At 43.9% G+C, this 115,343-nt stretch carries 110 protein-coding genes, 7 pseudogenes and 1 riboswitch (2 of these 118 running past the window's edge); of the genes and pseudogenes, 25 read left to right on the plus strand and 92 right to left on the minus strand.

Going from position 1 to position 115,343, the window contains the following annotated elements:
- The 16 genes from fabD to apbC all read right to left on the minus strand — a co-directional run.
- A protein-coding gene (gene fabD, locus OXI21_RS00745; RefSeq protein WP_279617637.1) for an ACP S-malonyltransferase crosses the window boundary here: on the minus strand, nucleotides 1-548 show its 5' portion. It extends 394 nt beyond the left edge of the window; 548 of the gene's 942 nt are visible here — the first part of the coding sequence; its start codon is at nucleotides 546-548; its stop codon lies off the left edge, out of view.
- 17 nt (nucleotides 549-565) lie between these two features.
- Complete coding sequence (locus OXI21_RS00750) at nucleotides 566-1,522, minus strand: ketoacyl-ACP synthase III (protein ID WP_279617638.1); 957 nt, start codon at nucleotides 1,520-1,522, stop codon at nucleotides 566-568.
- A gap of 68 nt (nucleotides 1,523-1,590) precedes the next feature.
- Nucleotides 1,591-2,607: a phosphate acyltransferase PlsX gene (gene plsX, locus OXI21_RS00755; protein WP_279617639.1), complete on the minus strand. Its 1,017-nt coding sequence runs from the start codon at nucleotides 2,605-2,607 to the stop codon at nucleotides 1,591-1,593.
- Between the two features lie 94 nt (nucleotides 2,608-2,701).
- On the minus strand, nucleotides 2,702-2,896 hold the full coding sequence (gene rpmF, locus OXI21_RS00760; protein WP_279617640.1) for a 50S ribosomal protein L32: 195 nt from the start codon (nucleotides 2,894-2,896) through the stop codon (nucleotides 2,702-2,704).
- Between the two features lie 89 nt (nucleotides 2,897-2,985).
- A complete protein-coding gene (locus tag OXI21_RS00765) occupies nucleotides 2,986-3,498 on the minus strand; it encodes a YceD family protein (protein ID WP_279617641.1) in 513 nt (170 codons plus the stop codon).
- 65 nt (nucleotides 3,499-3,563) lie between these two features.
- On the minus strand, nucleotides 3,564-4,043 hold the full coding sequence (moaC, locus tag OXI21_RS00770) for a cyclic pyranopterin monophosphate synthase MoaC (RefSeq protein WP_279617642.1): 480 nt from the start codon (nucleotides 4,041-4,043) through the stop codon (nucleotides 3,564-3,566).
- Nucleotides 4,043-4,504: a YcgN family cysteine cluster protein gene (locus tag OXI21_RS00775; RefSeq protein ID WP_279617643.1), complete on the minus strand. Its 462-nt coding sequence runs from the start codon at nucleotides 4,502-4,504 to the stop codon at nucleotides 4,043-4,045. The genes moaC and OXI21_RS00775 overlap by 1 nt, the downstream gene beginning before the upstream one ends.
- A complete protein-coding gene (locus OXI21_RS00780) occupies nucleotides 4,497-5,585 on the minus strand; it encodes a YihY/virulence factor BrkB family protein (RefSeq protein ID WP_279617644.1) in 1,089 nt (362 codons plus the stop codon). Before OXI21_RS00780 ends, OXI21_RS00775 begins: the two co-directional genes overlap by 8 nt.
- A gap of 36 nt (nucleotides 5,586-5,621) precedes the next feature.
- Complete coding sequence (locus OXI21_RS00785) at nucleotides 5,622-6,035, minus strand: HIT family protein (RefSeq protein ID WP_279617645.1); 414 nt, start codon at nucleotides 6,033-6,035, stop codon at nucleotides 5,622-5,624.
- Nucleotides 6,035-6,328, minus strand: a complete 294-nt coding sequence (locus OXI21_RS00790) for a cell division protein ZapA (RefSeq protein ID WP_279617646.1) — start codon at nucleotides 6,326-6,328, stop codon at nucleotides 6,035-6,037. Before OXI21_RS00790 ends, OXI21_RS00785 begins: the two co-directional genes overlap by 1 nt.
- An 8-nt stretch (nucleotides 6,329-6,336) precedes the next feature.
- Nucleotides 6,337-6,678, minus strand: coding sequence for a hypothetical protein (locus tag OXI21_RS00795; protein WP_279617647.1), 342 nt, complete (start codon nucleotides 6,676-6,678; stop codon nucleotides 6,337-6,339).
- Nucleotides 6,679-6,695: 17 nt separating this feature from the next.
- Entirely contained in the window at nucleotides 6,696-7,907 is a 1,212-nt protein-coding gene (locus tag OXI21_RS00800) for a UbiH/UbiF/VisC/COQ6 family ubiquinone biosynthesis hydroxylase (RefSeq protein WP_279617648.1), read from the minus strand.
- A gap of 7 nt (nucleotides 7,908-7,914) precedes the next feature.
- Nucleotides 7,915-9,093: an FAD-dependent monooxygenase gene (locus tag OXI21_RS00805; RefSeq protein ID WP_279617649.1), complete on the minus strand. Its 1,179-nt coding sequence runs from the start codon at nucleotides 9,091-9,093 to the stop codon at nucleotides 7,915-7,917.
- A gap of 111 nt (nucleotides 9,094-9,204) precedes the next feature.
- On the minus strand, nucleotides 9,205-9,972 hold the full coding sequence (map, locus tag OXI21_RS00810) for a type I methionyl aminopeptidase (protein WP_279617650.1): 768 nt from the start codon (nucleotides 9,970-9,972) through the stop codon (nucleotides 9,205-9,207).
- A 27-nt stretch (nucleotides 9,973-9,999) separates the two neighbouring features.
- Nucleotides 10,000-10,566, minus strand: a complete 567-nt coding sequence (gene dcd / locus OXI21_RS00815) for a dCTP deaminase (protein WP_279617651.1) — start codon at nucleotides 10,564-10,566, stop codon at nucleotides 10,000-10,002.
- A gap of 14 nt (nucleotides 10,567-10,580) precedes the next feature.
- Nucleotides 10,581-11,660 (minus strand): iron-sulfur cluster carrier protein ApbC, encoded by a 1,080-nt coding sequence (apbC, locus tag OXI21_RS00820; RefSeq protein ID WP_279617652.1) that lies wholly within the window; start codon nucleotides 11,658-11,660, stop codon nucleotides 10,581-10,583.
- A 219-nt stretch (nucleotides 11,661-11,879) separates the two neighbouring features.
- Here apbC and OXI21_RS00825 point away from each other — a divergent pair, with 219 nt between their 5' ends.
- Entirely contained in the window at nucleotides 11,880-12,479 is a 600-nt protein-coding gene (locus OXI21_RS00825) for a FlgO family outer membrane protein (RefSeq protein WP_279617653.1), read from the plus strand.
- Between the two features lie 141 nt (nucleotides 12,480-12,620).
- Here OXI21_RS00825 and tsaE read toward each other — a convergent pair whose 3' ends face one another.
- The 3 genes from tsaE to uvrC all read right to left on the minus strand — a co-directional run bounded on the left by tsaE (nucleotide 12,621) and on the right by uvrC (nucleotide 16,375).
- On the minus strand, nucleotides 12,621-13,082 hold the full coding sequence (gene tsaE / locus OXI21_RS00830) for a tRNA (adenosine(37)-N6)-threonylcarbamoyltransferase complex ATPase subunit type 1 TsaE (RefSeq protein WP_279617654.1): 462 nt from the start codon (nucleotides 13,080-13,082) through the stop codon (nucleotides 12,621-12,623).
- A 1-nt stretch (nucleotide 13,083) separates the two neighbouring features.
- On the minus strand, nucleotides 13,084-14,439 hold the full coding sequence (locus OXI21_RS00835; protein WP_279617655.1) for an MATE family efflux transporter: 1,356 nt from the start codon (nucleotides 14,437-14,439) through the stop codon (nucleotides 13,084-13,086).
- Nucleotides 14,440-14,560: 121 nt separating this feature from the next.
- Entirely contained in the window at nucleotides 14,561-16,375 is a 1,815-nt protein-coding gene (gene uvrC, locus OXI21_RS00840; RefSeq protein ID WP_279617656.1) for an excinuclease ABC subunit UvrC, read from the minus strand.
- A 143-nt stretch (nucleotides 16,376-16,518) separates the two neighbouring features.
- Between uvrC and OXI21_RS00845 the strand changes: the two genes are divergently transcribed.
- Complete coding sequence (locus OXI21_RS00845; RefSeq protein ID WP_279617657.1) at nucleotides 16,519-18,429, plus strand: nuclease-related domain-containing DEAD/DEAH box helicase; 1,911 nt, start codon at nucleotides 16,519-16,521, stop codon at nucleotides 18,427-18,429.
- A gap of 17 nt (nucleotides 18,430-18,446) precedes the next feature.
- Here the strand turns inward: OXI21_RS00845 and OXI21_RS00850 are convergent, their stop codons facing one another.
- The 6 genes from OXI21_RS00850 to OXI21_RS00875 are packed head-to-tail and all read right to left on the minus strand — an operon-like array spanning nucleotide 18,447 to nucleotide 25,311.
- Entirely contained in the window at nucleotides 18,447-19,793 is a 1,347-nt protein-coding gene (locus OXI21_RS00850) for a DUF58 domain-containing protein (RefSeq protein ID WP_279617658.1), read from the minus strand.
- Nucleotides 19,790-20,776 carry a MoxR family ATPase gene (locus tag OXI21_RS00855; RefSeq protein WP_279617659.1) on the minus strand — a complete coding sequence of 329 codons (987 nt, stop codon included), beginning with the start codon at nucleotides 20,774-20,776 and terminating at the stop codon, nucleotides 19,790-19,792. The genes OXI21_RS00850 and OXI21_RS00855 overlap by 4 nt, the downstream gene beginning before the upstream one ends.
- Complete coding sequence (locus tag OXI21_RS00860; RefSeq protein WP_279617660.1) at nucleotides 20,773-21,954, minus strand: DUF4350 domain-containing protein; 1,182 nt, start codon at nucleotides 21,952-21,954, stop codon at nucleotides 20,773-20,775. Before OXI21_RS00860 ends, OXI21_RS00855 begins: the two co-directional genes overlap by 4 nt.
- A complete protein-coding gene (locus OXI21_RS00865; RefSeq protein WP_279617661.1) occupies nucleotides 21,947-23,515 on the minus strand; it encodes a hypothetical protein in 1,569 nt (522 codons plus the stop codon). The genes OXI21_RS00860 and OXI21_RS00865 overlap by 8 nt, the downstream gene beginning before the upstream one ends.
- A 3-nt stretch (nucleotides 23,516-23,518) precedes the next feature.
- Nucleotides 23,519-24,493 carry a stage II sporulation protein M gene (locus OXI21_RS00870; protein WP_279617662.1) on the minus strand — a complete coding sequence of 325 codons (975 nt, stop codon included), beginning with the start codon at nucleotides 24,491-24,493 and terminating at the stop codon, nucleotides 23,519-23,521.
- Nucleotides 24,490-25,311, minus strand: coding sequence for an RDD family protein (locus OXI21_RS00875; RefSeq protein ID WP_279617663.1), 822 nt, complete (start codon nucleotides 25,309-25,311; stop codon nucleotides 24,490-24,492). Before OXI21_RS00875 ends, OXI21_RS00870 begins: the two co-directional genes overlap by 4 nt.
- A 147-nt stretch (nucleotides 25,312-25,458) precedes the next feature.
- Here OXI21_RS00875 and OXI21_RS00880 point away from each other — a divergent pair, with 147 nt between their 5' ends.
- A complete protein-coding gene (locus OXI21_RS00880; protein ID WP_279617664.1) occupies nucleotides 25,459-26,172 on the plus strand; it encodes a DUF975 family protein in 714 nt (237 codons plus the stop codon).
- 119 nt (nucleotides 26,173-26,291) lie between these two features.
- Here the strand turns inward: OXI21_RS00880 and thiC are convergent, their stop codons facing one another.
- The 5 genes from thiC to OXI21_RS00905 form a co-directional block, all read right to left on the minus strand.
- The gene (gene thiC / locus OXI21_RS00885; protein WP_279617665.1) at nucleotides 26,292-28,064 is read right to left on the minus strand and encodes a phosphomethylpyrimidine synthase ThiC; all 1,773 of its coding nucleotides are present in this window, start codon (nucleotides 28,062-28,064) and stop codon (nucleotides 26,292-26,294) included.
- Nucleotides 28,065-28,236: 172 nt separating this feature from the next.
- A riboswitch (TPP riboswitch) is annotated at nucleotides 28,237-28,349 on the minus strand.
- Nucleotides 28,350-28,406: 57 nt separating this feature from the next.
- Nucleotides 28,407-29,684 (minus strand): cytosine deaminase, encoded by a 1,278-nt coding sequence (locus tag OXI21_RS00890; RefSeq protein WP_279617666.1) that lies wholly within the window; start codon nucleotides 29,682-29,684, stop codon nucleotides 28,407-28,409.
- An 8-nt stretch (nucleotides 29,685-29,692) separates the two neighbouring features.
- Nucleotides 29,693-30,922, minus strand: coding sequence for a cytosine permease (gene codB / locus OXI21_RS00895; RefSeq protein ID WP_279617667.1), 1,230 nt, complete (start codon nucleotides 30,920-30,922; stop codon nucleotides 29,693-29,695).
- Nucleotides 30,923-31,063: 141 nt separating this feature from the next.
- The gene (locus tag OXI21_RS00900) at nucleotides 31,064-31,972 is read right to left on the minus strand and encodes a U32 family peptidase (RefSeq protein ID WP_279617668.1); all 909 of its coding nucleotides are present in this window, start codon (nucleotides 31,970-31,972) and stop codon (nucleotides 31,064-31,066) included.
- A 40-nt stretch (nucleotides 31,973-32,012) separates the two neighbouring features.
- Nucleotides 32,013-33,008 (minus strand): U32 family peptidase, encoded by a 996-nt coding sequence (locus OXI21_RS00905; RefSeq protein ID WP_279617669.1) that lies wholly within the window; start codon nucleotides 33,006-33,008, stop codon nucleotides 32,013-32,015.
- A gap of 90 nt (nucleotides 33,009-33,098) precedes the next feature.
- Here OXI21_RS00905 and OXI21_RS00910 point away from each other — a divergent pair, with 90 nt between their 5' ends.
- Nucleotides 33,099-33,623: an SCP2 sterol-binding domain-containing protein gene (locus tag OXI21_RS00910; RefSeq protein WP_279617670.1), complete on the plus strand. Its 525-nt coding sequence runs from the start codon at nucleotides 33,099-33,101 to the stop codon at nucleotides 33,621-33,623.
- 53 nt (nucleotides 33,624-33,676) lie between these two features.
- Here the strand turns inward: OXI21_RS00910 and OXI21_RS00915 are convergent, their stop codons facing one another.
- From OXI21_RS00915 to OXI21_RS00925, 3 genes are all read right to left on the minus strand, one after another.
- Nucleotides 33,677-35,458, minus strand: a complete 1,782-nt coding sequence (locus OXI21_RS00915) for an N-acetylglutaminylglutamine amidotransferase (protein WP_279617671.1) — start codon at nucleotides 35,456-35,458, stop codon at nucleotides 33,677-33,679.
- A 76-nt stretch (nucleotides 35,459-35,534) separates the two neighbouring features.
- A complete protein-coding gene (locus OXI21_RS00920; RefSeq protein WP_279617672.1) occupies nucleotides 35,535-35,852 on the minus strand; it encodes an iron-sulfur cluster assembly accessory protein in 318 nt (105 codons plus the stop codon).
- 193 nt (nucleotides 35,853-36,045) lie between these two features.
- A complete protein-coding gene (locus OXI21_RS00925) occupies nucleotides 36,046-36,792 on the minus strand; it encodes a hypothetical protein (RefSeq protein WP_279617673.1) in 747 nt (248 codons plus the stop codon).
- Between the two features lie 173 nt (nucleotides 36,793-36,965).
- Between OXI21_RS00925 and tenA the strand changes: the two genes are divergently transcribed.
- From tenA to rsmD, 7 genes are all read left to right on the plus strand, one after another.
- A complete protein-coding gene (gene tenA / locus OXI21_RS00930) occupies nucleotides 36,966-37,649 on the plus strand; it encodes a thiaminase II (protein ID WP_279617674.1) in 684 nt (227 codons plus the stop codon).
- A 198-nt stretch (nucleotides 37,650-37,847) separates the two neighbouring features.
- Nucleotides 37,848-38,342: a pantetheine-phosphate adenylyltransferase gene (coaD, locus tag OXI21_RS00935; RefSeq protein WP_279617675.1), complete on the plus strand. Its 495-nt coding sequence runs from the start codon at nucleotides 37,848-37,850 to the stop codon at nucleotides 38,340-38,342.
- Nucleotides 38,339-39,418 (plus strand): tRNA epoxyqueuosine(34) reductase QueG, encoded by a 1,080-nt coding sequence (gene queG / locus OXI21_RS00940; RefSeq protein WP_279617676.1) that lies wholly within the window; start codon nucleotides 38,339-38,341, stop codon nucleotides 39,416-39,418. The genes coaD and queG overlap by 4 nt, the downstream gene beginning before the upstream one ends.
- A gap of 105 nt (nucleotides 39,419-39,523) precedes the next feature.
- Nucleotides 39,524-41,590: a glycine--tRNA ligase subunit beta gene (gene glyS / locus OXI21_RS00945; protein ID WP_279617677.1), complete on the plus strand. Its 2,067-nt coding sequence runs from the start codon at nucleotides 39,524-39,526 to the stop codon at nucleotides 41,588-41,590.
- Nucleotides 41,591-42,169 (plus strand): HAD-IIIA family hydrolase, encoded by a 579-nt coding sequence (locus OXI21_RS00950; RefSeq protein ID WP_279617678.1) that lies wholly within the window; start codon nucleotides 41,591-41,593, stop codon nucleotides 42,167-42,169.
- 18 nt (nucleotides 42,170-42,187) lie between these two features.
- Nucleotides 42,188-42,910 (plus strand): lysophospholipid acyltransferase family protein, encoded by a 723-nt coding sequence (locus tag OXI21_RS00955; RefSeq protein ID WP_279617679.1) that lies wholly within the window; start codon nucleotides 42,188-42,190, stop codon nucleotides 42,908-42,910.
- Between the two features lie 73 nt (nucleotides 42,911-42,983).
- Nucleotides 42,984-43,562 carry a 16S rRNA (guanine(966)-N(2))-methyltransferase RsmD gene (gene rsmD, locus OXI21_RS00960; RefSeq protein ID WP_279617680.1) on the plus strand — a complete coding sequence of 193 codons (579 nt, stop codon included), beginning with the start codon at nucleotides 42,984-42,986 and terminating at the stop codon, nucleotides 43,560-43,562.
- Nucleotides 43,563-43,680: 118 nt separating this feature from the next.
- Here rsmD and OXI21_RS00965 read toward each other — a convergent pair whose 3' ends face one another.
- From OXI21_RS00965 to hemE, 3 genes are all read right to left on the minus strand, one after another.
- A complete protein-coding gene (locus OXI21_RS00965) occupies nucleotides 43,681-44,067 on the minus strand; it encodes a response regulator (protein ID WP_279617681.1) in 387 nt (128 codons plus the stop codon).
- Between the two features lie 74 nt (nucleotides 44,068-44,141).
- The gene (locus tag OXI21_RS00970) at nucleotides 44,142-44,588 is read right to left on the minus strand and encodes an NUDIX domain-containing protein (protein WP_279617682.1); all 447 of its coding nucleotides are present in this window, start codon (nucleotides 44,586-44,588) and stop codon (nucleotides 44,142-44,144) included.
- A gap of 18 nt (nucleotides 44,589-44,606) precedes the next feature.
- Nucleotides 44,607-45,674 (minus strand): uroporphyrinogen decarboxylase, encoded by a 1,068-nt coding sequence (gene hemE / locus OXI21_RS00975; protein ID WP_279617683.1) that lies wholly within the window; start codon nucleotides 45,672-45,674, stop codon nucleotides 44,607-44,609.
- 311 nt (nucleotides 45,675-45,985) lie between these two features.
- Between hemE and rpsB the strand changes: the two genes are divergently transcribed.
- Nucleotides 45,986-46,744 carry a 30S ribosomal protein S2 gene (gene rpsB, locus OXI21_RS00980; RefSeq protein ID WP_279617684.1) on the plus strand — a complete coding sequence of 253 codons (759 nt, stop codon included), beginning with the start codon at nucleotides 45,986-45,988 and terminating at the stop codon, nucleotides 46,742-46,744.
- Nucleotides 46,745-46,837: 93 nt separating this feature from the next.
- Nucleotides 46,838-47,704, plus strand: coding sequence for a translation elongation factor Ts (gene tsf, locus OXI21_RS00985; RefSeq protein WP_279617685.1), 867 nt, complete (start codon nucleotides 46,838-46,840; stop codon nucleotides 47,702-47,704).
- Nucleotides 47,705-47,977: 273 nt separating this feature from the next.
- Here tsf and mog read toward each other — a convergent pair whose 3' ends face one another.
- Genes mog through ndhC form a run of 15 tightly spaced genes read right to left on the minus strand, consistent with a single transcriptional unit; the run spans nucleotide 47,978 to nucleotide 63,310 of the window.
- Complete coding sequence (mog, locus tag OXI21_RS00990; protein ID WP_279617686.1) at nucleotides 47,978-48,559, minus strand: molybdopterin adenylyltransferase; 582 nt, start codon at nucleotides 48,557-48,559, stop codon at nucleotides 47,978-47,980.
- A gap of 30 nt (nucleotides 48,560-48,589) precedes the next feature.
- On the minus strand, nucleotides 48,590-50,086 hold the full coding sequence (locus OXI21_RS00995) for an NADH-quinone oxidoreductase subunit N (RefSeq protein WP_279617687.1): 1,497 nt from the start codon (nucleotides 50,084-50,086) through the stop codon (nucleotides 48,590-48,592).
- An 18-nt stretch (nucleotides 50,087-50,104) separates the two neighbouring features.
- A complete protein-coding gene (locus OXI21_RS01000; RefSeq protein ID WP_279617688.1) occupies nucleotides 50,105-51,670 on the minus strand; it encodes an NADH-quinone oxidoreductase subunit M in 1,566 nt (521 codons plus the stop codon).
- A gap of 9 nt (nucleotides 51,671-51,679) precedes the next feature.
- Nucleotides 51,680-53,692, minus strand: a complete 2,013-nt coding sequence (gene nuoL / locus OXI21_RS01005; RefSeq protein WP_279617689.1) for an NADH-quinone oxidoreductase subunit L — start codon at nucleotides 53,690-53,692, stop codon at nucleotides 51,680-51,682.
- Nucleotide 53,693: 1 nt separating this feature from the next.
- A complete protein-coding gene (nuoK, locus tag OXI21_RS01010; RefSeq protein ID WP_279617690.1) occupies nucleotides 53,694-54,002 on the minus strand; it encodes an NADH-quinone oxidoreductase subunit NuoK in 309 nt (102 codons plus the stop codon).
- Nucleotides 54,002-54,739 (minus strand): NADH-quinone oxidoreductase subunit J, encoded by a 738-nt coding sequence (locus tag OXI21_RS01015; RefSeq protein WP_279617691.1) that lies wholly within the window; start codon nucleotides 54,737-54,739, stop codon nucleotides 54,002-54,004. The genes nuoK and OXI21_RS01015 overlap by 1 nt, the downstream gene beginning before the upstream one ends.
- A 14-nt stretch (nucleotides 54,740-54,753) precedes the next feature.
- Nucleotides 54,754-55,245 (minus strand): NADH-quinone oxidoreductase subunit NuoI, encoded by a 492-nt coding sequence (gene nuoI, locus OXI21_RS01020; RefSeq protein WP_279617692.1) that lies wholly within the window; start codon nucleotides 55,243-55,245, stop codon nucleotides 54,754-54,756.
- A 15-nt stretch (nucleotides 55,246-55,260) separates the two neighbouring features.
- Nucleotides 55,261-56,316, minus strand: a complete 1,056-nt coding sequence (locus OXI21_RS01025; protein ID WP_279617693.1) for an NADH-quinone oxidoreductase subunit H — start codon at nucleotides 56,314-56,316, stop codon at nucleotides 55,261-55,263.
- On the minus strand, nucleotides 56,316-58,646 hold the full coding sequence (gene nuoG, locus OXI21_RS01030; RefSeq protein WP_279617694.1) for an NADH-quinone oxidoreductase subunit NuoG: 2,331 nt from the start codon (nucleotides 58,644-58,646) through the stop codon (nucleotides 56,316-56,318). Before nuoG ends, OXI21_RS01025 begins: the two co-directional genes overlap by 1 nt.
- Nucleotides 58,639-59,928 carry an NADH-quinone oxidoreductase subunit NuoF gene (gene nuoF / locus OXI21_RS01035; protein WP_347815478.1) on the minus strand — a complete coding sequence of 430 codons (1,290 nt, stop codon included), beginning with the start codon at nucleotides 59,926-59,928 and terminating at the stop codon, nucleotides 58,639-58,641. Before nuoF ends, nuoG begins: the two co-directional genes overlap by 8 nt.
- Nucleotides 59,928-60,446: an NAD(P)H-dependent oxidoreductase subunit E gene (locus OXI21_RS01040; RefSeq protein ID WP_279617696.1), complete on the minus strand. Its 519-nt coding sequence runs from the start codon at nucleotides 60,444-60,446 to the stop codon at nucleotides 59,928-59,930. The genes nuoF and OXI21_RS01040 overlap by 1 nt, the downstream gene beginning before the upstream one ends.
- 32 nt (nucleotides 60,447-60,478) lie before the next feature.
- Complete coding sequence (locus OXI21_RS01045) at nucleotides 60,479-61,768, minus strand: NADH-quinone oxidoreductase subunit D (protein WP_279617697.1); 1,290 nt, start codon at nucleotides 61,766-61,768, stop codon at nucleotides 60,479-60,481.
- 3 nt (nucleotides 61,769-61,771) lie between these two features.
- The gene (locus OXI21_RS01050) at nucleotides 61,772-62,473 is read right to left on the minus strand and encodes an NADH-quinone oxidoreductase subunit C (protein ID WP_279617698.1); all 702 of its coding nucleotides are present in this window, start codon (nucleotides 62,471-62,473) and stop codon (nucleotides 61,772-61,774) included.
- Nucleotides 62,474-62,480: 7 nt separating this feature from the next.
- Nucleotides 62,481-62,966 carry an NADH-quinone oxidoreductase subunit B gene (locus tag OXI21_RS01055; RefSeq protein WP_279617699.1) on the minus strand — a complete coding sequence of 162 codons (486 nt, stop codon included), beginning with the start codon at nucleotides 62,964-62,966 and terminating at the stop codon, nucleotides 62,481-62,483.
- Nucleotides 62,957-63,310, minus strand: a complete 354-nt coding sequence (gene ndhC, locus OXI21_RS01060) for an NADH-quinone oxidoreductase subunit A (protein WP_279617700.1) — start codon at nucleotides 63,308-63,310, stop codon at nucleotides 62,957-62,959. Before ndhC ends, OXI21_RS01055 begins: the two co-directional genes overlap by 10 nt.
- A gap of 190 nt (nucleotides 63,311-63,500) precedes the next feature.
- On the opposite strand from ndhC, the gene OXI21_RS01065 reads away from it, so the two are divergent.
- The 3 genes from OXI21_RS01065 (at nucleotide 63,501) to OXI21_RS01075 (ending at nucleotide 67,188) form a co-directional block, all read left to right on the plus strand.
- On the plus strand, nucleotides 63,501-64,691 hold the full coding sequence (locus tag OXI21_RS01065; protein WP_279617701.1) for an amidohydrolase: 1,191 nt from the start codon (nucleotides 63,501-63,503) through the stop codon (nucleotides 64,689-64,691).
- Between the two features lie 156 nt (nucleotides 64,692-64,847).
- On the plus strand, nucleotides 64,848-65,393 hold the full coding sequence (locus OXI21_RS01070) for a DUF4124 domain-containing protein (RefSeq protein WP_279617702.1): 546 nt from the start codon (nucleotides 64,848-64,850) through the stop codon (nucleotides 65,391-65,393).
- A gap of 88 nt (nucleotides 65,394-65,481) precedes the next feature.
- Nucleotides 65,482-67,188 carry a proline--tRNA ligase gene (locus OXI21_RS01075; RefSeq protein ID WP_279617703.1) on the plus strand — a complete coding sequence of 569 codons (1,707 nt, stop codon included), beginning with the start codon at nucleotides 65,482-65,484 and terminating at the stop codon, nucleotides 67,186-67,188.
- A 125-nt stretch (nucleotides 67,189-67,313) separates the two neighbouring features.
- On the opposite strand, the gene tsaB is transcribed toward OXI21_RS01075, so the two are convergent.
- Genes tsaB through ettA form a run of 3 tightly spaced genes read right to left on the minus strand, consistent with a single transcriptional unit; the run spans nucleotide 67,314 to nucleotide 69,948 of the window.
- Nucleotides 67,314-68,075 carry a tRNA (adenosine(37)-N6)-threonylcarbamoyltransferase complex dimerization subunit type 1 TsaB gene (tsaB, locus tag OXI21_RS01080; protein WP_279617704.1) on the minus strand — a complete coding sequence of 254 codons (762 nt, stop codon included), beginning with the start codon at nucleotides 68,073-68,075 and terminating at the stop codon, nucleotides 67,314-67,316.
- A 10-nt stretch (nucleotides 68,076-68,085) separates the two neighbouring features.
- Nucleotides 68,086-68,262: a zinc-finger domain-containing protein gene (locus tag OXI21_RS01085; protein ID WP_279617705.1), complete on the minus strand. Its 177-nt coding sequence runs from the start codon at nucleotides 68,260-68,262 to the stop codon at nucleotides 68,086-68,088.
- A 15-nt stretch (nucleotides 68,263-68,277) separates the two neighbouring features.
- Nucleotides 68,278-69,948 (minus strand): energy-dependent translational throttle protein EttA, encoded by a 1,671-nt coding sequence (ettA, locus tag OXI21_RS01090; protein ID WP_279617706.1) that lies wholly within the window; start codon nucleotides 69,946-69,948, stop codon nucleotides 68,278-68,280.
- A 280-nt stretch (nucleotides 69,949-70,228) separates the two neighbouring features.
- Between ettA and OXI21_RS01095 the strand changes: the two genes are divergently transcribed.
- The 5 genes from OXI21_RS01095 to OXI21_RS01115 all read left to right on the plus strand — a co-directional run bounded on the left by OXI21_RS01095 (nucleotide 70,229) and on the right by OXI21_RS01115 (nucleotide 74,787).
- Nucleotides 70,229-71,197 carry a quinone oxidoreductase gene (locus OXI21_RS01095; protein WP_279617707.1) on the plus strand — a complete coding sequence of 323 codons (969 nt, stop codon included), beginning with the start codon at nucleotides 70,229-70,231 and terminating at the stop codon, nucleotides 71,195-71,197.
- 33 nt (nucleotides 71,198-71,230) lie between these two features.
- Nucleotides 71,231-72,208: a sulfite exporter TauE/SafE family protein gene (locus OXI21_RS01100; RefSeq protein WP_279617708.1), complete on the plus strand. Its 978-nt coding sequence runs from the start codon at nucleotides 71,231-71,233 to the stop codon at nucleotides 72,206-72,208.
- Nucleotides 72,209-72,235: 27 nt separating this feature from the next.
- Entirely contained in the window at nucleotides 72,236-72,925 is a 690-nt protein-coding gene (locus OXI21_RS01105; protein WP_279617709.1) for an MBL fold metallo-hydrolase, read from the plus strand.
- A gap of 291 nt (nucleotides 72,926-73,216) precedes the next feature.
- Nucleotides 73,217-74,269 (plus strand): alkene reductase, encoded by a 1,053-nt coding sequence (locus tag OXI21_RS01110; RefSeq protein WP_279617710.1) that lies wholly within the window; start codon nucleotides 73,217-73,219, stop codon nucleotides 74,267-74,269.
- Between the two features lie 152 nt (nucleotides 74,270-74,421).
- Entirely contained in the window at nucleotides 74,422-74,787 is a 366-nt protein-coding gene (locus tag OXI21_RS01115) for a DsrE family protein (RefSeq protein WP_279617711.1), read from the plus strand.
- A 102-nt stretch (nucleotides 74,788-74,889) separates the two neighbouring features.
- Here the strand turns inward: OXI21_RS01115 and OXI21_RS01120 are convergent, their stop codons facing one another.
- Both OXI21_RS01120 and OXI21_RS01125 read right to left on the minus strand, forming a co-directional pair.
- Nucleotides 74,890-76,320, minus strand: coding sequence for a dicarboxylate/amino acid:cation symporter (locus OXI21_RS01120; protein ID WP_279617712.1), 1,431 nt, complete (start codon nucleotides 76,318-76,320; stop codon nucleotides 74,890-74,892).
- Nucleotides 76,321-76,595: 275 nt separating this feature from the next.
- Nucleotides 76,596-77,399 carry a MetQ/NlpA family ABC transporter substrate-binding protein gene (locus tag OXI21_RS01125; protein WP_279617713.1) on the minus strand — a complete coding sequence of 268 codons (804 nt, stop codon included), beginning with the start codon at nucleotides 77,397-77,399 and terminating at the stop codon, nucleotides 76,596-76,598.
- A 186-nt stretch (nucleotides 77,400-77,585) separates the two neighbouring features.
- On the opposite strand from OXI21_RS01125, the gene OXI21_RS01130 reads away from it, so the two are divergent.
- Nucleotides 77,586-77,954, plus strand: a complete 369-nt coding sequence (locus OXI21_RS01130; protein ID WP_347815473.1) for a YajD family HNH nuclease — start codon at nucleotides 77,586-77,588, stop codon at nucleotides 77,952-77,954.
- Nucleotides 77,955-78,003: 49 nt separating this feature from the next.
- On the opposite strand, the gene glmS is transcribed toward OXI21_RS01130, so the two are convergent.
- The 15 genes and pseudogenes from glmS to OXI21_RS01200 all read right to left on the minus strand — a co-directional run bounded on the left by glmS (nucleotide 78,004) and on the right by OXI21_RS01200 (nucleotide 91,168).
- Nucleotides 78,004-79,827, minus strand: a complete 1,824-nt coding sequence (gene glmS / locus OXI21_RS01135) for a glutamine--fructose-6-phosphate transaminase (isomerizing) (RefSeq protein WP_279617714.1) — start codon at nucleotides 79,825-79,827, stop codon at nucleotides 78,004-78,006.
- A gap of 117 nt (nucleotides 79,828-79,944) precedes the next feature.
- On the minus strand, nucleotides 79,945-80,715 hold the full coding sequence (locus tag OXI21_RS01140) for a sulfite exporter TauE/SafE family protein (protein WP_279617715.1): 771 nt from the start codon (nucleotides 80,713-80,715) through the stop codon (nucleotides 79,945-79,947).
- Nucleotides 80,716-80,789: 74 nt separating this feature from the next.
- Complete coding sequence (locus tag OXI21_RS01145; RefSeq protein WP_279617716.1) at nucleotides 80,790-81,380, minus strand: tryptophan biosynthesis protein TrpCF; 591 nt, start codon at nucleotides 81,378-81,380, stop codon at nucleotides 80,790-80,792.
- A 463-nt stretch (nucleotides 81,381-81,843) separates the two neighbouring features.
- A complete protein-coding gene (locus OXI21_RS01150; protein ID WP_279617717.1) occupies nucleotides 81,844-82,518 on the minus strand; it encodes a hypothetical protein in 675 nt (224 codons plus the stop codon).
- 144 nt (nucleotides 82,519-82,662) lie between these two features.
- Nucleotides 82,663-82,896, minus strand: coding sequence for a hypothetical protein (locus OXI21_RS01155; protein ID WP_279617718.1), 234 nt, complete (start codon nucleotides 82,894-82,896; stop codon nucleotides 82,663-82,665).
- A gap of 491 nt (nucleotides 82,897-83,387) precedes the next feature.
- Complete coding sequence (locus OXI21_RS01160) at nucleotides 83,388-84,662, minus strand: MFS transporter (protein WP_279617719.1); 1,275 nt, start codon at nucleotides 84,660-84,662, stop codon at nucleotides 83,388-83,390.
- A gap of 280 nt (nucleotides 84,663-84,942) precedes the next feature.
- Nucleotides 84,943-85,581: pseudogene (locus OXI21_RS01165) on the minus strand (IS1595 family transposase).
- A gap of 86 nt (nucleotides 85,582-85,667) precedes the next feature.
- Nucleotides 85,668-86,315, minus strand: a complete 648-nt coding sequence (locus OXI21_RS01170) for a hypothetical protein (protein ID WP_279617720.1) — start codon at nucleotides 86,313-86,315, stop codon at nucleotides 85,668-85,670.
- A gap of 53 nt (nucleotides 86,316-86,368) precedes the next feature.
- Entirely contained in the window at nucleotides 86,369-87,007 is a 639-nt protein-coding gene (locus tag OXI21_RS01175) for a hypothetical protein (RefSeq protein WP_279617721.1), read from the minus strand.
- An 18-nt stretch (nucleotides 87,008-87,025) separates the two neighbouring features.
- A complete protein-coding gene (locus OXI21_RS01180) occupies nucleotides 87,026-87,823 on the minus strand; it encodes a hypothetical protein (protein ID WP_279617722.1) in 798 nt (265 codons plus the stop codon).
- 3 nt (nucleotides 87,824-87,826) lie between these two features.
- A complete protein-coding gene (locus OXI21_RS01185; RefSeq protein WP_279617723.1) occupies nucleotides 87,827-88,546 on the minus strand; it encodes a hypothetical protein in 720 nt (239 codons plus the stop codon).
- A 34-nt stretch (nucleotides 88,547-88,580) separates the two neighbouring features.
- Nucleotides 88,581-88,844: pseudogene (locus OXI21_RS01190) on the minus strand (HlyD family type I secretion periplasmic adaptor subunit); the annotation flags it as partial.
- Nucleotides 88,845-88,862: 18 nt separating this feature from the next.
- Nucleotides 88,863-89,135, minus strand: coding sequence for an integrase core domain-containing protein (locus tag OXI21_RS09770; protein ID WP_347815479.1), 273 nt, complete (start codon nucleotides 89,133-89,135; stop codon nucleotides 88,863-88,865).
- A gap of 9 nt (nucleotides 89,136-89,144) precedes the next feature.
- A complete protein-coding gene (locus OXI21_RS01195; RefSeq protein WP_279617725.1) occupies nucleotides 89,145-89,696 on the minus strand; it encodes a hypothetical protein in 552 nt (183 codons plus the stop codon).
- Nucleotides 89,697-90,411: 715 nt separating this feature from the next.
- A pseudogene (locus OXI21_RS01200) lies at nucleotides 90,412-91,168 on the minus strand (IS5 family transposase).
- A gap of 206 nt (nucleotides 91,169-91,374) precedes the next feature.
- Here OXI21_RS01200 and OXI21_RS01205 point away from each other — a divergent pair.
- The gene (locus OXI21_RS01205) at nucleotides 91,375-91,752 is read left to right on the plus strand and encodes a hypothetical protein (protein ID WP_279617726.1); all 378 of its coding nucleotides are present in this window, start codon (nucleotides 91,375-91,377) and stop codon (nucleotides 91,750-91,752) included.
- Between the two features lie 417 nt (nucleotides 91,753-92,169).
- Here the strand turns inward: OXI21_RS01205 and OXI21_RS01210 are convergent, their stop codons facing one another.
- The 5 genes and pseudogenes from OXI21_RS01210 to OXI21_RS01230 form a co-directional block, all read right to left on the minus strand.
- Nucleotides 92,170-92,553: a hypothetical protein gene (locus OXI21_RS01210; protein WP_279617727.1), complete on the minus strand. Its 384-nt coding sequence runs from the start codon at nucleotides 92,551-92,553 to the stop codon at nucleotides 92,170-92,172.
- Nucleotides 92,554-92,573: 20 nt separating this feature from the next.
- Nucleotides 92,574-93,683 (minus strand): hypothetical protein, encoded by a 1,110-nt coding sequence (locus OXI21_RS01215; RefSeq protein WP_279617728.1) that lies wholly within the window; start codon nucleotides 93,681-93,683, stop codon nucleotides 92,574-92,576.
- Between the two features lie 37 nt (nucleotides 93,684-93,720).
- Nucleotides 93,721-94,029 (minus strand): annotated as a pseudogene (locus OXI21_RS01220) (HlyD family type I secretion periplasmic adaptor subunit); the annotation flags it as partial.
- A 4-nt stretch (nucleotides 94,030-94,033) separates the two neighbouring features.
- Nucleotides 94,034-94,621, minus strand: a pseudogene (locus OXI21_RS01225) (IS3 family transposase); the annotation flags it as partial.
- 83 nt (nucleotides 94,622-94,704) lie between these two features.
- Nucleotides 94,705-94,988, minus strand: a pseudogene (locus tag OXI21_RS01230) (transposase); the annotation flags it as partial.
- A gap of 135 nt (nucleotides 94,989-95,123) precedes the next feature.
- On the opposite strand from OXI21_RS01230, the gene OXI21_RS01235 reads away from it, so the two are divergent.
- Complete coding sequence (locus OXI21_RS01235) at nucleotides 95,124-95,411, plus strand: hypothetical protein (protein WP_279617730.1); 288 nt, start codon at nucleotides 95,124-95,126, stop codon at nucleotides 95,409-95,411.
- Here the strand turns inward: OXI21_RS01235 and OXI21_RS01240 are convergent.
- The 15 genes and pseudogenes from OXI21_RS01240 to OXI21_RS01310 form a co-directional block, all read right to left on the minus strand.
- Nucleotides 95,378-96,004, minus strand: coding sequence for a LysE/ArgO family amino acid transporter (locus OXI21_RS01240; RefSeq protein WP_279617731.1), 627 nt, complete (start codon nucleotides 96,002-96,004; stop codon nucleotides 95,378-95,380). The two genes, OXI21_RS01235 and OXI21_RS01240, sit on opposite strands and share 34 nt — an antisense overlap.
- Complete coding sequence (locus OXI21_RS01245; RefSeq protein ID WP_279617732.1) at nucleotides 95,988-96,392, minus strand: ACT domain-containing protein; 405 nt, start codon at nucleotides 96,390-96,392, stop codon at nucleotides 95,988-95,990. Before OXI21_RS01245 ends, OXI21_RS01240 begins: the two co-directional genes overlap by 17 nt.
- Nucleotides 96,393-96,395: 3 nt before the next feature.
- On the minus strand, nucleotides 96,396-97,244 hold the full coding sequence (locus tag OXI21_RS01250) for a 2OG-Fe dioxygenase family protein (protein ID WP_279617733.1): 849 nt from the start codon (nucleotides 97,242-97,244) through the stop codon (nucleotides 96,396-96,398).
- Nucleotides 97,245-97,373: 129 nt separating this feature from the next.
- Nucleotides 97,374-98,416: pseudogene (locus OXI21_RS01255) on the minus strand (IS3 family transposase).
- Nucleotides 98,417-98,687: 271 nt separating this feature from the next.
- Nucleotides 98,688-101,762 (minus strand): HsdR family type I site-specific deoxyribonuclease, encoded by a 3,075-nt coding sequence (locus OXI21_RS01260; protein ID WP_279617734.1) that lies wholly within the window; start codon nucleotides 101,760-101,762, stop codon nucleotides 98,688-98,690.
- 20 nt (nucleotides 101,763-101,782) lie between these two features.
- Nucleotides 101,783-102,142 carry a hypothetical protein gene (locus OXI21_RS01265; RefSeq protein WP_279617735.1) on the minus strand — a complete coding sequence of 120 codons (360 nt, stop codon included), beginning with the start codon at nucleotides 102,140-102,142 and terminating at the stop codon, nucleotides 101,783-101,785.
- Nucleotides 102,143-102,228: 86 nt separating this feature from the next.
- On the minus strand, nucleotides 102,229-103,146 hold the full coding sequence (locus OXI21_RS01270) for a DUF5655 domain-containing protein (RefSeq protein ID WP_279617736.1): 918 nt from the start codon (nucleotides 103,144-103,146) through the stop codon (nucleotides 102,229-102,231).
- Nucleotides 103,147-103,159: 13 nt separating this feature from the next.
- Nucleotides 103,160-104,257, minus strand: coding sequence for a restriction endonuclease subunit S (locus OXI21_RS01275; RefSeq protein WP_279617737.1), 1,098 nt, complete (start codon nucleotides 104,255-104,257; stop codon nucleotides 103,160-103,162).
- Nucleotides 104,250-105,857: a type I restriction-modification system subunit M gene (locus OXI21_RS01280; protein ID WP_279617738.1), complete on the minus strand. Its 1,608-nt coding sequence runs from the start codon at nucleotides 105,855-105,857 to the stop codon at nucleotides 104,250-104,252. The genes OXI21_RS01275 and OXI21_RS01280 overlap by 8 nt, the downstream gene beginning before the upstream one ends.
- 90 nt (nucleotides 105,858-105,947) lie before the next feature.
- Entirely contained in the window at nucleotides 105,948-107,030 is a 1,083-nt protein-coding gene (locus OXI21_RS01285) for a hypothetical protein (RefSeq protein ID WP_279617739.1), read from the minus strand.
- A gap of 10 nt (nucleotides 107,031-107,040) precedes the next feature.
- The gene (locus OXI21_RS01290) at nucleotides 107,041-108,903 is read right to left on the minus strand and encodes a helix-turn-helix domain-containing protein (RefSeq protein ID WP_279617740.1); all 1,863 of its coding nucleotides are present in this window, start codon (nucleotides 108,901-108,903) and stop codon (nucleotides 107,041-107,043) included.
- A gap of 15 nt (nucleotides 108,904-108,918) precedes the next feature.
- Entirely contained in the window at nucleotides 108,919-109,854 is a 936-nt protein-coding gene (locus OXI21_RS01295) for a TniB family NTP-binding protein (protein WP_279617741.1), read from the minus strand.
- Nucleotides 109,847-111,766 (minus strand): DDE-type integrase/transposase/recombinase, encoded by a 1,920-nt coding sequence (locus tag OXI21_RS01300; protein ID WP_279617742.1) that lies wholly within the window; start codon nucleotides 111,764-111,766, stop codon nucleotides 109,847-109,849. The genes OXI21_RS01295 and OXI21_RS01300 overlap by 8 nt, the downstream gene beginning before the upstream one ends.
- Nucleotides 111,723-112,472, minus strand: a complete 750-nt coding sequence (locus OXI21_RS01305; RefSeq protein WP_279617743.1) for a TnsA endonuclease N-terminal domain-containing protein — start codon at nucleotides 112,470-112,472, stop codon at nucleotides 111,723-111,725. Before OXI21_RS01305 ends, OXI21_RS01300 begins: the two co-directional genes overlap by 44 nt.
- 178 nt (nucleotides 112,473-112,650) lie before the next feature.
- Nucleotides 112,651-112,893: a hypothetical protein gene (locus tag OXI21_RS01310; RefSeq protein ID WP_279617744.1), complete on the minus strand. Its 243-nt coding sequence runs from the start codon at nucleotides 112,891-112,893 to the stop codon at nucleotides 112,651-112,653.
- A gap of 166 nt (nucleotides 112,894-113,059) precedes the next feature.
- Between OXI21_RS01310 and OXI21_RS01315 the strand changes: the two genes are divergently transcribed.
- Nucleotides 113,060-113,968, plus strand: a complete 909-nt coding sequence (locus OXI21_RS01315) for a hypothetical protein (RefSeq protein WP_279617745.1) — start codon at nucleotides 113,060-113,062, stop codon at nucleotides 113,966-113,968.
- 273 nt (nucleotides 113,969-114,241) lie between these two features.
- Here OXI21_RS01315 and gyrB read toward each other — a convergent pair whose 3' ends face one another.
- Nucleotides 114,242-115,343: the end of a DNA topoisomerase (ATP-hydrolyzing) subunit B gene (gyrB, locus tag OXI21_RS01320; protein ID WP_279617746.1), read on the minus strand. 1,295 nt of this gene lie beyond the right edge of the window; only the last 1,102 of its 2,397 coding nucleotides appear in the window; its start codon lies off the right edge, out of view; its stop codon occupies nucleotides 114,242-114,244.

The raw sequence follows: 115,343 nt of genomic DNA on the forward strand, positions 1-115,343 counted from the left end.
AGTTCGCAAGCTGCATCAACTGCTGCTTTTTCACCGGCGATGACTACTTGCCCCGGTGAGTTAAAGTTCACCGCTGATACCGCGCCATCCTTTGAAATTTCTTGGCAAAGCGCAATTACTGCATCATCGTCCATACCGATAATCGCCGCCATTCCGCCCGTTCCCGCGGGAACCGCTGTCTGCATAAATTGTCCGCGAAGGGATACCAGTTTCACCGCATCTTTAAACGCCATTGCGCCGGCTGCAACTAATGCACTGTATTCACCTAAGCTATGCCCTGCAACTAAAGCCGGAGTTTTGCCGGTTTTTTCAATCCAGAGGCGATAGAGTGCAATGCTCACCGTTAAAAGCGCGGGCTGGGTGATTTCGGTTTTCCCTAAATCCTCAGCAGTGCCGGTTTTAATCATCTCGGAAAGTGAGAATCCAAGTGCCGCATCGGCTTCATTAAAGGTTGCTTCAACAACGGGGTTATCCCAGCTATCTTTGAGCATCTCTAACGCTTGCGAGCCTTGCCCTGGAAATACGAATGCTAAATTTGCTTGTGTCATAAAATAATCCTTATCGTCTACATACGCACGAGCGCAGAACCCCAGGTAAATCCGCCGCCAAAGGCTTCCATTAAGACAAGATCGCCCTTTTTCACTCGGCCATCTTTACGCGCAATATCAAGCGCTAATGGAATACTCGCTGCAGAGGTGTTGGCATGTTTATCCACGGTTATCACCATCTTTTCAGCCGTTAAGCCCACGCGTTTTGCCGTAGCATTCATAATGCGAAGGTTCGCCTGATGGGGGATAAACCAATCGAGATCCTCGCCCGTTAAATTGTGTGCGTCTAACGTTTCTGTAACTAATTGATGAAGTTTACCGACGGCGTGACGGAACACTTCGTTCCCTTTCATCTGCACATACGGATAAACCTCGGGCCCTGAGATGACTGATTTTTTCACCTCAAGAAGTTCTTTATAATTGCCATCGGCGTGAAGGTGGGTCGATAAAATACCCGCTTCATCGCTCGCCTCTAAGATAATCGCTGCCGCACCATCACCAAAGAGTACACAGGTAGTGCGATCTTCCCAGTTAAGGAGTTTTGAATAGAGCTCCGCCCCGATCACCATCGCTTTTTTCGCAGCGCCCGCTTTAATAAAGTTATCAGCGATCCCTAATGCATAGATAAATCCAGAACAGGCCGCACTAATATCAAACGAGGCCGCACCAACGTTCCCGATGCGTTCTTGCAAAAGCGTTGCGGTAGAAGGATAGGTCTGTTCGGGTGTTGAAGTTGCGAGCACAATTAGATCAAGCTCACTTGCATCAATCCCTGCGTCTTTCAGCGCATCAATCGCCGCGTGGTAGGCTAAATCAACCGGAGTTTCCCCTTCGGCGGCAAGATGGCGTTGATGGATTCCTGTCCGCTCAACGATCCAATCGTGCGAGGTCTCGATGATCTTTGATAAATCATCGTTGGTCACAATTTTTTCAGGCAAATAGTGGCCTGTACCAATAATCTTTGAATTCTGCATATAACAAACCTACTTTAGTAATCTAGACCGCTGGACTCTTAGGTCACCGCCGTATGATGCATCATGGCTTATTCGGCAAACTGAGTCTCTATCTTATTTAATATTTGTTGATCTACAAGCTTAACAGAAATATCGATCGCATTCTCAAATGAAACACGATCCGCATTCCCATGGGATTTCACCACAATCCCCTTGAGCCCAAGTAGGCTCGCGCCATTGTGTTTACGAGGGTCTAGTTTTGATTTCAGATCTTTAAGAACCGGCATCGCCACCACAGCGGAAAACTTGGTGAATGCGTTCTTTTTAAATGAATTTTCAAGCCCGCGAGTGATAAGACGTGCGGTGCCTTCCATGGTTTTTAGCGCAACGTTTCCGACAAAGCCATCGCACACAGCGACATCAACATCATCGAAAAAGAGGCCATCGGGTTCGATATAGCCGCAATAATTGAGCGTCGAGGCTTCAAGCAATTTCGTTGCTTCTTTCACCTGCTCATTGCCTTTAATCGCTTCTGACCCGATATTTAATAACGCCACTTTCGGCTCGGGATTATTATTCACCGCCGCCGCTAAGAGCGAGCCCATCACCGCAAATTGATAGAGATGATCGGCATTGGTATCGACGTTCGCGCCAAGATCAAGCATATGAATGTGCCCCTCTTTGCGCATCGACGGAATCGAGGTACAGATCGCCGGACGATCGATCCCCGGTAGAGTTTTGAGCACAAAGCGCGCCGTTGCCATTAAAGCGCCAGTATTGCCCGCGGACATACAGGCATCCGCCTCTTTCGCTTTGACAAGGTTGATCGCCACACGCATCGATGAATCTTTTTTATTGCGCAGTGCACTTTGCGGAGAATCATCCATCTCCACCACTTCACTTGCGTGCCGAATGACAAGTCGCCCCGACTGAAAATGAGGCTCTTTCTCCATTAAAGGTGTAAGAACCGCTTCGTCACCAACCCCAATAATGGTTAAGTGAGGATGCCTTGTAAGCGCGCTCAATACCGCCGGCATAAATTCTGCCACACCGTTGTCGCCACTCATTAAATCCACAGCTAATTTGATTGGTCTGCTACTTCCCATCGTAAACTCTACTTTTTACCTCTTTTAACACAAAAAAACCTACGCAATTATTCAATAAATTCGCGTAGGTTTCTCTACAGTTCATTGCGAATGCTTATTCAGCATCAACAACCGCTTCGTTTTTGTGAATCACTTTACGGCCACGGAAGTAACCGTCTGCAGTTACGTGGTGACGTAAATGCATCTCACCTGTGGTTTGATCAACACTTACAGGACGAGTAGTTAGTCCATCATGTGCACGACGCATGCCGCGCTTAGAACGACTCACTTTTGATTTTTGAACAGCCATTTTAAACTCCTAAATATATTCAAATAATCGTAAAATTATTTTGTTTGCTCACTTCTTGAATCTAAATAAACGGTAGTTCCCCATATCGTCTATTTTTCAAGGAGATCCGCCAATCCAGCGAAAGGAAATTTCCTCTCTTCTTCAATCACTTTTTGGTTTTTAATAAACTCTCTACCGGCACAATAAGTCTCCTCATCATGATAAGGAATGACTGGCAGGGCTAATAAAATCTCATCTTCAAGATGATAGAGAAGTTCTTGTGGATCATCCTCTTCAATAATAAGGACCACCTCATCTTCATCAATTTTATCAGCTTCGTATTCGCTTTGCACAGGAATCCAACGAAAGTCGAGCACAATCGGATACGCAAACGGCTCTAAACAACGCTGGCAAATCAGATGAACTGTTGCCTTAATTGTGCCGCGGACGCTCGTTTTATGTTCCGAGTCCGGACCTGCTTCTAGACGAACATCGATCTCAGGGTCCACGTGGTCAATTAGATCAACCTCCGCTAAACGAGTAAAGAACTCACTCGATATCGGCGCGTGAAATGAGAGCTCTGTTTCCAGGGCTTGCCAAATTGTTAACGTATTATAGTTCAAAAAACACCAAACAATTCTAATAAAAGAGAGCTATATTAAGCCATACCCTGCTAATTTGTCAAAAATTAGTTCGATTTCTGATAGTGTCCGCTCTTCCCACCGGACTTTTCTAAAAGCTCAATATCGGTAATGCGCATGCCTTTATCCACCGCTTTGAGCATATCGTAAATGGTCAATAAGCCGACAGATGTCGCGGTAAGTGCCTCCATCTCAACGCCGGTAACGCCATTGGTTTTCACCACCACTTCAATCGAAACCGATTTTTCTGCCTCATTTGGGATAAAATCCACTTCCACTTTCGTCAAGGGGAGCGGATGGCAGAGCGGAATTAAGGTCGCCGTCTGTTTTGCTGCTTGAATCGCCGCAATGCGCGCAACGCCGAGCACATTCCCTTTTTTCGCACTTTCTGAGACAAGTTGTGAAAATGCGGTCTCATTCATATAGATTTTACCCCCGGTAACCGCACGGCGAGCCGTGACAGCCTTTTCACTCACATCGACCATGTGGGCATCACCTTTTGGGTTTAAATGCGTTAATGAACTCATTAATCGTCCTCTCCATCAATTGCTTCAGTAATGTAATATTCTAGCGGCTTTTTCATACGCCGTTCCGGAATCAGTGCTTTTCGATCAGTAATTCCCGAACGGTGCACCGCTTTTTTATCGCCCGACAACAGATAATGCCACTCAGGCAGTGCTTCATTCTCATAACGGCGACGGTACGCGCAGGTTTCGGGCAGCCAATTAATCTCGCGCAGATCCTTATAATCAAGCTTAATACACTCAGGCACATAACGCTGACGAATCGTATAACGGCTGCAACGGCACGATCTCAAATCGAGCAGATTACAGGCGACATTCGTCGCATAGACGCGCCCCGTATCCGCATCTTCAATCTTATTAAGGCAACAGAGCCCACAGCCATCGCAGAGCGCTTCCCATTCAGCATCATTGAGCGTTTCAAGGGGTAACGTCCAAAATTCATCGCGCAACGTCATATCATCCATGAGAACGCTCCTTTTCACCCATTTTTAATTCGCCGGCTTTCTCATCAACAAGGGTATCAGAACATTCATCAATCTCAACTCGGCACCCATCGATCACCGCATGATCGGTTTTAATGTGGGTAATGTGCCAATTTTTACACTGCTCATCTTGCGGCTCAAGTGAGATCGTAATCTCCATCTTATCCACACGATGAAGCGGCTCGCCTGAATCAAGGAGCGCCTCAGGATTTTGGAAAAAGAAGACCAATTGATTGCCCACAAGCAAAATCAGCCACGACAGATAGAGCCACATAATAAAGAGCACAATGCTCGCAAACCCCGAATAGATAATCGCTTGCTTACCGGAATTGACCACAAATAGGGTAAAGAGCTTCCCGACGATATACCAGAAGTTCGCCGCAATCAGCGCGCCTAAAAAGGCCGGAATGACGCGCACTTTACTGTGGGGGATAAAGAGATAGATCACCCAAATGAGGATCGTCACAATGGAGATTGTCAGCGCCTTACTCACTAAAAAGGAGATCACTGGATGGGGGCTTATCAGCATCAATTTATCCATCAGCGCGCCGGAAAAGACCGAAGTAATCGCAAAGATAAAGACCGGTCCCATCAGCACCACTAAGAGATAATTAACAAAACGGGTTTGCAGATTACGCCCTTTAACCACGCCCCAAATTTTATTAAAAGCACGCTCAATGGTTGAAATCAGCCCGACCACCGTATAAAAGAGCACCAACAGCCCCGCCCCGCCGAGCACCACCCCTTGGACATTATCCACAAGCCCGATCAGAACGGAGACAAATTCATTGGCGCGATCTTCCCCTAAAAAGCCGACGGCATCATATAAAAGTGGCTCTAAACTGCGGTGAACGCCAAACCCTTTTAAGACCGAGAAGCTGATCGCAATAAGCGGCACAAGGGAGAGGAGCGTGGTGTAGGTGAGCGATTGTGCCCGCTCTTTAAGCTCTCCTTCCATAAAACGTTCCACCATTCGATAGATCAATAAAAGAAGATAGCGAGGGGGATTTAACGGCGCCTCGCTATTTAATAACCACGCTTTCGCGCGTTCAATCTGTTTCATATGACTCTTTAATCGCCCTAAAATGGCGTCATAACGTTATGCTTCAAGTGCTTTTTGCAGGGCGGCGATACGGCGTTGAAGCGCATCACGGCTATATTGTGAACTAAGCTCAAAATAACCCCACACAGGATTCGGCCACGCAAGATCTTCCTCATAACGGGCAATCACATGTACGTGCAATTGGCGAACCTGATTCCCAAGCGCCCCGATATTGAGTTTATGCGGTGAGAAAATATCGCGCATCGCATGCGAGGCAAAAGCGATCTCTTCAGCGAGCTGATGCTGATCATCCATTTCAAGATCGATCACCTCTTCAATGTTTTGTTTACGCGGAATAAGCACAATCCACGGAAAACGCACTTCATCTTGAATGCGCACTTGGCAAAGCGGTAAATCCGCCACAAAACGGCTGCTGCGCTCAAGGCGCTCATCTAATACAAATCCCATCATTACGCTCCCATCTGCTCGTCAATTTTTGCAAGAAGTGATTCAAGTTTACGCTGGATTTTACCCTCGCTCTCTTCCACTTCTCTTTTGGCTTTTAAGAGATCGTGCGCAAGATTAAGCGCCACCATCATCGAGGCTTGCTCGATCGATAACCGGCTCTGTTCGCGCATTTTCGCTAAACGTTCATCAAGGAGTGTTGCCGATTCAAGGAGCGCCTTCTCTTCACCGGGTTCACAGCTAATTTGATATTTTACGCCCAAAATTTTAATTGGGACTGCGACTGATTCCTGGCTCATCCTCTCTCCTAATTATTTAATTGTAATGATTCTAAGCGTGAAATAATTTTCGATAGACGCTCGGTGAGTTTTAAATTCTCATCGGTTAAGCGTCCGCAATCAATTTCGTAGGTCGCTTGAAGGGCGCTAAGTTCCTCTTCAAGATTCCGTTTTTCATCGGTTAATGCCGAAATGGCCGCCGTTTTCGCTTCTTCAAGGGCTGCAAGCTCATTCGCTTTTAACGTCTTTAATTCCGCAATTTCAGTCGCTTTAGCCTCTCTAAGCGCCGAAAGTTCCTCTTTAAGCGCCGCATTACTATTAATCAGCGCTGCAATTTTATTCTCTAAAGCATTATATGCCGTATCAATCATAGTGAAAACCTTATCGATTAGGGTTTAATAAACTCGGGAATATCGCCATAATAGCCCATTGCAACGCGAGCTAGTTTGCGTTTAGCAAAAGGCACTTTATCCGCCGCACGAAGGCCTAAACTGCGCACTTTTCGAATGAGCGGCGATTGGATCGTCGAGCTCCGTTTAAAGAGATCCATCGACCCCATGATTAACATATTATGCGCTTTACGTCGTTTTTCATAGCGTTTTAATACAGAAAGATCCCCAAGTGAGACCCCTTCTGCACGGGCTTTAATCACCTCATCGGTAATGGTCGCCGCATCTAAATAGCCGATATTAACGCCTAATCCCGCAAGCGGATGAATGCTGTGAGCCGCGTCGCCGGCTAAGGCCAAATTGGGCTGCACATAATCGCGCGCATGATTGAGTCTTAAGGGATAAGCCCCTAAATTCCAATCGGCTTTAAAGGAACCAAATTTCCCTTCAAATCCCGCTTCTAGATGTTTGGCGAACTCTTCACGGGGGAGCGATAACAGATAATCCGCCTCTTCGTGCGTTGTGTGCCACGCAAGTGAACAGCGCCCATCATTTAACGGTAATAGCGCAAGCGGTCCATTGGTCATAAAACGTTGCCAACAGGTGCTTTGATGATCTTTTTCAGGGCGAACTTGCCCCACAATGGTTTTTTGCCCGTAGCTCCAGCCCGTACACGGAATATCGGCTAAGGTGCGCACCCAAGAACGGCCACCGTCGGCGCCAATTAGCAATTCGCCTTGATAGATATCTCCGCTTGAAAGCGCCACTAAAATCTTGCCATTATCTCGCTCAAAGCGCTCAATTTTGCTTGACTCTAAAATGGTGATGCCCGGCTTTGTTTTCGCTTCATCTAGCAAAACGCCTTGCGTCACTTCATTATCTAAAATCCACCCAAGCGTATCGGAACCGGTGCCTTCGGCATGGAACGTAAGCTCGCCACGATTACCCTCATCCCAGACATGCATGTGGATAAATGGGGTCACCCGGCCGGTATGCACGAGCTGATCCCATACGCCCACATAATCGAGCCAATTTTTACTCGACGGGGTAAAAGCAGAGACGCGAAGACCATAATCGTTTTGCGGATAGAGCCGATCGAGCGTTTGGAACTCCACAATCAAGATCTTCATGCCCTGATTGGCGAGCGCGATGGCAATGCTCGATCCGACGAGTCCCGCACCATTAATAATGACGTCAAATTCTTTATTCATAGATCACCTACTTTAAGCCCATTCCAAATTGGGCAATTTTCTTCCGTAATGGTTTAATGCATTTTACGCCGCGTAACGCTAAATTACGCATGTATGGCACGGGAAAGAGTTCAATATCGAAGGCACGCACTAAAAAGTCCGTCGCTCCGGTGACTGCAAAAATATCGGTTCGGCGTTCCCGCTCATAGCGTCTAAAATCTGCTAGCGACAACGCACGTTTTTCTTGGAAATAGGGAATCAGCGCCGCGCAATCGCGAAAGCCTAAGTTAAGTCCCTGTCCGGCAATGGGGTGAAGGGCGTGAGCACTGTTGCCCGCTAAGGTTAAGTACTCCGCACACAGCGTTTTGGGCACCATCAGTTTAAGATCCCACACATGGCGTTTGGTCACGCTGGTGATCATGCCTAATTCAGCGCCAATCCGAAACAACACTTCATCGCTAAAGGAGCTATCCGAAGCCGTTTCCCATTTCGCGCGCTCTTCCCGTTTTACCGTTAAGATGATCGCCATCTCATGAGTATTAACTGGCAATAATGCTAGCGGTCCTCGTGAGGTAAAACGCTCATAGGCGACATTATTATGCGGTTTTTCAAAGGTGCCAACCGCAATCACTGCTACTTGATCATAATCGGTAAACGCCGTCTGAATCCCCGCCATTTCGCGGAGCGTTGAGTGCGTCCCTTCCGCAGCGATCATCCATTTAAAGGCATGGCTAAATTCCGCTTCACTATTTTTAAAGTGACACACCGCCTCATCGGCCTCATGATCGGCGTAGTAACGCAGTAATTTTGTATCGGGAAGGTAGAGAAGATTATCTTGTGATTCAATCGCTTCGTGGAGCGTTAAAATCAAGCGCCCGAGCGGAATCAGCCCACCAAAATTATCAAGCTCATGGTCGGCAGCATTAAGCATCACGCGGGTACGAAAGCCCTTTTCGGAGACATGCACTTTTTCAATCGGCGTGACATAGGATTTAATCGAATCCCAAATCCCGATCGACTCAAGATAATATTGCGACCGTTTCGAAAGCGCGATCTGACGCGTATCCTGTGCTAAAAAGTCCTTATCCGGAACCGGATTTTGATCCACTAAGACCACTTCATAAGGAGCATCTTTTAAGCCTACCGCTAAGGATAGTCCGGCCGCACCCGCGCCCGATATCAATAAACGTTCGCTTTCGTTACTCATCTCTAACGCCTTTTAAGTTGTTTTCATCATATAAAAAAAGGGATTATCTCCTGCGGTAATCCCTCCTCTATCATAGGGGGTGAAACATCATCCCTTGCTGATCTAAAGCAATTAACGCGAGGTTGGTAAGCTTAAGATTTCATAGCCATCTTCGGTCACTAAAACGGCGTGTTCCCACTGCGCGGTGAGCGAGCGGTCACGCGTGACGGCGGTCCAACCATCGTTTAATACTTTTGTTTCAGGGCGACCGACATTAATCATCGGTTCGATCGTAAAGATCATGCCTGGTTCCATAATGTCACGCACCATTGGCGAATCATAATGGAGTACTTGCGGCGCTTCATGCAGGGCTAATCCCACCCCATGACCGCAAAATTCTTGCACGATGGAGTAGTTATAACGCTTCGCATTTTTCTCGATCGCACGGCCAATATTTCTAAAGGGCGCGCCCGGTTTTACCTCTTCAATGCCGAGCATCATGCACTCGTAAGTGGCATCAACAAGACGCTGCGCCATAATGGAGACTTCGCCCACACAGAACATACGGCTTGAATCGCCAAAATACCCATCTTTATCTAAACAGACATCGACGTTGACAATATCGCCATTTTTAAGCGGACGATCGGACGGAATTCCGTGGCAGACCACATGGTTAATGGAGATACATGACGCACCCGGAAAAGGGGGATGACCGTAATTGAGGCTGCCTGAAATAGCGCCCTCATCTTTCATCATTTGGTGAATACGATCATCGATCTCTTTCGTGGTAACCCCCGCCTTCACATACGGTTCGATTGCGTGCAAAATATTGGCAACGAGCTGATTCGCTTTACGAATCCCTTCGATCTGTTCTGCGGTTTTAATCACGACTTTAGTCATTCTCTTTCTCTATTCCTTTTATTTCGGTTAGGTTCTCGGTAATGTGACGCCGGTCTGACCTTGATACTTACCGCCTCTATCTTTATAGGAGACATCGCATACTTCGTCGGATTCAAAAAAGAGCATCTGCGCCACACCTTCGCCCGCGTAAATCTTCGCAGGGAGTGGAGTTGTATTAGAAAACTCAAGCGTGACGTGCCCTTCCCATTCCGGTTCGAGCGGCGTTACGTTGACAATAATACCACAACGCGCATATGTCGACTTTCCTAGACAGATCGTTAACACATTACGAGGAATTCTAAAATACTCAATAGTTCGCGCAAGCGCAAAGGAGTTCGGCGGGATAATGCACACATCGGACACCACATCGACAAAGCTATTTTGGTCGAAGTTTTTCGGGTCAACGATGGATGAATTAATATTGGTAAAGACTTTAAATTCATTGCTACAACGCACGTCATAACCGTAGCTTGACGTGCCGTAACTGATGATGCGCCCCTGCTCATTTTCTCTGACCTGACCATATTCAAACGGCTCGATCATGCCATGTTGTTGCGCTTGTCTGCGAATCCAGTGATCTGATTTAATACTCATATTTAATTCGTTTCTTATACGTTTTGAACGACAATTTTCGGGAATTTGCCCATCATATCTTTATCGCGGAGCGAGAGTTTCGCCGCCATTTTGGTTGCGATTTCATGATAATAACTGGCAAGCTCATGTTCGGTTGATGCAGTTGGCGCGCCTTTATCCGCCTCTTCACGAATGCGAACATCGAGCGGCATGCGCCCAAGTAGACCCACACCATACTCTTCCGCTAAGCGTTTTCCGCCATCTGAGCCAAAGATAAATTCTTCATGGCCACAGTTTGAACAGATATGGAAGCTCATGTTTTCCACCACACCCAAGATCGGAATGTTCACTTTTTTGAACATGTTGATCCCTTTCACCGCATCCAATAACGCGATATCTTGCGGCGTTGTCACAATCACACTTCCGGCAACAGGAATCTGCTGCGCGAGCGTTAATTGAATATCACCGGTTCCTGGAGGCATATCCACAATAAGATAATCAAGATCTTTCCAGTTGGTCTGTTTTAGGAGCTGTGCAAGCGCGGAAACCGCCATCGGAGCACGCCAGATCGCCGCATCTTTATCGGCAATCAGATACCCGATTGAGTTTGTTTGAAGCCCTTGAGTCACCACCGGCTCCATCGTCTCATTATCTTTTGATACAGGACGCTCGTGGCTATTTAACATGGTCGGAATGCTCGGACCATAGATATCCGCATCCAGGACGCCCACTTTGGCCCCTTCACGAAGCAGTGAAAACGCGATATTGACCGAGGTGGTTGATTTCCCAACTCCGCCCTTACCGGACGATACAGCAATAATATTTTTAACATTCGGAAGCGGCTTTAAACTGCCTTGAACTTTATGCGCAACCACTCGTGAGGTGCATGACACCTCCGTTTTAATGCCAAGCTCGTTGGTGAGAAGCTCGCTATATTCAGCCTCAATCGCCTTGCTATGAGCGTTTGCATAAAACCCAAGTTCAATCTCAACAGACACTTTGTCCGCCGCGATCTTAATTGACTTCACACAGTCGGCACTTACTAAATCCATCTCAAGATAGGGATCGGTTTTGGTGCCAATGAGTGCTTCGACTCTCTCTTTTGTAATTGTCATATGCCTGCCTTCCATCAAAAATACGAATAGATCTATTCTATAACAGATGGCCAATTAATTAAATATAGAAACTGGCTAATATCAAAAGGTGGTGCAAAAGGTGAGGGTTTTTAGATTTTGCTCATAGTAAGGAGGTATAAAACGTGATATCCTTTCAAACGATAATGAATTCTCTTCCATGTTTAACTAGCTATCTATCTGTTTAGATTGGAGTTTCGAATGAAAAAAGTTCTCGCAAGTTTAGTAGCGATGACGCTGCTTGCCGGATGTGATTTTGGGTTACGCCCTGATGATCCTATGCGCTCAAAGAAAATCAAATATGAGCAAGAAGTTACCAAAAATCAACTGCTTGATGCCAGCGCAAAAGAAGCGGTGAGCGAATTACAACGTCGTAATCCCGCGCTCTTTACCTCGATTGTCACCCCGGATGTGAAGCGCACCTATAAGCAATATGTCATTAATACCGCCTACCTTGAGCAAAATCCTGAGAAATCAAATCGCTTAGGTCGCGCCATTGCGGAAAGTTTAACGGAAGCGTTCACCACCTACGGTAGCGCCCGTCAAGTGAGCTTAAATCCATCGGTAATGACCATTGCCACCATCGAAGGCAAACGCTATTTCCATACCAGCGATAAAGCGGCGGAATTAGGCACACGTCTTGGCGCCGATGCGATGATCATTCCAAGCTACCGCATTCAAGATGGCCAAACCATCATTAATCTCAACATCATTCGCCCCGGTGAAAATCAGCCGATTATGCAATATGCTTACGCGATTAAAAATGATGCTGAGATCGAGCGTTTAGCGAAAGAGCTCTAAATAACGATTCATCCAAATAGTTGAGAATGTGATATTCTCTTCATACCCATTTACATTACAGTGTAAAAAGCAGTCGGAGATCCCTTAGCAATAAGGCGATCTCCTTTTTTATGGGCCTTTTTTATAATGATCGGCCCTCAATTAAAGCTCCGCCAAAATCGCTTCACCCAATGCACTCACCGCTTCTAGCTCAAGCGTTAAGGTTTCACCGGTACGATTCAAACGTAGGTTGAGATCACTCTTTGGCAGAACGCCCTCACCCTTTTCTGGCCACTCAATCAACCACATCGCGCTCTCTTCCTCAAGAAGCCCTAGATCATAGATCTCAAGTGGGCTCGCAAGGCGATAAAGATCGCAATGAAGAAGAGTGAATCCCTCAAATTCATACGGCTCAATTAAGGTATAAGTTGGGCTTTTTACCGGCCCGTCCATGCCAAAGGCTTGAATAAAATAGCGTGAAAAGGTAGTCTTCCCTGCGCCCAAATTCCCATAGAGATGGAGCTTTGCCGCAAGGCCATTATTTTTATGCAGTGCGCCCGCGAATTCTTGTGCAAAGGCAGCAGTTTCCGTTTCGTTAACCAATATTTTTGTCATCTGATTCATCTTATTGTGCTCCTAAACGACGCGTTAAAATAAAGAGACGGCTATTGAGGAGAAGCGCCGAACAGCTAAGCCCGATAATCAACCCAATCCACACGCCTTCTGCCGCCATCTCGCGCGTCACGCCTAAATAATAGCAGAGCGGAAACGCCACTAGCCAATAGGATGTGACGCTCAGCACCATCGGCACTTTCGTATCTTTCATCCCGCGCAGCACCCCATTGGCCGAGATCTGTAAGCCATCGGGAATTTGGAAGATGATCGAGTAGAGAATCAATTTTGCGCTTAACGCCACCACCGCCGCCTCATTATTAAAGAGCATCGGCAGATGATTGCGCGCATAGAACAGCAGTGAACTGGTTAAAAACATAATGCCCACAATGGTGATGCGCCCAGTATCGCCCATCTGTTTTGCCGCCGGAAAATCGCCACGCCCCATGCGTTGCCCCACAAGCGCCGTCAGCGCAATGGCGGTACTAAGTGGAATCATAAAGGTGAGCGAGGTGATCTGGAGCGATATTTGATGGCTCGCCACAATTTTTTCAGCATAACGCCCTAAAATAAGCCCCGCCGCAGAGAAGATCGCCACTTCCGCAAACATGGTGGCACCATTCGGGAATCCGATTTTCGCAAGCTCACCAAAGATGTTGGTAAAACGAAATTTGGTACTCATTAAATTAAGGGATTTCAGGCGCGGATCAACGCGGGTAAACGCAAGCAATAATAAAAACATAATCCAGAGCGTCAGCGCCGTGCCTAACCCTGAACCCCACACGCCATAACTCTTGATATTAAGGGGCGCATAACCATTGACAAGCACATAATTAAGAAGGCCATTGACTACAAAACCCACGCCACTGACGATCGTAATCGGAAGCGGTTTTGAGACCCCTTCACACACTGAGCGGAGGCTAATAAAGAGTAAAATTGCCGGCGCGCCAATGCTGAGTGCGCGCAGATATAGCACCGAGCCGGGAATCAATTTCGGGTCGGCATCCACCAAATTTAAAATCCATTCCACGCCAAAATTCATAATCAACACCACGAGCACAATAAGTCCCGCCGCAATAATTAATCCGTTATGCCAAATAGTGGCCACTTCATCGGTTTTGCCCGCCCCAAATTTATGCGCCGACAAGATCGCAATGCTCATCAAAACGCCATTTCCAAAGAGAAATAGGGGGTTCCAAATCATCACGCCTAAGCCCACGGAGGCCTGTACCGCGGTATCAAAATGGCCGGTGATCGCCACATCCGTCGCGCCCATTCCCACTAAAAAAAGCTGAGTAATGAGGATCGGAATCGCAAGCGAGATCAGCGCCTTAAATTCTTCTTTTTTAAAGGGTAACGTCCGTTTCATCTTTCTCCCTCTCCGTCATTATCGATTCTGAGTTTTTCGAGCGGACATTTTAGTGGATATCCTCTAAAAGCGCGAATAAAAAGCAAATTCTCTAAAAATCAGCTCTTCATTTCCGAACCGTTTACGAACGATTTCCCTCATGGAGCGCCCGATAGAGTGTCTCCGCAAGAGTAAGATGAATCCCCGGCACTTTGGCAATGTCCTCAATGCTCGCTTTTTTCAGTGCGTCCAATCCACCAAAATGGGTTAAAAGAGCCGTACGGCGCTTCTCCCCAATGCCCGGAATATTTTCTAGCACCGAGCGGCGACGCAACTTATCCCTCTGGGCACGATGTCCTTCAATGGCAAAGCGGTGCGCCTCATCCCGAATTTGTGTGATCAGATGAAAGGCCGGCGTTGTCGGATCCACCTCAATTTGATGTTTATCGGAGAGCCAGATCGTATCAAATCCGCGCTTTTTCCCCTCCGCTTCGGACACGCTAATGAGCGCAACATTGGCAATGCCCAATTCTGCAAAAGTTTCGAGCGCCATTTGCAATTGACCCTTCCCGCCATCGACAATTAATAGATCGGGAAATTGATTCTCCTCGCGCTTAAATCGGCGTGTAAGCGCCTGCTTCATCGCTGCATAATCATCGCCCGGCTCAATGCCTGAGATGTTATAGCGCCGATAAAATTTCTTGGTAAATCCCTCATCGGTATAGACCACATTGGAAGCCACGGTGCGCTCACCAAAACTGTGGGAGATATCAAAACATTCGATCCGTTTGAGCGGCTCTTCAAATCCAAGCAATGCCTCAAGCGCCTCTAACCGATGCTCGATCGTTGCCCTTCCCGCAAGTTTTACCGCGACCGACTGCTTCACGTTATTTTCGGTCATCTCAAGCCAGCGCAATTTTTGCTGACGCACCCGATTTTGCAGCGTAATCTTACGTTCCGCCACCTCACCAAGCGCATTTTGCAGCCACTCTGACTCATCTGCCTCGAGCGCGCAATTGATCACAATATTCCCCGGAGGCATGCGATGCGGTCCATAATATTGCATAATAAAACTGGTGATAATCTCACTCTCTTCAGTATCTTCGGGCACCATCGGAAAATACGCCCGCGTCCCTAAAACCCGCCCATCGCGCACCGTCATCACTTCAACGGCGGTAATTTCAGCCTCTTCATAAAGCGCCATCAGATCGAGCGATTCGTGGGTCCCTTCAATAATATTGGAGCCTTGAATCTCATGAATGTATTGAATCTGATCGCGCACTTTCGCCGCTTCTTCAAATTGTAAATTCCGGCTAAACAGCGCCATCGACTGCCCGAGCCGTTCGATCAACACTTGCGATTTTCCTTCCAAAAAGAGCACTGCATCGGCCACATCGTCGGCATAGGCGGATCGGCTAATTTTATCGACGCACGGCCCGCTACAGCGATTGATCTGATATTGCAAGCAAGGACGGGTTCGATTACTAAAAAAGGAATCATCGCACTGGCGCACTTTAAAGACCTTTTTCATCAAATTTAAGGTCTCTTTTACCGCGCCCGATGAGGGAAAGGGGCCAAAAAATCGCCCCTTGCGCTTTCGCGTCCCACGATAAAAACTAAAGCGAGGAAAGCTGTGATCGGAGAGAAAAATATAGGGGTAACTCTTATCGTCGATGAGGCGCACATTATAGCGCGGACGATGCTGTTTAATGAGATTACTCTCAAGCAGTAACGCCTCATTTTCGGTACCAGTAATGGTCGTTTCAATGGAGGCAATATTGGAGACCAGCACAGCAGTTTTCGGCAATAATTGCTTACTCTTAAAATAACTCGAGAGCCGATTTTTAAGATTTTTCGCCTTGCCCACATAGATGATCTCGCCCTCATCATTGCGCATGATATAGACGCCCGGATGAGTCGGCGCCGTTTTTAAAAACCCATCCGCATCAAATGCCATTTGATCAGCCTCCTGTCAACAATTCGTGCGAATAGTATAACGCATCTCGCAAAATCGGCCTATGGCATTGCCCTCTTGATCTTCTCTCTAAAATCCTTATGCTATACCCTATTCAAATTACTTAATATGAGATTCAATGCATAATGGCAATCACCATTCCTGAGACCATTTCCCGCAATGCCATGCCTGGAGAACGTCTCTTTTTTAATACACTTAAAAAACACCTTCCCGATGAGTATATCGTCTATTTTGAACCCGATATCTATGGGCGAAAACCGGATTTTGTCATCATCGGACCGAGCCTTGGCGTAGTGATTATTGAGGTAAAAGACTACACAAAAAATACCCTTATTCAGCTCAATAAAGATTCTTGGCTCATCTATTCTGCAAAAAATGAGCAAGTATCGGTACCATCACCGCTGAATCAAGCGCGTGAATATACCTTCACCGTTAAAAATGCGCTCTGTAAAAATAGCGTCCTCACTCAGCAAGAGGGTGATTTTCGTGGTCAAGCGATCTTCCCTTATGGATATGGGGTGTTTTTCTCGCGATTTCATGAAGCCGATCTCATCGATCACGATCTTTTTGAAGTCATTCCACCTCACCAGATCTTTTCACGGAGCGAAATTGATCCTGAACATGAGGCATTTTCAGCCGAAAATCTTCTGGAAAAATTACACAACATGTTCCCAACGAGCTTTCGTGTTCGCAACCCGCTTAGTAAAACAGAGATCGACACCATTCGCTTTATCCTCTTTCCGGAAGTGCGCATTAGCGCTAAAAAGAGCCAAAGCTATACGCCCTATAATCAGAAAACATTGGTCCATCTAACCGATCTGAAAGCGATGGATCTCTATCAAGAGCGCCTCGCACGGCAAATTGGCGATGGACACCGACTCATTCGTGGCGTTGCGGGAAGTGGTAAGACGCTTGTCCTCGCAAGTCATGCAAAACTTCTCGCTAAAGATCATCCAGAATGGAATATTTTAGTGCTCTGCTTTAATATTTCATTGGCGCAATTTATCCGCAATATGATTGAAACCTCCGATATTGAGGTCACTAAACAGCTCGGAATTTTTGAGCTAATTGATCACGATACAGCGACTAAACCTCGCGGAAAAATCAGCGTGATGCATTTTCACCATTGGCTTCACAAGGTACTTAACATCAATGAAGAATCCATTCCTGACTTCATAGAATCATTCGATCCTACCGATGCCTCACTTCCGCAATATGACGCAATTCTAATCGATGAAGGACAAGATTTTGAGCCGGAATGGTTTCAACTTGTGAGCCAATTTATCGATGCCAATAATAAAGCCTTTTTACTCGTAGAAGATCGGGCACAATCGATTTATAAACGCAAACGCTCCTATAAAGATGATTTTGGGCTCAGTTTCCAAGGGCGTTCACGCGTACTCACCATCAATTATCGCAATACTGAAGTGATTACCGATTTTGCGTGGGATTTTTATAAAAAATTCTCTGCGTTAGGCGACCCGAAAACAGTTCGAACGCTCAATCCTGATGATATTATTATTCCTGAAACCACAAAGCGAAGCGGTAAACTTCCGGCATTGATTCGCCGAGACTCCTTTACTGATGAGATTGAGCTCCTCATTAAGCAGATTCTAAAACTCAACCAAACCGATGGCGTCGACTTTAAAGAGATGCTAATTCTATATCGGGTAAAAAGTGCAAAGGTCGATGGAAAATGGATTAACTACATCGATTATCTGCGGGAGCAACTTGCCGAAGCCAAAATTCCTTTTTATTGGATGACAGAGACTCAACAAGCGAAATTAAACGTCAATTATGCTGAGAACTCCGTTAAAATTAGTACTATTGAAAGCAGTAAAGGGCTCGATTTTAAGGCCGTTTTTATCATCGGTGCACACAATCTTCCCTTTACCATGGAAGACGATCCCCACCGTGAAGCCTCGCTATTTTATATCGGCATGACCCGAGCGCGCGATCTTCTTTGGATCTCTTACTCCGGCGACTCAATCTATACCGACTATTTCGATGCACTCATTGAAAAGCAAAAACAATAACGCCCTCAACAAGTCCACTACAACCGCCCCGAACGTTTTAGTGCCAAGTAATGATTAATCAGTGCTGGCGCAAATTCGCTCGGGAGCGCTTCGATGACGGGGAGACGGCGTTTATAGAGATTGTCGTGCAGAGCCCTGCGATCGCTTAGATGTTTGACCGTACCGCAATAGGTGAGCGTGCTATCGAGGTCATGCACGTCCGTTTTCATCAAGGTGTCGGTAACCTCTTCGCGCAGACTTGCGATCAATACCTCGTGCTTTTTGGTAAGCAGTTTAAACGCCTCAAGCGTTGCCTCATCTTCATGATTGCGTAGATTGGTGAGAAAAATAATGAGCGAACGCCGTTTTACATCGGTCAATAATTGTTTAATGAGCGCGTCAAAATCGGGTACCTCGCGGGTGCATTCAAGCGTATAGACCGCATTGAGTAGCGCATTTAATTGCCCCATTCCCTTTTTCGGCGGTAGATGCGCGCCATTTGGCGTTGCAAAAGTGGTCAGCCCGACGGCATCTTCCTGCTTGAGCGCGACATACGACAGCAGTAAACTTGCGTTTAATACATGATCGAAATGGGTGAGATCATCCTCTTTAATCCGCATTTTAAGACCACAATCGAGCACAAAAATAATGTGTTGATCGCGCTCCTCTTGCATCTCTTTGGTGATCGGTTTTCGGTGCTTAGCACTCGCTTTCCAATCCACCTGTTTGAGCGTATCGCCTTGCATAAATTCCCGCAATTGATGAAAGCTCTGCCCATCGCCCCGGCGCTGTTGCACGCGAATCCCAAGTTGGTGAATCCACTCCTCAATCGTCTCAAGGCCACCACCATAGAGCTTGGTAAAATCGGGATAGACTCGCGTTTTTGAAGGAAGCGCAATCTGCCGGCGATCGCCCCAAAATTTAAGCGGACTCTCGATCATCACCTCGCAACGTTCCCACTCATAATATCCGCGAGCAGAGGGATGAATGCCGTAACCAATTTTGTGAGTAAATTCGCCAAGCTCGATCTCTTTTGGCAGCGCGCGATAGGCAATTCCCGCCGGCACATGATCAAAGAGCGTTAACGATAGTGCGTGCGAGCTCTGATTGTCGAGCGTAAGCGTCACCTCATTCCACTGCATCAACGAAAGATAGCCCGGCACCGTTCGTCTGATTCTTGGTGAGGGAATGCGTTTGACCAAAATAAGATCTACCATCAGCGCCACAGCAAAAATCCCTGCCATCAAATAGACAAGGTTGACCATAAACGAGGGTAAGCCAAAGCCGATAATCGTCAGCGTTTCAAGGCTGAAGATCGCGGTAAAGAGCAGCCCCATCAGCCCAATGAATCGCCGGCTCGGTTTAAGCCATCGGAGTTCCTTCATACGCGTGGCGCCGGAATCTGCTCTAACATCTGCATAAGCGCCTCGTCGACGCTAACGCCCTCAATCTCCATCTCGGCGCTTAATTGTACCCGATGGCGAAGCGCTGGAAGCACGCAGGATTTGACCTGATCAGGCGTGGTAAAATGTGTTCCGGCAAGAAGCGCTTTGGCTCTTGCCCCTTGAATGAGCGCAATGGACGCACGCGGCCCTGCACCGATTGAAAAAAGGTGGCTTTCGCGGGTTTTACGCACAATATTGACCGCATATTCCACCACTTCTCGATCGACAAAGATCATGCGCGTAATTTTTTGCAGCATTAAAATCGTGCGCGGTTGCATCAATTTACTCAATTTTGCCGGCACTAAAATATCCCCATAAGCCGCGCCAATCACTTTTTCCACCACGCCCAATTCATCGGCTTTCGTGGGATAATCAATCAATACTTTAAATAAAAATCGGTCAAGCTGCGCCTCGGGAAGCGGATAGGTTCCCTCATGCTCAAGCGGGTTTTGCGTGGCGAGCACCATAAAGGGTTCTGGCACGGGTTCAGGCTTCCCTTCAATCGTAACCTGCCGCTCTTGCATCACCTCAAGGAGCGCCGCTTGCGTCTTTGCCGGTGCGCGGTTAATCTCATCGGCAAGGAGTAGATTGGTAAATACTGGGCCTTTTTGATAGCTAAAGGTTTCGGTCTTAAAATTAAAGAGCGCGTGGCCGGTAATGTCGGTAGGCATCAGATCTGGCGTAAATTGAATCCGCGCAAATTCGCCATTAAAACACTCCGCTAAGGTGCGCACTAAAATCGTTTTCCCAAGGCCCGGCACCCCTTCAATTAAGATATGACCTTCCGCCAATAACGCCGTCAAGACCTCGTCAATCACGGCCGTTTGCCCAATAATCACCTTCTGTAATTCGGTCCGCATCGCATCGACCAAACTCTTCGCTTTTGCAATCTGTTCACGCTCAATCGCGGTTTCCTGTGTCATAATGTTTTCCTAATGGTTTGTAGATCAATTACATAATGTGTGAGTTGCAGATGGGTGAGTTTCGCCCCTTTTTTAAGCGGCTCCATCGCCCGACGAACGCGCCCAATCGGGAGATTTGCACGGACGCTAAGCTCAGTTAAAATCGCTTCCCGCGTCCGCAGTTCTCGCCCATATTTCCGCTCTATTTTGATTAAGATATCCTCTTGCAAGGTGATAATCAGCGCCCCATCCCCCTCGCGTTTTCGTCTAAATTCTGCAAGGGCGTTAAGATAGGTCGATAATTGACGCCGATCCCGTGAAAGCGGCGCTTCAATCGGCCCAATTCGTGTTCCCATCGCCCATAACAGCGCCCCAAGCATTCCCAAAAAGATAAAGAGCGAGCCACGATAATGGTGCCAAATTTGGCTGAATATCGTGGATTGCCCCGCTTGTGATATGGCAAAACGAGAGACCGGTTTCAAGTAAAGCAGGTGATTTTTTTGTCCCGCAAGACGATCAAGCAACCAGATATTATCGGCTCCATTAATGGTCTCATTATTCCAAATTTGCGCGCTCCCGAGCACCGTCACGCTGCCTTTCCCGTAAGGCATTTGCACCATCGAAAAAGAAAGATCGGCATATTGCTGCGCACTCATCGTCAGCGCGCAGTCGTCGCACTCAAGGCCAAACGAGATCGGCATCGCCAGTGTCAATCCGGTTTCAGCGCCTTCATGGATAATCGACGCAGGAACCTTGTACCCTGCAATGCGGAACATCCACTCCTCTTCCACATCAAAGTGCGTCACCGTAATCCCAAGGACGGAGAACAGATCATCAAGTGGCAGATCGGCACTATAAGCCTCCACCACGAGCGCTCCGCCCGATTCAACCCACGTAAGCAGTTGTGATAGCTCATTCCCTGTAATTCGTGTCCGATTCCCAAAGATAAAGAGCGTCTCATCCTCCGGCGCATACTCTAAATACACCGGCATCGTTTTATACGATAGCGTCGATGCCTCGCGCTCCCCCGCATTTAAAAAATACTCGAGCGCTAAATAAGGGTTTTTACGCACCTCAGGACGCTCTAAACGGCGCTCTTCTATCCGCGTATAGAGCTCAAATGTGCTAAAAAAGAGCCAGCCTAAATAAATAAGTAGACAGCCCACCACTCCAAGCGCAATCCAAGCAAATTTACGCATGTGGGGCCTCCTTTTGCGGCGATTGTTGCAGTGCGGACCATTTTGCATTAATAGCCTCACTCACCTCATCATCTAACCGTTCATGGGCGTAGGCAATCTGCTCCCAATGATGAATTACCTGCTCAGAAAACTGGTGCCAATCCGTGGGCGCATATTGACGGGAAAGCTGAATCACCTCTCCTTCGGTATGATGTTTTTTAAGCGGAACATGCCACTCATGAACAAGCACGCTCAGCACCTTTCGATAGACTAAACTCATCGCTTCCCGAGGCTCATCGTCCCAAAGATGATTAAACGCACCAAGAAGATCTTCCGGCAGCGATTCAGGACGAATATCCATGCCCTGGAACTCCGTTAAAGGCGCCACCTTTTTCCGCTCAAACAATTGCGATTTCAGATACGGCAACCATGATTTTTGGTACCGTACCACAACAAAAATCGCGAGCACCACCCCGATCCAGAGCAACATTTGTAAAATATCACCTGGGGTGAAATTATTATCGGGCATTCGCATCTTCGGTAGAGGTTCAGGGTCGTTTTTCGTTTTTTTCAGTGATGTTTCACGCCTGCGAAAATCGGTGCGTTCCACCTCTTCAAGAAAGGGCTCGCTATCTAAAATGGTCTTTAATCGATCTGTCGCCTCCTCGGCTTCTTGCTCGTATAAAGCCGCCTTATTCTCTTCCCGTTCTTCGTCAAAACTAAGCGCGTTAAGATCAACCCGTCCGCCCGCATAAGCGGCATTTGGCAGAGTACTACTCAATCCCACCATAAGCCCCAAGATGACAGCGCCCACAGAGCCTAATACTCGCCGTGCTAAGCGCTGAAACGCCACCTGAATATCCCATCCCTCTAAAATAATGCGCTGATTGAGATAGAGGCAAAAACCGCAAATCACATAGAGGCTCTCGGTAAAGGCTAAAACCACCAGATACGCGAATAAAAAGAGATGTTTATGCAGTAAAAATTGCCCGAACGAAAATTCATGCCCCACCATAAGATAAAACAGCGAGGGAATCGGCTCTAGGAGCTGATCGGGAATCATAAAGAGGATAAAAATCCCAAGGCCACTTGCTAAAATGGTCTCGAAATGGAGAAACACAATGGTGAGCCACGCCGCGCGATGGGGCCGACTGCGGAAAACCCGGGCGCGCTGGGCGTTTCGGCGCCGATTATTTAAACCCTCCAGATGCCGAGTGGGCAGGAGATAGCTCCGCATTAGAGAGATACGGCGCCAAGTCAGATCGCCGATAAGCCCCGTTTTTAAACTTTTAAAAAAGTAGCGCATGGTCGCTGAATAGCTTGGCGTTGGCTCAAAAATACCGCGCGACACAATGTAGAGTGGAATCCGATCAAAGAGGGGTTTGAGCCAATAGAAAATTAAAAAGATCCACAAAGGGCGCTCCCAAAAGAAGAAAAGCAGCACGCCATAGAGCGGAATAAAGAGTGTAAAGAGCGCGAGAAGCATCGGCTTTAAATAGTGCCTACCGAGCGCAATCCCAAGATCCATACTCTCCCATGGCGTTCGGGGCCGAATGACGATTTTAGCTTGATCAATATTCATCGTTTACGCCCGCCCCGCCCGTGCAAAATAGTAAAAAACACTCGCCCAAAGGAGCGTGCCGACCATATAACGCAGATGAATCGTTTCATGCATTGAGGACCAATACGCCTCAATAAACGCGGCAATGACTAAGAAAAAAATTACTCCAAAGACGAGCTCAATCGCGGTTTTTGACGCCGCTCGAAGCGCTTCCCAGCGGGTCTTTTGCCCCGGCATTAAAACCGATAATCCAAGCTTAAACCCCGCCGCTCCCGCAATAATAATCGCTGTTAATTCAAAGGCGCCATGGCCAATCACAAAGGGCCAAAAATTCACGCCAAGCCCTTCCGCGGTTAAATGCATGCCGACAATACCAAAATGGATCGCATTAAAGATGAGAATAAAAATCGAGCCCACGCAAAAAATCAGCCCGCCAGCAAAGGTACGAAAGGCTACCGAAATATTATTGAAAATATAGTATGCAAACATCATCCAATTGGAGCTAGAATCCCGCATACCGATCGGCCTGTACTCGCCGGCTTTTTCATACATCGCTTCCATCTCGTGAAGCTCATAAGGATTCATCACCAAGAGCACGCTATCGGGATAAAGATGGGAAATCAGTGCGCTCAAGAGCGCCACCCCATAAAAGAGCAGATGGAGGATAATAATCAGTTTCTTCTCACGGCGCACCACCTGTGGAAATCCCTTCGTCACAAAGGTAACAAATCCATGGAGAAATCGCGTGCGGCGCTGATATAAAATCCGGTGCCCACGCATCACATTTTGCTTAAGACGCTGGATTAATCCATCGCTATAGCCGCGCTGTTCCGCTAGGGCTAAATGTTGGCAGATTTGTTGATAATCACTCGGGAAGGTGTCGATCGACACTGAAGTTAAGCGCTTTTTCTCCCGTCTTGATCCTTCTAAATAACGGAGCGTATTTTCAAAGCGAATCCAATCGGTGTGAAAACGTTTTTCAAAGGCGTATTGCTTCATCGGCGCGCCTCCGGAGTATCTGCCGATTTTTGAGGCGTTTCACCCCGATCATTCTCACGCAAATCACTTCCTAATAGCCCGCTTGCAATGCCGTAAAGACGATCGAGCGTTGAGCGATGTTGCGCCAGTGTGCTCTGCCGAGCCGTTGCGGGGAAAACCGCTTTTAAGAGATCGGCAAGCTCTAGGCGACGATCATAGGAAAACTGCTCTTTTCGAAGAAGAAAACTGATGAGGGCGCGCTGTTCGTCTGGCGTTAATGCAATGGGGGAGGTTTCAACCGGGATCGTCTCCTCGTTATCGGGCGTTGTCACCCGTTTCGGCGGCGTATAGCGCAGATCGTGAATCACAATCGTACCGGCGGCGATGTCCCCTAAGCGTTTAAAATGCGGATGACACATGCCACAAAAAATCCCGACGGTATAACTCATCGATGGCAAGATATCCACCACGCGAAGGAGGTTTCGCAGTAATGATGCGCTCCACCCAACCGGCGTACCATCATCATGAATCACTCGTAAATTAAAAAGCCGTTTTCCAAGGGTTTGCCCCTGATTAAAGACCTCGAAAAAGACATAATAACCCCACATCAACAGAAATAACCCGATCAACAAGATGCCGATCGCCAGATACCCATCATCAATGCCGGAAAGAATAAAGCTCACCGTCATCGCAAAGAGATAACCAATCACGAGCTGACAGCAAAAATCAGTCATAAAGGCGAGCGAACGCACAATCGGGCTTGCGGGATGGAACGTGAGCAAAATGCCCTCGGGCGATTCCACTTCATAGATGGCATCAATTTTCGTTGGCGATGTCATGATTTTATGCTTTTATTTTGAGTGAGTTATTAATTAAATAAGCCTGATAGAGCACTAACTTGATCTCTATCTGTTTGAATTCATCCTCGTTATCATACAATACTTTGATTCGTTTACGCTTTAATATCATGGTTTATAGGAGCAATTATGACTGAAAACAACATTTACGCCGCGCCCACAAGCGATCTTTCCCCGGATAGATCCTTTCCAGCAACCCGTAGGCGCACCATCGATGAGGCGATCGAAGAACGCTATGATTTTAGTGTTTCCGATACCATCTCAGAGAGTTTTGGCGCGATCTCTGGCTTAAAAATGCCGGTATTTCTCGCCTCCCTCCTTCTCTTTGCGATCTCCTTTGTGGTGGGGATCATCATCGCATTTCTGCCTGAAACGGCCGGTGCGGGAGTCGAGTTTGGCCTCAATGTGATCATTAGCGCACTTGGGGGAGGATATTACGTCTATACGCTCAATCATCTGCGCGGACGCGGGGAGCTCACCATCGAAAGCTTTTTTAGCATCAGCACAATTTTAAGCACGTTGATTCTGATCGAATTCATCGTTTGGGTGCTCGGCATCATCGGAATTATACTGTTAATATTGCCCGGGATTTATATCTTAGTGGCGCTCTCATTTGCATCGGTAATTGCGGTAGATAACCCAGAGCTTGGCACGGTTAAATCGATCGCAGCCTCGTTTAAGCTTGTCAATAAACAGTGGTTTAAAGTCTTCTTATTAGAGCTCCTTTTATGGATTATCGTCTTAATTAGTGCCATTCCGTTCGGAATCGGGCTCATCTGGACCATTCCAATGTATCTCCTTGCAAAAACGATCGTCTATCGCAAAATGATTGCTGAAGCGTAATCTCGTTTTAGGCATAAAAAAAGGAGCTCGAATTCAATCGCGCTCCTTTTCCATTTTAAGTTTTTTAAGCTTTTGTTTTAGCCTAATGTCATTTAACGATCATTAGAACCGTTACCACATTAGCTATAAATTTGGCTATCGTTCTCTAAGAACTCTTTCGATTTCTCTTTCATCCCTTCAATGATCGCCTCTTTTGCAAAGGTGCCATCTTGGTCTTTTAAGCGAATGTCTTGCGAGATCTTCATGCTGCAGAATTTAGGTCCACACATTGAGCAGAAATGCGCGACTTTCGCCCCGGCAGACGGAAGCGTTTCGTCATGATATTCACGAGCGCGCTCAGGGTCTAAGCCTAAATTAAATTGATCTTCCCAGCGGAATTCAAAACGCGCTTTTGAGAGGGCATCATCACGTTTTTGTGCATTCGGGTGCCCTTTTGCAAGGTCTGCTGCGTGCGCGGCGAGTTTATAGGTAATCACCCCAACGCGAACGTCTTCACGGTTTGGTAACCCTAAGTGTTCTTTCGGCGTGACATAGCAGAGCATTGCGGTGCCGTACCAGCCGATCATCGCCGCGCCAATGGCGGAGGTGATGTGGTCATAGCCCGGCGCAATATCGGTGGTGAGTGGGCCAAGCGTGTAAAATGGCGCGTCATCACAATATTTTTCCTGCATATCCATGTTCTCTTTGATCTTGTGCATCGGCACGTGACCAGGGCCTTCGATCATGGTTTGAACATCGTGTTTCCACGCGATTTGCGTCAATTCCCCTAAGGTTTTAAGCTCGGCAAATTGGGCTTCGTCGTTCGCATCGGCAATCGAGCCGGGGCGTAAACCATCGCCAAGGGAGAATGAGATATCGTACTGCTTCATGATTTCGCAAATTTCTTCGAAATTCTCATAGATGAAGTTCTCTTTATGGTGCGCTAAACACCACTGCGCCATGATCGAACCCCCGCGCGATACAATGCCCGTAACGCGTTTTGCTGTCAGCGGAATGTAGCGCAATAATACGCCGGCGTGAATGGTGAAATAGTCCACGCCCTGCTCAGCTTGCTCGATTAAGGTATCGCGGAACACTTCCCAGTTGAGATCTTCGGCAATGCCGTTTACTTTTTCAAGCGCTTGGTAGATGGGCACCGTACCGATCGGAACCGCTGAGTTTCGGATGATCCACTCACGGGTTTTGTGAATGTCTTTTCCGGTGGAGAGATCCATGACGTTGTCCGCGCCCCAACGGGTCGCCCACGTCATCTTTTCCACTTCCTCTTCGATCGATGAAGTGACCGCGGAGTTACCGATATTGGCGTTAATTTTCACATGGAAGTTTTTACCAATAATCATCGGTTCTGATTCCGGGTGATTGATGTTTGCGGGAATAATCGCGCGCCCTTCCGCCACTTCTTTACGTACAAACTCAGGATCCATGCCCTCACGGATGGCGATAAATTCCATCTCAGGGGTCACAATCCCTTGACGCGCATAGTGCATCTGCGTCACATTTTTACCGGCTTTCGCGCGGAGCGGTTTACGTTTTAACCCGGGAAATGTACCCACAAAGTTACGCGGATCGTTCGCATCTTTATAGCCGTTATCCACCGCTTTAATTTCGCGCCCGTCGTACTCTTCCACATCGCCACGCTCGATAATCCAGTTACGGCGAAGCGCAGGAAGCCCTTGGGTGAGGTCCACGGTATAATTTTCATCGGTGTAAGGGCCGCTCGTATCATAGACACGAAACGGCTCATTCTTCTCGATCACTGCGCCTTTAGTGTCGAGCGTATCGTCGAGCGTAATTTCACGCATCGGTACTAAAATATCGGGACGGCTCCCCTCCACATAGATCTTTTTACTGCGGGGAAAACTCGATTTAATTTCGATATTGGTGGTTGTCATCAAACCTCTCCTTAATCATGAATGAAACAAACAGAAAAAGACGAGAGTCTGGCAACGTAATGAATCATATAAGCGCGATTGCAAGGCGTTTGGCGATCTTTAATTAGGATTATTAGCGATCAAAACAACAAAAAAGCCTTAACCCCAACGTGTGGAGATAAGGCTCATGACAATTCGTGCGGATATACTTCCCTACGCTGGTATGAGCCAGATCAGGTCCTGAGGGTCTAAAAGCTCGATTGCTTTAATCTCAGCCCACATGAGTGGACGCCCCTAGTGAAATCTATGCTACGTTTATAGCGCGTATTGTTAAGGAATGCAAATATCCGCCGGTTTTTCCGCTTAACGGCAGAAGGTAATCCGCTCTGTTTCACCCATATGGATATGAGTTTCAGGGAGTGTCGTTTCCGCTAAAATCTCCCCGTGACGAATTGAATAACGGGTCGGCACCTGACGGCGCAGCGCATCAAAGCCATTTTCTGCCGGTAAGATAATGCAGTTTGCCGAGTTCCCTTCCTCAATGCCGTAATCATCTAAATGAAGCGTTCGCGCTGAGTTCGTTGAAATGAGATCAAGCCCATTATTGAGCTCGGGATAGCCCATCATTTGGCAGACATGAAGCCCCATATGCAACACCTGAAGCATATTCGCCGTTCCAAGTGGATACCATGGATCAAAAACATCATCGTGACCAAAACAGACGTTTAAGCCCGATTTTAACAGCTCTTTCACTCGCGTAATTCCGCGACGTTTCGGATAGCGATCAAAGCGCCCTTGCAGATGGATATTCACCAAGGGGTTTGCGACAAAGTTAATCCCTGAGAGTCTAAAGACGCGGAAAAGACGTGAGGCATACGCATCATTATAAGAGTGCATCGCCGTTGTATGACTGGCTGTAACGCGCTCGCCAATCTCATCTCGATAGGCAAAGGCCGCCACTGATTCCACAAAGCGGGACTGCTCATCGTCAATCTCATCGCAATGAATATCGATTAAACGATCGTATTTTTTCGCCAGCTCAAAGACATAATTGAGCGAATCGACGCCATATTCACGGGTAAATTCAAAATGAGGAATCCCGCCAACGGCGTCCGCCCCCATCTTCATCGCCTCTTCTAACAGCGCCTTACCATTGGGGAACGATAAAATCCCCTCTTGCGGGAACGCCACGATCTGCACATCAATGTAATCGCGCACCTCTTCTTTGAGCTCGAGCATCGCTTTGAGCGCCGTTAGCGTCGGATCAGAGACATCAACATGAGTTCTGACATGCTGAATTCCGTTGGCGATCTGCCATTTTAATGTGGTGAGCGCGCGCTGTTTCACATCCGCTTCACTCAACATCGCCTTACGCTCCGCCCAACGCTCGATTCCCTCAAAGAGCGTGCCCGATTCATTCCACTTCGGCTCGCCAGCGGTTTGCGTTGTATCAAGGTGAATATGAGGCTCGATAAAGGGCGCAATCACTAGCCCCGCCTCCGCATCGAGAACGGCCACATCCTCGCCTAATTCGAGATTTTTATCTTGCGGGACAATGGCCTCAAATCGGCCATTATTCATCATGATTTGCCACAGCCCGTCACGGTCACGCAGACGCGCATTTTGAATGATTCGTTTCATGGTCACTCCTATTTGATTCGATTACGTTCGCCGATGGTTTTCTCAAGCACAAGGTAGGTGGTTAAGCTTGCAATCACTGAGTTTACCGGCACAATTCCATTTAAAGTATAGCTCGCCACGACGCCGACAATCACCGTGATCACCGCATTCCAGTTGATGAAAATCTCATTCATCGCTTTTAGATCGCGGTAACGCTTCCGATGCAAGAAGAAATCCACAATCAAAATGGTTCCGATCGGAGGAATCGCCGATGATAAAAAGACGAGCCAGCTGACAAAGTTATTATAGAGCCAAAGTGAACTGATCGTCCCCACAACGCCTAAAATCATCGAAAGTTTACGGCTTGAAATCCCCGTCATGCTTGAAAACCCAAGGCCTGAGGCGTAGAGCGCATTATTATTGGTCGTCCAAATATTTAGCCCCAAAATAATGATCGCCGGAATGATCAATCCCTGCACCAACATCACATCAAATATGTCTGCTTTTGAGAGTGCAAGCGTTCCCATCGCGCCAAAGATAAACATGAGCGAATTCCCGATAAAGAAGGCGAGTACCGCCACAATAATCGCCGTTTTGGCGTTTTTACCGAAGCGTAAAAAGTCCGCCGTTAAGCTCCCCGCACTGATAAAGGAGCCGATCACAATGCTTAGCGCACTCGCCATAGTGATGGGATCGGTCGGCTCAACGAGCGCAAGCGCTTCCACACCGCCCACATCCATCACCGCTTTCCACACCGAATAGGAGCCTAAAATCGTCATCGAAGGCACCGCTAAAATCGAGAGCGCGGCAATCGCTGAAATCCCAAAATACATGGTCGCCGTCATCATCGCGCCGGCAAGAACAATTAGGAGATAGAGATTGATGCCGGTCACCTCGCTCACCGGAATCACAAACATCGCAACCCCAACGCCGAACCAACCCACTTGCGTTCCCGCGAGTAAAAATGAGGGAAGCCACGCACCGCGGCGGCCAAAAGAGTAACGTGCTAACAGATGCGTTGTCAGCCCCGTTTTAACGCCAATATAACCAAGAAGCGCCGTATAAATGGATAAAAATGCATTCCCCAACAAAATCGCGATGAAAAAATCATTGAGATTGAGCCCTGCCCCAACGCGCCCGCCGGCCAACATACTCGCAGAGAAAAATGTAAGCCCCAACATAATAAACGCAAGAGACAAAAGACTCTTGCGCTGATCGTAAGGGACGGTTCCTTGGCTAAAATTGACATCATTCGACATCGTTTCACTCCCGTTTGAATGTCTGAAAAATAAACTAAATCTAAAACGGTCTCGCGCCTTTTCTCGGCACAAAACTTTCATATCATAAACGGTTTAAGTGTTTTCTGCTGATTTAATTATCTTTACATTGATCCAGGTTTCTTAACGGTTAGTGTGATTTGATTCGCCTGCAATCTCTTTTCCCGCTGTGCCTTCCCAATAGCCTTGGCAACTCATCGGATTGACCTCGCCGCTATAGAGCGGATTATTGAGCTTTTCGCGGTAATTTTCTAAAACCTCAATCGTCTCAAGCCCAAGCGGTGAAAGACGAATATAATCGGCCAATGTCGCAACCTCTGAGAGCACCGGAAGCAGATCATAACAGCGGGCGCTTTGGGTCTGAATGCCATTAATCCGGAAGATCGCTTCTGCTTCTTGCGTCTCCACCAATTTCCCGACAGGGTCGTGAATGCAACAGGTTTCACAATCGGCTTTACTCACTTTTTCCGCCCGCGCACTAAAACAGCGCGCCGAATAGGCAAGGGGCAGATAACCATAGCTAAAGAGCTCCACCTCAAATTGATCTCGAATGCCCCACGCGTTGGCCTCGGTTAAAATATTGGTCAGCCACTCCCGCGAAAGCTCGACCGGCATGCACCAGCGCGTCATGCCATTTTTAAGTAAAATCTCGAGCGTTTCTGCATTATAGACATTGAGCGCATGTCCCGCCACAAAGGGAAGCCCGTGCTCATAACAGAGATTGACCGCGGCAAAATCGTTCGCCTCGATCATCACCTCACCATTTAATACCGCTTTACGCAGATCCACCATTTTGGCGTTGGAATCAATGAGGGCGAGCGTTGTCAGCACCACCTCTTTCCCCGCCGCTTTAAGCATTGTTGCGAGCTCAAGCCAATCGGGAAGCAGGAGCTCTTTACGCTTATGGCATACTGCTTCCCCAAGATAAATTACATCGGCCGTTGATGATTTCGCCGCCTCGTAAAACGATTCAACATCACCCTTTTCCCAACAATATAAGATCGGCCCTAAACTCAGTTTTGTTTGATTCATCGGATTCTCCCCTTCTCTTTTATAATCGTGTTCTGCTACCCTACTGCCAATGATGCTCATAAGCACCAAGCGTTGTCTGCTTCCCTTCTGAAATGGAGCTGAGCGCTTCCATCCATTCCGGTTGAATGGTGAAGTTGTCCGGATCGCGCTGATAGGCATCAATTGCGGCGCGCCACGTTTTGGTCACCTTTTCCACATAGGCGGGGCTCCGTTGTCGCCCTTCAATCTTCACCGAAGCAATTCCGATTTTAAAAAACTCTGGAATAAGCTCGATGGTGTTAAGACTCGTCGGCTCTTCAAAGGCGTGATTGAGCTCATTGTCAACGTGATAACAACCCTTGCATAGCGTCGGATAACCGGCATGCTCATCTTTTTTATAACGATCAATCAACACATCATTTAATCGCGTTTCAAAGCCCTCATCGGTATCGACCCACTTCACATATTCCGCCGGAGAACAGGCCCCTGCAGTGTTTGGCGACTTGCCAGTCACATAGGATGAGAGATAACAGCGCCCCTCCGCCATAATGCAAAGACCGCCAAAGGCAAAGACCTCAAGCGGCACATCGGACTGTTTCGCGAGCTGTTTAACCAAATGAATCGGCAGCACCCGCGGAATCACAACGCGCGCAATGTTAAATTCCCGCTTATAGAAATTGATCGCTTCCACATTGGTTGCTGAGGCTTGAACCGAGAGATGAATCTCCGTATCGGGGTGATTTTCATGAGCGTAGGCAAGATTCGCAATATCCGATAAAATTAAGACATCCGCGCCGGAGGTGACCGCTGTATCCACCGCCTTTTTCCACAAATCTGATGCAGACGGCTCGGCAAAGGTATTGATCGCCACATGCAGTTTTCGCCCGCGATCTTTGGTATAGCGCGACGCTTCATTTAATAATTTGGGGGAAAAATTGAGCCCCGGAAAGTGCCGCGCATTCGTTTCATCGCGTAAACCCACATAGACCGCATCGGCTCCGCAATCGACCGCGCGCTTTAAGGCAGGCATATTTCCCGCCGGACAAAGTAACTCCATAACCGATCTCCTTTTGACGCTTATCAAGACCTATTCAAGATAGTTTGTTTAGCATGAATTCTCATTGATACATATCAAGGGAGGAAGAGTATGCAGTCCCCATTTAGACTACGCCACAGGGCAATTGAATCATTGCCTAACTTAATGAAATTAAACCTTAAAATGATGCCATTTTTTATGCAAAAAGCGGTGGGGGAACGGCTCTTAAATCAATTTTTTAGCGATGCAATACAAGACGATGAGCTCTATTTTTTAGAGGGTAAGGTGATGGCGATCTTGGTCAAAGATCTCGATTATTTACTCAATATCACCGTGCAAAATGGACGAATTTCGCTGCTTCCATTAACCGCCGAAGCTGATGTCACCTTGTCCGCAAATCACGATAATTTAGTCTATATGATGACCCGATTTGAAGACCCGGATACACTTTTTTTTAAGCGGAAACTAAAAATTGAAGGGGAGACAGCGCTTGGACTTGAGGCGAAAAATTGGCTCGATAGCATGGAGCTCGATATTTTACCAAATTGGTGTAAAACCCCGCTGCTGCAGTATGCTCATGAATTAAAACGGATTGAAGCCTCTCTGCCTGAAAGTTCGGCGGTGCTAACGCCTTAAAACAAAAACCTCGATCCCTTTTACGAAGATCGAGGTTTTTATTTGCTATCTGATTATTGTCCGACGCTTTGTAGCCAGAGCTCAAGGAGCGCACAGTGCCAGAGTTTCGAGCCTTTAATATTGGTAAAACTCGATTCCGCTTCCGGATGATTTAATAGATTTTCCACATAGCCCGCGTTGAAAATGCCGCGCTCTTTCGCTTTTTGACTCGTTAAGGTATCGCGCATCATCTCTAAAAACTCACCGCGCACATATTTAAGCGCCGGCATTGGGAAATAGGCTTTCGGGCGATCGATAATTGAATCGGGCACACGGCCGCGAGCGATATCTTTCAAAATCCCTTTCCCCTGTTGCGCAAGTTTATACTCAGGCGGCATCGCCATCGCAAGCTCAACGAGTTTATGATCCATAAACGGCATCCGCGCCTCTAAACCATGGGCCATCGTCATATTATCAACGCGTTTAACCGGATCATCGACGATGAGCGTTGTGGCATCAAGGCGAAGTACGCTATCTAAAAAGGTATCCGCGCCCGGTGAAACTAACTTATCGCGAATGAAATCCCCGGTCACATCGCCGACGTGATATTTTTCATTAAAGGCGGTGAGCCACTCCGAATGCGGACGGTCAAAATAGTATTGGCTGAAGCGTTTTAACGGATCGCTCTCGGTACTTTCATGCATAAGCGGATACCAGAAATAGCCGGCAAAGACCTCATCGGCGCCCTGCCCACTTTGGACAACGCTAGTTACACTTTTCACCTGTTCTGAGAGCAGATAAAAGCCGATCGCATCCTGCCCAAAAAGAGGTTCACTCATATTTTTAATGGCATCAGGAAGACGAGTTAACGCTTTTTCGTTCGGCACTTGGAATTTGTGGTGATCGGTCTGATATTTGGCAACAAACTGATCGGAGAAACGAAATTCCGAGCCTTCCTCTTCTGGCGTATCTTCAAAGCCGACGGAAAAGGTCTGAATTTTATCGTGTCCCTTTTCAATCGCTAATGCGGTAATTAGCGTCGAATCAAGCCCGCCCGATAATAAAACGCCCACCGGTTCATCGCTAAAGCCCATATAAGCATCGACTGCGTCCGACAGCGTCGATTCCACCGCCTCTTTCCAATCTTCGTATTCCCAATCGGTATGCTCACGCACTGCACTTAACGTCCAGTAGCGGGTTTCGGTCATATTGCCGAGCGCATCGATCGTCATAATGTGAGCGGGATGAACTTTTTGAATGCCCTCGAAAATCGTATACGGTGCAGGCACCACGGCGTGAAGCGTATACATAAAGTGAAGCGCAATCGGATTGATCTCCGTATTAATATCGCCGGTGGCTAAAAGGCTCTGGGTATTGGAAGCAAAATAGATCTGCTCGCCGGTTTTTCCTTTAGCCACATAGAGCGGTTTGGCGCCCATGCGATCTCGCACAAGATGCATTTTATTGGCGTTTTTATCCCACAGTGCAAAGGCAAATACCCCGCGGAAACGGCTCGCCGCCTCCATCATGCCCCAGGCGCGATAGGCGTATAAAATCACCTCGGCATCGGCATTGGTTCTAAAGGTAAAGCCCTTTGCTTCAAGCTCACCGCGGAGCTCATGTTGATTGTAGATCGTCCCGTTTAGGGTGACGATATTGCCGGTTTCAGGATCGGTAAACGGCTCTTTTTGTGCATGATCGATCGCAAGATGCGCATGCAATAACCCCACCGCATTAGAGAGCTCAAAATCGAGCCCATCAGGCCCGCGTTTTTTGAGTGGGTCGGCCATTTTCTCTAATAATCCACGATCCACACCGCGTTCTTTGAGATTAATAATACCTGCAATGCCACTCATAAGTTGCCTCTCTTTTGGTAGGGTAAAAATAATGAAGGCGCGCGTTGCGCCTTATATCAGTATAGTGAATGTTCGGTTAAAAAAGAAAGCTTTCGCCACAGCCACATTCCGCTTTTGCGTCAGGATTGCTAAAGCGAAACGTGCGATTTAATCCCTCTTTAACATAATCGAGCGTCACATTTTTAAGATAGGGAAGATTTTCCTCTTCCGCGACGAGCGTTAACGGCTCTTTTTCAAGCACCACGAGCGACTCATCGAGCTCTTTACAAAAATCGAGATAATACATAAATCCCGAACAGCCTGATTTTTTCAGCGCGACTTTAATCGCGACCGCATCAGACTCGGCCAAGGTTTTCGCTAATTGATTGCGTGCATTGTCAGTTACAGTAAACATGATGTCTCCCTTCAATTTAAAGGCTCCGTCCATCGGTTTTTCCGGCGTTTTTCCCACGATTCATCAACGGTCGAGGATATGGAAAAAGCAATATGGTACGGTTTTAGTACTAATTGCAATATTATACACAACCCGAGCCCTTTCTGCTACGAAAGGCGCTCTGTTTCCACAAGTCTCAATTGTCGTATTTTACTTAAAAATCCGCTTTCAGATGGGTGATATCCACATAGACATCGCCGCTCTTTTGAGGCGTATTTTTCACCTCAGGCACGCCCGCTTCTGCGTAAATCACATCAAAGCTAATGGTGTAGAGCTCGCCATCAAAGCACTCTTTGGCCACATTCTCTTTCCACGTTTCTAACCAATTTGGCGTACGCAAACCCTTATCCGGATCAAACGGACGACCGCCCACAACGCGCAGATCGTTAAGCAGTGTTTCAAGTTTTTCATAGGTAAGATTGATTTTTTCAATGAAGAGCACCGAATCTTTAAAACCAAGTCCGTGCATAAAATCACCCACATCTTCAATGTCGGGAAAACCGTTGATGGCAATGCCGTTTTCCTGCATCAGCTCGCCAAAACTCCCAACGCCGATCATCGTCATAATCACGCGCCCGCCGGGATTGGTAAGGCGATAATAATTACGCATCGCCTCTTCAAACTCCCACACATCTTGCAGATAGAGATTGCTCACAATAAGATCCGCCGGAAGCGTCGTTTCATCGATATTTTCCGCAACTTCACTGCCGGTAAAACGGTTTTTTAACAGTCCCGTTAAATAGTGATCAAACGCGCCATCATTAATAATGCGCGAGGGCTCGGTTGTTGGTTTGACATACTCCACCAGTCGGCGCGCGATCTCGTGGTGCAAGAATCCATGGGTTTCATAGATCTCAGGATTTTTTTCTAGAACATTACGGCTACGTCGTTTACTCACCATCTCCCCACCTGTTTTATTCGTTTTTGCAAAGCATAATCATATAATGATTTCGCCCAAAGCGCCAAATTGACAACGAGATGCCCAAGTGCTACTAATGGCGCATTATCGCTCATGGCGAGCCGTTTTTGCCCCGTGAGCTCAATTCCCCCATTATAAAAAATAAGGAAATTGCTATGGAACCTTTAAGTCAGCAGATTTTTAATCGTGTGAAACCGCTCTGGGAGAGCTATCTTGTGCATCCGTTTGTCGATGGCATCGGTAAAGGCACGCTTGATGAAGAAAAATTCAAGCACTATATGAAGCAAGATTATATCTATCTGATCGAGTATTCACGCCTCTTTGCAATCGGTGCTTCGAAAGCGAATGATCTCCGTACCATGACGCTTTTTGCTGAACTATTACACGGAACGATGAAATTTGAGATGGATCTCCATCGCGATTACGCCTCAAAATTTGGCATTTCGCATGAGGAACTTGAAAATACCGAACCGTCCGCGACGATGACCTCGTATACGAGCTATATGTTGAGCCAAGCGTCGATCGGTGGGGTAGAAAATACCATCGCGGCGGTGCTTGCTTGCGCGTGGAGTTATAACTTTATTGGTAAACATTTAGCCACTTGGGAGGGCGCAACGGAGCATCCGCTCTATGGTCAATGGGTGAAAACCTACTCATCGCCTGAATTTACCGCCCTTGCCGACACTTGCATTCAACTCATTGATGAAATTGGTGAAAAACGCTCACCCGAGGAGCGAAAAGCGCTTGAAGAGATCGTCGTAAAAACGAGCTATTATGAATATATGTTCTGGGATATGGCAAACGATCTCTCGATGTGGCCGGTTAACACCGTGGTATAAAAGCCCATTAAAAATCGTTATAATAAGGAGGCGCCCGATCAAGGTGCCTTTTTTATCGCCCAGTGAATCGGTAAGCGACGATAAAATCGAGAGGATTGAGAGCAAAATGCCACATAACGCGCCCGTTAAGATGGCGCAATCACACAAGAGCAGGCTCTTATTTATACACAACCAAAGGATACGAGAAAAGGATTCATTATGAAAGAAGTCACGGCGGTTTATCCCGGTACGTTCGACCCGATTACCAATGGTCACTCCGATATTATCTATCGTGCCTCCAAGATATTTCCACGCCTGATTGTGGCGGTGGCAAAAATTACCGGCCCCTCTAAACGTCCGCTATTTTCTTACGAAGAACGCGTTGCGATGGCCAAAGAGGTCTTTAAAAATCACGACAACATTGAAGTGGTGGGATTTAACGATCTCCTTGCGCGCTTTATGGATGAGATCGGCTCATTTGTGCTGGTTCGCGGGTTGCGTGCGGTCTCTGATTTTGAGTATGAATTTCAGATGGCGAGCCTCAATCGTCACCTCAATTCCAGCATCGAAACGGTCTTTTTAACCCCTAGCGATAAATACTCCTTTGTCTCCTCGACGATGATTCGTGAAGCTTCGATGTTAGGCGGCGATGTCAGTGCGCTCGTCGATCCGTATGTGTTAGAAAAACTCAACGAGAAACGCGCTGAGCGATGACCGATACGCTCGCCGATCCGATCTTTCTTAAGGCGCTCCGAGATAAAGCCAAATCCCTTGGCATTAGCGACTTAAGCAGCAGTTCCATCGATCTATCGGAGGCGAGCGAACACTTTTTAGCGTGGACGGCCAAACACTTCCACGCCGATCTTGATTATATGACCAAGCATGGCGAAAAACGCTATCGCCCAGAGCTTTTAGTCGAGGGCACAGTCTCCATTATTACCGCTAAGCTCAACTATTTTAATCCCGATTTTCCCGCAAAAACGCGCCTCAATGAGTCCTCTGAAGGCTATGTGTCGATGTACGCCCTTGGCCGTGATTATCACAAGGTTCTCAGAAAACAGCTCAACGATCTTGGCAAATGGATGCAAGAGGCGATTCCCGATCTGCAATTTCGCGCCTTTGTCGATAGTGCGCCGGTTTTAGAACGCGCCCTTAGCCATCAATCAGGCTTAGGGTTTTTCGGCAAAAACACAATGATTATTCACCCGAAAGCGGGCTCTTATTTCTTCTTGGGCGAAATCTATATCGATCGCGCGATCGATATCAGTAGCGAGCCGATTATCAATCACTGCGGCGGCTGTACCCGTTGCCTTAAAGCGTGTCCGACCGACGCCATTGTTGAGCCCTTTCAGATCGATGCCGGCAAATGCATCTCCTATCTCACCATCGAATCTTTTGGCCCAATTCCCGTAGAGTTTCGTAAACCAATGGGCAACCGCATTTTTGGGTGCGATGATTGCCAAATTGTCTGCCCATGGAATCGCTTTTCCACCCGTCATGTGATCAAGGATTTTCTCCCACGCCATAAACTCGATTCCTCCTCCCTTTTAGAGCTATTTAATTGGACGGAAGCGGAATTTCTCAAAAAAACCGAAGGAAGCCCCATTCGTAGACTCGGGTACGATCGTTGGCTGCGCAATATCGCGATTGGTATTGGGAACGATCAGTATCGCGCTGAAAACATCGATGCACTTCGAGAAAAAGAGAGCTATCCCGATCCCGCCGTCCAAGAGCATGTCGCCTGGGCGCTGAGTGAACAGCTCGCCAAAAAAGCGGCGCAAACGCCATAAAACTACCCCCTTATTTTGCCCCATTATAATAAGTTTGGGAGAATCCCTTAGATGCGGTAAAATTATAAGATTACTCAACTTTTACGACGTTCAATGGATAATTTAATGAGAAAAGAGACTTTATTAATCGAAATTGGTACTGAGGAGCTACCTCCTAAGGCGTTACATTCCCTGTCTGATGCGTTCAAAGGCGCAATGGAAAAGGCGCTCACCGATAAAAAATTAAGTTTTTCTGCGATTGAAGCGTATGCAACACCGCGCCGTTTAGCGCTTGTGATTCATGACCTTCCCGCGCAGCAAGAAGATTACACCAATGAACGTCGAGGGCCGGCAGTGGCGGCGGCGATGAAAGAGGGGAAACCAACGCCTGCACTAATGGGATTTGCCCGTTCGTGCGGTGCTGAGATTGACGATCTTACAATTCAAGAGACCGATAAAGGCGCGTGGTATACCTTCTCACAAGCAGTGAAAGGCAAAACCTTAACCGAGATGCTCCCTGAAATGGTGGAGCAATCGCTTAAAACGCTTCCCATTCCAAAACGCATGCGCTGGGCCGATAATGATTTTGAATTTGTGCGTCCGGTACGTTGGCTCGTGGTGCTTTACGGCAGCGACGTGATCGATATGGAGCTGTTTGGCATTCAAGCGGGCAATCAAACCCGTGGCCACCGTTTCCACACCAAAGCGCCGATCACCATTACCTCGCCTGAAAAATATGCGGAGATTATGGTTAATGAAGCGCACGTTATGCCCGATTTTGAGGCACGTAAAGCCCTTATCTCAAAACAAATTCTTGAGGTAACAGAAGGCGTTGGAAAAGCGATCGTCAGCGAAGGCCTCTTAAATGAGGTAACCGCACTTGTTGAGTGGCCGGTAGCGCTTGTAGGATCGTTTGAAGAGCACTTTTTAAATGTGCCGCAAGAAGCGCTCATTATCGCCATGGAAGAGCATCAACGCTACTTCCCCATTGTTGATAAAGCGGGCAAACTCTTAAATAAATTCTGCTTTATTACCAACATCGAAAGTAAATCGCCGGAAGCGGTGATCGATGGGAATGAGCGCGTCATTCGTCCTCGCTTTGCCGATGCGGAATTCTTCTGGGAAGAGGATAAAAAGATCCCGCTTGAAGCCTATCTCAAACCTCTTGAATCGGTGGTTTTCCAAACAAAACTTGGCACTCAAGCGGATAAAATTCGCCGTGTGCAGACGCTTGCGCTCTTTATTGCCGATAAAATTGGCGCCGATAAAGCAATCGTTGAGCGCGCTGCTCGCCTCAATAAATCGGATCTCATTTCCAACATGGTGCAAGAATTCCCCGAACTTCAAGGCACCATGGCGCGCTATTACGCCGAAGCACAAGGAGAGCCAGCGCTTGTTGCGAGCAGTTTAGAGCAAGTCTACTGGCCCCGTTTTGCCGGTGACAAATTACCTGAATCGAATGAAGCCGTAGCCCTTGGACTTGCCGAGCGTTTAGATACCATCGTCGGGATTTTCTCCATTGGTGAGATTCCCACCGGTTCGCGCGACCCATACAGCTTACGTCGTAATGCGCTCGCGGTCCTACGAATGATGGTGGAAGAAAAACATCACTTAGATCTATTGGAACTCATTGAAAAAGCGGCAGAACTGATGCCTAAATCGATCGAAGCGAATAAAAGCATCGATGTGATTTTCAACTACATTTTTGATCGTATGCGCGCTTACTCAAGCGACCTTGGCGTTTCGAGTGATATCTTTGCCTCGATCGCGGAGCTTAAACTCACCGATCCCCTCGATATCTACGAGCGTCTCCTTGCAGTGAAAGAATTTAAAGCACTCCCTGCGGCGAAAGCGCTCGTGGAATCAAATAAACGCATTCACAATATTCTCCATAAAAACGCGGTATCAATCGATACGCCCGTCAATGCAACTCTTCTTGAAAATGCGGAAGAGAAAGCGCTTTACGAGATCATCGCATCGCTCAATGACACGGTGAAAACCTATGTGGAAAATGATCAATACCATGAGATTTTAACCACGCTTGCCAACCTTGCCGAGCCCCTTGAAGCCTTCTTTGCGGAAACCATGGTGATGGTTGATGATGAAGCGCTTCGCACCAATCGTTTAGCGCTGCTTTCGGCGACCAATGAGCTCTTCCGCTCCGTTGCCGATATCTCGGAGTTACAGCTCTAGATGACGGTTCTTGAGCGCCCTAGTTTAGTGATCCTCGATCGTGATGGCGTAATTAATCACGATTCGGATCACTATATTAAATCAAAAGCGGAGTGGCTCCCAATCCCGGGAAGTCTTGAGGCGATCGCCGAGTTAACCCATCAACAGATTCCCGTTGCCATTGCCACCAATCAACGTGGCATAACGCTTGGGCTCTACGATCTTGATGATCTTAACGCGATGCATGAAAAAATGCAGGGTCTCCTTACGCCGATGGGCGGCGAGATTGTGCAACTTGAATATTGCACCTCTGGCGATAATCACCACCCTGACCGCAAACCAAATCCCGGCATGCTTCATAAAATTTTAACCACGCAAGCGATCGATCCTAAAACGGAAACGGTCTACTTTGTGGGCGATAAAATTGCCGATATGGAAGCGGGCATTCGCGCAGGGGTGACGCCGATCTTGGTTACCACCGGAAAAGGGGCTCGTGAGGTGGAAAAACTCCCGCAATTTTCAGCAAAGCATAATGTGCCTCAACCGCTTTGTTTTGAGTCGCTCGAGGCGTTTGTGAGTGCGCTCCTTCGCTCTTCTTAATTGACTTTAAAGGACCCGATGATGATTTGGCTACGTTCGTTAATCTGCCTCTTAGGCTTTATCGTAATCAGCGTCATTGTGACGCCCCTACTCCTGCTTATTTCACTGCCCTTTTGGGGAAAACCCTATAAACGCATTATCGATATGTGGTGTGCGATTGTACTCGGGTGGCTCCGCATCAGTGCTGGCATCAAATACCGCATTGAAGGCTCTGAAAACCTACGTTATTTAGAGGATAAACCCCATGTGATCGTCTCAAACCACCAATCGACCTTTGAGACCTTTCTCTATTCAATGATTCTCCCGCCCCATGCCTTTGTGCTAAAACGCGAGCTCACCTGGATTCCTTTTTTTGGTTGGGGCCTTGCGAAACTCAAGCCCATCGCGATCAATCGTCAAGATGGCCGTAATGCCCTTAAAAGCATTATTGCGCAGGCAAAAGAGAAATTTAATGAGGGCCGTTCGGTGATTATTTTCCCCGAAGGCACCCGCGCAAAACCCGATACAGTAAAACCGTTTAAAAAAGGGGCATTTCTGATGACCCGTGAACTCGGCGCGGATATGCTTCCCGTTGCGATCAATTCAGGGCGCGCGTGGAGCAAAGGGCAATTTCTCAAATATCCGGGAACGATCACGATGGTGGTCGGCAAGCCCATTCCCTTTGAGGGGCAATCTACTCAAGAATTGCTCAATCTTGCGGAAGTGGAGATTCGCCCAAATATTCGTCAAACACTCGATTAATTCATGCGCAATCATACTGCGGTTAACTCCCTCACGTATGATGCCGATTTTAATCCTATAGAGAGGAGGCTCTATGACAACCCCACATAAAATTCGTATTATCGGCGGTGAACATCGCTCACGCCAGATTGAGGTGATCGACGCTGAAGGTTTGCGCCCAACCTCATCAAGAATGCGTGAAACGCTCTTTAATTGGCTGCAATTTGATGTGATGGGACATAGTTGCCTGGATCTTTTTGCAGGAAGTGGCGCGCTTGGGATTGAGGCACTTTCTCGCGGTGCGGGACACGTCATCTTTATCGAAAAAAATCCCACCGCCTACAGAACGCTCCTCAAAAACATTGAATCTCTTAAAATTGAGCCGGAACGATATACAGTGATTTTAGGCGATGCTCTGAGCTATATTGAATCGCTTCCTGAAAAGTCACAATTTGATCTACTCTTTATCGATCCGCCCTTTCATGGCGAGCTTTATGATGCGCTTTTACAAAAAATCGGCGCACATCATGGACTGATGGAGGCACTTGTGATCTCCCTTGAGATTCCTCGAGGTAAAGCCCTCAATGATACGGCGCTTTTGACCCATTTTGAGCGGAAAAAGAGCGCGAAAACCAAAGAGAGTGAGCTCTATCTCTATCGCCTGCTCGAATAATCACAAATAAATGCAACTACGGACACAAAAAAGCGGAACCGATACTTTAATCGATGTTCCGCTTTTTTATGATTTCTGTTTTTAATTGACTAATTTACCACTGATACGGCGAGCCCGTTTACATGTGCTCTTCCCACAATTTGGTAATGCGCTCTGAGAGCTGCATTGGATCAAATGGTTTGGTTAATACTCCCAGCATTTTCGGAGGACGCGCCTCTGAATACGCTGCAAACTGAACGTTTGCCGTTAAAAAAATCGCAGGGGTATTTTCAAACTCCGGAAGTGCCTGAAGCGCATTTAACGTCTCAGGACCGCTCATTTCGGGCATCATCACATCAATCAAAAAGAGTTCCGGCTTGAATTCATCCACACACGCAAGCGCCGCTTTTCCTGAGGCACACGCCTTCACTTCAAAACCGCCCACTTCCGAGAGGGAAAATTCGATAATACTCAAAATATCCTGATCATCATCGATACAAAGAATTCGCCTTAATGGTCTCTTCATGCTCTCTTTACATCCTATTTCTGCCACTGCACTCGTTTAATATATCACGCGTATATTGTACCAAACAATCCCCATTAATTTAGACGCCGGTCATACGCTAGGTAATTATCTGACCAATAGACCACTTCTTGCACCCTAGGGGTGATCAATCGCATCATCTCTTGCCGAGTAAACCAGCCCCACTCATTGTGTTCTGGGCGGCCAAGCTCGGGGTTAATAGGAAGATCGATCTTGCGCGAAGGAGTCTCTGCAATATAGTAACGCGCCACCTTTTTACCACGGCAATAAGGGGGCGTTTCATAGAAATCGTGTCCCCACGAGAAACGTAAATTGGTGAGCGTTGTCTCCTCTTCCACTTCTCGAAGGGCTGTTTCTAACGGTGTTTCGCCCGCTTCGAGCTGTCCTTTTGGGAAATCCCAAAAATTATAGGCTCGGAGGAGCAGGTAGAGAAATTCGCCCCGCTCCCAGCGAACAATTACGGCACCGCAAGAGAGAATCTCCGGTGTCGATTCATCATTCACAGGATGATCCTCCTGCGTTTAGTGATAGCGCGGGCTAAACTCGCGAACCGCTTCCACCATCGCCTTAACGTTTTCAGGATCAATCCCTGGATGGATTCCGTGACCAAGATTGAAGATATGGCCTTGGCCCTTTTCAACAGGACCGTAGGCGTGAAGCACTTTCTTCACATTTTCACGCACCACTTCCGGAGTTGAGTAGAGAACGCCCGGGTCCATATTGCCTTGAAGCGCGACTTTATTGCCAATTAACGCTTTCGCATGGGCAATGTCGGTCATCCAGTCAAGACCCACGGCATCCGCGCCGGCATTAGACTGCTCGCCTAACCACATACCGCCATTTTTCGTAAAGATAATGCTCGGAATGCGTGCGCCGTTATAATCTTTAATCACGCCGCGAACGATTTTCTCCATATATTTAAGGGAGAACTCGCGATAATGCTCTTTCGATAAGATGCCGCCCCAGGTGTCAAAAATTTGCACCGCAGCTGCACCGTTTACGATCTGTGCATTGAGATAATCGATCACAACGTCAGCGAGTTTGTCGAGGAGTTTATGCATCGCTTCAGGATGCTCGTACATAAAGCCGCGAACTTTACCAAAATCCTTACTGCCGCCACCTTCAATCATGTAGGTTGCCAGCGTCCATGGGCTTCCGGTAAATCCAATAAGTGGCACACGACCATCAAGCTCTTTATGAATGGTGCGTACCGCATTCATCACATAGCCAAGCTCAATTTCAGCATCGGGTTTGGGAAGATTATCGATCTGTCTTGGATCGGTAATGGGGGTTTCAAATACCGGGCCTTTGCCAGGCACGAAACTTAAACCTAATCCCATCGCGTCGGGAATGGTTAAAATATCTGAAAATAAAATGGCGGCATCAAAGCCAAAACGGTCAATCGGCTGAAGCGTGACTTCACAAGCAAGCTCAGCATTACGGCATAGATCCATAAAGCTTCCCGCTTGTTCTCGTACACGGCGATACTCAGGGAGATATCGGCCTGCTTGACGCATCATCCACACGGGCGTCCTATCCACAGGTTCTTTGAGCAAAGCGCGAAGAAAACGATCGTTCTTATATGTCATATGTTCTATAATTCCATTATATTTATTAATCGTGAATACTTTGAAAGTGTACCATAATTCGCCCTAAAAAAGATTTATTTTCAAAGAGCATTAGCTCTTTTTGACCAAACAGGGTATAATAACCTGCTCTTTTATAACCGACTAGCAATCATTGTCGATGATTTTTCGGTTTAATCGAGATTAATACACATTTATTTTATTATTAATACTCACAAGCTTATCGCGCTTAAATGTGGGTGCTCCGTCATTTATATTGTGGTGGCAGTTCATTTAAGCAGGCTTGGAGGCTCAACCCTATTAAAGGAAAAACTATGTCTAACGTATCAATGCGTGAATTACTTGAAGCTGGTGTTCACTTCGGTCACCAAACCCGTTTCTGGCATCCAAAAATGAAACCTTTCATCTTCGGATCACGTTCTAAAATTCATATCATCAACTTAGAAAAAACCGTTCCAATGCTTGACGATGCTTTAAACTTCATCTCAAGTATCGCAGCACAAAACGGCCGCATTCTTTTTGTTGGTACAAAACGTGCAGCATCAGAAGCGATCACTCAAGAAGCTCAACGCGCAGGTATGCCATACGTTAACCATCGTTGGTTAGGTGGTATGCTCACGAACTTCAAAACCGTTCGTAACTCAATTCGTCGTCTTCGCGAAATCGAAGAGATGAAATCTGATGGTTCATTAGAGCGCTTAACTAAAAAAGAAGGCATCCTTCTTGAGCGTGAACTTAACAAATTAGAGCGCAGCTTAGGCGGTATCAAAGATATGCCTAACATTCCAGACGCACTTTTCGTAATCGATGTTGGCTACGAAAGTAATGCCGTTGCTGAAGCGAAAAAAATGGGAATTCCTGTAATCGGAATCGTTGATAGTAACAGTTCACCTGAAGGCGTAGATTACGTAATCCCAGGTAACGATGACGCTATCCGAGCAATCCGTCTTTACACTAAAGCCGTTGCTGATGCTGTAATCGAAGGTCGTGGTTCAAACGCACAACTCGCTGCTAAAGATGCACAAGCGGCAGATGAGTTTGTAGAAGTTGAAGCGGCTGCTGACGCAGAGTAATAATTGATTTTAGGGGGGTGCTTAACCGCACCCTCTTTCCATCATTTTTTGGTTTTCCACTTTATTCACTTTTAATTTAATGAGGTATTTATAATGGCGAATATTACCGCAGCCATGGTTAAAGAGCTTAGAGAGCGCACTGGTTCAGGCATGATGGAGTGTAAAAAAGCTCTGACTGAAACAAATGGCGATATCGACGCAGCAATCGATTTAATGCGTAAAAACGGTCAAGCAAGTGCTGATAAAAAAGCAGGACGTGCAGCGGCTGAAGGCGTACTTTTAGTGCGTACTGCTGGCAGCTTCGGCGTGATCGTTGAAGTAAACTGTGAAACAGACTTCGTAACGAAAAACGAAGACTTCATCAAATTTGCTGATGATGTTGCTAACCTTGCATTAAACGAAAAAATCACCACAGCTGACGCGTTAAACGCAGCGAAATTAGGTGATTCTACCGTTGATGAAGTTCGCCGTGGTTTAGTGGCTAAAATCGGTGAGAACATCTCTGTTCGCCGTGTAGCAGCCATTGATGGTAACGGAATGATCGGTGCATATGTTCACGGTGTTCGTATCGCAGCTATCGTTGACGTATCAACAGATAACGAAGAATTAGCGAAAGACTTAGCGATGCACATCGCGGCAGCAAGCCCAATCTGTGTAGACGCGGACGCTGTTCCTGCTGAACTTCTTGAAAGAGAGCGCGCAATCTACGTTGCACAAGCGCAAGAATCAGGTCGCCCTGAGAACATTCAAGAGAAAATGATCGAAGGTAGAATGCGTAAATACTTAGAAGAGATCACTCTTGTAGGTCAAGCATTCGTTAAAGATCCTGACATGACGATCGAAAAACTTCTCAAAAACAACAACGCAACCGTATCTTCATTCATCCGTTTCGGTTTAGGTGAAGGCGTTGAGATCGAAGAGACTGACTTCGCAGCAGAAGTTATGGAACAACTTAAATAAGTGTTCTTAAAAAAATACAGGATCGAAGGCAACTTACCCTTCCCTATATAATCAATCATAGGTAGCGGTATAAACGTAACGATCGTGAAAAAGAGTGTGATACCCATTGGGTCACACTCTTTTTTTGTCTCCAGATTTTACTCATTCATCATTGACCGGTTTCTTTTTCAACAGGCATAAAAAAGCCCCACCGAGGATTCAAACATTATGAACCGCTTATGGTGAGGCGTTTTGCTATTGGGGACGTTTAAGGATTTACCTGAAACGCAGCCATTATTTCTTTTTCGGTCTAAAGATCGGGCATTTTGCTTCATCAATTTCGAAGAAGTGTCCCCCAATCAGATCGATGCAGTAGGGAATTGCAGAGAAGATTCCATTGACGACGGTATTGCCCTCTTTATCTTTAACGCCTGCTAAAGTCTCTTCGATCGCACGAGGACGACCGGGGAGATTCACGATCAGCGTTTCATTACGAATAACGCCGACTTGGCGCGATAAAATGGCGGTGGGAACAAAGTAGAGACTCACTTGACGCATCTGCTCGCCAAAGCCTGGCATCTCCTTATCGGCAATCGCTAAGGTGGCATCCGGCGTTACGTCCCGTTTTGTTGGGCCTGTTCCGCCGGTGGTGAGCACTAAATCACACTCTTTATTATCCACAAGATCAATGAGGGTTTTCTCAATGAGCGCCTGATCATCTTCGATCAAGGCTTTGTGATAAACAATCGGATTTTTCACCACGCCATTTAACCAGGATTCAAGATGAGGAAGCCCCTCATCTCGATAGTCACCACGGCTCGCCCGATCACTGATCGACACTAAACCGATAATCACTTCATCCATTTTTTTATCCATCTTTATACTGCTGTCCTTAATATTAAATGATTAACAGAATGCAAGGAGCAGACTCGGCATAACCCCGAGAACCGCTAATGCAAACACATTTAATGATAAGAATACACGACTTGTTGTAGGGGCATCAACTGTGAGCTCATTCTCCGCAACGGTTTCATCAAAGAACATCACTTTTACCACACGAAGGTAGTAGAAAAGTCCGATCACTGACATGATAAGTCCGATGATCACTGTCCAGATAAAGCCCGCTTGGAAGGCACTTTTAAGTACTAAAAGTTTCCCTTGGAAGCCCACGAAGAACGGAATACCGCCCATTGAGAACATCACTGCCGCCATTAAAAATGCAAGCCAGCCGTGTTCGCGACCAAAGCCTTTGAGCTCATCGATATTTTCAACCGCGTTACCATTATTTTTCACCATTAACACAAAGCCAAAGGCTGCGGTAGTGGTGAGTGCGTAGGTGATCGCGTAGAAAAGACCGGATGAATAACCGCTCTTATCATCTAAGAAGAGACCTAACAACATAAACCCAGCATGCGATACCGCTGAATAACCGAGCATACGGCGCAGGTTTTCTTGTTTAAGTGCGATTAAGTTACCGAGTACAAATGAGACGATTGCGATCGCTGAAAGCACGAGCTGCCAATCTTCTACAAGGTTGCGCGCTGAGACTAAAAGGAGCGCACTTGCCATTACAAATGCTGCCACTTTCGGTGCCGCACTGATTAAAAGTGCTACCGGCGCTGGCGAACCTTCATACACATCGGGAACCCACGCGTGGAACGGTGCCGCCCCAAGCTTAAAGGTCACCCCAACGATAATGAAGATCATTGAGAAGAGAAGAAGCTTATTACTCATACCGCCCTCTTCAATGGCATTTTGTACCATGAAGTCTGCGATCTCGCTTAATACAAATGAGCCGGTTGCGCCGTAGAGTAACGCCACACCAAAGAGTAAGATCCCTGATGCCATCGCACCCATGACGAAATATTTCATCGCCGCTTCAACACCGCGACTATTATTGCGATTGAGCGCCGCTAATCCGTAGAGCGGAAGCGACATTAACTCAAGCCCTAAATAGAGGGTTAACATCGTCGCTGCCGATACCATCACCACCATTCCAAGCGTACTTAAAAGGGTGAGCAGATAAAACTCCGGAATCGCAAGACCATCCATCTCAAGACGGGGATAGCTATAGATAAGGCCAATGGCCACAATGGCAATCACCATCAATTTCAAAAACGCTGCTGAACTTGAATAGCTCACCTCGCCAAACCATAGGCTAAGCGTCTCTTGACCGTTAATAAGGTCTGGCATATCACTGCTAAAATGCACAATGCCGCTATTCATTTGGGCAAAGGCTAAAATGCCCGTACCCACAAGCGCTACTAAACTTAATACATAGAGCTGCTGATGCCCTGAGTCCTTACGAAAGCTCTCATAGAGTAGAATCACTACTATCATCGAAAGCAGGAAGATCTCAGGCATCGCCGCCATCATATCGATTAGTCCTAATTTACTTGTCATCTTTTTTTCCTTTAGATCTTATCGAGCGATTAACTGTTGAGCTTTCGCTGCTTGTTCAACACCAAAGCTAACTTGCTCTAAAAGGCCATCAATCGAGGTATGCATCAATTCCGCTACTGGATTTGGCCAGATACCGAAAAGGATAATTAATACCGCGAGCGAACCGAGTAAGAGCCACTCTCTACCGTTGATATCGGTGAGTTTTGCCACATGATCGTGGGTTACTTCACCTAAGATCACACGTTTAGTGAGCCATAAGTTGTACGCCGCACTTAAGATAAGCGCTGACGCCGCTGCTAATGCGATCCAAATTGAGTATTGGAAGCTTGAGAGAATCACCCAGAATTCACCGATAAAACCTGATGTTCCAGGAAGACCTGAGTTTGCCATCGCAAAGAAGACAAAGAACGCACCAAATACAGGCATGGTGTTGATCACCCCACCGTAATCCGCAATTTCACGTGAGTGAACGCGATCATAGAGCACCCCAATACAGAGGAACATCGCTGATGACACAAGTCCGTGCGAAATCATCTGCATCATACCGCCTTGGATCGCCATTTGCGCCGCATCAAATGATCCGGTCACTTTTGCAATACCAAATGGAAGCATAAAGCCAAGCGTAACAAATCCCATGTGAGCAATCGATGAGTATGCGATAAGTTTTTTCATATCGCGCTGTACAAGAGCCACAAGCGAGATATAGATAATCGCTACGATACTAAGCGCGATCACAAACCATGCGTAGGTCTCCGCTCCGTGAGGAACGATCGGAAGGATGAAACGAACAAATCCGTAACCCCCGATTTTAAGGGTAATCGCTGCTAACACAACTGAACCCCCAGTAGGCGCTTCAACGTGCGCTGAAGGCAACCAAGTGTGAACCGGCCACATCGGCACTTTCACCGCAAACCCCGCAAGGAATGCAAAGAAGAGCCAGCGCTGCGCGGTTGGATCAAGATTTAAGCTTTGGAAATCTAAGATATTAAAGCTGTATTGACCCGCTTCACCGGTTTGTAGATAGAGATAAATTAACGCCACTAAGAGGAAGATCGATCCTAAGAAGGTGTAGAGGAAGAATTTAAGCGCGGCCACAATACGGCCAGGGCCTCCCCAAACACCGATGATTAGGAACATCGGGATCAACATCGCTTCGAAGAAGATATAAAATAAAATACCATCAACCGATGCGAAAATTCCGTTCATCAATCCTTCAAGAATTAAGAATGCCGCGAAATATTGATTCGGGCGATCCTTGATCACTTCCCACCCTGCGATCACCACAATGATGGTCACAAAGGTGGTCAGAATGATAAAGGGCATTGAAAATCCATCAACCCCTAAGTGATACGCTGTGCCAAGCTGAGTGCTCCAGACGCTGTTTTCGACAAATTGCATCCCTGCGACCGTTGGGTCGAACGAGAAGAAAAGCGGCAGTGAGAGCACAAACGCAACAACGGATACCGCCAATGCAATCCAGCGAGCTCGTGATGGCTGATCTTTTCCGACCGCGAGTACAACGAGCCCTCCGATGATTGGCAACCAAATTACTAAACTTAACCAAGATATTTGCATTGTATTCATTATTGATTCCTAGTTAAAAACGACCCATGTCATAAGCACTAACAGCCCTATGATCATTAAAAATGCTGAGTGATAGAGGTATCCTGTTTGGATCTTACGCACAAAGCCCCCGAGAGCGCTTGCAATGCGTGATGAACCAAAGACGATCTTCTGATCGATCAGTTCGTCATCGACCTTCTTCCATAATGTATTACCAACGCTAATCGCTCCGGCAGAGAAGACTTTTTCATTGATCTTGTCGAAGTAATAGTTGTTCGCAAAGAGAGGCATTAAGCGCGCTTTTTCAACCGCGTTCGTTGCCGCATCAGCAATGGATGGTTTTACCATATAGACAAACCATGCTGTGAGAAGTCCTGCAATGGTGAGATAGAACGCTGGAGCGGTGATCGCCTCTTTGGTCATCTCCCATGAAATTCCCGTACCTGAAAGACCTGCAAAATCCGCTTGAAGATCGCTCATCGTGCTGTGTAAAAGTGGGCCATTCACTTCAAGCGCTTCTTTTAAGAAACTGCCTGAAAGCATCTCCGGCGCCATATACCAACCAAGAATCACAGATGGAATCGCTAATAAAATTAACGGAATCGTTACCACTAAACGAGACTCTTTTGGTACCTCGTGAAGCACGCCTTGCGCACCACTGTGATCGTTTGGATCGATGGTGAAACGCTCTTTTCCGTGGAAGACCAAGAAGATCATACGGAAGGTGTAGAGTGCCGTTAAGAAAACCCCTAAGAGTAACGCAATGCTCGCAAAGCCACTGCCGAAGATATCGCTATGGTGAAGTGCCATAATGATGCCCTCTTTTGAGTAGTAGCCTGAGAAGAATGGCATACCAATCAGCGCAAGCGCACCTAATAACGTGGTAATCCAAGTGATCGGCATCCGTTTTGCAAGGCCACCCATAAAGCGCATATCTTGCTCGTGATGCATACCGATAATCACCGATCCTGCACCTAAGAAGAGAAGGGCTTTAAAGAATGCGTGCGTGGTTAAGTGGAACGCTGCCATTGAGTACGCTGACGCACCAAGAGCAACCGTCATATAACCGAGTTGTGAAATGGTTGAATACGCCACAACGCGTTTAATGTCATTTTGGAAGAGACCTAAAACCCCCATAAAGAGCGCTGTGATCGCACCAATAATCATGATAAATGAGAGTGCTGCGGTCGATAACTCATATAGAGGCGCCATACGTGACACCATGAAGATCCCTGCGGTAACCATTGTTGCCGCGTGAATCAGTGCCGAGATTGGGGTCGGACCTTCCATCGAATCCGGTAACCATACATGTAAGGGAACTTGCGCTGATTTACCCATTGCCCCAATAAAGAGGAAGAAACAGGCAACCGTCACCATATTCCACTCCATTCCGAAGAAATGGAACGTTGTATGAGCACTTTCAAGATTTGAGAATGCGCCGCTGTAATGAAGGCTTCCGCTCATCATAAATACGCACGCGATCCCGATAATAAATCCAAAGTCACCCACACGGTTAACCACGAACGCTTTCATGTTTGCGTAGATCGCTGTAGGCTTTTTATACCAGAAACCGATCAGAAGATAGGATACAAGACCCACCGCTTCCCAACCAAAGAAGAGCTGCATGAAGTTGTTTGACATCACCAGCATCAACATTGAGAAAGTAAAGAGTGAGATGTAGCTGAAGAAGCGGCTATACCCAGGATCGCCAGACATATACCCAATTGAGTAGATATGCACCATGAGCGATACAGAGGTAACTACCACCATCATCATTGCGGTTAAGTTATCCACAAGGAAGCCGACGGCAACCGTTGCATTTCCCGCATCCATCCAGGTGTAGACGTTATCGTCAAAGATTGGCGCCGTCCCATTGAAATGTTGAATTAACACCATCACTGAGAGAGCCGCTGCGATTCCCACAAAGAGAATCGTTACGCTATGTGCCACTTTCGGGTTGATTACTCGGCAGAAAAGTCCTGAGATAATCGAGCCTAATAGAGGCAATAAAACGATTGATAAATAGACAAATTTTAATTCCATTTTAGCCTCTCATCTCATTTAAACTATCAACATCGATTTCGGCTCGTTTTCTAAAGATTAGCACTAAGATTGCAAGTCCAATCGCTGCTTCCGCCGCGGCCACCGCGAGCGTGAAGAAAACAAACACCTGACCATGAAGATCGTTTGCAAAGGTTGAAAACGCCACGAAAAGAATACTGGTCGATAAGAGCATCATTTCGATACACATCAACAATACAATCAGATTCTTCCGATTAATAAAAATGCCAGCCGCACTAATGCCAAATAGGATACTTGCCAGTACGACATAATCCGTTACGACTAAGTTCATTATTTTTCCTCCTTTTTGTCATCTGCGGGAGCTGCATCGGCTGTCACTGCTTCCCCTTCCGCGGCCGCGTCACTCTCTTCGAGCACAGGCGCTTCTTCCGGTTCTACATACTCAGCCATTTTCGATGCAGGCATTGAAACAACGCGCATGCGATCCTCAGCGTTTTGACGGATCTGCCATGACACATCCACCTCTTTACGTTTAAGCGGACCGGTACGACGCGTTAAGCTAATTGCTGCGATCATCGATACTAAAAGCACCATCGCCACCACTTCAAATGAGTAGAGGTATTCGGTGTAGAGTAAAAATCCGAGATCTTTTGGATTGCTTCCAAATTTGCTCACAGGATCCTCACCGACAATTGCGCTGAAGTGTTCAGGATTACGCAATAAGCTCTCTGAGCCTGTGGTAATCGCAATGATCTCTGCCACAAATACCACCGCAACAATGAGTCCAATTGCAATGTACTTTTTATTCCCAGCACTTTTAAGCGCCTCTTCAGGAATATCGAGCATCATCACCGCAAATAGGAAGAAGACCATTACCGCGCCACAATAGATAATAATGAGTGCAAGCGCTAAGAACTCCGCCTGCAGTAACATCCATAAACAGCTCGTCATCACAAAGGTTAAAATCAAGTGAAGTACCGAGGTCATGGTATTTTTCGCACTGACAACGCGCACCGCAGAATAGATGGTGATGGCAGCGAAAATATAAAACAGAATCTTAAATAACATTTTCTATCACCTCTTTAGTACAAATCGCTATCTTGAGCGAGATCGCTTGCAATCTGCTCTTCGAACTTATCACCAATCGCAAGTAACTGCTCTTTAGTGATAATGTTGTCGCCCTTCTCTTCCATGTGGTATTCAAAAATACGCGTTTGAACAATGGAATCAACCGGACAGGCTTGTTCGCACAGACCGCAGAAGATGCATTTGAAGAGGTCAATATCGTAACGAGTGGTACGACGGGTACCATCGGCACGCTCTTCTGTATCGATCGTAATCGCTTGCGCGGGACAGGTTGCCTCACAGAGTTTACATGCGATGCAACGCTCTTCCCCATTGGGGTAGCGTCTTAATGCATGGAGCCCACGGAATCGATTCGATTGCGGGGTTTTTTCCTCTGGATATGAGACAGTGAATTTATCACGAAACATATAACGCCATGTGATGCCCAGACCTTTCCGTAGCTCACGAAGGGTAAATGTATCGTAGAGTAATTTAAATTTATTCGACATCGTTTTCCCCTACCTTTAACTAAACCAAGGACCGAAGTTCACTTGATGCATAACCACTACAACAAGTAACCAGATCACGGTAATCGGAATAAAGAATTTCCATCCTAAACGCATGATTTGGTCATAACGATACCCGGGGAAGGTCGCACGCACCCAAATAATACTGAAGAGGAAGAAGATAATCTTAAGCACCATCCAGATAATGCCATCCTGCGCGAGCCAGCCTAAAACTGGAACACTCTCTAAGCCAAATCCTGAAAGCGGTGATAACCAACCTCCAAAGAAGAGAAGTGTAATAAGCGCTGAGGCTAAGATCATGTTGGTATATTCCGCTAGATAGAAGCTCACGAACCCGGTACTTGAATACTCGGTAAAGAACCCAGCAACAATTTCAGACTCCCCTTCTACCACCGCAAACGGTGCACGGTTTAGTTCCGCTAAACTTGAGATGTAATACACAATCATCACTGGGAAAAGCGGAATGAAATACCAGCTTAAAATACCGTAACCTTTCTGACCGAGCACAATATCGGTAAAGTTAAGGCTACCGGCTGTGATAATCACCGCGATTAACGCAAAGCCCATCGCAAGTTCGTATGAAATTACTTGAGCTGCGCTACGGATCGCTCCGAAAATCGCAAATTTTGAGTTCGATGCCCAACCACCAATAAGTGATGCATAAACGCCGAGCGATGCGATCGCTAAGACATATAACACACTCGAATCGAGCATTGAGCCCTCTTTAAATGCCCCTTCCCCGAAAGGAATGACCACCCACACCGCAAAGGCGGAAGTGATTGCAATAAAGGGCGCGACTAAGAACATTTTTTTGTTCGCCGCTGAGGGAATCACAAACTCTTTAAAGAGCATTTTCAAAAGGTCAGCAAACGGTTGTAAAAGACCATATGGCCCTACACGGTTTGGCCCTAAACGGACATGCATATACCCGAGCACTTTACGCTCAACTAAGGTGAGATACGCAACCCCTAACACCACCGGAATAATCACCGCGATCGCTTTCACTAACGCAGCCACTAATGGGTAGTTGTAAATTGCCATTAACAATTCCATTATTTTGCCTCCTTAAGTAGATCGGCAGAGTAAAATGGTACGCTTCCTGCGAATTCAACGGGGATACGAACCACTTGATCCGCAAGTTTTTCCGTGACACGAATCGAGAGCGACTGACCTTGCAGTTCAAATGTCTCCTTGCTCGCAATCATCGCAACGCCGGGATTAACCGCAATGCGTGCTCGTTTTGCAAGAGGGGTTTTTTGTAACGCTTCAGAACGGCGCACATAAGCATCGACTGAGTAGAGTGAACGTGAAGGAATCGCCATTAGAACATCACGAACATTTCGCTCATAACCTTCCACGTTGATCTCAACAAAGTTGGTTGCCTCGCCCAATTCTTTTTGCGCTACATTCCATTCAGCTAAGATCTCGCCGGCATTAATATAATCAAATCCATCAAGTTGGAACTGATTGCCTAATACGCGCAATACTTTCCAGAGCGGACGAGCTTCCCCTTGAGGAAGCGCCGCTGCCGAAACGGTTTGGCATTTGCCTTCAAGATTCACAAGTGAGCCCGGAGTTTCACCCCATGCCGCTACCGGCAACACAGTGGTTGCCACACGGCTGAGATAATCGCTAAAGAATGGCGTCATCGCCACAACAATATCCGCTTTGGTTAATGCCGCATCGATCTGTGCTGGATTATGATAATCCTCTATCGGATCGATCGCACCTACTAATAGATACGCTTTTAATTGCGCATCGATCATCGCTTTTGTATTAAGACCGCCCACATCAGGATGAACTTTCGTTAACATCGCACCCGTTGCATTCGCGCCTTCGCTGATATACCCAAAGTTCGCACCGCTTACCTTCGCAATCGCCATTGAGAGCGCTTGAATAAAGGCAAAGTCAGGATGACGAATCGCTTCCGCACCAAGCACCACCCACTGTTTTTTACCTGCGAGCAGCTGATCAACGAGCGCTTGTCCTTCGGCACTTAACTCACCAGCGAACTGAAGAAGATTGCGATCAACCTCTACATTTTTCGACGTCGCTAATGCGTTTAAGACCGCTGATAACTCACCAACCCATTTGCCCGGGTGGCGCACTAAGGCATTTACTGGAACGAGCTGGTCAGCATCATAGCTACTTAACATCGAAACGCGCGCGCCGTTTTTCACTGCATCACGCATACGAATACCAAGAACGGGAAGCTCCATACGAATGTCCGCACCAATCAGTGCAAACGAATCAAGTGCATTCACATCCGCAACTGACACACCTAAACCGCGATAGAGAGGTTCAGAACGATCATTACGGAAATCTTCTTGATTAAAACGATGGTCAATATTTTTAATGCCGAGGGATTTCGCTAATTTCTGCGCTAAATGCATCTCTTCAACGGTGGCAAGCGGTGATACGAGAACGCCCACTTGATCTGCACCATGTTTTGAGATTACTCCTTCGAGCACCATACGAGTTGCAAGCAATGCTTTCGCCCAATCAGTTTTCTCTAATTGGCCATCGCCCCCTTTAATATAAGGTGCTAAAGCACGATCACTGCTATGGATCGCTTCATAACTGAAACGGTCACGGTCAGCAATCCAGATTTCATTAATCGCTTCATTTTCACGAGGAACGCTGCGTGCAATTTTACCGCGAAGGGTATGAATTGACGTGTTCGCGCCTAAACCATCATGAATGCTAATGGATGGGTGATTTTCATATTCCCAAGGACGCGCCTGATATTTAGATGGTTTTGCGGTGAGCGCTCCTACCGGACAGATATCGATAATATTGGCCGATACTTCCGATTTAAGCTCGTGCTCAATATGCGTTGTGATCTCTAAACGATCCCCACGATTCATCCCGCCAAGCTCGCGCATGCCTGCAATTTCATCGCCGTAACGTACACAACGGGTACATTGGATACAGCGATTCATAAAGGTTTCTACGAGTGGTCCGATATCAATTTTTTCATAATGGCGTTTCTCTTCTTCGAAAAGTGAGAGATTTTGACCATATTGATAGGAGAAATCTTGTAACTCACACTCACCACCTTGGTCGCACACAGGGCAATCAAGTGGGTGATTAATGAGTAAAAATTCCATTACTGCTTTTTGTGCTTCACGCGCTTTTTCACTACGGGTACGCACAATCATGCCATCCATAATGGGCGTTGCACACGCAGGCGCAGGTTTTGGCATGCGTTCAACATCCACTAAACACATCCGGCAACTTGCGGCGATGGAGAGCTTATCGTGGTAGCAAAAACGTGGAATCGGAATCCCTGCGTTATCGGCTACTTCAATGAGCATGCTCCCTTTTGGCGCCTTAATCTCTTTGCCATCAATTGTAATCGTGAGCATATTGTCGTTAGTCATTATTTGCTCCCTCTACCATGCTGCGGCCATGTTCAATGTAATAAGCAAATTCTTCTGGGAAATGCTTAATAAAGCTCAATACAGGTGCCGCCGCTGCATCACCTAAAGCACAAATGGTTCGTCCACCAATATTATTGGCAACATGGAGTAAACGCTCCATATCTTCAGGACGGCCTTTACCTTCTAAAATACGTGTCACAATGCGGAATAACCAACCGGTTCCTTCGCGGCACGGCGTACATTGCCCGCACGATTCGCTAAAGTAGAAACTGGAAAGCGTTTGTAAGGCTTTGACCATATCGGTGGTTTCATCCATCACGATCACTGCGCCCGACCCCATCATTGAGCCTGCGCCTTTCGCGATCGAGTCGTAATCCATGTTAACGCCCATCATAATATCCGCTGGCACAACAGGAACTGACGATCCGCCGGGAATCACCGCTTTTAATTTACGGCCTTTCCACACACCGCCGGCTAACTCTAAAAGATCCTTAAAGGGAGTCCCCATCGGAATCTCATAGTTACCGGGTTTGGCAACGTGTCCTGATACCGAGAAGATCTTTTGACCGCCTGCACCGGGAATGCCGTGCTCTTTAAACCAATCGGGACCATTACGTAAAATGCGTCCAACCGATGAGAGCGATTCACAGTTATTAATGGTGGTCGGTTTACCGTACAAACCCACCGCCGCTGGGAATGGGGGTTTAAAACGTGGCTGACCTTTTTTACCTTCTAAGGATTCTAAAAGCGCCGTCTCTTCCCCACAGATATATGCGCCCGCACCGAGTGCTCCGTAGAGATGAATGTTAATGCCGGTTCCTTGGATATTATCGCCAAGAAGGCCCGCGTCTTTTGCCTCTTGAACCGCTTGTTCAAAACGCTCAAAGGGCTCATGCATAAACTCACCGCGCATATAGTTGTAACCCACTTCAGCACCGATTGCGAAGGCGCCAATCAGCATTCCTTCAACAAGTGCGTGCGGGTTAAAACGCAAAATATCACGGTCTTTACAGGTGCCGGGCTCAGATTCATCCGAGTTACAGACGAGATAGCTCTTAACGCCATCGCCTTTTGGCATAAAGCTCCACTTCACTCCGGTTGGGAACCCTGCCCCACCACGACCGCGAAGTTCAGACGCTTTTACCAATTCGATCACTTCATCACGGGACAATTCGCCGCGTAGAATCTTTTTCCAACCCTCATAGCCGCCGAGCTCCAAATAGGTGTCGATCGACCACGGATTGTCGTGACCTAGGGTAAAGTAACAAACTTCATTCATAATCATGCGTTTGCTCCTTTTGAATTCTCAATAATTTTATCTAAGATCTCATCGATCTTTTCGATCGTTAAGTTCTCGTGATATTCATGATTGACCAGCGCTGCTGGGGCATTGGTACATGCCGCAATGCATTCGTCCTCTTTCTTTAATGAAAAAAGACCATCAGGGGTTGATTCGCCAGCTTTAATGCCTAAACGATTCTCCACATGCGCTAAAATCTCCTCGCCGCCACGCAGCATGCAGGAGATATTGGTACAGATCATGAGTGCGTTTTTACCGCAGGGCTTCATTTCGTACATTGAATAGAAGGTAGCAACCTCATATACCGCCACCGGTGGCAGATCTAAATACTCTGCAACGGCATCCATTAATTCGGTGGTGAGATAGCCTTCATTTTCATGTTGTACAGCACGAAGTGCAGCTAAGAGCGCTGATTGTTTGCGGTCATCAGGGAAACGTTGTAACCACGCATCAATTTCCGCTTGTACGTTCGCGCTTAAAATACTCTCTTTACCTTTCATCTTCATTACTCAACAATTGTCTATTTATCGAACTATCGGTCAATATCACCGAACACCATGTCTTGGGTACCTAAAATCGCGACCAAGTCAGATAACATGTGGCCTTTTGCCATCTCATGCGTTGCTGAAATGTGCGGGAACCCAGGAGTTCTCAATTTAACGCGATAGGGCTTATTCGCACCATCGGATACGAGGTAAACACCAAATTCACCTTTCGGATGCTCGATCGGAACATAGACCTCACCTTCGGGCACACAAAAGCCTTCAGTAAAGACTTTAAATTGCTGAATTAAGGCTTCCATATCCTCTTTCACATCACCGCGTTTTGGAATCGTGACGCGTGAATCTTCACTCATCACCGGCCCTTCGTTTTTACGGAGCCAATCGATACATTGACGAATAATGCGAACGGATTGATTCATCTCTTCAATGCGCACAAGGAAACGGTCATAACAGTCACCGTTCACGCCTACCGGCACATCAAATTCGAGCTGATCGTATACCGAATAAGGATGTTTCTTACGAATATCCCACTCAACGCCCGATCCGCGTAACATTGGCCCGGTAAATCCAAGCTCAATAGCGCGCTCAGCCGATACAACGCCGATGCCTACAACACGCTGTTTCCAGATACGGTTGCCGACGAGAAGCGCCTTATATTCCGGCATATGTTTGTTGTCAAAGCGATCGCAGAAATCTTCTAAGAAGTCGAGTACATCCCCTTGACGCGGTTTGTTGAGTTTATCAATCGTTTTTTGTGAACGAAGTTTTAATGGGCGTTTTTTAAAGATGCGTCCGGGAATCCCTTTCTCATATTGAGGCATGGTTTTCGGAAGATCTTTCGCCACCCCGCCGATACGATAATAGAAGGGGTGAATCCGCGCGCCGGTAATCGCTTCCTGTAGATCGTAAAGTTCTTCACGATCGCGGAAACAGTAGAGCAGCATCGCCATTGCGCCTAAGTCATGCCCGTGTGCGCCTAACCACATAAGGTGGTTCATCACACGCGTGGTTTCATCCATAAGTACACGGATATATTGCGCACGAATCGGCACTTCGATACCAAGCAGTTTTTCAACCGCTAATACATACGCATGCTCGTTATTTAAACATGAACAGTAATCAAGACGGTCTAAATACCCAATCGAATGGGTGTAGGGCTTCGCTTCCATCAACTTTTCAGTTCCACGATGGAGAAGACCGATATGAACGTCTGCGCGCTCAACCGTCTCACCGCGAAGCTCCAAAATCATCCGCATAACCCCGTGTGCTGCCGGATGCTGCGGACCAAAGTTCAGTGTGTAGTTTTCAATATTTGCCATAATCTAGTTCCCTTCCCCTTTACGAATCGTCCGAGGAATGTTGACACGCGACTCAATCGTCACAGGCTGATACGCCACACGACGCAGTTCCGCATCATAGATCACCTCAACATTTCCGGTTAATGGGAAATCTTTACGGAGCGGGTGACCGATAAAGCCATAATCCGTGAGGATACGGCGCAGATCCGGATGCCCTTTAAATCCAATGCCGAACATGTCGAAGACTTCACGCTCATACCAGTTTGCCGCCGCCCAAAGATCCACAGCGGAATCGAGCATTGGAAGCGCGCCTTTACGAGATTCGTCAACAAAACATTTAACGCGAACGCGCGAGTTGTGCGTTAGCGACAGAAGGTGATATACCACCGCAAAGCGTTCCGGCATGCGTTTATTCGCGATCACAGGTTCTAAGTGATCCGCATCTTGTCCGGTCGTGCGTTTGGTAACCCCTCGGCTAAATCCGTGATTCGACGCTTCAATATCCCACTCAGCAATACCGTAGGCAGCATAATCCACCGCCGTAATGTCGCTAAGCTGTTTAAAGTCGAGTTCAGGAGAATTTTTTAGGAGGGAGAGGGCGTCAAAAAGAGAGTCTTGGCCTACAGTGATTGTAAGCTCGTCGAGGAATACTGCTGAGTCTTTGACGTAATCTGGAAGCAGTTTTTTGATGCAGGAGAGTAACTCTTGTGGATTTCTAATAGTCATAATTCACCTACCCTAATCGTGCAATTGTGCTGGTGCGTTTAATTTTCTCATGGAGTTGCATAATGCCGTAAATTAACGCTTCAGCCGTAGGGGGACAGCCCGGCACATAGACGTCAACCGGCACAACCCGATCCGCCCCGCGCACCACTGAATATGAGTAGTGATAATACCCACCCCCATTTGCACAAGAACCCATGGAGATAACCCATTTTGGCTCTGGCATCTGGTCATATACTTTTCGCAGTGGCACTGCCATTTTATTCGTCAATGTCCCTGCGATAATCATGAGGTCTGCCTGTCTTGGTGAGGCCCTAAATACCCCGCCCCCAAAACGCTCAAGGTCATAACGCGCCGCTCCGGCATGCATCATCTCAAGCGCACAACACGCAAGTCCAAATGTTACCGGCCATAACGACCCCGTTCTTGCCCAGTTAATTGCCGAGTCAAGCGTGGTGGTTACAAAGCCTTCTTCTAACTTTCCTTCTAATCCCATTCCAACGCTCCTTTTTTCCATTCATACGCAAAACCAGCCACGAGCAGAAGTAGGAATACAACCCCCGCAATAATGCCTGGTAAACCGATGTGATTAAATGCCGCTGCCCAAGGAATTAAGAAGATTAATTCAAGGTCAAAGACGATAAAGAGAATGGCAACAAGGTAGAATCGAACGTCAAATTTAAGCCGCGCATCTTCAAACGCCTCAAAACCACTCTCGTAAGGAGAGAGTTTTTCCGCATTCGGTTTGCTTGGACTCAGTACGTAACCTAGCCCTATTATTACTGCAGCGAATAAAAAGCTGAAAATAATAAAGACCAGTATAGGAAGATATTGCATCATACCTACGAATTCCTCCAATCTGTAATTTAATATGTTTTATTGACGGAACAAGCTTCTAGAGATGGAAAACCCCTGTTAAAGCCTGTAATATATACACACTACACCGTGTATACCGATCCGTTCATACTAATTGATTATCATTGAAAATAAAAGTCATTAGTCGTTTTTTGTACTAACTTAGAAGAATATTATGCCACATAATTCTCTTAAAAATCTAGATTCCCCATTAATTAATAAACTCCGTAATTATGAGCCGGAATTTATCGAAATCCGCAAAAATCTCCATCAAAATCCTGAGTTATCCCGCGAGGAATATAAAACGGCGGATTATATTGAAAATTGCTTAAAATCATGGAATATCGAAACCCATCGATTAATCGGCACGGGGATTATCGGAATCATTAAAAAAGGGCAGTCTAATCGCAATATCGGGCTGCGGGCGGATATTGATGCATTACCCATTAATGAATCAAATAATCTTCCCTACACCTCGCAAACCCCAGGTGTTATGCACGCTTGCGGACATGATGGGCATATGACAACCCTCTTAATGGCGGCGAAATATCTTCAGTTTGATGCGGAATTTGATGGGATTGTTACGCTGATTTTTCAGCCGGATGAAGAGGATACTGCTGGCGCTAAACGCATGATTGAGGCAGGTCTTTTTGAGAAATTCCCCGTCGACACCGTCTTTGCGTATCATAATTATCCCGGCGCAAAAACCGGCGATGTACTGATTCGTGATGGCGCGCAGATGGCGGGCACTTGCACCATTCGCATTAAGGTAAAAAGCTGTGGCGGACACGCAGCGCACCCCTATCAAACCGTCGACACCATCTATGTTGCGGCCCAAATCGTCACCGCGCTTCAATCGATTCCCGCACGAAATCTCTCCGCCATCGACTCAGCGGTGATTACCATCGGCACCATTCACGGCGGCGTTGCCAATAATGCGATTCCCGGCGAAGTGGCGATGACCGGCACGCTCCGCTATTTTGATGTGGCTATCCGCGAAAAAGTGAAAGCGCGCATTCGCGAACTTGTTGAATTTACCGCAGAAAGCTACGGCGCAACAGCAGAGGTTGAATTGATCGATGGCTATATCCCCACCATTAATGAACCCAACGCCACCGCCTTTGCCATTAACAGCATCGAATCACTCATTAAACCCGAGCACCTGCATTTTGATAAAATCCCCTCGATGGGCGCGGAAGATTTTGGCTTTATGCTCGCGGAAAAACCGGGAGCGTATTTTTATCTCGGTAATGATAAAAGCGACACCCTCACCCCACTTCATACAAGTGGTTTTGATTTTGATGACCGTAACTTATTGATTGGGTCAGCTATTTTTTGTCAGCTTGCCCTCGACTATTTAAAATAGTGCACGCAAAAAATCACCTTATCAATTAATATGAGTTATCATTCGCTTAATTGATCTTAGTTAAGGGGCAACCCCATCTTAACGTGATAATTTTATTGCCAAGTAGTATACTAACGCAAGATAATAGTTCGATAATTAATAAAGAGAGATAACACTATGAAACGTCTTACAGCGACGCTTTTAAGTGCGTTCATTTTAAGTGCTCTGATGGGCACCGGCTACGCACAAAACGATGGTCGAACCACGATCTATAAGTGGACCGACGCATCAGGCACTACCTATTACGGCCAAACACCGCCTCCCGGCATGAGTGGCAATCGCATCGAGGTTTTAGAATCGTCGACCGCTTTTTTAGTGCCTAAAGATCGTGAGCGTTACGAAGGTCAGCAAGAGGCGACAACGCCGAAAACCCCTTCATTCTCTGGTTTCTCTCAATTAAATGAAGAGAAAGAGGCCGACGCAAAAAAGAGCGAATCTACTGAAAAACTTCTCGAAGAAGCGCGTTCAGTAGCGAAAAATCGCGACGCAAAACGCTGTGAAGAGGCCACCGATTATCTCAATTCGCTCAATGATTATATGGGCGGCGAATATGGCAAACTCAAAATGGCCAATGAAGATGGCACCTATCGCACCTTAGATGAAATTGAAGTGCGCGAGCTTCACGAACAAGCGATGCGCGATGTTGAGATCTTCTGCGAATAATTTTTGAAGACAGCATTCCACAAAAAGGGCTACACTAGAGCGTAGCCCTTTTTTTTCCTTATTTTTATTAACCAAAGCATTGTTGAATATGAGAACGTCTAACTTTTTAATCAATACTTTACGAGAAACCCCTAACGATGCGGAACTTGCGTCCCATCAGTTAATGCTTCGCGCGGGCCTTATTCGCCGTGTGACATCGGGAATCTATACTTGGAGCCCCCTCGGATTACGCGTGCTCAAAAAAACCGAAGCAATCGTGCGTGACGAGATGGAAAAAGCCGGAGCATTGGAAGTCTTAATGCCCTCCGCTCAACCTGCCGAACTCTGGAAAGAATCCGGTCGCTGGGAACAATTTGGCCCCGAACTGCTTCGCTTTAAAGACCGCCACAATCGCGATTACTGCTTGGGTCCGACCCACGAAGAGGTGATCACCGATTTTGCGCGCAATGAATTAAAAAGTTATCGCCAATTGCCGATCAATTTCTTCCAAATGCAGTGGAAATTCCGCGATGAAATTCGCCCTCGCTTTGGTGTTATGCGTTCGCGCGAATTCTTAATGAAAGATGCCTACTCATTCCACATCGATAAAGAGTCGCTCGATCAGACCTACAACCGCATGTATGAAGCGTACAGCAATATTCTCGATCGGTTAAAGCTTGAATATCGCGCGGTATTTGCCGATTCTGGCGCAATTGGGGGCAGTAAATCCCAAGAATTCCATGTGATCGCCGATGCTGGTGAAGATACCATTGTCTACTCGGATGGTTCCGATTATGCGGCAAACGTCGAAGCGGCGGAAGCGATCGTCGTAGGCACGCGCCGTGATGCCGATCAACCGCTCCGCAAAATGGAAACGCCCGGCGTTAAAACCATTGATGATCTCTCGCGCTTTTTCAATATGCCGCCTGAAATGCTGTTAAAAACCCTCGTGCTTCACGATACTGATGGCGAGCTCATTGCGGTCTGCCTCCGTGGCGATCACGAACTCAATGAAGTAAAAGCAGAAAACTCAGGTCTTTTCCAAGTACCGCTCTCCTTTGCCTCCGATGAAGAGATTGAGGAAAAACTCAACACCACTCCCGGCTCCATTGGCCCGGTGAATCTTCCGATTCGCGTGGTATTTGACCGACAAGCAGCCGTGATGAGTAACTTTAGCTGCGGCGCGAATGAAACCGGTTTCCACTATATCGGCGTTAATATTGGCCGAGACCTTGATGAACCTGAATCGCTTGATCTGCGTGAAGTGAAAGAGGGCGATCCTTCCCCTTGCGGTAAGGGTAAACTTCGCATCGCTCGCGGAATTGAAGTGGGGCATATTTTCCAACTCGGGAATAAATATTCAGCAGCCCTTGGCGCAACGGTATTAGATGAAAACGGAAAAGCGGCAGTGATGGAGATGGGTTGTTACGGCGTTGGGGTGACCCGTATTGTGGCCGCAGCGATCGAACAATCACACGATGATACAGGCATTATTTGGCCCGAAGCGATCGCGCCCTTTACTGTATCGCTCATTCCGATGAATTATCATAAATCAGAGCTCGTCAAAGAGACCACCGATTCACTCTATAGTGATCTCACGAAACTCGGCATTGAAGTTCTCCTTGAAGACCGTAATGTCCGCGCCGGTGAAGCGTTTAGCGACCATGAATTGATCGGAATTCCGCACCGCGTTGTGATTGGTGAACGTAGCTTAAAGCAGGGCGAACTTGAATATAAAGGCCGTACTGATAGCGACGCGACCATGGTAAACGCCGATGAAATTATCGCATTCTTACAAGATAAAATTGCTCAATAATCGGCTAGATACATAACCATTAAAATGAGTTCAACAAAAAAGGATATTGGAACAAACCAATATCCTTTTTTAATATGCTACTTTTCTTGATTGTTCGATTTCTCAAACGCTAGCATTGAGATCAATTACGATTCAGACGATGCGTCCGTTTGAGCCGCTTCCGCCGCTGCTTCTGCCGCCTTTTTCTGACGCGCTGCTTCTTGCTCTTCAATGGTAAGTGCAATGTCGTGACGCAGATAGATCGGCGAGACTTGATCGGCATAGAGCCCCAAATTCTGCTCAATATCACTGATGGCCAGCAGCGCAACTTCCCCAGCGCGAGGATGTTTACGGCTACTAATCTCCACTAGATTGAGCGTCTCTTTGAGCGCAGGATCTAAATCAAATCCATCGCCAACGCCATAAAGCGACTCAAACCCATGGGCTTTCACCGCTTCAATCATGGCATCCATACTGCTCACCTGATCTTCAAATACCGTGACCAAACGCCCCTTTTCACCACGGGTATAGACGGCCCAATAAATCTCGTTCATTTTCGCGTCCATAATGGTGAGGACATTCGCCTCAGGATGATCTTCAAAGACTGGCAATGCTAAAGTTTCGAGCGTTGAAACTGGCACAATGGGTAAGTTGAGACCCGCACCTAAGCCTTGAATAAAGCCGCATGCGATTCGAAGTCCGGCAAAGCTCCCCGGCCCTGCCGCAAAGGCAAGTCCATCGAGATCTGAAAATTGACGCCCGGATTCTTCCATCACTTCTTTAATCATCGGCATCAACACTTCAATATGCTTACGGGGCGTAATCGCAAGGCGTTCAATGATTTCACCATTGACAAATATCGCCGCCGAGCACGCTTCCGTAGAGGCATCTAATGCTAATATCTTCATCGATTTCCCGTTACTTTTTTACCAAATAGTGCGTGCTGCAATAAGGGCAGACCGCTTCGCCCTTTTCATTGGGCTTGAGGTAGACACGCGGATGCATTTTCCACGTTACCTCGTCAATCGGTGGGCAGCAGAGCGGTAACTCTGCGGGAGTGATCGTTTTCTCTTTTAATTCCATTGATGTTGCCATGTTTCGCTCCTCCTCTTATCGAGAAATGGGTTTATATTTAAGTCGATGAGGCTGATCCGCATCATCACCAAAACGACGACGCTTATCGGCTTCATACTCTTCATAGTTACCTTGGAACCATTCTACATGAGAATCGCCTTCGAAGGCCAATATGTGCGTTGCGATCCGGTCTAAGAACCAGCGGTCATGCGAGATCACCACAACGCATCCTGCAAACGCTAAAATCGCATCTTCAAGGGCACGTAAGGTCTCAACGTCAAGGTCGTTCGTCGGCTCGTCCAGTAAAATCACGTTGCCGCCTGAACGAAGTACTTTCGCTAAGTGAACCCGGTTACGCTCACCGCCCGAAAGATCTTTAATATACTTCTGTTGATCTGAGCCTTTAAAGTTAAAACGGCCACAATAAGCGCGCGATGGGATCTCGTAAGTGCCGACACGAATAATGTCTAACCCTTCTGAAATCTCTTCCCAAACGGTCTTATTGTCATCGAGCGAATCACGGCTTTGATCCACATAAGCAAGCTGGACAGTCTCACCAACACGGAACGTTCCCGCATCGGGCTCAAGTTGGCCGGTCATCAATTTAAAGAGCGTTGATTTACCCGCCCCGTTTGGACCAATTACCCCAACAATCCCGCCGCGAGGCAGACTGAAATCGAGCTCTTCATAGAGAAGTTTATCACCAAACGCTTTAGCAACGCCGGTGGCCTCGATCACTAAATCCCCAAGACGCGGCCCTGGTGGAATGTAGATCTCCATCGTTTCGTTTCGTTTTTGGAATTCTTGGCTCTCAAGCTCTTCAAAACGCGCCAAACGTGCTTTCGATTTTGCCTGACGGCCTTTAACGCCCTGACGCACCCACTCAAGCTCTTTCTTAATCGCTTTAGCGTGCGCTTCTTCCTGTTTTGCTTCCTGCTCAAGACGCTTATCTTTCTGCTCAAGCCAGCTTGAATAGTTGCCTTCCCAAGGAATTCCGTGCCCACGGTCAAGCTCTAAAATCCAGCCCGCAACGTTATCTAAGAAGTAACGGTCATGCGTTACCGCCACAACGGTGCCCGGATAATCATGTAAGAAACGCTCAAGCCACGCCACCGATTCCGCATCTAAGTGGTTCGTCGGCTCGTCAAGCAGGAGCATATCAGGTTTTGATAATAGAAGTTTACAGAGCGCAACGCGGCGCTTTTCACCCCCAGAAAGGGTAGCAACATCGCGATCCATCGGTGGAAGACGAAGCGCATCAGCGGCGACTTCAAGCTGACGGTCGAGCGAATGACCATCCACTGAACTTAAAAAGGCCTCAAGCTCTGCTTGTTTTGTGGCAAGTGCATCAAAGTCCGCATCCGGTTCAGCGTAAGCGGCATAGACCGCATCAAGTTCCGCTAATGCATCTTTAATGGATCCGAGCGCTTCTTCTAAGTTTCCGCGCACATCGAGCGCTTCGTTTAATTGGGGTTCTTGGGCTAAATAGCCAATTTTTGTACCGGGTTTTGCTCGCGCTTCCCCTTGAATTTCGGTATCAACTCCCGCCATAATACGTAGTAGAGTTGATTTCCCCGCACCGTTTAATCCTAATACCCCGATTTTCGCGCCCGGGAAGAAAGAGAGTGAGATATCTTTTAAAATCACTCGGTTTGGAGGAACCACTTTGCTTACACGATTCATCGTATAAATAAACTGTCCTGTCATACGCTCAATTCCTTACTTAATACTGATCGATCTTAAAGGCGGGGTTTATCCGATCTTTCTGATATAGATCAAGGGAAAACGCCCATCCTCTGTGTAAATTTCAATTTTTGTAAAACCAAGTTTAAATTTATGTAAATAATTTTCTTGAGATTACAATATTGCGACTATTCTACCCTACTTCACGTAAAAGATTGTATAGAATAACTATCTTTTTTTTGATATTTCAAAGACTCAAGTTATATAGTAAAGTCCCAATCATACCAAGAATAGGAGGAACTTTATGGCTTACAAAATTACGCTAAAAGCGCATGGAGGGATTGAGCAATTTGTCAAAGAATCACTCACACTTCCCGCGCCCAATAATAATGAAGTAACGATTGAGCATAAAGCCATTGGTCTTAATTTTATCGATATCTATCAACGCGAGGGGCTCTACACCCTCGACACCCCCATTACGATCGGCCAAGAAGCAAGCGGCATTATTACCGCCGTTGGCGACGATGTCACCGATTTTAACGTGGGCGATAAGGTGGTCTATGCCGGGCATTTAGGGGCATACGCGTCAGCCAGTAACGTACCCGTTGAGCGCATTACTCATATTCCCGAAGGCACTTCCTTTGAAGAGGCTGCCTCCTCCTTTTTACGAGGCGGCACCGCAAGCTATCTGATGCATGAGCTGTTCCCCCTTAAAAAAGGGCAAAGTACGCTTATTCATGCAGCGGCAGGCGGCGTTGGGCAGATCTTAGTGCAGTGGGCAAAATCCATTGGCGCAACGGTCATTGCAACGGTAGGTAGCGATGAGAAGAAAGCAATTGTTGAGGCGCTTGGCGCAGATTTGGTCATCAACTACAGTCAACACGATGTGGCTGAAAAGGTGCGCGAATTGTGTCCTGAAGGGGTGGACGTTGTTTACGACAGCGTTGGAAAATCCACTTTTGAAGGCTCCCTCGATTCCTTAAAACGTCTTGGTATGATGGTGTCGTTTGGCAATGCCTCCGGCGCTGTTCCTCCGGTCTCTCCACTCACGCTACTTGAAAAAGGCGCCCTCTTTTTAACGCGCCCGAATTTAAATAGCTATACCGCTACACGAGAGGAGTATTTGACGGTGATGAATCGTTGGCTCACAACCCTAAATAAGGGCGTGGTAACACTTGCCAATATTGAGACATTCCCGCTCGAGAACGTTGGAGACGCGCATACGAAGCTTGCTAATCGCGAGGTGATCGGAACAATCGTTTTGATCCCTTAATCTCTACTTTCCCGACAATTAAGGAGCATTCTCATGGGAGAAACGTATGCATTACTGATGGGGGCCTTCATTATGGGGCTCACAACTCAAGTCCACTGTATTGGAATGTGTGGACCGGTGATCGGAATACTCGGTATCAACAACTCATATAAACGCATTCCTGCGGCGATTTTATACAATCTCGGCCGGATCTCAACCTATACCTTTTTAGGAGTGATCGGCGGTCTAATTGGCTTTTTCGTCTCAGACATTACCACACTGCAATATGTGATCCGCTATCTTGCGGGCGCGATTATGATCTTCATTGCATTGCAGCTGTTCGGCATGCCTCAATTCTTGGCGTTTGTCGAAAAACCGGCGCAAAAATTGTGGAAACCGATTCAAAAATTCTCACAACGTTTCTTCCCTATTAAAACCGCCAAAGGCACCTATTTTATGGGCTTTATCTGGGGTTTCTTACCGTGCGGCGCAGTTTATGGTCCGTTAGCGGTAGCGATTGGTCTTGGCAGCGTTGGCATGTCGGCAGGTCTTATGTTCTCCTTTGGACTCGGCACCCTTCCTGTCATGATTGCGCTTGCGATCTTTGGAAACTATGTGGGTCGTTATCTTGCGAAACCGAGCATTCGCCGTCTTGGCGGGATCGTCATTTTACTGATGACCGTTTACTATTTAGGTTGGATTGCACCGCCTGAAAAAGTGAATAAACGCGCGGCCAAACTCTCTGAAACCACTGAACAAGTTCAACATGGTGGCGATGCGCTCAAAGCCCTTGAAGGCTCAAAAATGGGTGGTCATGGTCACGGCGGCGGTAATATGCCGATGCAGCATGGTGATATGAAAGGCGACATGAAACCGATGGATGACTCGATGAAAGGCATGAAGGGCGATGCAAAAGAGATGCAGAATCAACCTAAGGACGGTATGATGAATCCTTCAATGAAAAATGATTCGAGTGCTGCGCCAGAAGAGTCAGCGCCTATGAACGGTGCTGCTAAAATGGAGGCTCAGTAAACTCGACACACCGCATAAGGAGTCTTAATGAGTCAGTATAAAATTCATTCCGAAGTATTCGGTCCATATGATAATTTCAGTCATATTTTAGAAGAGTGCGCCACGAAAAAAGCGATCGTGATTGACCCCGCATGGGATGCCAACTACTTGCAAAATCGCCTTAATAATCTCGGGCTCACCCTCTCTGCGATCTGGCTGACGCACGGTCATCATGACCATGTCAGCGCCATTGATGATCTCCGCGCATTGCAAGATCATGAGGTGCCGGTCTATGCATCGAAAACGGAGATTGATTTCATTCGCTCCTATGCGCCAAACGAGTTGCCGAAAGCGTTTCTCCCCATTCCCGATGACACGATCGCGTTTCACGATAACGACGTGCTCCATCACGGGGAGATTCCGGTCAAAGTGATTGCAACGCCGGGCCATAGTTCAGGCTCGGTCTGCTTTTTACTTAAGGACGATATGCTTACCGGCGATACGCTCTTTATTGATGGCTGTGGTCGCGCCGATTTAGATGGTTCAGACCCGCAAGCGCTCCTTCACTCACTCAATCGTTTGATTGAAGAGGTGCCCCATCACGTCGAGCTTCACACAGGGCATGCTTACGGACCAACACCGACGGCAACGCTCGCTTCGCAGATCAAAACCAATCGTTATCTGCAACTTGCGCAAGCCTCAGCGGCGGACTTTATTAAATTCCGTAATCGTACCTAAACGCTCGATTGACCCAAAAATCAAAGGTGATTAGCAGGCTCAATGAATTTAATTTAATCTTTTAATCACCGCCGTCCATTCGCAGACGTTATTTCTAAAAAGAGGCCTCTGCCTCTTTTTTTATTGCCTCGCCCTTCCCCTAGCGTCAAAATCCAGCCCGCCCATCCCGCAGATTACGCTTCCTCTATTTATCATTGCCCGAAAAAAGCGTATCGTGATTATATTCCACAGTCCAATGCATCTTTAGAATGCGGATTCATTTATCGATCGATTTTATCGAAAGGAGACTCCATGAAAGCGCTCTTTACCCCCACAAAATTGGGAGCCATTTCCCTCAATAACCGCCTTGTGATGGCCCCACTCACGCGCACTCGCGCCGACGCAGACCATACCCCGAATGATCGCATGGCTCGCTATTATGCCGATCGCGCTTCAAGCGGCCTTATCATCAGTGAAGCCACTTTTATTAGCCCGCAAGCGGTGGGATACCGTAACGCGCCCGCCATTTGGAATGATAAACACGTTGCTGGCTGGAAAAAGGTTACCGATGCCGTCCATCAAAAAGGCGGTAAAATCGTCCTTCAGCTCTGGCACGTCGGGCGCATCTCTGATCCGGAACTCTTAGATGGCAATCTCCCCGTTTCCTCAAGCGCGGTACAACCGAAAGGCCATGTTAGCCTGCTTAGACCAAAACGCGATTACGTCACCCCGCGGGCATTAAGCCTCGATGAGATTGAAGCCACCATTAACGATTATAAAAATGCGGCAATCCGCGCTAAAGAAGCCGGCTTTGATGGCGTTGAAATTCATGCGGCGAACGGTTATCTCATCGACCAATTTCTCCGCGATGGTGTCAACGATCGAACCGATCAATATGGCGGCTCGATCCCTAATCGCGTCCGTTTTCTAACCAAGATCGTCGATGCGCTTATTCCCGTTTGGGGTGCAGATCGCATTGGCGTTCACCTCTCGCCGCAAGCCGACGAACACGACATGCACGATAGCGATCCGGTGGCCCTTTTCACCCATGTCGCCGATCAAATGCGCGAGCGTAACATCGCCTTTTTATTCCTGCGGGAGCCGGTAAATGAGGCAAGCATTGCCGAGCAAATTCAAACCGCTTTCCAAGGGCCAATCATTCGTAACCAAGACCTAACGCCCGAGCTTGCCAATCAGCTGATTGAGGAGAAACGCGCCGATGCCGTTTCATTTGGTCGCCTTTATATCGCAAACGCTGATCTTAAAGAGCGCCTTGAGCAAAATGCACCGCTCAATGCCCCCGAACCCACCACCTTTTACGGGCAAGAGGATGCGGGATATCTTGATTATCCGACGCTGAAATAACTCTCTAAGTAATTCCCAATGCTTCCAACAACTCCAAGATTCGGGGCTTTTTACCGACTTTATTGATCTGTAGCGTAAAAAGCCCTTTTCTGCAAAGAAGCGCTGCGTTATGATGTTCTTTCTATCAATTTATATAATATTAGGAGTGTTATATGGCGGATTTACTCATCACCTTAACCCCTCACGAGCGAGATTCAAACAACGTCACCATCGCCTTTACCATGGGCGTTGAAGCGCTTACTAAAGGCCATTCTGTGGATTTAGTCCTTTTGTCAGATGCGGTCGCACTCGCGCAGCAAGGCTATGCCGATAAAATCGATATTGGCGCCCCCTTTAAAGCGATTAAAGAGCTGCTTCCTGCGTTTCTCGAAAAGGGTGGCAACATCAAAGTCTGCACCGCTTGCATGATTCATAATGGCGTAGAAAAAGAGTCGCTTATTCCCGAAGCGGTTATGATTACCGCCGGCGATGTGATCGATCTTTTAATGGAGAGCAATAAAACATTACAGCTCAATTAATCGAGCCGTTTTATTGGGTTTTCCATCAACATAAACGCAATAAAAAACCTCCCAAACGGGAGGTTTCTTTTTTAAACTACAAACTTTTTTAATCCACAAAGTTTATTGAGGCGCTTTTACGATCTCGGCCATTTCGGCAACGGGCACAATCGCCGCCACCTCAGGAGTCACGCCCTCAGCGACTGCAACATCGCCCACTGGATCAACAACGGGATCACGCACCGGCAATGCTTTACGATCGAGCGTTGCATGAAGCGTTTCGGTATCGAGCGAGTTTTCCCAACGCGCAACAACCACGGTCGCACAGGCATTTCCCGCAAGATTAGTGAGCGCACGACATTCTGACATAAAGCGATCCACCCCTAAAATAAGCGCCATCCCTTCTACCGGAACCGTTGGCACCACCGAGAGCGTCGCCGCTAGAGTAATAAATCCAGCCCCCGTTACACCGGCCGCCCCTTTTGAGCTCAACATCGCCACAAGCAGTAGCAAAATTTGTTGCCCAATGGTTAGATCAATGCCGCACGCCTGCGCAATAAAGAGCGCCGCCATCGTCATATAGATATTGGTTCCATCGAGATTAAAGGAATATCCCGTCGGCACCACAAGCCCGACTACCGACTTATCACAGCCCGCGCGTTCAAGCTTTTGCATCAAAGTCGGAAGCGCCGCTTCAGAAGAGCTCGTTCCGAGCACAAGGAGCAATTCCTCTTTGATATAACGCATCAATTTAAGGATCGAAAATCCGTTATAACGCGCCACCGCACCGAGTACCACCACCACAAAGAGAATCGACGTCATATAAAACGTGATCACCAGGAGCGCAAGGCTCGATACCGACTCAATGCCATATTTCCCAATGGTAAAGGCCATCGCACCAAACGCCCCGATTGGCGCCGCTTTCATCAACATCGACACCAGTTTAAAGACCGGTTCTGAGAGCTGATTTAAAAACGCCACAATCGGCTCGCCGCGCTCACCAATGCTCGCAAGCGCAATCCCAAATAAGATCGCCACAAAGAGCACCTGCAAAATATTGCCCTGCACCAGCGGACTGATCAATGTATCGGGAATAATATTCATAAAAAAGGCGGTGAGCGAGCTATCCTGCGCTTTTTGCACATAATCGGCCACGAGCTCTTTATTATCGAGCAGCGTCTGCGGATCGACATGCATGCCCGCGCCCGGTTTAACGATATTGGAAACAATCAGCCCGATAATGAGCGCAATCGTTGAAAAACTGAGGAAGTAGAGCATCGCCTTGCCGGTCACACGCCCCACCGTCTTCATGTTGGTCATGCCCCCGATGCCGGTTGTCACCGTGATAAAAATCACCGGCGCGATAATCATCTTCACCAACTTGATAAAGGCTTCCCCAAGCGGGCGCATCTGCTCCCCAATCGCAGGATAAAAATGCCCCAACAAAATCCCTACACCAATCGCAAAAATCACTTGAACGTAGAGGATTTTATAAAACTTTGGCTTTGGAGGATGGATTCGAATTTCGATATCTTCCGTCTTAATCTGGCTCATAATGCCCACCATTTTATTTTAACAATCTTCATTTATATCGCTATTTCGTGCAATTAACCATAGTTCATGTCAATATTCTTACAATATTTTACACTCGCGCACTTTTATATAACGCCTAAAATTGCTGAATTTCCTTAATTTTCACCTGCTTAGATATTGATCAGTGCAATATTAAATTTTGTTAATATTTACATAAAAATACAAACTGACTACAAAAAAGGATTCCATAGCGGAATCCTCTTAAGGTCACAGCATCACGTGCCGATGTAATCAATTTACCAAGCAGTCGGAAATTGATAATCGGGGAATTTATCCTGCGCATATTGCTTAAATTGCTCTGAATTAAAGACCTCAATCACATCACCTAACCACGCTTCATTGAGATCTTTTTCACGCACAACGCCCCAATTAATGTAGAGATCATTGGGCTCAAGTGAGAGCGCATCCGCAATTTTCAAACCCGAATTCAACGCTGCTCCGCCATTAATCGCCCCGAACGCCGCATCCTTTAATGCCCGCGGTAATAGATCCGATTGCAACTCTTTAATCTCGATCTGGTGCACATTTTCCAAAATATCTTGTTTCGACACTTTAAGCGGATCGATGCCCTCTCTTAATTTAATCCAACCCAGCGAATCAAGAATCACCAGCGCACGCCCATAACTGCTTGGATCGTTCGGCACAATCACCACATCGCCCGCCTCAATCGCCTCTAAACTTTTCCGCTTCCCGGCATAGATGGCAAAAGGCGCATTTGGCACTTGAAAGGCCTCTTTTAGGGCTTGCTGAGTTTGCGCGCGATACCCTTCTAAATAGGGCACATGCTGAAAAATATTCACGTCGATCGAGCCCTCATTTAATGCATTATTGAGCTGAATTCCGTCGGTAAATTCTTTTAACGTCACCTCATATCCCTTCTCTTCTAATTGGGGGATAATCGATTCACGAACCATATCGGAAAAATGCCCAAACGACGTGCCAAATCGAATGGTCTTGACCGGCTCTTCAGATTTCTGGCACCCCAATAATACGATCGCCGGCAGTAGTAAAAAAGTTATATATTTAATCAATGCTCGCATTCTATCTCCTCATTATATATGCTAATTAATTGTTTTTATTCTTAACCAAGCTTAACAATTACAGTATTTTCTTAAAATAAACAAGGGAGTATTCAAAATTCATTTAAAAACCGCTGCAATCCTTTACTTTTCAGCGCGCTTGATCCATCATTTTTCTATCCTATTTTTTATTGTGAGCATGACAAAATGACCCAAAAATCACGACTTGATCAGATTATTGCCGAAACCCATCAAAATCGCCGTCAACGGGAGATGGGCTATCGAGAGCAGGCGCTTAAAATGTATCCGTGGGTATGCGGGCGCTGTCAACGGGAATTTGATCACCGCAATGTGCGCGAATTGACCGTTCATCACCGCGATCATGACCATGATAATAACCCGAGCGATGGCAGTAACTGGGAGCTCCTTTGCCTCTATTGTCATGATAATGAACATCAGCGCATGCAGGAAATTGCGAGCTACGGCACTACCAAAAATACCGATGGCGGCGAGATCGAGAGCACTTTTAATCCCTTTGCAGGGCTTGCGGATCTCATGAAAAAGAAAGAGTCTTAATTGCTAAGACTCTTCTCTATTACATAATAATCACTCCCAAAAAGAGAGGCTACTCAACCGTCAATGATTTGGCGAGATTGCGCGGTTTATCAATATCTTCACCGCGAATGTTAGCCACATGATAGGCAAGCAGTTGCACCGCAATGGTAAAGACAATCGGCCGTAGAAGCGGGTGAGTTTCCGGAAGCGTGAGCGTGTGATTCGCATCAACATCGGAGAAATCTCCGCCATCGCTGATCACAAAAAGCTCGCCACCTCGAGCGGAAACCTCGTGCATATTGCCCCAAATCTTTTCAAGCAGCGCGTCATTGGGCGCAAGCACAATCACCGGCATGGATTCATCAACGAGCGCCAGTGGCCCATGTTTTAGCTCGCCTGCGGGATAACTCTCCGCATGAATATAACTAATCTCTTTGAGCTTTAGCGCCCCCTCTTCGGAAATGGGATAGAACATTCCCCGCCCTAAATAGAGCGCATGTTCACGCCGAGCAATTTGAGTGGCAAACGTTTTTAAGCGCTCTTCCGTTAATAACGCTTGAGTGATCTCGCTTGGAAGGGTTTTGAGCGCCTTTAGATGTTCCGATAATTGCGCGGAGTCCAAACAATTTTGAACATTTGCCAAGGTATTTGCGAGTACAAATAGCGCCACCAGTTGCGCGGTAAAGGCTTTCGTTGAGGCAACGCCCACCTCAACACCGACGTTGGTATAAAATACGCAATCACTCATGCGCGGTAGCACACTTTCCTGTACATTACAGATCGATAGCGATGCCATCACTCCCGAAACTTTCGCATGTTTAAGCGCCTCAATCGTATCGAGTGTTTCGCCCGATTGAGAGAGTGTGATTACGAGCTCCCCCGATTCCACCAATCTCTCGCGATACCGGTATTCGCTTGAAATCTCCACATCAGTAGGGAGTTTCGCTAACGTTTCAAACCACGTTTTCGCCACTTTTCCGGCAAAATAGGAGGTCCCACAGGCGAGGATTTTAATCCGTTTTACCTTGGGAAAAATCGCGTCCGCCTCACGACCGAAAAGATCTGCTACAAATCCACGAGGCAAGATATTTTGGAGCATTCCCTGCAATACATCGGGCTGATTGAAAATCTCTTTTTGCATGAAATGCTGATAATTCCCGAGCTCAAGCGCTTCAAGAGAAAGGTCGGAAACGAATGTTTCACGGGAAACCTTTTGTCCTGTAAGCGTTTCACAGCGCAGAATCTCACGGGCAGTAAATGCGATCAGATCACCCTCTTCAAGATAGAGTACCTGCTCCGTTTCACTCAAAATGGCCGCAATATCGGAGGCAATGAACGTACACGCTTCCCCAAATCCAAGAAGGAGCGGGCAACCTTTACAAAGCGCGATGAGCTGATCGGGCGAGTGTTCGTCAAGCACGACAAATGCATACGCGCCCGTTAAACGTTTTCCCACAAGGCGTACTGCCTCAAAGAGCGTCGCTCCCTGCGCCATCTCAAAATGGAGGCGATGGGCAATCACTTCGGTATCGGTATCCGATAAAAATTGATAGCCCGCTTCGATTAATTCAGCCCGCTCTGCCTCGAAATTATCAATAATTCCATTATGAACCACTGCCAAATGATCGGAACAATGCGGGTGTGCATTAACCTCTTTCACCCCGCCATGAGTCGCCCAACGGGTATGACCTATACCGATCGGACTCGTTTTATTTTGACTCTCTGACTCAAGCGCCGAAACGCGCCCCACTTTACGAATTCGCTCCAGATAGCCCCCATGCAGATAGGCGATTCCCGCAGAATCATACCCCCGATATTCAAGCTGTTTAAGTCCCGTAATGAGACTTGGGATAATATTCTTATTTTGGCTAACGGCACCGAAAATTCCACACATCGATAGGCTCCCTCATTCGCAATGGTGCGATTTGTCAAAGCATCATAGTAGTGGATTTTTAAACCCTGATTTTTTAAAATTTTAAATTTTACCCCGTCATTAAATTTAAAAATTTTACTAAGCCATCAGTAGCATAATGCCATTGATTCCCGCTTTCGCGCCGACAATAAAGAGAATGCCCAGGATAATGACCGTGAAGAGTCTGCGGGAAATTTTCTCACGAAGGCGAATCCCCAATAGTAAAAAAAAGAGCGATAACAGCGTAATCAGCATCAATAGCGAAAATTCCGCCAGTGGCATCGCAAAAACCAGATCGCGTAAGACCCAAAATTGCACGATTTTACCGGCTAAATAGCAGAGATTACTCGCTTTGGCAATCTCACGAGTGTCGTTATCGGTGGATAAAAGATAGACCATAAGTAGCGGCGCCATCGCATTGGTTGACCCGCCGACAAGCCCCGCTAAAGCGCCAAATATCGCAAGCGTCACCCCATTGACCGGAATGCGCCACACCTTGCCCGATAAACTGGTGGCCACATAAAAAATAATCACCGCGGACATGAGCAGGTAAATATAGCCCACATCCACCATAAAAAGGAGCTTCACCCCAAAATATCCGCCTAAAATGCTCGATACAACCAGCATCCAGTAGCGTTTCAAATAATGGAAAAATTCCGCAAACATCCCCCGCTCACTGCGCGATAAAAGTACCACTAAATTGATGATCAGCGCAGGCATCAACACCATCACAATCGTTGTTTCAAGCGAATAAAAGTTGGTGAGCACTCCTGTCGTAATCATCGGAAATCCAAGTCCCGTGATCCCATGAAGGAGTGCTGAAAGGGCAAACAAAACAAGTAATAAAAGGTAGGTTAACGTAATCATCATCGGGCACCATCATTGAAAGGAGTCTCCCCCCACTATAAATCGCCCACAGAAAAAAGCGAGTGATTCACGCTCGACTAACAAAGTAATGCACGTTTTTTGGGTGGCGGAGAGACAAAATCGATCTCTGATAGACTCCGATTAGGCCAATCAAGCGCTTTGATATCAAGATTCACCGACACAAAGACATTACTCAAATCGATGCGAGACAGAAGCGATTCATTGAGCTCGACCCGCTCACCAACGCGGCCGCCTAAAAGATAAAAATCCACATCTTGATAATCCATCTTCGGATTTTCATCATCCATATGGGCAATTTTAATAATACGAATGGTTGATGGGAGTTTGGCGCGAAGCTCAGAAATAAAGGCTTGCGTCTCCCAGCCATTTAACAGAACGGCACTAACATTAAGATGCTCTGCGACATAGAGAATCTCCTCTAAGTCGGCATTTTGAAAGATCGCAACGAGCGGAATCGGGGAATTGTGACCGATCTCAATCCCTTTTTGAATGGAGATGCCGTAGGGCGATGTGAGCATAAAGATAAATCCCGCGTACGAAACGCCTGCTTGGTGCAATGCTTCAAGCTCCGCGCGACTTTGAACGCCACTCACTAATGTCTCATTACGATCACGATTAACTGCCATAAATTGATTCGACGATGCCATCTCTCTTTCCTTTTTAGTCACTCTTTTTAGCGCATAAAAAAAGCCCGCATCGGTGTGCGGGCTTCTCAATTAGTATAGGTGAATTAAATTTTAACCACGAACCACTATACCTCCCGCATGGTGGAGATAATAGTAGTAATAATAGGTTGCGAAATTTAAATTCATCTTGGTTCTTTCTAGTTTCTAATATAAAAACGAATCTCTCTATCATAGCCTGCTAAAAAAGATTGTCAATTCATTCTAAAAAAGAGCATGTTCCCGATCGTTGACACACAAAAAACCTCCCAAGTGGGAGGCTCATTTATGTATGACGCATCATCACCTCAAAGGTTGCAAGTGCCACATTGGAAATCGCGAGCAGTAAAATGATGGCCACACTGTCAATAATGGATCATTCATTGACGTGGTTGTACCCGCACGATACAACAAAATTAGCAATGTGATCTTCCTTGATCACTTTGGCTTAGCCAAGCTCTTCCGTGAATTGATCGATATAATATTGGCGTTGCAGATTTTCATGACATTCTAAAATCATTAAATCAATGCTACGAACGTGTTTCCGAATCTGATAGAGCCTTGAAAATACGCGGTCAAATTCGAGCAGATAACGCTTCACATCGAGCGATTCTACTGAGAAGGCCTTCTTCATCAAGAGACTACCATCAAAAATTGAGTATTTATATTCACGCTTTTCTGAGGTCACCCCGATGCGCCAATAGAGCAACGTTTCGGTATATTCAGCATAGTTGCTAAAGGCTTGATAGATCTTCCGCATCGTCGCTTTTCGCGCCGCCACCTCCACATGAAGCCATTGATTACGCTGGCGTCTTGAGTGAAATGGATTGGCGAGACTCGTCTCATAAATTGAGGCTGCCTGCCCCATTAATTCATTAAGTATCTCATTTTTATGCATCAAATCGCGGTACGATTCCACCAACGTCTCGTGAGTATGCGTTGCAAGACGGCTCAAATACGCCGCTCCAACCTGCCCAATATCATGCTGAATGCGTTCAAGACGCACGTCTAATTCGTGTAGATGATGAGAAATCATCTCTAAACTTGCGAACTGAATCATGCGATTACAAATGCTATGACTCTTAACATGGGGATTAATTGAGATCTCTTCGTATCTACTCATAATCCGCCCACGCCCCCTAAGACAAAAATAAGGCTGAACAAATTGCGTCCTTTAGAATTCTTATAATTCGTTTACATTAAAGCAACTCATCTCAATCGTGACTCCTCCATCGATCAAGATGAGACCTGACTGCTTTTGAGCTGATTACTCCTTCCAGAGATACTTATCCATCCACTCTTCCATCTCTTTAAGCGAGTTTTGAGCAATCTGCTGGATATCTAATTTATATTTCTGCAATTCTTCGCGAGACGCTGTTTTCTCGTCGATTGCATAGCTTTGCGCTAAGTACTGGTGCGTATAACGACGCATGAAGTTGCCCACATTCTCCACTAAATCTTTACAAACACAATCCATCAGCTCTTTTTCATTCTCACACATAATCCGATAATTCCTTCATCAATTGTTGAGTCAAAGTTAATGATATATTGCTTACAATTCTTAACATAAACTGTATGATCATGATTGTGATTCATATTATTATAATTGTCAACATGATTTTATCGACAAAGCATGGTATGCGATTATTATTTACCGCCCGATGACACCCCATCGAGCGACCATTAGTAATCGTAGAGTTTGAAAAATATTGTCCAAAACTGCTCAATTTTACACGGATTTACCGCAAAAACCGCCATAAAACTTGCATATTGGTGCATTTTGTAACAATCTCACAGATTACTAATTTCAATCTTGTCGATAAATAGATTACAACTGTAATCGTTTTCCAATTATCAATATATGTAAAGAAAAGACCATTTTAGGTATAATAACCCTAACTTTTAGCCACAAAAAAGCCCCCAATTACGGAGGCTTTGAGCAATAAACAGACAATTGTTAAGCAGTGTAAATAACCTATGATTTTATATAAGTTATTTTTTACCTATAACGGCCGTGCGATAATCCGTTCGCTTAGGTAATCGCACCGAAATCATGGAGGCTAAAATCAAGAGCGCGCCCGCGGCACCAAAGGCAATCCAGTGCGTCCCGTAACGCTCATAGCCCCAACCGCCAAGCCACGTGCTCAACGTTGCACCAATTTGATGGCCTAAAAAGGCCCATCCATAGAGCATTCCCACCATTTTCGCACCATACAGATCCGCCAGCATACTCGATGAAAGCCCCATATTTCCTGCCCAGACAAGCCCACCAATAATAGTGACAATGTAGAGTTGCAGCGGCGTCATTACCGACACTAAACATAAAAAGGCGATCCCGCGGACAAGATAGATCATCATTAAAATATACCGGTGCTCCACACGAGAGGCAATTCGCCCGATCATCACCGTGCTAAACATTGCCACAAAGCCGATCAGACTAATGCCAAACGAGCTCACCTCTTTGGAAAATCCATGATCCACCAACATCGGCACCGCATGGGTTCCAAGAAGATTCATACTAAAACCACAAGCAAAAACACCTGCGCAAATTTGCCAAAACGGACGCGTTTTTAACACTTCACGAAAGCTCAGTGCCGGCGGGGTTTGCGCTTTAATGCTCTCATTGGTTACCACTTGCGGAATATCAGCCCCGTAAAGATCGGCATGTTTTGGCGGGTTTTCTCGCACCACGGTAAATGACACAAGCAAGGTTAATCCGGCAAAAACGGCGGCATAGCCGAGCATCGTATTCTCCCAACCCACCTGCTTAATCATCGCGGTAAAGAGTGGCGTCATAATGGCAATTCCCGCCATCGAGCCTGTTGAAAGAAAGAGTAAGGCCATCGCACGGCGTTTAATAAACCAACGACTAATCAGCTGAGTAAAAGCCACGGGACTGGTGAACGCGAGCCCCATCGAGAGTAAGATTCCGTAAAAGAAGGTAAAGAGCCAAGTATTGGTGGCGTAAATCGTTCCAAGCAGCGAAATCGAGACCAAGATCGCGCCAATAATCAGCACAAATCGCGTTCCACGACGGGCCACACAATAACCGGCAATCGGCATTCCAATCCCATAAAAGAGCATTCCAATTGCCACCACGCCCGATAACCAACTCCTCGTCACCCCAAGCCCTTCACTCATTGGAATCACAAACGGGCCAATGCTCATGCGCATCCCGACAGTGATCATCGTCAACAGTGAGGCGGCCATTACAATATTCCAGCCAAAATACCACCCTTTCGATGGCGTTAAACCCTGTTTTTTCATCTAAAAATTCTCATCCTTAAGTCTTAATTCTGATCGAGTCTGTTATTAGTATCGCTTCGTCAAAAAAGCCTCTACCAAGATAGGTGCTTTCGAAACAGGTTTCAAATCATTTAAGCATTTAGTGAACTATTTTCCATCGGCAATAAAAAAGCCCTAAGAAACGTAAGTCACCTAGGGCGTTTAGAGATCAATTTTGTCGGATCTCAAATATAATGCTCCCTTTGCTAACCGATTGCACTACCACCTTTGGATAATATAAATAGGGGCTGACATAGATAAGCTAATTTAAATTGCCTTTAACCATTGATTTTAACTGGCTTAGCTGCTCTTTATAATTAGGTGTATTAAATCGCCATTCACATTCCTTTAAAAACAGCTCAAAATTCTCTTTTGGAATGCCGTTAAACTTTCGCATATATCGTTTGGCTTGATTCCAGAAATTCTCAATTCCATTAATATGATTGTGAACTTTTGCAAACTGCTTACTGTGATTGATTCGATAATGTTTAAACTCACTAATATCAAGCACATTATAACTTTTAAAAGAATCCGAATAAACGATACTATCAGGAATCACTTTTTCCTCAATAATGGGAATTAGAGTTTCTGATTGAGCATTAGGAATAACCTTTGTGTAAACCTTACCGCCACGCTTTAATAGACCAAATACAGGGATTTTACCTGCTGATCCACAGCCTATTTTCCCTTTACGAATCCCACCAAAATACGATTCATCAACTTCAATTTTTCCATCAAACAATTCGGCTTCAAATTATTTCTGATAGTCGAATATTAAAAGACGTAAACGATGATAATAGAAGATCGTTGTGTTTCGATTAACATCGACAATTTCAGCGGCACATCGATCAGTGGTTCCTGCAATGAATTTTTATACCGTCAGGAGTTGAGTCCTAAAAATCTTCTAAGTTTGTATTAAAGTCAAAACCTCTATCATAAGCGGTATCGCACACACAATTGTCAATATTATTCATTCCGAACTCCATATTATCTATTAAATATTTTAGTAAAATTAGCTTTAGGAGAAATTTTGGTATTGATTAAACCTATTTTACCTATCTTTCTATAAAAATAAGTCCCCCAAAGCCCTGGATCAGGAATCGAAGCAGTAATACAGAAAAATAAATTATTATCAGCTTTATATTGCGAATATACTTCTATTTCTAATAAAATATTACTTAAATCAGAATAATCAAACATTAAAAAATATTCTTTAAACAAATCATGTTCTAAATATTTATATTCACTTAAATCTATAGATTGGATAAATAAATTATCTCTATATACATTTAAAAAAAATCTGAAATCTTGCTGCATATAAGTAGATGAACTCTTTAAAAAGTTGCATTTATGATCAGTTAAAACACTAAAATTACTGTGTGACTGATCATATTTTGACAAACCAATTTTAAGAGAAATTACAGGTTCTGTGTGAAGCCCAAATCTATAACTAGAAATTGTTTCGACAGTCTTTCTTAAATTTAAATATGTTGTATTAGTTAGATATTTTTTTTCGCTAAAGACCAATATGCTATTTTTTCTATTACTCTCTTGAAAATTTAGCTTTTCCCCATTTGCCAAATTTAAAAATAATACAAGTATTACAAGAAATACCTTACTCTCTCTTCTCAACATCTTTATAAACTCCCTACAATCATATTTTTCCTTTTCTAAACTACTTATATTATTTATAAATTAAAAATAATGATTTTTATTGTGGTATAGATTCCTATGGACATCCAAAGGACATACCAAATAACAGCTCCTAATTTCATATGATTCGACATCTGGATCATTTGACATATTTGTCGAACAGTGTGTTTTTTTTGTGATTTTGTTAAAGTATTCGAAAATCTGCTGCTGAAGTTAATTTCTTCGTATAAAGAATATAAACTTCTTTTAAAAACTTTAATATCTAGACCTATAAAGTTACCTCGAGCTTTATCGAAGACTTCTACTGCACCAAAATTAATCAAATAAAATGCTAATGCAAGTAACCCACAAATAATTACTAAGCTTGTTTTCCCTAAAAGCTGTGGGGGAATATCCCAGCCAAATAATAAGAGTATAATGCCATTTAACAAAGCAAGAATCATAAAGTATGGGCCAATTATTTGACTATAATAAAAGCCTATTTGTAAATTAAAATCTGATAATTCCTCCCATAAAATTTTTATATCCTCATCTGGAATTTGTACTGGTCTCTCATCATTTTTTCCTTCGAAAATCAGAATATCTAACCCCCATTTATGAAGTGTATATCCAATAAAAAATACCAGAGGTATCCAAAACCAGCGGCTAAGTAAAAATTCTAATATGATATCCATTGATTTTCCACAATATTATTAGTTAGAGATATTAAAAATAAATATCTTAAAAGTAATCAATAATACTATCCCTCCTATTAATAAAAAGGCACTTCCTTTTTTCATGATCTCTATTTTATTCATAATTCTGTCGAGATATTTAGCCAATAAAAGCAAGCCTTTTAATGCAGGGTCATTTAGCTCCGCTCCTCCTGTCTCAGATGATGCTGTCCTATCCAATTGGTTTAAAGTTTCTCTTGAATAAATCTGATTATTTTTGCCTGTATCCGCAGTGACATGAATCTTTTCTTGACTTATTCGATCATAATCAATCACTCGCTGTTCCGCCAGTTTTAAGCGCCCATCATTATTTTTAAAATTTTCATCCGTTAGGATTTTATCTTCAAAATATTCAGCTATTTTATCTACTTGAATTTTTTCGTTAGAACCATCTGATCTTAAAAAATCAACGCCTGTCTTTAGCTCATCCATCAACACTTTTTGGAAGTCTATAATAGCAGTACGTTGTTTATCTGGTTGCCCTGCAAAATCAGGATGATTGAGGTATAAATTCAATATATTCTCAACATACGAGCTATAAGCGCCATGAGGACCACTATGATGTGTTAATCCAAAATTGCTTTTGTCCACTATCTTTGGATTATTTTTATAAATAGCTTCCAGCTTCGCAATATCAGCAGGATCAGTGAATAATGGGATGCGGTTATTATAATCTTGTAGGAATTTATCTCCAAAAAGCCCAGAAAGCTCTCGTCTAAATTTGCCAAATATTTCTACAGGAATAATGTTATGTACGTTAAAAGAAATATCAGCCATAAATTATCCCTCCACCACACAACGCGTTAATAACCAATCTTGTGAAATTCCTGCATCATCCAATGCTTTTTTTAATTGATCACTGATGAAAAAACTTTGTTTTAAACGTGAGTCTGCCCAGAGATCCAGCCCGGATTCCAATATGTTAGAATTAATGATAAAACCATCTTCAATAATCTCTGGACTTTCTGTTGGAATACCATCCATTTTTTTGGTTGGTTTAAAAAAATACACATTTTCACTTTTTTCTAAATCACAATACTCATTGGTTTCTGCAATATTGAGGAGATAAAAAGAGCATTCACTTTCGATATGATCTCCTGTAACAGCATCATAGGGATCCAATTTAATAATATCTGTGTTGCCTAAATTATACTGCTTTAAAATTTTCGCACTTTTTTCATTAATAAAAACAAATTGACCTATCCCCATAAAAATACTTTTGTCACAAACCAAAGGTGTCTCTGAAATTTTATAAAAACGAGTCGGTGTATATTCGGGGGATAATTTTTTCTTAAATCTATACTTTTGTGCTAAATCAGCATAATTAGTGCTATTATTTTTAAATATATCTTCTGTTTTTTTGCATTCTTTTTCAGATAAAATATGACTATATTGAAGCAAAAATTGTGAATCAATTTTTCCTTCAACAAATAAATTGTAATCAACCCATCTTTTATCTGTGTTTCTCATAACATTACTAACCCATACATATTGCGTCATTGTTTTTCTCTTTGACTAAAATATTTATTAATTACTATAATTCACGCATGCTCTCATCCACCTTCGTTTGAAGGGGACTCAAGAAATAATCTATCACTCGGCGTTCTCTGATCTTAATCTCCGCTGTGACATTCATCCCGGCACTGAGTTGAATGGCTTTGCCTTCCACCATAAATGGGGTATCTTGATCCAACTGTACCATCGCTTGAAACACGAGCCCCAATTGCTCATGCTCAATTGCATCTAAACTCACCGATTTCACAGTGCCGGTTAAATAACCATAACGGGTATAAGGTGTAGGAAAAGGGAGCGTTGTTTACACTTCCTGTTTAAAATAAATATCTAAAACCTCATAAGGAGTCGCACCATTTAGTCCTTTATGAGGTTTTACCGTATTATAAAAGTTTAAAAACCTTTTAAGCTTTGATTTTCTGTCATCACTGCTTAAAAACACTTCTTTATCATGCCACATTTCCATTAACGTTCGAATAACCCGTTCCGCTTTACCATTCGTCTGTGGTCTTGCTGGTCGGGTAAATTGTTGATTAATATGATTTAATCTGCATAGATAAACAAAAGCATGATCAATTGTCCCTTTTTATTCTCTCCCATTGTCAGAATAGATACAATCAAGCGTATACGGGCATTGCGCAAGAATATCTTTCTGAAGAAACGTTGCGGCACTAAATTGTGATTTATCCTCATAAATGCCGGCATATAACTCTCTTGAGAAGTCATCGATACCTACAAATAGATACTCTCTACGACCTGTTTTCAGTTCCCTTTTAAGCAATGGTAGTCTTTTGGTATCAACATGAACCATTTCCCCAGGATAAGATTTATTGTAGCGTTTAGCGCGCCTTTTTAGGTGATCTTCTATCGTCTTTTCAACTTTCACAAGCCTTTTAATGCCATATTTAATGGTTTTAAAGCGCTCATTAGTACTTGCCTGCGGTTTAAATAATCCAAGTCTAGAGAGCCTAAGCGCTTTGTCAATAGTTGGGCGACTGACATTAAATCTTTGTGCAAGATAAGTGACAGTGAGTTTCTCTTGCGTATAAAGGCGCCAAATCTCTTCTCGATGATAGGGCGTAAGTCGGGTATTTTTATGCATATTCACAACAGTATTTTCTCCGAATACTGTAAACAACGCTAGTAAATCCTACATATTAGGTTTTAGTGGCGTATTTAAACCCAAAAGAAAAAAGTTTTTATATCAGGACTTGCCTGGTTTGAAAAAGCTATATTTGTTAGCCTCGCTTCTTTCCTTTCTATAAACTTTATTTTAATAATCAGTCACTTAATTTTAATATTAATTTCTTGGGATATTACCGCTTTTAAAGTCGTTTCTATTGTTACTTTTTTACCAACCTACACCATAATATGCTTTAACTATATCCTCATCATGAAAGGCAGCCATTGGGATTCACACCATTTAATTAAAAAATATGCCCTTTCCTCAAATTAATGCCTACGAATAAACTTCTTATATAAAAAACTTTTAAAAAGCCCCTGAATAGTATAACTATCCAAGGGCTTTTCTACATTCATTACCTCATTTCACGGATTGAGATTTTATTTCACAGTTTGAGACGCCATTTCATCGTTCGTGAGATTCGACATGTCGAATCTCATATACCGTGAAACGAAGAATTGTGGTTTCTAGCGGTATGTCATCAATAGTGAAGTTTACAATTTAGCTAAAAATCTCATATAACATGATCTCATTAATATAAAATCTCAAATAGAGTGATCTCATTAGAAGTTATACTTTTGCTCTCGAAGTTTAAATGCGGTATCTCCACCCTCAAGAATTTCACAAATATGCTCTTTAATTGTTTTAGATTCTAGGGTCTGTTGAACATTCATAGTTTCAACCAAACGTATGCACAGGCTAAAGCAACATTGCTACTGTAGCTACTTTTTAGCTTATTATAGTGAGTTGCTAAGCCTCTAAAGTGCTTTAAGGTTGCAAATATATTCTCCACGACATGCCGCGCTTTATAAATATGCCAGTCCATATGCCTATTGTCTTTTAAACTATTCTTTCTATTAGGAATGTTTGGATGAACTTCGTTTTTTAATAAACTCATTTTATAATCTTGTGAGATATATCCTTGATCAGCATTGAGGATTTTTGTCTCCTTTAATTCAACTTTCTTAATCAGTTTAGGCGCTACTTTAACATCATGAGTTGCTCCATCGCTTATTAAAAAATCCAAGGGATTTCCATGAGCATCGACGATTATATGAATTTTGGTGCTATTACCACCGGCACTTTTAGCGATCGCCTCTGACTTAGGATTCCCTATCCCAGCACTACTTTGATGCGCTCGAATATGAGTTCCATCAATAGATAGCCACTCCATATCAGGATCTTTAATAAGCTGTTTAAAACAGTTTGGTGAATTTATCCAATTTTGTCCATCTTCTAAAAGCTTTAAAAACGGTATTATATTTTCCAAAGCATTCTGGTAAATATCACCATGGACAGCCTGTTTTCAGGCGATATAAGATTCCGGTGAAAATATTTCTTAAATTTGGTTTGTCATAGATATTCAAATCTAGGAGAATAGGCTTTAGTTTCAACCAAAGCTTGTCATTAAGTAATGTTTGAAGCATAAGAATAGAGAGTTGGTATTGTTTTTTTGCGATTACATTTTACTACTCTCTATTTTTTTATTTCAAATGTTCAACAGACCCTAATATCCTAATAAAATCAACCGCTGTTGATGATTGCATTATTGTTATTATAGTTGTTATTGGTAGAATAACTATTCTACGCATAGAGTCCCTATGCTTTATATATGGAGAGTAGATAATTCATTATGGAAAGAGTTTATGCCAAACTAGGTGAGCCTATTCAATGTGCCCACTGTCGTTATGAAATCTCATACGGCGCAACCATTTGCCAAGGATGTCAAACCCATTTGATTTACGGTATGCCTGATGGCTATTTTCGATATATGAAATCTCAGGCTATGATACTCGGTATCGTATTGACACTCGTTTTATGGTTCCTTTTGATCGTACTTTTCCCTATTCTTTATGGTTTCTTTATTGCGCCAGTTATAGCTATTTTAATTAGCTGGCTTTTGTATAGAAAAAGTAAAAGACACGCTATCGCGACTATCCCTGATAACCTTGTCTCATTTATTCCCCCCGAAGAAATAGCGGTGCGAACCTTTCGAAAAGCCATGAAGTAAGTATCTTAAGATTCTTAGCATAACGCTTTATCAAACTATTGAGATTTATGAGGATTAAAGTGAAATAAATTCTTTATAGATCCAGAAAGGGGCTGAACCATTGGTGTTTTTGGGGATAAAGGTTGAATGGGGCTGTTTGATTTCTTGCAACAACCGCACCAAGTTATACGGCCAGTTTTGGAAAAGTAGAGCTACTATTTTTAATAATCGAATTCTAAGTGATATAGGTGACTTTTCAAACTCGAATTTAAGGGGGATATTTTGCCAAGATTGTTTTTTTAATCTTGCTAATCCCTGTACCAAGGTTCGTATTCCTTCAAAAAAAGTAAAGAGTGTAGGTTGTTATTGTCACCTAATTCTATATATCCATGATTTATAGCATTGGTAATTTTTCGCATTAAATATAGCTCGTTTTGGTTAGGGGGGATTACCTTCAACCATTGCCTCATTTATTTGTAACCATGTTGCTTTAGAAAAACTGCCGTCATACCGATCAGGATTAGATAAATCGGCTTGTACTAAAATAAACGCCTTCTCCGTTGCACTGAGCGCAACTGCAATATTTATTTTTTTTGAAATGCTTTGCGTTCGTTTAAAACAATCCAAAATGGTTGATAATATACTTAAGATATATCGCCCTTGATCTTTATAGTATTGGTGCTTTTCTGCTTCAGTAGTAAATTCAGCCTCTTTTTTAGCTTTTTCACCCTCAGAAATAGAGATCACATCGCCTGTAAATGAGGCTTGTCCACCTATAAATTTAACCGTACTTCCAATAAAATCTAAATCTGTCTTAGCCATAATCATTGATTCCTCTACGTTTAATAGATATACCCAATTTTAAAAATTTTTTCATCTTCATCAGAAGACAATCGACAGTGATCTCTATCGCCTTTAATGACTTTGTCGTGCCTCCAACCTTGATAATCATCCTGTTCTACTTGAGTGATAATATTTCCATCAATATCCCAGCGATAACAAGTTCCTAAAGAAAATCCATTCATAGAACCCGTATTTTGATAGGGTAACTCTAAAAACTTCTCCCCTGTTTCACGGTAGTAGTGATAGGTCCCCGCGGGAATCAACTCAAGTCTTTCTTGTAGAGGTTGCCGTTTATATCCTTCAAAACTCACCTGACCATTGGGATACCAATAGGTGGCTTGAATTAAATCTTGTTCAGGCAAATAAATCTCTAAAGAGCGTTTCTCACCAGTAGCATAAAAAGTCTCCTTACGTAACAGCATTCCTTTTGAATACTCAGCGTAATACATACCCCCTGTTTTTACTTTACCAAACACAGGGCCTTCTAATAAACCGTGCTCAAGTGTTGCTTCATAAATCGATTCCCCATCTTCATTGAATCTCTGGACTCGTCCATGACGTTGATCCTGTACATAATGTTCTAACTTATAAAGCTCACCTTTTGTATGATAACGCTGACTAAGTCCGTCTAGTTTTCCATTAACATAATTATCTTTAGATAACATCACACCTGACTCTCTCCAAAAAATCCCTTCTCCATGCAACACATCATTTTTATAATACTCCTCAATATTGAGCTGACCGCTTGGATACCAACTTCTAAACCGTCCCTCCTTTTTCCCTTCAACCAACGTATACTGTTCTTTTTTTTGAGTTGAATCGGGATAATACGTAATGACCTCTTCGATGATGGGATTCCCACTTGCAATGCGCGCTTGCCGGGCTTGCTCTTCTTCAGCTTCTTGAGCTTGACGCTTACGTGCTTCTTCAACTTGCCGAATCGCATCTTCCTGCATGCGAATAAGATCCCGTCGGATCTGGGCATCCCGCTCTTTAATTAGTTGTCGAACACGTTCAGCTTCATAACGCTGATATTGGTGATAGCCCCAATAACTTACCGCGCCTAACATTAATACACTCATTGCAATTAACAATTTCTTTTTCATCATGTGGCTTCCTTATCTAAAACTAATCTCAAATCAATGGTTATTTTTCTCGCAAACTCTCTTCAATTTTCGTCTGTAGTGGGCTTAAAAAATAACTGATCACCCGTCGCTCTCCGATCTTTATCTCCGCTGTGACATTCATCCCAGCACTGAGTTGAATGGCTTTGCCTTCCACCATAAATGGGGTGTCTTGATCCACCTGTACCATCGCTTGAAACACGAGCCCCAATTGCTCATGCTCAATTGCATCTAAACTCACCGATTTCACAGTGCCGGTTAAATATCCATAACGGGTATAAGGAAATGATTCGATCTTAATAACCACCGCTTGTCCCTCGGTAATCCTCCCATTTTTAGGACACATCTAAAGTAGAGGAATTTAAAACGGTTTTGTAACAAGGTGGTAGACCACCATTTGCCATGTTTGGCCTTTCATGATTATACAGCCACAACCACTTTGTGGCATGATCTTGGACCTCTTCAATGCTATTAAATAAATGTTGGTTCAGCCAATCGTAGCGCACTGTTCGGTTATATCGTTCTATATAAGCATTTTGTTGCGGTTTGCCAGGTTCGATAAATTGATGCTTGATTTGCTGCTTCTCCAGCCAGTTTTTCAGTTCATGGCTGATATATTCGGGGCCATTATCACTCCTGATCATTTTGGGTTTACCACGCCATTCTATGATTTGCTCTAAAGCCCTAATCACCCGTTGGCTAGGCAAGGAAAGATCCACCTCAATCCCTAATCCTTCACGATTAAAATCGTCGATCACATTCAATAAACGATAGTTTTGCCCTGATTGTAGCTGATCATGCATAAAATCCATCGACCAACATTCATTGATTGAGTTGGAAACCACTAATGGCTCAGGTTTGTCCCGCACCAAACGTTTTTTAGGTTTAATGCGTAAGTTTAAAGATAGCTCGCAATAGATGCGAAGCTGCTTCGACTAATGACAACCAACTGGCAGGCACGCTCGATGGTGATCTGTTTTTCAGTGACCAGCCACTGCACTGATGTTTTACGAACCAGTGGCTTCACCACTTTTTTTGTAAAACCTCCTTGAGTAATTCACTATCCATTTTAGCTTCAGCATACATTTTTTTAAGCCTTGCATTCTCAGCTTCCAACTCTTTCATTCGGCTGATCATAGATGCATCCATGCCACCGAACTTCGAGCGCCATTTATAAAATGTCGCACTACTCATGCCATGTTCACGGCATAAATCAGGGACTTTAATCCCCGCCTCATTTTGTTTTAAAATTGCCATAATTTGGCTATCAGTAAATCTTGATTTTTTCATAATGAATCTCCTACAGTAATGATACGAGAAAATTCTACTTATGGTCTGTATTTTTTTATGGGGGGATTACCGTAGGAAATGATGTTTAAAATAAGAATGCTGTTTTTGTTGTTATCGATATTGACCGGAATAACTATGGCGACAGCAAATGGAACACCCCAAGTGAAGTATCAATTACGTTTTAAGGCAAACTATATCTCTTGTATTGTCCGCATTAATAATGTTTTTGTTTATAATACTAGGGATAATATTAAAGTGCCTAAGCAGTTAAGTTTTGGACAGGATATTACACAATATTTAGATCAAGGAGAAAATGAGCTATCAATATTGGCTACAAATCTTACAGAATATATTCCTCCTCATAGAATAGAACAGGAGAATTACACTATTTATGAAAATAAAACAAATCTGATTAATCCATAAGCTATCCACCACATGACAATTCCTATTATTGTTTCTAGAACTTTCCAGGATATAGGATTTTTAAATAAAGGAATTAAAAGTCTCGCACCATAGCCTAAGCCAAAAAACCAAATAAATGATGAAAATAATGCACCAATTAAAAAGTATAATTTATCTGAAATATTTAAAGTTCCTGCGATTCCACCAACAATAACAACAGTATCAAGGTAAACATGAGGGTTCAATAGTGTGATAGCAAGCGTTGCAATTATTACAGAGGTTTTTCCATTATCTAAATCATCTTTGGTACTGGATTGTATATTCATAGATTCTGAAGATTTTATTGCACTTAGAAAAGATTTATATCCATAAAAAAACAAAAATATTGCTCCTAATATAGCCAATATCCCAGATAGAATTTTACTCTGACTTATAAAACTCCCTAGACCCAGCACGCCAATGGACATCAATAGGAAATCACAGACAAAACAAATCCCAGAAACTATTAAAATATTCTTTTTCAAAAGTCCCTGTTTTAATACAAAAGCATTTTGCGCTCCTATAGCAATGATAAGAGCACCTGAGGTAATCATTCCTCTAAATATAATGTCCATTTATTATAAAACCATTTGAAGTTAATGTATTAATAGCAAATTCGATGTTATTTTCTTCAATAAAAATAAAATCTGTATCATAGGTGGAAGAGACAAAAATACTAATTTTAGCTTCCGACAAAGGATATAAAACAGAAGATAAGATGCCTGAAAGATTAAAATCTAATTTTTCATCTATTTTTAAACAATTCCATAAACCAGAATAAATATCCAATCCAATGATATTATTCCCGTCAATAATATAATTGAAATTTTCACCATCCCAAATTAATGAAAAAAATTCTTTATCTTTTAAATTTGGTAACTCATTTAATGAGCTAGATTTTCCAATAATATATTTTTGTTTAAGCAGCTTTAATCCAAGCTTATAAGGTCTTATACTATCCATGAATTACCCTATCAATGTTATATCAAAACCAATGCTTGATCTAAAAGATATGTCATTGTTATCTAGAGGTCTTATTGGTGTTACTGTATGCCAAAGTTCTGTTCCTTTATCCGCTTGTAGAATACCCATTCCCTCTTGCAGTTCACAAGTCACAAATTCTGTTTTTTTATCATTACCATAAATGATGCTTTTTGCTCCTAAAATATTTCTTCTCTCTATTACTAAAGCTGAAACAATTAAATCCATACCATCTTGATGAATACCTTCAGGTGAATTAGTTCCTTCCTCATCATTTGAGCAATATATAACAGTATGGTGAACAACTATATTCAGTTTTGTATTCTTTGTAACAGAATATATTTTATTAGCAACGAAAGTCATTATATCTTTTAAATCACTATCACACAGATCATCTGGCAACTCTTTAAAGACTCTACTTGATTTTCGGTAATCAAGATTATTATCATCTGTGATCTGCGCATCTTTTTGTTCAAATGGAGTGTTTTTCACTCTTTCGATTAACCAATTACCATCTTCATATGATAATAAATATTTAGATATCAATCTCTTTCTATTTGGCGTAAGATTTTTTATATAATTAATTGTGTCAGTAGAAAGTGTTGGGAAAAAATTAATTAGTTCATCATCTTTAATTATACCCTGATAAATTTCTTTCAAGACGTGCTCTGAGATACAGTTACCATCACTCAAGTTTTTCTTAATAATATCTATTTTATTTTGCTGAAGTAAGTAATTATCAAATTGGTATTCATCATAATATTTAGATAGTTTACTTTTCATTCTATCTACTGAAATTCCAATTTCTCCTAAGCTAATAATACTTATAGGCATACTCAATTTGTAATCCTCCCCTTTTTAACTCCATTTAAAAGTAGAAGATTCTCTAAGGTTTATTGAATCTGGCATGGTTGTAATCCTCCCCTTTTTAATACCATCCAAAAGTAGAAGATTTTCCATGGTTTATTGAAGCTGGCACGGCGGCACAGATCCAATGGCTGAATGGGGTCTTTCGTTATTATAACTCCATAGCCATTTTGTGGAATATATTTGTGCATCATCTATTGTTTCAAACAGATAGCTCGATAGCAATTCTTCTCTTACGGTTCTGTTAAACCGCTCAATATAGGCATTTTGTGTAGGTTTTCCAGGTTGAGTATAGATCAAGGTAATTTTCTCAGAATTGGCCCAATCAATTAATTTCTGGCTAATATATTCAGGACCGTTATCACATCGAATCGCTGCAGGCTTTCCTCGCCACTCAATGATTCGCTCTAAAGAGCGAATCACTTTTTCTGTCGGTAAACTAAAATCAATATCCATACAAAGTCCTTCCCGATTATAATCATCAATCACATTGAACGCTCTGAAGTAACGTCCATTTCGCAAGCTGTCAGACATAAAATCCATCGACCATATTTGATTAATATCCGTCGCTAAACCCAGTTTTTCTGGACGATTTCTGATGATTCATTTTCTTGGTTTAATTCTGAGATTGAGTTCTAACTCCCGATAGATTCTTAAAACTCGCTTACGATTCCATCGGAATTTTTGAACATTTCTTAAATAATCAAAACATAAACCAAAGCCCCAGCGCTTATGAGTTTTAGTTAACCTTAGCAACCACATTTCAATGAGGTTGTTTTCAGAGCTAGCTTTACCCTGATAGTGAAAAGTTGTTTTGCTAATTCCAAATATCTCACAAATCAAACGGATAGAGATATTTTGAGTTTTTAAAACAGCTTTAGCCATCTCTTTTCGTTGAGACGGCTTTACCACTTTCCCTCTAAGGCTTCTTGGCGAATACGGGACTTAAGACACTCTTCGGCATACATTTTCTTGAGTTTTGCATTCTCAGCTTCAAGTTCTTTCAGCCGAGTGATCATTGACGCATCCATACCGCCATATTTTGAGCGCCATTTATAAAATGTTGCGGAGCTAATGCCATATTCTCGACATAAATCCGGGACTTTCACGCCAGATTCATTCTGTTTTAAGATCGACATAATCTGTGAATTTTGATTTTTTCATAGTTAATTTCTCCTAAGTAAATAATACGAGAAAATTCTACTTATGATCAGTATTATTTTTAGGGAGGATTACAAAAAGAAATATTCCCAAACTGATCATTTTTAGCCGTACCTTTCGTATGAACGTGTAAATCCCATCTCCCCCATTCTGAACCTCTATTCATAATCTTCTATTTCCTCTTATAGCTTTGATCAATTTTATTTAAGTATTCAATAGACCCTAATGATATTAAGTTTTTAAACAACCTCACCCAACCCTCAACGGCAGTAAATCTTCTGTAATCATCTTGGTATAGGCTTCTTTTACCGTACGCCAATAGCGGAGTTTACTGACGGGATTCTCTGTTTGTGCCTTATATTGCTCAAAGTTGGCGCTTTTCTTTAATGCATCCTCTCCCGGCTGACTTTCTAAGTCCGGATTAAAACTTGCAACCATATACCTGAACTCTTCAGGATCAAGCACCCATTTTTTAGCAAATTCTTCAACTAATACATTCGTTTTCTCGCCTATTTTCTGGGAAAGTAAATCTGTGACTCGCTTGCCTCGAAACTCTTCTGGCATTGCTTTAATTTCATTCCATAATAGTGACATAACGCCTGCAAGCTGTGGATTTTCTTGTTTTAAAGTCTCTACGTAATCATCAATCTCTTGATCGGCGATAGCGTCTGATTGCATCGGTTTCGTAGCATCCTCTTCTGGAATAAACTCCTGAATTAAAGCCATAATATAATTATAATTAATCTCTTCGACCCGATGTGTTTGTAAATCATATTCAATATCAAGAGGTTCTTCTTCCTCATCAGGATTTTCATTTCCTCGCAATTCTTCTAGCACATTCACATAAACGCCGTGATACTCTTCGATCTCTTGAAAATCAATCGGGAAAATATCACCCATCATTTCAGGTTTAAAGTCTGAATAGACCATTGCCGAATTTAAGAAACGATCGAGTTTTTGGAAGGCTCTCACAAAATCACGTTTTTCCTCTAAACTTAATGATTCAATTTCTTCCGGTGTTCTTGCAATTAAACGCAATCTTTCAATTGCTTCAATTAGCTCCTGCTTTGTTTCCTCCCATATCGGTGCTAGAACATAATTTTCACCACCATTCGAATAGAGGAAAAGTGCTTCGTTTACTTTCTGCTCAAAATAATGAGGTCTTTGAAAAGTGACAATTTGCCCATAGAGTTTATCTCGATCAAACAGGCGATTCGTTCGTGAAAATGCCTGAATAATATCGTGCGGCTGCATCGGTGGTCGATCGATAAAGAGTGTCGAAATACACGGCGCATCAAATCCTGTTAATAAGCGATCAACCACAATAATTAAATCAATTTGCTCACTACGCTGATGATAGAGTGTTTTCTTTCTTGCCAAGCGTGCATTCACATTTTGGTTGTAGGCCCTAATCGTTTCTAAAGAGAAAGATTTCTTGTAAGTCTTATTATAATCTTGCAATGCTTCCTTCATCTTCTCTTGATTTTGAAGAGAGCTCTCTTCATTTTCAGAAATAGAGTAGGTAATCGCAACTTTGGGAAAATCCGGTAATATTTGACTCGTTCGATGACTTATTTTTACGATTTCATTACCAGCAACAACACTCTTAATTAAATCATAATATTCTTGCGCAATCGCAATACTTGGCACTGTTAAGATTGCACCATATGCTCGCCCCACACCACTTTCTGCCGTAAATCCTAATTTTGTACGGGATTTATTGAGAATAAAGTCAATCACCTGTAAACGATGCTCTTTCGTTTCATACGCTTCTTTGGGTATTAGCTTTTCCCGCTCAATGGCACTCAATTTACTATATTTTTTATCAGGGTAACGCTTCTCTATAATCTGCTGTAATTCAAAATCATCAAAGGTATGTTTATATTCCACCTGAAACCCTAGTACAGCACCATCATTAATCGCTTCTTTCACCGTATAAGTATGCAGACGCTCACCATATAATTGCTCTGTTGTTCTCGCTAAGTTTCCTAATGATGCTCGTTGATTTTCTTCAAATATTGGCGTACCAGTAAAACCATACCAAAGTGAATGGTGAAAATAACGTTCTAACTCTCGCTTTTTCTCAGGTGTCACTGCTCTATGGCATTCATCTACAATAAAAGCTAAACGCTGCGCTTTAATTTTGGCATATCGTTTTCTTGTCCGCTCACTCACTTCAGAATTATCAATACTGTTATCGATTCTTCGCATCAAGTGATTAAGCTTTTGTATTGTTGTAATCACGACCGTACGATCATCACTGGAAAGCTTATTAACTAAATCATTCACATTAGCTGTTTCATCAATTGATATAGGATCATACTCTGCATACGATGTGAATGAGCTCGTTGTTTGTTGATCTAAATCGACCCTATCTACGATAAAAACAGTTTTATCAATTACCGGTATATGGAGCAGATTACAAGCCACTTTATAAGATGTGAGGGTTTTCCCTGATCCAGTTGTATGCCAAACATAACCTGATTTATGCTGAAATGATGCCGCCTTTACTGCTTCAATCGCATGTATTTGATATGGTCTCAACAAAATTAGGGCTTCTTTATCCTTATCGGTTATGGAATATTGCATAACCATTCGATGAGCTGCCGGAATCGAAAGGACGTTTTCTGCAAATTGAATATAGTCATTCACCGGCTGATTTTCGGCGGTAACCCACTTACTTAAGAATTTTGCATTAAGTTTCTCAAACTGTGCTGCAGCAATATAGCGAGTATCTGAAGCATTACTCACGACAAACATCTGTAATGTAGAATAGATGCCTGTAAATTTTCCCTCTTTCAGGTATTTTTGAATTTGCCTAAAGCCATCCATAAACGGATGTTGCCGATTTTTAAGCTCAATGTGAATCATTGGTAAACCGTTAATTAAGAGCGTAACATCAAAAACTCGGTTTCGGTCCATACTCTCTTTTTTATCAGCTGTAAATTGATTCACAACCTCATAGACTGTATTTCCACCAGCAATATGATCTCGATGAATCACATTTAAGCGAATCGTTCCAAGCGAAGCATCCTCTCTATTTACTTCAACTTTTGCAATTCCATTTTCACCAGAAAGCCATTTTGCAGCATCAAAGAAGTTGGAAAACTGTAACTGAGTTTTTACTCGGCGAAACTCTCCATCTGTTAATGGTTTTCCATCGAGTATCGCCAAATTATTTCGTTCTAATATTTTACGAAAGTTTTCCCAAAGTGAAGCCTCAGTAGTTAAATCTGGTCGGTATATCCATTGTGACTCTCCCGCTACTAACTGCGCAATTAATCGACTTTCTATCTCTCTTTCACTCGTAAACTTAACCGTCACAATTTATCCTTCCAATATGACTATAAACTAAAGATCTCTTCAATCCACTTTTGGTATTCTCCCGCCTTTAAATATGGACCATGAACGGTTTTGTAACAACCTTTAGACTCTACCTCGATATCCTTATTCACAACGAGCCAATCCACATTACAAATTACCTGATCAGAAAATTCGTTTATAATTCCTCTTACAATACCAATATGTAAAATTTTAATATTAGAGGAACCTTGCCCACATCTTCTTTTAATGGCTATTCGATCATTCACTTGAATTTCTTGAGCTTTTTTATATTGCTGCTCATTTTCATCTTTAGAATATCCCAGCGCCCAAAATCCGTTTTTTACAAATTCATCATCGACATTATTCGTGCCTGACTGCATACTAGCTCCGACAATCCAATATCTAAACCTTTCACTCTCCATATCAACCTCTCGCATAAATATTATTAATAATTTTTCTTAAGCAATTAAAGCTTCTGCTTAATAACGCTTAAAATATATTCTAATTGCTCAGTATCTTTTAAACTGATTTCATAATCCCCATTTCCCCAATGCCCGATATTACGCATATCTCGAAAAATCGCTTTAGGATCATCTAATGTGCCCCAAACCGCATTGATATAGAGAATCATGGTTCTTTTTTGCATGACTATATCCACAATCGTTGTTTTATCTTTTTTAAAAGCCGCATAATATTTGGTATAAACCAATTCGATTTGATCATCTAAATTTAAAATCGCCTGTTTAAACCGCTCATAAAGCTCGATCGTGCTTTCCGAACCTAATTGGTAAAACGATTCTTCATCATAAACTTTGATCTCTTTCGTAATGCTAGCTAATGGTGTTAGTTCTGCACTGTCAGAGATTGGCTGAGGTAATGATGGGGCATTTTTAGAACGCTCAATAAAGTTCACGGTTAAAAGATCATTGTGATAACGCTTAAACTCTATAAGCTCAATCCCTAAGTTTTTAAAATTGGTCGCATTTTTCTGGTAATCATTAAATGTATTAGCAACAAATAGAATACGGCTTTGACTCCAATCGATATCGCTTCGTTTTAAGATCTTTCCTAACGATTGCTCATTGTACTCAACCATTAGGCTATCTTTATATTCAAGCATCGCATTAAGATAAGAAACCCCCTGATCCACCACGCTTTGGCTCTTATCTCGCTTATACTCAATCACGACAAAAGCTTGTTTTTCTTCATCAAACGCCAATGTATCAAAGCGAAACTGTTTCAAAGAAAACTCAGTCTTCACTAGCGTTAAGCCAGTTAAAGTCATTAAATTCGCTTCAAATAGTGCTTGCATCTCTTTTTCAAGTTTAAAGGGCTGCTCTTTAATTTGTTGTAACTCGTGCGAGCCAATTTTATAAATATCCATTAATTGTGTTCCTTTACACAAACATCCGTTGCAACATCGCTTTTTTAAGTGACTCATAATGGTTGAGTTTTTTTGTCTCTACTTCAATACGCACATCCAGCGACTGGAAAAACTCCCCGATTTTGGTTTGTTCTTCTTTAGATGGGTATAAGGTACTAATTTTTTCTATAGTTCGCTTTGATAAACTAGGTACTCCTGTTGATTCATCATACCTCAACCAATTTATTTGACTTAAAAGATAAAATAAAAAGACAATATTAAGTTGTTTAGTTGTAAGAAAAAACAGAGTATCTACAGTCCAAAATGGTGCTTTTAAAAATAAAGGTTTATTTATTGTTCCTTTTCTACCTATTCCTACAGCGTCACTTGTTGACAACGCTTGATCCACACTTAACATGTAGCCACCTGTACCAAAGACAGGAATATCACCCTTGCTTAAGTGCTTATAATCACGGCCTGAATTAACGCAAAGAATATCTTCTAATGGGGCTCTACACCACCCTCCACTAAACCCTTCAAATCTGAGTTGTGGCTCTGTTTCACCTTTTTGAGGAAACATCTTTTGAAGCATCGCTTTTTTATAGCGTTCGGATTGCTCGACTTTTTGTTGTTGCAGCTCAATAGCACGATCGAGTTTTTGGAAAAGCTCCCCAATTTTGGTTTGTTCTTTACTAGATGATGGTAAACGAATAGCTAGCTCTGTAAGCATACTTCTAACAATATATGGAATACTTCCAGTCCTTGCTTCCTGATGTATTTTTCTCGGCAAAGCCAACGATATAGATGAGAATAAAAAAGATCTGGTAGCTTTAAAGTCCGTTAATACATATGTGCGCTGATAAGCATTAAATTTACCATCCGCATAATGCATATAGCCAACCGTAGCACCATTTCCAGCAATTGTAATCGCTGGTCCCTCAAAGGCGGCTACATCAATTTTATATTTTTGAATTCCAGAAGTATAAAAATCATATTGTCCATTTTCCTTCATTGCATTAGCATCAAGTTTCCCCGTCGTTATACTGACTAACTCACCTAATTCCCGAAGTAACCACTCACCACTAAACCCCTCAAATCTCAATTGAGGAATCATCGTTTCCGCCTTACTCATTCACGCCTCCCTTAAGAAGCTGCTTAAATGCCTCAAGCTCTGCATTAGCCTCTTCATTGGTGCCGGTTAGCTCGTTAAAAAGCTCGAGCAGATCAGCCTCAACACTTTGTAGCTCGGTTTTCGTTGCCGTCATCTCTTCCATTAATGGGACGAGCGGAATCTCAGGCTCGGGCTCAAAGGTGTCCACATATCTAGGGATATTAAGGTTAAACTCGTTTTCTTTAAGCTCTTTAAAATTCGCAACATAAGCAAACTTATCGATAAACTTACGATTCGAATAAGCATCTAAAATCTCCTCAATGTGGTGAGGTTCCATCGTATTTTGATTCCCCTTTTTGGTGAATCGCTCAGAAGCATCAATAAAAAGCACATCACGCTTGGTGTAATCTTTTTTAAGAATGATAATCGTCGTTGGAATCGAGGTATTAAAGAAGATATTTGCCGGCAAACCAATTACGGCGTAAATATGCCCATTCTCGAGTAATGTTTGGCGAATCTTCGCTTCAGCTCCACCACGAAACAGAACACCATGCGGTAGTACAATGGCCATCGTACCGCTCGATTTAAGGTGATAAAACCCATGAAGCAAAAAGGCAAAGTCTGCACGCCCTTTAGGCGCTAAAACGCCATAGTCCATAAAGCGAGGATCATCTAAGAAGCCTTTTACCGCACTCCATTTTGCTGAATAGGGAGGGTTCATTAAGACGGCATCAAAGTTCGTTGGCTCATCTGTTGGCCAGTCATCGCCTAACGTATCACTATTATTAAGATTTTGGTTGGCAATCGCAACACTATGCAACATCATATTCATGCGGGCTAAGTTATACGTTGATGTATTAATCTCTTGCCCAAAATAACGTACGGTTTCCGGCTCATTCGTCTCTTTTTTAACGTTGAGCATTAAGGAGCCTGAACCCATCGTTGGGTCATACACAGTAAACCCTTTTTGATTCTCTTTCCCTTGCAGAACAATCTTTGTCATTAGATTTGAAACCGGCTGTGGCGTATAGAATTCACCCGCATTTTTCCCAGAGTCTGAGGCAAATTGTCCAATCAAATACTCATAAGCATCACCGAGAACATCCCCATCATGCTTACCTAAGTTAATATTAGCAAGCCCCTTCATCACATTAGAAATAGTCTCATTCTGTTTTTGTGGCGATGCACCAAGCTTACGAGCATAAAGATCAATATCTTCAAACAGATTATTAAATGCCGCATTAGATTGCTCAATATCTCTAAATCCTTGCGCTAAATCCTCTAGCTGAAACTGACTGTTATACACATCTGAAATCAACTTAGTAAACGTAAGTTCCGGCTTTAACACATAGGAAAACTGATCATAAAGTGCTGAGATCAAGTCATCTTTCAGTTCAGGATCGTTGTAAGCGTCAGTATAAATCGATTGAGCCTCAGCAAGGTTTTCCACCTTCTCTTCTAAAAGCGCTACAGCATAATTGAGCAAATTATCCGACAGATATTTATAGAAAACCATTCCTAAAAGATAATTCTTATACTCATTGGCATCCATTTTCGAGCGTAAGATATCGGCACACGCCCAAAGCGCACTATAAAGGGTTTTCGAGTTTTGTTCTGACATAGTATCTAATCCAGTAATTTGGGGGAGTTATTATTACTAGATGATAGCAGAAACCTCCAAAAGATGAGATTTCTACATTACCCGTCAATATTACAAGTTATCAATATTTTGTTTAAATCCATAATCACTTCCATCCAATTCCCTGTCAAACAACACCGAGCTTAAAATTGACTGCGGATGCTCTCTTAATCGATTAAACGGCTTGACTGGATAATCATTGTCTAGATAAAACTCAATTCGTTGTTTCAAAATACCAACCGCTAATCTTCCTGCGAACCGTTTCGTCAAATTTTGTTTTTGATAGCTCTCTATACTTCGTTTAACGGATTGGTAGATTAAGTTATGCATTTGAGCAACAGAGAAATGCGCCAATCCTTGAAGCATCACTGCTCTTGTTCCTTCTGCATAGTTAAAATTAAACCGCTGTTTTTTAAGCTTGTAATCTAAATATCGTATGCATTCTCTTATGGCAACTTCATAACATAGGGATTCATTCGTCTCCCTATAAGTATCCTGTGAATGATCTAGATAAGTCTCTTCAATTTCCTCCATGACACTCTCAATGCTACCTAATTGCCTATTCAGCTCCCATCTCCTTGCTAATAATTCTTCCGATATAAATGGATATGTTAGAAAGAGCATATCCTCTATAGTACGTGGAACTAAGATCGATTTTAGTATGAAATCAATTACCATTTCGCCGGTAAAATCGATATCCTCTGTTATTAAAGCAAATTTCGTTCTATCAGAAACCTTCAATAAATAAGCATAGAGATAAACTGCTTTTTCATACCCTAATTCACTTATTTTAATGGGATCTCGATTTTGTAATCTAAGAAGTTCTTCCATCAATACTTGCTCTTCTCTTTCGCATCGAATTTGATTACAAGAAGAACAGATATTGTTTTTTGCAATTTTTCCATCCCTAATATAATGAGCTCTATTTTGATATGAATACGCTACGTTGCAATCATCACACAATTTAAGCTGATCTTTTACTAAACAGGACTTCATTAAAACACCGAGTAACTCTCGTGATGAAACCTTATACTCATCAGCAAGCTCTTTTACTTTAAAAACAAAAGAACCACCCTCATCCATTTCCCAATACTTATGACATAGTTCTGCGAGTATTGGATCGTCCGTTAAAATCTCAATCTGTAGTCGTCCCATCAAATTATCCTTACTGTAATCTATTCTCAAGAAGATCAATATCCTGTTTAAAAAAAACCTTCTGTCGTAATTTTCTCTTCCAAGTATGGTCAACTGAATAAATCTGTTGTTGAGTCAGCTGAGTTAGTATTGTGCGAGAATAATCACCTTTAGCTTTCGCATAATGCGCTAATAAAATATATGTCTGCTCAAAAAGTTGAAGATCACTTTTAGCAATGAAGCGTGTTTTATCCATTATTTGATAGGTCAAAAGACCAAGATTTACCAATTGATACGCAAACTCTTGATTGATGCCCCACTCTTTTGCAAAATCAGGAATAGTTAATAGCGAGGTGTGTTGAACTCTATTTCTACTCAGCCAATCATCAAAATCAGACTGAGAAAGAGCAATTCCTCGAATATCTACTGACTTTAAATAGAGTGTCGTCACTCTAATCTCTGCATTCAAAATAGCTTTTAATATTTTGAACAACGCATTTTCTACCCGATTTCCAATAACACGAAGCGCATCAGCAATCGATATCGTCTTGCCTTTATAGCTCTCTATTTTTTCAAACAGCTGTCTTAAATAACTGTGTAGAGCATTTTGATTAAATCGCCATCGCTGACTCTTCCCATCTTCTGGTGGAATAGCGTTCTGGAAAACGCCTTGTTTAATAAGCCCATATAGTTGTTTTTTAGTGACGCCTAAAATTTCTAATGCATCGCTAAAAGAGATCTCTCCCTGTAAATCATCCAAAGCCTCCTCTATTGAAGGGCGATAACAAGCTCTAAAATAACGGTTTCCTTGTTTTTCACAAATTGCTTCAATACGCCCTTCAGAAATCGCCCGATGCATCACCGATGGATTAATTCCATAATCATTGCAAGCTTTTTTAAATGGGATCCAAGCATGTTCTTCTTTTAACGCCTCTGAAAACAGAGAATGCCGATCATTCAATGGTTTTTGCCAATAACGCCGGATATATTCCTCAATGATCCATTTGTAATAGACCATTTCATCATCAGAATAATAACGATAGAAGGTACGATAAAAACGCATAAATGCATCATGTCCATTTAATGAACACTCATCGGGAAGAGACTGCAGCCCTCTAAAATACTCAACGCCGATCTCTTTACCTTTAAATAGCCCTGTATAGAGCTTGCTCAGCGATGAAACAGCAACAGATAAATCATTTAAAGAAAGCTTCTTCTTTTTAACATATTGGCTCTGTAGCCCTTCTGGTGACCAGCGAAACATTAAATGGATAAATCGCAAACGATCTTTTAATGTTTTAAATTGTTGCCGATGATAAAAACGATGTTCTTCTCCCGTATAGTTAATCAATCCCCCTGTTTCTATAAAATATTGAAACAGCAATGCGACTTTTTCGGTCGGCTCATAGTCATACTGGAAGGCTAATGACTCCCCACACTGGCAATATCCAATTTTACTTCTACGATGCCTAATTTTCTTGGCGCAACTTGGACACCGATCGACTAATAGAACATTATGTTTTAAACATGCAATCGAGGTACTTAAAAACCAGTGAGCACGATAATAATTATTCTCTTCTAAGCAGTGCGGACAATATCGTAAACCTGACAAACTTCCTTTTAAATTGGCTGATATTGCAATCACCTCATTTACAAAGTTATTAGTAACGTCATAACCCGTCCACTCCTTTTCTTCAAGAAGCAAAAATTGCAATTCCTTTATGCTAGGTGTTTTACTCCCATAAGCAGGTAAACAATTCTTAATTAGCCATTGAGAAGAAGTATAACCATTTAACTCCGCTAAGCGTTGTAAATAAGATGGGATATCTTCATCTGTGTACATTTTTGGATGATGGAGTGGTTTAACCAGTGAGAAGATCGAAATCTCTTCCATTAATATCTCCCTTAATTAAACGATACTCAGATGAAATGGCATCCCCATTTTATCTAAACGAATCCATTTAAAATCAGTATGAAATGGATTTAACTGATGTGAGCAATCCATCCAAATACTCTCTTTAAACGCTTGACCCAATATTGTCTGATCCAAAGCACTACCATTTTCTAGCGCTATCTCATACGCACTTAGAATCAATTTAACGATATAATCAATAATCCCATTGGTTGCATAATGAATTCTATTCAGAAGATCAATATCTTGAAGGTTCAAAGCATAAGAAGTGGGAATTAAAGAGAGCAATTTCATAATAACGCCTGCAAAAATCTGGTACTCCTCTTTAGTGTCTATAGGAAAAGAGGTTAAATGGATTCGACGGTTGAAACGTCGACGTAGCTGTTCATTAATTTTTAATATCTGTTCACTACGTTCCAATCCCATGAGTACAGTTGGGATATTAGCTTGATCAATTAAACTTTTAAGCCAATCCGCTACTTGATAAGGTGTATTCTTTTTACCTTGATCTATAAAATGCTGTAATTCATCAAATATTAATAGCTCAACATTACATAGCTCAAGATAAGAGAGAATTCGTACCGTTTTATTAATCGCAGAGCCTTTATCAGCCAATGGATCACCCAATTGAACGAGCATCGATTCTGCTACATTTTTAACAGTTGGGATTGCAGGCGTATCGACAACTAATACAGGAATCAAAGGATGATTCTTTGTCTCTATACGTGGATAAACTTTTTCAATTTCTCGTTTAAGCGTTGACTTACCTGTTCCCGCTGCTCCAATACAGAGTAGATGCTGTGCAATATTTACAGATCGTTTTAAGGTTAAAACAGTTTCTATTTGTTGATAGGCTTGATCAAATTGAGGGTAACGAATAACAGTTCTTTTTAAATCAGCAATGACTTGAAAAAGCGCTTGATGATTAGGCATTACCTTGTTCCTTCTGTTCCATTATTGCAAAATCAGGAATCGCATCGATTTCAAAATGCGCTTTCGGAGCTTGAGAGGACTTCCCATGACTCTCTCCCTTTGGTATTTTTCCGATCCGAGCCACTTGACTGCGCTTCTTAATTTTCTTTTCTTTAGATAACGCTTGAATGCTCTGACGCAGCTTTTCTTTTGCTTCTGCTAAATTTTGCTCTTCTTCACCACTCATAATCGCTTGAGCTCTACGTTCTTTTAAAATCATTGTGTGCTGAAAAAGTGATAAATTTTTCACATAATCCTCATCGATACAAGGAACTTCAATAAAAGTATCGCTATCGGGATCATGCACCCAAATCTTCTCTAGATTCTCAGTATTGACTCGAATATTTACTTTAGCCCGATTTCCATAGAGGATCCTCATCGTTCTCAATGCTTCTGAATTATAGAAAAGATGTTTAAAAAGGATTCCTTCATGACTCAATTTTCTCTTATATTCTTTAGCACATATAAGATCAAAATGATCTCGACTAGAAGGAAGCAATGGCTCAAAGCGCTCTAATCCCTTTAACCACTTCTGATGTGGAGTAACGTTAATCGATCTATGTTTGGTCTGCATATAAATTTCTACTGCCCAAAAATAGATTAAACCTCTTAATTCTTTTAAAGTAATCGTCGCTTCTTCTACCGAATTATAATCTCCACGCTCTGAAATATTGGAGAAAGTCGTTCCTTTAATACGTTGAGATACTTGGCGATTTAATGTCCCCAAAAAACGTTCTACTCGCCCTTTATAATATGGCTTGTGTTTAGGGCAAAACATCAATTCAATATTTAATTCCCCACAAACTCGCCTTAACTGTTTTGAATGAAATTCCAACCCGTTATCACAAACAAGTAAAGATGGAATTCCATAAGCTGGCCAGTCTTTATTAATATCCGTATATTGTTCCAACAATATCTGTTTTGGCCAAATTGCTTGACGGAGCGCCCGCATCACCGAAAGTTCTGAAGGAGGCTCAAAATCGATCTCAAGTGCCAAAGGCATTCGAGTATGACTATCTAAAATGCATGTTAAGTATGGACGACCAATCGTTAGCCCTAATACTTCATCAATCACCATGATATCTAGAGGTGTATGGTCAATTTCAACTCGCTCAAGCGGAAAATCTGTTGAAACGCCTTTTCCCGATATACGGTAAACCTTCTCTGCTTCTTTGATTCCATGGCGCTCTGCGACTACTGTATAGTCATCTAACTCATTAATCATTCGATAAACAGTTGAACGACTAGGGCGACTAATATTTTTAGCGTGAAGCTTATTATGCTGTTGAATACGATAAAGTAACGTCAGATAGACTTCTTGTTTACTTTGCCTCTCCCTTGTTAAATATACTTCATTAACCACTTCATAAAATAGCGATTGAATCATTGATTTATATTTTCGATATCCTTTCCTACCTGATTTTTGATTCGTAAGCGCCTTCAGATTTCCATCCGATTCATACCAACGTTTCCACCAACGATATAACGTAATCGCAGAAGGAGGTTTAATATCTTGTAATTGATTAGCCAGAGAAGTAATTAACTCCTCCAGCCCCACCCGTGTTGGGGATCCCAATTGTTTTTGAGCTTCTTTTACATATTCATAACGCCTCATTACAACTTCTTCTTGCTCTGAGTTAATAGCACTTAATCCTTTTATTGTCTCCGTACCTAATTGTGTTTTCTGAACTTCATCAGATAAAGTAATTTCTCCTTTCTCAATCAGAGAAATAAGCTCTACTTTGCTTATTTTAGATATAGATTTATTAGATAAATTTTCCAGATAACATAGATCAATAATTATTTTCTTAACTTGATAAACAATATCATCAGAAATCAGGTGCAATCCGACGTGTAAATAACTGGTAGTCATTCTTTAAATCCTTGCTATGTGAGAAATAAATATCTAATTCAGACGTGAGAGGTTTGGATAAATCCGCCATTAAGTAACCTTGAGCAATCAAAGCATAAACCACAGATTCTGATTCAAAATAATCAATAACATCCGATAAAATTAGGGAGTGAACTCCTGATGCTAAAAGCAAGTGGATGCTTTTAATAACATGGTCATCTAATAAACGTGTTTGATAAGAGCGCATCAGAGTAAGATTCTTTTCTCTCGCTGGATTTATTAACTCTTCTTCAGTTAACACCGAAAAACCATAATTTTCTCGTTCTAAAAACTGGCTAATATGAGCAAAATAATGTTTCAACTCCTGCAATTTTTTCAGCGGCTTAACTTCATAATATTGGATACTATTATTTGAATAGACCACTTCGAAATCAGGTGTATAACGCTTAACTTTATCTTTATAAGGAAGGATAAATGTTCTCGGTTGCTCTCTAAAAGCACTAATCGAAGGAGAAAACTCAAACAGATAACATGCTCTTCGTTCTAATTGTGATTCCCAAGCAACCATTCTTTGCATCTTTTTTGAAGGGAATTGACCTCTCACCGTCATTCGAGAGGGCGTTACAGGGTTTCTAGCTCTTTGAATATTATTCTCTGCAAGATTTCTCTTCAAAATAGAGATACCTGTCAATCTTCTACGCGAAGATGGTTGTTTTTTAAAAGACATAAAAGATCCTTGCCAAATCATTTTGGCAATAAAAAATTACTGAAATCGATAGGATCAACTTGACGTAGTCTTTAATAAAATAGATACTTACAACGACCAAGGAGTAAGAATTATCTTATTCATTAAAGAACGGGGCAAGTTAATCACTTCGCCTCGTTTTTTATTTCACGTTATAAACTTAACCCATCCCAACTTGCTCCCTTTTTAACTTTAACCATGTAATAACATCCTCTGTAAAAACAAAATACCCTCTACGTCCTTCTATTGAAAACTCTTTTACGGGTAAATCACCTCTTAACCTTGCCTGTTGATAAGCAGCTAAACTAGGGTAACAAAGCACATGCCAAATGTTTTTTGTTGAAATTAATGGACCATAAGTTTGATATAAAAATTCAGCTGTTTTCAATCCTATTTGCTCCATGCTTGTTACTCTCTGTAACTAGTTATACACGCTATTATTGTAAATCTTTTTACTTGTTTGTGTTATGGTTATATTTTCTAACTAAGCATCAACACAAAATAAAATTATCACTTAATTATCAATGTCTTAATTCCTTTGTTTTTTCAAAAAATAGCTGCCCCACTCTATGATTATCAAAAACATACAAATCAAATTTTGGTACGAATACGTCCGAAATGAAGTAAAAAAACAAAATATAGCTAATAAAAATATATCCGCATACCAATTAGAAGATATGGAATTATCAAAATATAAGAGAAATAGAAGAATAAAAGATCAACTGTCAAACCGATGGTACAGATATAAACATGGGACAAGTATGCCCAGAGTATATTTTATAGAACAAGTAGATAAAAAGGTTGAAGGCTCAGCATCAATTATTAACAATCCTATGTGGAAAATATTAAAGATTCTTGAATCAAAATCATCTGAAGATCACTTTAACGAACTGAAAAAAATAGATTTATTATGCTTTAATAAAAAAACTCGAAAAACGATTTCAAAAAACTTAACAGAGCTTAAGCCCTATACTAACGGTATTGGGAGAATCTTAGCTTATCGAGGTTCTTTCGAGAGTATTGCTGCTCTAATCCTATTCATATTTCAAATCAAACAACAAATAATAGTGACTAAAAAAATAATCTTAAACTCGAAATTTAATAGTAAAAATCACCAAATAAAAAAGAGGCTGAAAGAGCAACTAGGGCGAGTTATATGTTATATACATCATACAATGCTATTAATTGGCATGGAATATTTAGATCATCCAGCCTTCAAACTATTAGAAGAAACCTATGACTTCATTTTCCATCATCTATTACGAAATATCCCAGTTACAAAAGATATGTTTTTTTCATATAAAAACATTAAAAATTTTACAAGCTATCTTCTTCTTATTGAAGATATCAATATTTTATATCTTATGAAAAACAATCAGTCACCTCTATCACGATATAACTACATATTATCGCACCTCTTTCAGTTTAACATTTCATATACATCTATGTTTTTAATAGAAAAAAAGCCATTTTCTTGAAAGGGCTTTATACGTCCATTACTCATTTCACAATTTGAGACAAAATATCATTGGTTTGAGATGCCATTTCATCGTTCGTGAGATTCGATAGGATGCAAATAATCTATTTCAAAAATATCAATAATAAAAAAGCCTCTATCTTATCCAGAGGCTTTTTCTCGTTTCATCGTTTGAGATTCCGTATCACTATTTGGGATTTGGTATCACCATTTGGGATTTGGTATCACCATTTGAGACGCCGTTTCATTCTATTTGAGATTCGACAAATTAATTTTAAATATCGAGATTGCCGACCATTTGAGCATTTTGCTCGATAAATTCACGGCGGGGCTCAACTTCATCGCCCATCAGCATGGTGAAGATTTCATCGGCTTTCACAGCATCTTCCACTTTCACTTGAAGGAGACGACGGGTTTCAGGATCCATCGTGGTTTCCCAAAGCTGCTCGGCGTTCATCTCCCCGAGACCTTTATAGCGTGAAACATGTTGGCCGCGTTTTGCTTCATTAATGAGCCAATCCATGCCCTCTTTAAAGGTGCTGATATTTTGCGTTTTCTCACCACGACGCACAAAGGCTCCGTCATGTAGGAGCGCTTGCAACTCATCGGCTAAACTACCGATATGGGAGTATTCCGTTGAATTCACAAAACGGGTATCGATGCGATAATAATCGCGCGTGTTATAACGTTCTGTCACAATCTCAATGCTGCTATTTTGCGGATCGTGAGTGATCTTATATTGATGTGATCCCTCTTCTTGATTGGCCGTTAAGAGCGCCATGAGGGCATCGATCCAAACCTGTGCTTCCGCGCTATTACCTAAAATGGCATCGGTTAAACGGGGCATTGAGAGCAGATCATACAGCACTTCCACCGGCAGACGGTGTGAGATTCGCTCGATCACTTGTTCAACAAAAAGGAGCTGTTTTGCAAGACGCTCAACCACCACTTGTGAAAGCGCTGGCGCATCAGGGCTTGCGTGGAATGTTCCATTTTCAAGCGCGGTATTGAGGAAGTAGAGTGTTAACTCATTATCATCCTTCATATAGGTATCTTGTCGACCACGACGCACTTTATAGAGCGGCGGCTGAGCAATATAGATATGCCCGCGTTCCACCAGCTCGCGCATTTGACGATAGAAAAACGTGAGCAGTAACGTACGAATGTGCGCACCATCCACATCCGCATCCGTCATGATTACAATGCGGTGATAGCGCAATTTATCGGGATCAAATTCATCACGACCAATGCCACAACCAAGCGCGGTAATTAAGGTACCGATCTCAGCCGATTGAAGCATACGGTCAAAACGTGCACGCTCAACGTTTAAGATCTTTCCTTTAAGCGGTAAAATCGCTTGGAATTTACGGTCGCGC

Origin of the sequence: Ignatzschineria sp. RMDPL8A, from assembly GCF_029815055.1 — a bacterium.
Taxonomy (GTDB): Bacteria; Pseudomonadota; Gammaproteobacteria; order Cardiobacteriales; family Wohlfahrtiimonadaceae; genus CALZBJ01.

What these genes read in the sequence shown, in the direction of transcription:
- mog (WP_279617686.1), bottom strand. Translation starts at nt 48,559, where the DNA reads ATGGATAAAAAAATGGATGAAGTGATTATCGGTTTAGTGTCGATCAGT.
- ettA (WP_279617706.1), bottom strand. Translation starts at nt 69,948, where the DNA reads ATGACAGGACAGTTTATTTATACGATGAATCGTGTAAGCAAAGTGGTT.
- nuoK (WP_279617690.1), bottom strand. Translation starts at nt 54,002, where the DNA reads ATGAACTTAGTCGTAACGGATTATGTCGTACTGGCAAGTATCCTATTT.
- OXI21_RS00910 (WP_279617670.1), top strand. Translation starts at nt 33,099, where the DNA reads ATGCAGTCCCCATTTAGACTACGCCACAGGGCAATTGAATCATTGCCT.
- map (WP_279617650.1), bottom strand. Translation starts at nt 9,972, where the DNA reads ATGACTAAAGTCGTGATTAAAACCGCAGAACAGATCGAAGGGATTCGT.
- OXI21_RS01070 (WP_279617702.1), top strand. Translation starts at nt 64,848, where the DNA reads ATGAAACGTCTTACAGCGACGCTTTTAAGTGCGTTCATTTTAAGTGCT.
- rpmF (WP_279617640.1), bottom strand. Translation starts at nt 2,896, where the DNA reads ATGGCTGTTCAAAAATCAAAAGTGAGTCGTTCTAAGCGCGGCATGCGT.
- OXI21_RS01290 (WP_279617740.1), bottom strand. Translation starts at nt 108,903, where the DNA reads ATGGAAGAGATTTCGATCTTCTCACTGGTTAAACCACTCCATCATCCA.
- thiC (WP_279617665.1), bottom strand. Translation starts at nt 28,064, where the DNA reads ATGACAACCACCAATATCGAAATTAAATCGAGTTTTCCCCGCAGTAAA.
- dcd (WP_279617651.1), bottom strand. Translation starts at nt 10,566, where the DNA reads ATGAGTATTAAATCAGATCACTGGATTCGCAGACAAGCGCAACAACAT.
- OXI21_RS01145 (WP_279617716.1), bottom strand. Translation starts at nt 81,380, where the DNA reads ATGGCATCGTCGAATCAATTTATGGCAGTTAATCGTGATCGTAATGAG.
- OXI21_RS00915 (WP_279617671.1), bottom strand. Translation starts at nt 35,458, where the DNA reads ATGAGTGGCATTGCAGGTATTATTAATCTCAAAGAACGCGGTGTGGAT.
- codB (WP_279617667.1), bottom strand. Translation starts at nt 30,922, where the DNA reads ATGTCGAATGATGTCAATTTTAGCCAAGGAACCGTCCCTTACGATCAG.
- OXI21_RS00805 (WP_279617649.1), bottom strand. Translation starts at nt 9,093, where the DNA reads ATGAGTAACGAAAGCGAACGTTTATTGATATCGGGCGCGGGTGCGGCC.
- OXI21_RS00785 (WP_279617645.1), bottom strand. Translation starts at nt 6,035, where the DNA reads ATGATGGGATTTGTATTAGATGAGCGCCTTGAGCGCAGCAGCCGTTTT.
- OXI21_RS01300 (WP_279617742.1), bottom strand. Translation starts at nt 111,766, where the DNA reads ATGACTACCAGTTATTTACACGTCGGATTGCACCTGATTTCTGATGAT.
- OXI21_RS01240 (WP_279617731.1), bottom strand. Translation starts at nt 96,004, where the DNA reads ATGGACATTATATTTAGAGGAATGATTACCTCAGGTGCTCTTATCATT.
- OXI21_RS01315 (WP_279617745.1), top strand. Translation starts at nt 113,060, where the DNA reads ATGATTATCAAAAACATACAAATCAAATTTTGGTACGAATACGTCCGA.
- OXI21_RS00925 (WP_279617673.1), bottom strand. Translation starts at nt 36,792, where the DNA reads ATGGTGAGTAAACGACGTAGCCGTAATGTTCTAGAAAAAAATCCTGAG.
- OXI21_RS00790 (WP_279617646.1), bottom strand. Translation starts at nt 6,328, where the DNA reads ATGAGCCAGGAATCAGTCGCAGTCCCAATTAAAATTTTGGGCGTAAAA.
- nuoI (WP_279617692.1), bottom strand. Translation starts at nt 55,245, where the DNA reads ATGTCGAATAAATTTAAATTACTCTACGATACATTTACCCTTCGTGAG.
- OXI21_RS00920 (WP_279617672.1), bottom strand. Translation starts at nt 35,852, where the DNA reads ATGTTTACTGTAACTGACAATGCACGCAATCAATTAGCGAAAACCTTG.
- nuoG (WP_279617694.1), bottom strand. Translation starts at nt 58,646, where the DNA reads ATGACTAACGACAATATGCTCACGATTACAATTGATGGCAAAGAGATT.
- OXI21_RS00750 (WP_279617638.1), bottom strand. Translation starts at nt 1,522, where the DNA reads ATGCAGAATTCAAAGATTATTGGTACAGGCCACTATTTGCCTGAAAAA.
- OXI21_RS01110 (WP_279617710.1), top strand. Translation starts at nt 73,217, where the DNA reads ATGAAAGCGCTCTTTACCCCCACAAAATTGGGAGCCATTTCCCTCAAT.
- glyS (WP_279617677.1), top strand. Translation starts at nt 39,524, where the DNA reads ATGAGAAAAGAGACTTTATTAATCGAAATTGGTACTGAGGAGCTACCT.
- OXI21_RS00795 (WP_279617647.1), bottom strand. Translation starts at nt 6,678, where the DNA reads ATGATTGATACGGCATATAATGCTTTAGAGAATAAAATTGCAGCGCTG.
- OXI21_RS01265 (WP_279617735.1), bottom strand. Translation starts at nt 102,142, where the DNA reads ATGCAGTCAGGCACGAATAATGTCGATGATGAATTTGTAAAAAACGGA.
- OXI21_RS00900 (WP_279617668.1), bottom strand. Translation starts at nt 31,972, where the DNA reads ATGAATCAAACAAAACTGAGTTTAGGGCCGATCTTATATTGTTGGGAA.
- OXI21_RS01125 (WP_279617713.1), bottom strand. Translation starts at nt 77,399, where the DNA reads ATGCGAGCATTGATTAAATATATAACTTTTTTACTACTGCCGGCGATC.
- OXI21_RS01310 (WP_279617744.1), bottom strand. Translation starts at nt 112,893, where the DNA reads ATGGAGCAAATAGGATTGAAAACAGCTGAATTTTTATATCAAACTTAT.
- glmS (WP_279617714.1), bottom strand. Translation starts at nt 79,827, where the DNA reads ATGTGTGGAATTTTCGGTGCCGTTAGCCAAAATAAGAATATTATCCCA.
- OXI21_RS00835 (WP_279617655.1), bottom strand. Translation starts at nt 14,439, where the DNA reads ATGAAACGGACGTTACCCTTTAAAAAAGAAGAATTTAAGGCGCTGATC.
- ndhC (WP_279617700.1), bottom strand. Translation starts at nt 63,310, where the DNA reads ATGATGCAATATCTTCCTATACTGGTCTTTATTATTTTCAGCTTTTTA.
- OXI21_RS01115 (WP_279617711.1), top strand. Translation starts at nt 74,422, where the DNA reads ATGGCGGATTTACTCATCACCTTAACCCCTCACGAGCGAGATTCAAAC.
- rsmD (WP_279617680.1), top strand. Translation starts at nt 42,984, where the DNA reads ATGACAACCCCACATAAAATTCGTATTATCGGCGGTGAACATCGCTCA.
- moaC (WP_279617642.1), bottom strand. Translation starts at nt 4,043, where the DNA reads ATGAGTTCATTAACGCATTTAAACCCAAAAGGTGATGCCCACATGGTC.
- OXI21_RS01155 (WP_279617718.1), bottom strand. Translation starts at nt 82,896, where the DNA reads ATGTGTGAGAATGAAAAAGAGCTGATGGATTGTGTTTGTAAAGATTTA.
- OXI21_RS01015 (WP_279617691.1), bottom strand. Translation starts at nt 54,739, where the DNA reads ATGTTATTTAAGATTCTGTTTTATATTTTCGCTGCCATCACCATCTAT.
- OXI21_RS00825 (WP_279617653.1), top strand. Translation starts at nt 11,880, where the DNA reads ATGAAAAAAGTTCTCGCAAGTTTAGTAGCGATGACGCTGCTTGCCGGA.
- OXI21_RS00860 (WP_279617660.1), bottom strand. Translation starts at nt 21,954, where the DNA reads ATGCGTAAATTTGCTTGGATTGCGCTTGGAGTGGTGGGCTGTCTACTT.
- OXI21_RS01175 (WP_279617721.1), bottom strand. Translation starts at nt 87,007, where the DNA reads ATGGATATCATATTAGAATTTTTACTTAGCCGCTGGTTTTGGATACCT.
- OXI21_RS01150 (WP_279617717.1), bottom strand. Translation starts at nt 82,518, where the DNA reads ATGAGTAGATACGAAGAGATCTCAATTAATCCCCATGTTAAGAGTCAT.
- OXI21_RS01120 (WP_279617712.1), bottom strand. Translation starts at nt 76,320, where the DNA reads ATGAGCCAGATTAAGACGGAAGATATCGAAATTCGAATCCATCCTCCA.
- OXI21_RS01085 (WP_279617705.1), bottom strand. Translation starts at nt 68,262, where the DNA reads ATGGCAACATCAATGGAATTAAAAGAGAAAACGATCACTCCCGCAGAG.
- OXI21_RS00850 (WP_279617658.1), bottom strand. Translation starts at nt 19,793, where the DNA reads ATGAAGGAACTCCGATGGCTTAAACCGAGCCGGCGATTCATTGGGCTG.
- OXI21_RS01095 (WP_279617707.1), top strand. Translation starts at nt 70,229, where the DNA reads ATGGCTTACAAAATTACGCTAAAAGCGCATGGAGGGATTGAGCAATTT.
- OXI21_RS00780 (WP_279617644.1), bottom strand. Translation starts at nt 5,585, where the DNA reads ATGAAACAGATTGAACGCGCGAAAGCGTGGTTATTAAATAGCGAGGCG.
- OXI21_RS00870 (WP_279617662.1), bottom strand. Translation starts at nt 24,493, where the DNA reads ATGAAGCAATACGCCTTTGAAAAACGTTTTCACACCGATTGGATTCGC.
- coaD (WP_279617675.1), top strand. Translation starts at nt 37,848, where the DNA reads ATGAAAGAAGTCACGGCGGTTTATCCCGGTACGTTCGACCCGATTACC.
- OXI21_RS01130 (WP_347815473.1), top strand. Translation starts at nt 77,586, where the DNA reads ATGACCCAAAAATCACGACTTGATCAGATTATTGCCGAAACCCATCAA.
- hemE (WP_279617683.1), bottom strand. Translation starts at nt 45,674, where the DNA reads ATGACATATAAGAACGATCGTTTTCTTCGCGCTTTGCTCAAAGAACCT.
- nuoL (WP_279617689.1), bottom strand. Translation starts at nt 53,692, where the DNA reads ATGGAATTAAAATTTGTCTATTTATCAATCGTTTTATTGCCTCTATTA.
- OXI21_RS01185 (WP_279617723.1), bottom strand. Translation starts at nt 88,546, where the DNA reads ATGACGCAATATGTATGGGTTAGTAATGTTATGAGAAACACAGATAAA.
- OXI21_RS01295 (WP_279617741.1), bottom strand. Translation starts at nt 109,854, where the DNA reads ATGCCTAATCATCAAGCGCTTTTTCAAGTCATTGCTGATTTAAAAAGA.
- apbC (WP_279617652.1), bottom strand. Translation starts at nt 11,660, where the DNA reads ATGACAATTACAAAAGAGAGAGTCGAAGCACTCATTGGCACCAAAACC.
- tsaE (WP_279617654.1), bottom strand. Translation starts at nt 13,082, where the DNA reads ATGAATCAGATGACAAAAATATTGGTTAACGAAACGGAAACTGCTGCC.
- OXI21_RS00955 (WP_279617679.1), top strand. Translation starts at nt 42,188, where the DNA reads ATGATGATTTGGCTACGTTCGTTAATCTGCCTCTTAGGCTTTATCGTA.
- OXI21_RS01065 (WP_279617701.1), top strand. Translation starts at nt 63,501, where the DNA reads ATGCCACATAATTCTCTTAAAAATCTAGATTCCCCATTAATTAATAAA.
- OXI21_RS01170 (WP_279617720.1), bottom strand. Translation starts at nt 86,315, where the DNA reads ATGTTGAGAAGAGAGAGTAAGGTATTTCTTGTAATACTTGTATTATTT.
- OXI21_RS01210 (WP_279617727.1), bottom strand. Translation starts at nt 92,553, where the DNA reads ATGGCTAAGACAGATTTAGATTTTATTGGAAGTACGGTTAAATTTATA.
- tsaB (WP_279617704.1), bottom strand. Translation starts at nt 68,075, where the DNA reads ATGAAGATATTAGCATTAGATGCCTCTACGGAAGCGTGCTCGGCGGCG.
- OXI21_RS00775 (WP_279617643.1), bottom strand. Translation starts at nt 4,504, where the DNA reads ATGGATGATATGACGTTGCGCGATGAATTTTGGACGTTACCCCTTGAA.
- OXI21_RS01205 (WP_279617726.1), top strand. Translation starts at nt 91,375, where the DNA reads ATGGAAAGAGTTTATGCCAAACTAGGTGAGCCTATTCAATGTGCCCAC.
- OXI21_RS01075 (WP_279617703.1), top strand. Translation starts at nt 65,482, where the DNA reads ATGAGAACGTCTAACTTTTTAATCAATACTTTACGAGAAACCCCTAAC.
- OXI21_RS01270 (WP_279617736.1), bottom strand. Translation starts at nt 103,146, where the DNA reads ATGGATATTTATAAAATTGGCTCGCACGAGTTACAACAAATTAAAGAG.
- OXI21_RS01140 (WP_279617715.1), bottom strand. Translation starts at nt 80,715, where the DNA reads ATGATGATTACGTTAACCTACCTTTTATTACTTGTTTTGTTTGCCCTT.
- OXI21_RS00875 (WP_279617663.1), bottom strand. Translation starts at nt 25,311, where the DNA reads ATGACATCGCCAACGAAAATTGATGCCATCTATGAAGTGGAATCGCCC.
- OXI21_RS01100 (WP_279617708.1), top strand. Translation starts at nt 71,231, where the DNA reads ATGGGAGAAACGTATGCATTACTGATGGGGGCCTTCATTATGGGGCTC.
- OXI21_RS01280 (WP_279617738.1), bottom strand. Translation starts at nt 105,857, where the DNA reads ATGTCAGAACAAAACTCGAAAACCCTTTATAGTGCGCTTTGGGCGTGT.
- OXI21_RS00800 (WP_279617648.1), bottom strand. Translation starts at nt 7,907, where the DNA reads ATGAATAAAGAATTTGACGTCATTATTAATGGTGCGGGACTCGTCGGA.
- OXI21_RS01000 (WP_279617688.1), bottom strand. Translation starts at nt 51,670, where the DNA reads ATGAATACAATGCAAATATCTTGGTTAAGTTTAGTAATTTGGTTGCCA.
- rpsB (WP_279617684.1), top strand. Translation starts at nt 45,986, where the DNA reads ATGTCTAACGTATCAATGCGTGAATTACTTGAAGCTGGTGTTCACTTC.
- OXI21_RS00965 (WP_279617681.1), bottom strand. Translation starts at nt 44,067, where the DNA reads ATGAAGAGACCATTAAGGCGAATTCTTTGTATCGATGATGATCAGGAT.
- plsX (WP_279617639.1), bottom strand. Translation starts at nt 2,607, where the DNA reads ATGGGAAGTAGCAGACCAATCAAATTAGCTGTGGATTTAATGAGTGGC.
- tsf (WP_279617685.1), top strand. Translation starts at nt 46,838, where the DNA reads ATGGCGAATATTACCGCAGCCATGGTTAAAGAGCTTAGAGAGCGCACT.
- OXI21_RS01050 (WP_279617698.1), bottom strand. Translation starts at nt 62,473, where the DNA reads ATGACTATTAGAAATCCACAAGAGTTACTCTCCTGCATCAAAAAACTG.
- OXI21_RS00855 (WP_279617659.1), bottom strand. Translation starts at nt 20,776, where the DNA reads ATGACACAGGAAACCGCGATTGAGCGTGAACAGATTGCAAAAGCGAAG.
- OXI21_RS01215 (WP_279617728.1), bottom strand. Translation starts at nt 93,683, where the DNA reads ATGATGAAAAAGAAATTGTTAATTGCAATGAGTGTATTAATGTTAGGC.
- OXI21_RS01045 (WP_279617697.1), bottom strand. Translation starts at nt 61,768, where the DNA reads ATGGCAAATATTGAAAACTACACACTGAACTTTGGTCCGCAGCATCCG.
- uvrC (WP_279617656.1), bottom strand. Translation starts at nt 16,375, where the DNA reads ATGGCATTTGATGCGGATGGGTTTTTAAAAACGGCGCCGACTCATCCG.
- tenA (WP_279617674.1), top strand. Translation starts at nt 36,966, where the DNA reads ATGGAACCTTTAAGTCAGCAGATTTTTAATCGTGTGAAACCGCTCTGG.
- OXI21_RS01105 (WP_279617709.1), top strand. Translation starts at nt 72,236, where the DNA reads ATGAGTCAGTATAAAATTCATTCCGAAGTATTCGGTCCATATGATAAT.
- OXI21_RS00865 (WP_279617661.1), bottom strand. Translation starts at nt 23,515, where the DNA reads ATGAATATTGATCAAGCTAAAATCGTCATTCGGCCCCGAACGCCATGG.
- OXI21_RS00890 (WP_279617666.1), bottom strand. Translation starts at nt 29,684, where the DNA reads ATGAAACGAATCATTCAAAATGCGCGTCTGCGTGACCGTGACGGGCTG.
- OXI21_RS01180 (WP_279617722.1), bottom strand. Translation starts at nt 87,823, where the DNA reads ATGGCTGATATTTCTTTTAACGTACATAACATTATTCCTGTAGAAATA.
- OXI21_RS01040 (WP_279617696.1), bottom strand. Translation starts at nt 60,446, where the DNA reads ATGAAAGGTAAAGAGAGTATTTTAAGCGCGAACGTACAAGCGGAAATT.
- OXI21_RS01250 (WP_279617733.1), bottom strand. Translation starts at nt 97,244, where the DNA reads ATGCCTATAAGTATTATTAGCTTAGGAGAAATTGGAATTTCAGTAGAT.
- OXI21_RS00905 (WP_279617669.1), bottom strand. Translation starts at nt 33,008, where the DNA reads ATGGAGTTACTTTGTCCGGCGGGAAATATGCCTGCCTTAAAGCGCGCG.
- OXI21_RS01160 (WP_279617719.1), bottom strand. Translation starts at nt 84,662, where the DNA reads ATGAAAAAACAGGGTTTAACGCCATCGAAAGGGTGGTATTTTGGCTGG.
- OXI21_RS00950 (WP_279617678.1), top strand. Translation starts at nt 41,591, where the DNA reads ATGACGGTTCTTGAGCGCCCTAGTTTAGTGATCCTCGATCGTGATGGC.
- OXI21_RS01235 (WP_279617730.1), top strand. Translation starts at nt 95,124, where the DNA reads ATGGCGACAGCAAATGGAACACCCCAAGTGAAGTATCAATTACGTTTT.
- OXI21_RS01285 (WP_279617739.1), bottom strand. Translation starts at nt 107,030, where the DNA reads ATGGGACGACTACAGATTGAGATTTTAACGGACGATCCAATACTCGCA.
- OXI21_RS00995 (WP_279617687.1), bottom strand. Translation starts at nt 50,086, where the DNA reads ATGACAAGTAAATTAGGACTAATCGATATGATGGCGGCGATGCCTGAG.
- OXI21_RS01245 (WP_279617732.1), bottom strand. Translation starts at nt 96,392, where the DNA reads ATGGATAGTATAAGACCTTATAAGCTTGGATTAAAGCTGCTTAAACAA.
- OXI21_RS01275 (WP_279617737.1), bottom strand. Translation starts at nt 104,257, where the DNA reads ATGAGTAAGGCGGAAACGATGATTCCTCAATTGAGATTTGAGGGGTTT.
- OXI21_RS01305 (WP_279617743.1), bottom strand. Translation starts at nt 112,472, where the DNA reads ATGTCTTTTAAAAAACAACCATCTTCGCGTAGAAGATTGACAGGTATC.
- OXI21_RS00845 (WP_279617657.1), top strand. Translation starts at nt 16,519, where the DNA reads ATGGCAATCACCATTCCTGAGACCATTTCCCGCAATGCCATGCCTGGA.
- queG (WP_279617676.1), top strand. Translation starts at nt 38,339, where the DNA reads ATGACCGATACGCTCGCCGATCCGATCTTTCTTAAGGCGCTCCGAGAT.
- OXI21_RS00880 (WP_279617664.1), top strand. Translation starts at nt 25,459, where the DNA reads ATGACTGAAAACAACATTTACGCCGCGCCCACAAGCGATCTTTCCCCG.
- OXI21_RS01055 (WP_279617699.1), bottom strand. Translation starts at nt 62,966, where the DNA reads ATGGGATTAGAAGGAAAGTTAGAAGAAGGCTTTGTAACCACCACGCTT.
- OXI21_RS01025 (WP_279617693.1), bottom strand. Translation starts at nt 56,316, where the DNA reads ATGGAATTGTTAATGGCAATTTACAACTACCCATTAGTGGCTGCGTTA.